General features: G+C 43.3%; 114 protein-coding genes. 27 read left to right on the top strand and 87 right to left on the bottom strand.

Annotated elements, in window-relative coordinates:
• Positions 1 to 388 precede the first annotated feature (388 nt).
• From ICN34_RS07440 to ICN34_RS07345, 20 genes are all read right to left on the bottom strand, one after another.
• Positions 389 to 1438 (bottom strand): NAD(P)-dependent oxidoreductase, encoded by a 1050-nt coding sequence (locus ICN34_RS07440; RefSeq protein ID WP_216121751.1) that lies wholly within the window; start codon positions 1436 to 1438, stop codon positions 389 to 391.
• Between the two features lie 2 nt (positions 1439 to 1440).
• A complete protein-coding gene (locus tag ICN34_RS07435; RefSeq protein ID WP_216121749.1) occupies positions 1441 to 2889 on the bottom strand; it encodes an FAD-dependent oxidoreductase in 1449 nt (482 codons plus the stop codon).
• Positions 2890 to 3240: 351 nt separating this feature from the next.
• Positions 3241 to 3588, bottom strand: a complete 348-nt coding sequence (locus ICN34_RS07430; protein ID WP_216121747.1) for a multidrug efflux SMR transporter — start codon at positions 3586 to 3588, stop codon at positions 3241 to 3243.
• Positions 3588 to 4133 (bottom strand): YdcF family protein, encoded by a 546-nt coding sequence (locus ICN34_RS07425; RefSeq protein ID WP_216121745.1) that lies wholly within the window; start codon positions 4131 to 4133, stop codon positions 3588 to 3590. The genes ICN34_RS07430 and ICN34_RS07425 overlap by 1 nt, the downstream gene beginning before the upstream one ends.
• Entirely contained in the window at positions 4133 to 5158 is a 1026-nt protein-coding gene (locus ICN34_RS07420; protein WP_216121743.1) for an NAD(P)-dependent oxidoreductase, read from the bottom strand. Before ICN34_RS07420 ends, ICN34_RS07425 begins: the two co-directional genes overlap by 1 nt.
• Positions 5159 to 5188: 30 nt before the next feature.
• Positions 5189 to 7054 carry a hypothetical protein gene (locus ICN34_RS07415; RefSeq protein ID WP_216121741.1) on the bottom strand — a complete coding sequence of 622 codons (1866 nt, stop codon included), beginning with the start codon at positions 7052 to 7054 and terminating at the stop codon, positions 5189 to 5191.
• Positions 7055 to 7069: 15 nt separating this feature from the next.
• Positions 7070 to 8533, bottom strand: a complete 1464-nt coding sequence (locus tag ICN34_RS07410; protein WP_216121739.1) for a UbiA family prenyltransferase — start codon at positions 8531 to 8533, stop codon at positions 7070 to 7072.
• A 125-nt stretch (positions 8534 to 8658) separates the two neighbouring features.
• Entirely contained in the window at positions 8659 to 9642 is a 984-nt protein-coding gene (locus ICN34_RS07405) for a hypothetical protein (protein ID WP_216121737.1), read from the bottom strand.
• Complete coding sequence (locus ICN34_RS07400) at positions 9629 to 10216, bottom strand: serine O-acetyltransferase (protein WP_370623983.1); 588 nt, start codon at positions 10214 to 10216, stop codon at positions 9629 to 9631. Before ICN34_RS07400 ends, ICN34_RS07405 begins: the two co-directional genes overlap by 14 nt.
• A gap of 2 nt (positions 10217 to 10218) precedes the next feature.
• Entirely contained in the window at positions 10219 to 11358 is a 1140-nt protein-coding gene (locus ICN34_RS07395) for an NAD(P)-dependent oxidoreductase (RefSeq protein ID WP_216121734.1), read from the bottom strand.
• Positions 11359 to 11369: 11 nt separating this feature from the next.
• Positions 11370 to 12368: a glycosyltransferase gene (locus ICN34_RS07390; protein WP_216121732.1), complete on the bottom strand. Its 999-nt coding sequence runs from the start codon at positions 12366 to 12368 to the stop codon at positions 11370 to 11372.
• Between the two features lie 3 nt (positions 12369 to 12371).
• Positions 12372 to 13595 (bottom strand): O-antigen polymerase, encoded by a 1224-nt coding sequence (locus ICN34_RS07385; RefSeq protein WP_216121730.1) that lies wholly within the window; start codon positions 13593 to 13595, stop codon positions 12372 to 12374.
• Between the two features lies 1 nt (position 13596).
• On the bottom strand, positions 13597 to 14541 hold the full coding sequence (locus tag ICN34_RS07380; protein ID WP_216121728.1) for a hypothetical protein: 945 nt from the start codon (positions 14539 to 14541) through the stop codon (positions 13597 to 13599).
• A gap of 28 nt (positions 14542 to 14569) precedes the next feature.
• Positions 14570 to 15949 carry a flippase gene (locus ICN34_RS07375; RefSeq protein ID WP_216121726.1) on the bottom strand — a complete coding sequence of 460 codons (1380 nt, stop codon included), beginning with the start codon at positions 15947 to 15949 and terminating at the stop codon, positions 14570 to 14572.
• 68 nt (positions 15950 to 16017) lie between these two features.
• Complete coding sequence (locus tag ICN34_RS07370; RefSeq protein ID WP_216121724.1) at positions 16018 to 16698, bottom strand: sugar transferase; 681 nt, start codon at positions 16696 to 16698, stop codon at positions 16018 to 16020.
• Between the two features lie 2 nt (positions 16699 to 16700).
• Positions 16701 to 17918 (bottom strand): UDP-N-acetylglucosamine 4,6-dehydratase, encoded by a 1218-nt coding sequence (locus tag ICN34_RS07365; RefSeq protein WP_216121722.1) that lies wholly within the window; start codon positions 17916 to 17918, stop codon positions 16701 to 16703.
• A 7-nt stretch (positions 17919 to 17925) separates the two neighbouring features.
• Entirely contained in the window at positions 17926 to 18879 is a 954-nt protein-coding gene (locus tag ICN34_RS07360; RefSeq protein WP_216121720.1) for a UDP-glucuronic acid decarboxylase family protein, read from the bottom strand.
• Between the two features lie 24 nt (positions 18880 to 18903).
• On the bottom strand, positions 18904 to 20070 hold the full coding sequence (locus ICN34_RS07355; protein ID WP_216121717.1) for a nucleotide sugar dehydrogenase: 1167 nt from the start codon (positions 20068 to 20070) through the stop codon (positions 18904 to 18906).
• A gap of 129 nt (positions 20071 to 20199) precedes the next feature.
• Positions 20200 to 21021, bottom strand: a complete 822-nt coding sequence (gene galU / locus ICN34_RS07350; protein ID WP_216121715.1) for a UTP--glucose-1-phosphate uridylyltransferase GalU — start codon at positions 21019 to 21021, stop codon at positions 20200 to 20202.
• A gap of 82 nt (positions 21022 to 21103) precedes the next feature.
• Complete coding sequence (locus ICN34_RS07345) at positions 21104 to 21985, bottom strand: Wzz/FepE/Etk N-terminal domain-containing protein (protein ID WP_216121713.1); 882 nt, start codon at positions 21983 to 21985, stop codon at positions 21104 to 21106.
• 386 nt (positions 21986 to 22371) lie between these two features.
• Here ICN34_RS07345 and ICN34_RS07340 point away from each other — a divergent pair, with 386 nt between their 5' ends.
• Together ICN34_RS07340 and ICN34_RS07335 are read left to right on the top strand one after the other, a co-directional pair.
• Positions 22372 to 23328, top strand: a complete 957-nt coding sequence (locus tag ICN34_RS07340) for an EpsG family protein (protein ID WP_216121711.1) — start codon at positions 22372 to 22374, stop codon at positions 23326 to 23328.
• Between the two features lie 111 nt (positions 23329 to 23439).
• Positions 23440 to 24789, top strand: a complete 1350-nt coding sequence (locus tag ICN34_RS07335; RefSeq protein WP_216121709.1) for an undecaprenyl-phosphate glucose phosphotransferase — start codon at positions 23440 to 23442, stop codon at positions 24787 to 24789.
• Positions 24790 to 24806: 17 nt separating this feature from the next.
• On the opposite strand, the gene ICN34_RS07330 is transcribed toward ICN34_RS07335, so the two are convergent.
• The 10 genes from ICN34_RS07330 to ICN34_RS07285 are packed head-to-tail and all read right to left on the bottom strand — an operon-like array spanning position 24807 to position 36190.
• Positions 24807 to 25943 (bottom strand): glycosyltransferase family 9 protein, encoded by a 1137-nt coding sequence (locus ICN34_RS07330; RefSeq protein WP_216121707.1) that lies wholly within the window; start codon positions 25941 to 25943, stop codon positions 24807 to 24809.
• 38 nt (positions 25944 to 25981) lie between these two features.
• Positions 25982 to 27034: a glycosyltransferase family 9 protein gene (locus tag ICN34_RS07325; protein ID WP_216121706.1), complete on the bottom strand. Its 1053-nt coding sequence runs from the start codon at positions 27032 to 27034 to the stop codon at positions 25982 to 25984.
• A 51-nt stretch (positions 27035 to 27085) separates the two neighbouring features.
• Positions 27086 to 27844: a glycosyltransferase family 2 protein gene (locus ICN34_RS07320; RefSeq protein WP_216121704.1), complete on the bottom strand. Its 759-nt coding sequence runs from the start codon at positions 27842 to 27844 to the stop codon at positions 27086 to 27088.
• Positions 27844 to 29145 (bottom strand): oligosaccharide flippase family protein, encoded by a 1302-nt coding sequence (locus tag ICN34_RS07315; protein WP_216121702.1) that lies wholly within the window; start codon positions 29143 to 29145, stop codon positions 27844 to 27846. The genes ICN34_RS07320 and ICN34_RS07315 overlap by 1 nt, the downstream gene beginning before the upstream one ends.
• Positions 29146 to 29172: 27 nt before the next feature.
• A complete protein-coding gene (locus tag ICN34_RS07310) occupies positions 29173 to 30591 on the bottom strand; it encodes an O-antigen ligase family protein (RefSeq protein ID WP_216121700.1) in 1419 nt (472 codons plus the stop codon).
• Between the two features lie 48 nt (positions 30592 to 30639).
• Positions 30640 to 31563 carry a DUF6492 family protein gene (locus tag ICN34_RS07305; protein WP_216121698.1) on the bottom strand — a complete coding sequence of 308 codons (924 nt, stop codon included), beginning with the start codon at positions 31561 to 31563 and terminating at the stop codon, positions 30640 to 30642.
• Entirely contained in the window at positions 31529 to 32503 is a 975-nt protein-coding gene (locus ICN34_RS07300; RefSeq protein WP_216121696.1) for a GDP-L-fucose synthase, read from the bottom strand. Before ICN34_RS07300 ends, ICN34_RS07305 begins: the two co-directional genes overlap by 35 nt.
• Positions 32504 to 32512: 9 nt before the next feature.
• Entirely contained in the window at positions 32513 to 33643 is a 1131-nt protein-coding gene (gmd, locus tag ICN34_RS07295; RefSeq protein WP_216121694.1) for a GDP-mannose 4,6-dehydratase, read from the bottom strand.
• 27 nt (positions 33644 to 33670) lie between these two features.
• Entirely contained in the window at positions 33671 to 34651 is a 981-nt protein-coding gene (locus ICN34_RS07290; protein ID WP_216121691.1) for a GDP-mannose 4,6-dehydratase, read from the bottom strand.
• A gap of 24 nt (positions 34652 to 34675) precedes the next feature.
• A complete protein-coding gene (locus ICN34_RS07285; protein ID WP_216121689.1) occupies positions 34676 to 36190 on the bottom strand; it encodes a mannose-1-phosphate guanylyltransferase/mannose-6-phosphate isomerase in 1515 nt (504 codons plus the stop codon).
• 253 nt (positions 36191 to 36443) lie between these two features.
• Between ICN34_RS07285 and ICN34_RS07280 the strand changes: the two genes are divergently transcribed.
• On the top strand, positions 36444 to 36593 hold the full coding sequence (locus ICN34_RS07280) for a hypothetical protein (protein WP_216121687.1): 150 nt from the start codon (positions 36444 to 36446) through the stop codon (positions 36591 to 36593).
• Between the two features lie 67 nt (positions 36594 to 36660).
• Here the strand turns inward: ICN34_RS07280 and ICN34_RS07275 are convergent, their stop codons facing one another.
• From ICN34_RS07275 to ICN34_RS07215, 13 genes are all read right to left on the bottom strand, one after another.
• Positions 36661 to 37164, bottom strand: a complete 504-nt coding sequence (locus ICN34_RS07275) for an HPP family protein (RefSeq protein ID WP_216121685.1) — start codon at positions 37162 to 37164, stop codon at positions 36661 to 36663.
• A 196-nt stretch (positions 37165 to 37360) separates the two neighbouring features.
• Positions 37361 to 37813: a PIN domain-containing protein gene (locus ICN34_RS07270; RefSeq protein WP_255538599.1), complete on the bottom strand. Its 453-nt coding sequence runs from the start codon at positions 37811 to 37813 to the stop codon at positions 37361 to 37363.
• A gap of 4 nt (positions 37814 to 37817) precedes the next feature.
• Positions 37818 to 38300: a helix-turn-helix domain-containing protein gene (locus ICN34_RS07265; RefSeq protein WP_216121683.1), complete on the bottom strand. Its 483-nt coding sequence runs from the start codon at positions 38298 to 38300 to the stop codon at positions 37818 to 37820.
• Between the two features lie 260 nt (positions 38301 to 38560).
• Positions 38561 to 38869, bottom strand: coding sequence for a high-potential iron-sulfur protein (locus ICN34_RS07260; RefSeq protein ID WP_072583275.1), 309 nt, complete (start codon positions 38867 to 38869; stop codon positions 38561 to 38563).
• A gap of 226 nt (positions 38870 to 39095) precedes the next feature.
• Positions 39096 to 39323, bottom strand: a complete 228-nt coding sequence (locus ICN34_RS07255; RefSeq protein WP_072583276.1) for a hypothetical protein — start codon at positions 39321 to 39323, stop codon at positions 39096 to 39098.
• Entirely contained in the window at positions 39320 to 40258 is a 939-nt protein-coding gene (locus ICN34_RS07250) for a hypothetical protein (protein WP_216121681.1), read from the bottom strand. Before ICN34_RS07250 ends, ICN34_RS07255 begins: the two co-directional genes overlap by 4 nt.
• Before the next feature lie 4 nt (positions 40259 to 40262).
• Positions 40263 to 41015 carry a GTP cyclohydrolase I gene (gene folE / locus ICN34_RS07245; protein ID WP_216121679.1) on the bottom strand — a complete coding sequence of 251 codons (753 nt, stop codon included), beginning with the start codon at positions 41013 to 41015 and terminating at the stop codon, positions 40263 to 40265.
• A 51-nt stretch (positions 41016 to 41066) separates the two neighbouring features.
• Positions 41067 to 41438: an MAPEG family protein gene (locus ICN34_RS07240; RefSeq protein ID WP_216121677.1), complete on the bottom strand. Its 372-nt coding sequence runs from the start codon at positions 41436 to 41438 to the stop codon at positions 41067 to 41069.
• A 44-nt stretch (positions 41439 to 41482) separates the two neighbouring features.
• Complete coding sequence (gene plsY / locus ICN34_RS07235) at positions 41483 to 42115, bottom strand: glycerol-3-phosphate 1-O-acyltransferase PlsY (RefSeq protein ID WP_072583279.1); 633 nt, start codon at positions 42113 to 42115, stop codon at positions 41483 to 41485.
• A 42-nt stretch (positions 42116 to 42157) separates the two neighbouring features.
• Complete coding sequence (gene xerD / locus ICN34_RS07230; protein ID WP_216121675.1) at positions 42158 to 43090, bottom strand: site-specific tyrosine recombinase XerD; 933 nt, start codon at positions 43088 to 43090, stop codon at positions 42158 to 42160.
• 38 nt (positions 43091 to 43128) lie between these two features.
• Positions 43129 to 43401: a BrnA antitoxin family protein gene (locus ICN34_RS07225; RefSeq protein ID WP_072583281.1), complete on the bottom strand. Its 273-nt coding sequence runs from the start codon at positions 43399 to 43401 to the stop codon at positions 43129 to 43131.
• Positions 43388 to 43687 (bottom strand): BrnT family toxin, encoded by a 300-nt coding sequence (locus ICN34_RS07220; protein WP_216121673.1) that lies wholly within the window; start codon positions 43685 to 43687, stop codon positions 43388 to 43390. The genes ICN34_RS07225 and ICN34_RS07220 overlap by 14 nt, the downstream gene beginning before the upstream one ends.
• A gap of 70 nt (positions 43688 to 43757) precedes the next feature.
• Complete coding sequence (locus tag ICN34_RS07215) at positions 43758 to 44243, bottom strand: YajQ family cyclic di-GMP-binding protein (RefSeq protein ID WP_072583283.1); 486 nt, start codon at positions 44241 to 44243, stop codon at positions 43758 to 43760.
• 126 nt (positions 44244 to 44369) lie between these two features.
• On the opposite strand from ICN34_RS07215, the gene murB reads away from it, so the two are divergent.
• A complete protein-coding gene (murB, locus tag ICN34_RS07210) occupies positions 44370 to 45407 on the top strand; it encodes a UDP-N-acetylmuramate dehydrogenase (protein ID WP_216121671.1) in 1038 nt (345 codons plus the stop codon).
• Between the two features lie 14 nt (positions 45408 to 45421).
• Here murB and ICN34_RS07205 read toward each other — a convergent pair whose 3' ends face one another.
• From ICN34_RS07205 to xseA, 3 genes are all read right to left on the bottom strand, one after another.
• Entirely contained in the window at positions 45422 to 46477 is a 1056-nt protein-coding gene (locus tag ICN34_RS07205; RefSeq protein WP_216121668.1) for a GSU2403 family nucleotidyltransferase fold protein, read from the bottom strand.
• A 434-nt stretch (positions 46478 to 46911) separates the two neighbouring features.
• Positions 46912 to 48936, bottom strand: a complete 2025-nt coding sequence (locus ICN34_RS07200) for a hypothetical protein (protein WP_216121666.1) — start codon at positions 48934 to 48936, stop codon at positions 46912 to 46914.
• Between the two features lies 1 nt (position 48937).
• Complete coding sequence (gene xseA, locus ICN34_RS07195) at positions 48938 to 50158, bottom strand: exodeoxyribonuclease VII large subunit (RefSeq protein WP_216121664.1); 1221 nt, start codon at positions 50156 to 50158, stop codon at positions 48938 to 48940.
• Positions 50159 to 50471: 313 nt separating this feature from the next.
• Here xseA and ICN34_RS07190 point away from each other — a divergent pair, with 313 nt between their 5' ends.
• The 6 genes from ICN34_RS07190 to adk all read left to right on the top strand — a co-directional run bounded on the left by ICN34_RS07190 (position 50472) and on the right by adk (position 54523).
• Positions 50472 to 51131: a MotA/TolQ/ExbB proton channel family protein gene (locus tag ICN34_RS07190; RefSeq protein ID WP_216121662.1), complete on the top strand. Its 660-nt coding sequence runs from the start codon at positions 50472 to 50474 to the stop codon at positions 51129 to 51131.
• Positions 51128 to 51592, top strand: coding sequence for a biopolymer transporter ExbD (locus ICN34_RS07185; RefSeq protein WP_216121661.1), 465 nt, complete (start codon positions 51128 to 51130; stop codon positions 51590 to 51592). Before ICN34_RS07190 ends, ICN34_RS07185 begins: the two co-directional genes overlap by 4 nt.
• Before the next feature lie 23 nt (positions 51593 to 51615).
• A complete protein-coding gene (lpxK, locus tag ICN34_RS07180) occupies positions 51616 to 52707 on the top strand; it encodes a tetraacyldisaccharide 4'-kinase (RefSeq protein WP_216121659.1) in 1092 nt (363 codons plus the stop codon).
• Between the two features lie 60 nt (positions 52708 to 52767).
• Positions 52768 to 52947, top strand: coding sequence for a Trm112 family protein (locus ICN34_RS07175; RefSeq protein ID WP_216121657.1), 180 nt, complete (start codon positions 52768 to 52770; stop codon positions 52945 to 52947).
• Positions 52948 to 52968: 21 nt separating this feature from the next.
• Positions 52969 to 53733, top strand: a complete 765-nt coding sequence (gene kdsB, locus ICN34_RS07170) for a 3-deoxy-manno-octulosonate cytidylyltransferase (protein ID WP_216121655.1) — start codon at positions 52969 to 52971, stop codon at positions 53731 to 53733.
• Between the two features lie 124 nt (positions 53734 to 53857).
• Positions 53858 to 54523, top strand: coding sequence for an adenylate kinase (gene adk, locus ICN34_RS07165; protein WP_216121653.1), 666 nt, complete (start codon positions 53858 to 53860; stop codon positions 54521 to 54523).
• 43 nt (positions 54524 to 54566) lie between these two features.
• On the opposite strand, the gene ICN34_RS07160 is transcribed toward adk, so the two are convergent.
• The 5 genes from ICN34_RS07160 to glyA form a co-directional block, all read right to left on the bottom strand.
• Entirely contained in the window at positions 54567 to 54869 is a 303-nt protein-coding gene (locus ICN34_RS07160) for an addiction module antidote protein (RefSeq protein ID WP_072583291.1), read from the bottom strand.
• Entirely contained in the window at positions 54870 to 55172 is a 303-nt protein-coding gene (locus ICN34_RS07155) for a type II toxin-antitoxin system RelE/ParE family toxin (protein WP_216121652.1), read from the bottom strand.
• 144 nt (positions 55173 to 55316) lie between these two features.
• Positions 55317 to 56327, bottom strand: coding sequence for a UDP-glucose 4-epimerase GalE (gene galE, locus ICN34_RS07150; protein ID WP_216121650.1), 1011 nt, complete (start codon positions 56325 to 56327; stop codon positions 55317 to 55319).
• 45 nt (positions 56328 to 56372) lie between these two features.
• Positions 56373 to 56819 (bottom strand): transcriptional regulator NrdR, encoded by a 447-nt coding sequence (nrdR, locus tag ICN34_RS07145; protein ID WP_216121648.1) that lies wholly within the window; start codon positions 56817 to 56819, stop codon positions 56373 to 56375.
• Positions 56820 to 56859: 40 nt separating this feature from the next.
• On the bottom strand, positions 56860 to 58104 hold the full coding sequence (gene glyA, locus ICN34_RS07140; RefSeq protein WP_216121645.1) for a serine hydroxymethyltransferase: 1245 nt from the start codon (positions 58102 to 58104) through the stop codon (positions 56860 to 56862).
• A gap of 76 nt (positions 58105 to 58180) precedes the next feature.
• Between glyA and tolQ the strand changes: the two genes are divergently transcribed.
• The 7 genes from tolQ to queC all read left to right on the top strand — a co-directional run bounded on the left by tolQ (position 58181) and on the right by queC (position 63567).
• Complete coding sequence (gene tolQ, locus ICN34_RS07135) at positions 58181 to 58837, top strand: protein TolQ (RefSeq protein WP_216121643.1); 657 nt, start codon at positions 58181 to 58183, stop codon at positions 58835 to 58837.
• A gap of 36 nt (positions 58838 to 58873) precedes the next feature.
• The gene (gene tolR / locus ICN34_RS07130; protein WP_072583297.1) at positions 58874 to 59293 is read left to right on the top strand and encodes a protein TolR; all 420 of its coding nucleotides are present in this window, start codon (positions 58874 to 58876) and stop codon (positions 59291 to 59293) included.
• Positions 59294 to 59316: 23 nt separating this feature from the next.
• Positions 59317 to 60135, top strand: a complete 819-nt coding sequence (tolA, locus tag ICN34_RS07125; protein WP_216121641.1) for a cell envelope integrity protein TolA — start codon at positions 59317 to 59319, stop codon at positions 60133 to 60135.
• A gap of 3 nt (positions 60136 to 60138) precedes the next feature.
• Complete coding sequence (gene tolB, locus ICN34_RS07120; RefSeq protein WP_255538598.1) at positions 60139 to 61461, top strand: Tol-Pal system beta propeller repeat protein TolB; 1323 nt, start codon at positions 60139 to 60141, stop codon at positions 61459 to 61461.
• 119 nt (positions 61462 to 61580) lie between these two features.
• Positions 61581 to 62081 carry a peptidoglycan-associated lipoprotein Pal gene (gene pal, locus ICN34_RS07115; protein WP_216121639.1) on the top strand — a complete coding sequence of 167 codons (501 nt, stop codon included), beginning with the start codon at positions 61581 to 61583 and terminating at the stop codon, positions 62079 to 62081.
• Positions 62082 to 62813, top strand: coding sequence for a tol-pal system protein YbgF (ybgF, locus tag ICN34_RS07110; protein ID WP_216121638.1), 732 nt, complete (start codon positions 62082 to 62084; stop codon positions 62811 to 62813). It abuts the gene before it with no gap.
• Positions 62814 to 62823: 10 nt separating this feature from the next.
• A complete protein-coding gene (queC, locus tag ICN34_RS07105) occupies positions 62824 to 63567 on the top strand; it encodes a 7-cyano-7-deazaguanine synthase QueC (RefSeq protein WP_072583301.1) in 744 nt (247 codons plus the stop codon).
• Between the two features lie 5 nt (positions 63568 to 63572).
• On the opposite strand, the gene ICN34_RS07100 is transcribed toward queC, so the two are convergent.
• Together ICN34_RS07100 and ICN34_RS07095 are read right to left on the bottom strand one after the other, a co-directional pair.
• Positions 63573 to 63956, bottom strand: a complete 384-nt coding sequence (locus ICN34_RS07100) for a type II toxin-antitoxin system HigA family antitoxin (RefSeq protein ID WP_072583302.1) — start codon at positions 63954 to 63956, stop codon at positions 63573 to 63575.
• Entirely contained in the window at positions 63953 to 64261 is a 309-nt protein-coding gene (locus ICN34_RS07095) for a type II toxin-antitoxin system HigB family toxin (protein ID WP_072583303.1), read from the bottom strand. Before ICN34_RS07095 ends, ICN34_RS07100 begins: the two co-directional genes overlap by 4 nt.
• A gap of 93 nt (positions 64262 to 64354) precedes the next feature.
• Between ICN34_RS07095 and ICN34_RS07090 the strand changes: the two genes are divergently transcribed.
• Entirely contained in the window at positions 64355 to 64600 is a 246-nt protein-coding gene (locus tag ICN34_RS07090) for a type II toxin-antitoxin system Phd/YefM family antitoxin (protein WP_072583304.1), read from the top strand.
• On the opposite strand, the gene ICN34_RS07085 is transcribed toward ICN34_RS07090, so the two are convergent.
• From ICN34_RS07085 to ICN34_RS07060, 6 genes are read right to left on the bottom strand one after another with little or no spacing between them, the layout of a single operon-like run.
• Positions 64597 to 65208: a riboflavin synthase gene (locus ICN34_RS07085; RefSeq protein ID WP_072583305.1), complete on the bottom strand. Its 612-nt coding sequence runs from the start codon at positions 65206 to 65208 to the stop codon at positions 64597 to 64599. The genes ICN34_RS07090 and ICN34_RS07085 overlap by 4 nt on opposite strands.
• Before the next feature lie 9 nt (positions 65209 to 65217).
• A complete protein-coding gene (gene ribD, locus ICN34_RS07080; RefSeq protein ID WP_216121636.1) occupies positions 65218 to 66333 on the bottom strand; it encodes a bifunctional diaminohydroxyphosphoribosylaminopyrimidine deaminase/5-amino-6-(5-phosphoribosylamino)uracil reductase RibD in 1116 nt (371 codons plus the stop codon).
• A gap of 17 nt (positions 66334 to 66350) precedes the next feature.
• Positions 66351 to 66911, bottom strand: coding sequence for a Tfp pilus assembly protein FimT/FimU (locus ICN34_RS07075; protein ID WP_255538597.1), 561 nt, complete (start codon positions 66909 to 66911; stop codon positions 66351 to 66353).
• Entirely contained in the window at positions 66904 to 67233 is a 330-nt protein-coding gene (locus ICN34_RS07070; protein WP_216121634.1) for a hypothetical protein, read from the bottom strand. The genes ICN34_RS07075 and ICN34_RS07070 overlap by 8 nt, the downstream gene beginning before the upstream one ends.
• Entirely contained in the window at positions 67230 to 67817 is a 588-nt protein-coding gene (locus tag ICN34_RS07065; RefSeq protein ID WP_216121632.1) for a hypothetical protein, read from the bottom strand. The genes ICN34_RS07070 and ICN34_RS07065 overlap by 4 nt, the downstream gene beginning before the upstream one ends.
• A gap of 1 nt (position 67818) precedes the next feature.
• Positions 67819 to 68118, bottom strand: coding sequence for a type II secretion system protein (locus tag ICN34_RS07060; protein WP_158009044.1), 300 nt, complete (start codon positions 68116 to 68118; stop codon positions 67819 to 67821).
• A 151-nt stretch (positions 68119 to 68269) separates the two neighbouring features.
• Here ICN34_RS07060 and ribBA point away from each other — a divergent pair, with 151 nt between their 5' ends.
• From ribBA to ICN34_RS07040, 4 genes are all read left to right on the top strand, one after another.
• On the top strand, positions 68270 to 69400 hold the full coding sequence (ribBA, locus tag ICN34_RS07055; RefSeq protein WP_216121630.1) for a bifunctional 3,4-dihydroxy-2-butanone-4-phosphate synthase/GTP cyclohydrolase II: 1131 nt from the start codon (positions 68270 to 68272) through the stop codon (positions 69398 to 69400).
• A gap of 34 nt (positions 69401 to 69434) precedes the next feature.
• Entirely contained in the window at positions 69435 to 69950 is a 516-nt protein-coding gene (gene ribH / locus ICN34_RS07050; RefSeq protein ID WP_072583310.1) for a 6,7-dimethyl-8-ribityllumazine synthase, read from the top strand.
• A gap of 5 nt (positions 69951 to 69955) precedes the next feature.
• A complete protein-coding gene (gene nusB, locus ICN34_RS07045) occupies positions 69956 to 70465 on the top strand; it encodes a transcription antitermination factor NusB (protein WP_072583311.1) in 510 nt (169 codons plus the stop codon).
• A 110-nt stretch (positions 70466 to 70575) separates the two neighbouring features.
• A complete protein-coding gene (locus tag ICN34_RS07040; protein ID WP_072583312.1) occupies positions 70576 to 72048 on the top strand; it encodes an NAD-dependent succinate-semialdehyde dehydrogenase in 1473 nt (490 codons plus the stop codon).
• An 8-nt stretch (positions 72049 to 72056) separates the two neighbouring features.
• On the opposite strand, the gene trmB is transcribed toward ICN34_RS07040, so the two are convergent.
• Genes trmB through ICN34_RS07025 form a run of 3 tightly spaced genes read right to left on the bottom strand, consistent with a single transcriptional unit; the run spans position 72057 to position 74182 of the window.
• Positions 72057 to 72836, bottom strand: coding sequence for a tRNA (guanosine(46)-N7)-methyltransferase TrmB (gene trmB / locus ICN34_RS07035; RefSeq protein WP_216121628.1), 780 nt, complete (start codon positions 72834 to 72836; stop codon positions 72057 to 72059).
• A complete protein-coding gene (locus ICN34_RS07030) occupies positions 72833 to 73297 on the bottom strand; it encodes a DUF2721 domain-containing protein (protein ID WP_072583314.1) in 465 nt (154 codons plus the stop codon). The genes trmB and ICN34_RS07030 overlap by 4 nt, the downstream gene beginning before the upstream one ends.
• Positions 73298 to 73336: 39 nt before the next feature.
• Positions 73337 to 74182 (bottom strand): undecaprenyl-diphosphate phosphatase, encoded by an 846-nt coding sequence (locus ICN34_RS07025; RefSeq protein WP_072583315.1) that lies wholly within the window; start codon positions 74180 to 74182, stop codon positions 73337 to 73339.
• A gap of 120 nt (positions 74183 to 74302) precedes the next feature.
• On the opposite strand from ICN34_RS07025, the gene ICN34_RS07020 reads away from it, so the two are divergent.
• Positions 74303 to 75928: a TolC family protein gene (locus ICN34_RS07020; RefSeq protein WP_072583316.1), complete on the top strand. Its 1626-nt coding sequence runs from the start codon at positions 74303 to 74305 to the stop codon at positions 75926 to 75928.
• 12 nt (positions 75929 to 75940) lie between these two features.
• On the opposite strand, the gene waaC is transcribed toward ICN34_RS07020, so the two are convergent.
• The 7 genes from waaC to ICN34_RS06985 are packed head-to-tail and all read right to left on the bottom strand — an operon-like array spanning position 75941 to position 82663.
• Positions 75941 to 77008: a lipopolysaccharide heptosyltransferase I gene (gene waaC / locus ICN34_RS07015; protein ID WP_216121626.1), complete on the bottom strand. Its 1068-nt coding sequence runs from the start codon at positions 77006 to 77008 to the stop codon at positions 75941 to 75943.
• Positions 77009 to 77049: 41 nt separating this feature from the next.
• Positions 77050 to 77616, bottom strand: coding sequence for a dTDP-4-dehydrorhamnose 3,5-epimerase (rfbC, locus tag ICN34_RS07010; protein WP_216121624.1), 567 nt, complete (start codon positions 77614 to 77616; stop codon positions 77050 to 77052).
• The gene (rfbA, locus tag ICN34_RS07005) at positions 77613 to 78542 is read right to left on the bottom strand and encodes a glucose-1-phosphate thymidylyltransferase RfbA (protein WP_216121622.1); all 930 of its coding nucleotides are present in this window, start codon (positions 78540 to 78542) and stop codon (positions 77613 to 77615) included. The genes rfbC and rfbA overlap by 4 nt, the downstream gene beginning before the upstream one ends.
• Positions 78543 to 78586: 44 nt before the next feature.
• Positions 78587 to 79561, bottom strand: coding sequence for a dTDP-4-dehydrorhamnose reductase (gene rfbD, locus ICN34_RS07000; RefSeq protein ID WP_216121620.1), 975 nt, complete (start codon positions 79559 to 79561; stop codon positions 78587 to 78589).
• Between the two features lie 7 nt (positions 79562 to 79568).
• On the bottom strand, positions 79569 to 80627 hold the full coding sequence (gene rfbB, locus ICN34_RS06995; RefSeq protein ID WP_216121618.1) for a dTDP-glucose 4,6-dehydratase: 1059 nt from the start codon (positions 80625 to 80627) through the stop codon (positions 79569 to 79571).
• Between the two features lie 15 nt (positions 80628 to 80642).
• Positions 80643 to 81581: a glycosyltransferase family 2 protein gene (locus tag ICN34_RS06990; RefSeq protein ID WP_216121616.1), complete on the bottom strand. Its 939-nt coding sequence runs from the start codon at positions 81579 to 81581 to the stop codon at positions 80643 to 80645.
• A gap of 20 nt (positions 81582 to 81601) precedes the next feature.
• Positions 81602 to 82663, bottom strand: coding sequence for a glycosyltransferase family 10 domain-containing protein (locus ICN34_RS06985; RefSeq protein WP_216121614.1), 1062 nt, complete (start codon positions 82661 to 82663; stop codon positions 81602 to 81604).
• Positions 82664 to 82758: 95 nt separating this feature from the next.
• On the opposite strand from ICN34_RS06985, the gene ICN34_RS06980 reads away from it, so the two are divergent.
• Positions 82759 to 83643 (top strand): alpha-1,2-fucosyltransferase, encoded by an 885-nt coding sequence (locus ICN34_RS06980; RefSeq protein ID WP_216121612.1) that lies wholly within the window; start codon positions 82759 to 82761, stop codon positions 83641 to 83643.
• A gap of 5 nt (positions 83644 to 83648) precedes the next feature.
• Here ICN34_RS06980 and ICN34_RS06975 read toward each other — a convergent pair whose 3' ends face one another.
• The 8 genes from ICN34_RS06975 to ICN34_RS06940 form a co-directional block, all read right to left on the bottom strand.
• The gene (locus ICN34_RS06975; protein ID WP_216121610.1) at positions 83649 to 84545 is read right to left on the bottom strand and encodes a glycosyltransferase family 2 protein; all 897 of its coding nucleotides are present in this window, start codon (positions 84543 to 84545) and stop codon (positions 83649 to 83651) included.
• A gap of 26 nt (positions 84546 to 84571) precedes the next feature.
• Complete coding sequence (locus tag ICN34_RS06970; protein WP_216121608.1) at positions 84572 to 85471, bottom strand: DUF6492 family protein; 900 nt, start codon at positions 85469 to 85471, stop codon at positions 84572 to 84574.
• 15 nt (positions 85472 to 85486) lie between these two features.
• Positions 85487 to 86842, bottom strand: coding sequence for a hypothetical protein (locus ICN34_RS06965; protein WP_370623981.1), 1356 nt, complete (start codon positions 86840 to 86842; stop codon positions 85487 to 85489).
• Between the two features lie 13 nt (positions 86843 to 86855).
• Positions 86856 to 87815 (bottom strand): aspartate carbamoyltransferase catalytic subunit, encoded by a 960-nt coding sequence (locus ICN34_RS06960; RefSeq protein WP_216121606.1) that lies wholly within the window; start codon positions 87813 to 87815, stop codon positions 86856 to 86858.
• The gene (pyrR, locus tag ICN34_RS06955; RefSeq protein ID WP_216121604.1) at positions 87815 to 88315 is read right to left on the bottom strand and encodes a bifunctional pyr operon transcriptional regulator/uracil phosphoribosyltransferase PyrR; all 501 of its coding nucleotides are present in this window, start codon (positions 88313 to 88315) and stop codon (positions 87815 to 87817) included. The genes ICN34_RS06960 and pyrR overlap by 1 nt, the downstream gene beginning before the upstream one ends.
• Before the next feature lie 61 nt (positions 88316 to 88376).
• Positions 88377 to 88784: a Holliday junction resolvase RuvX gene (gene ruvX / locus ICN34_RS06950; RefSeq protein WP_072583329.1), complete on the bottom strand. Its 408-nt coding sequence runs from the start codon at positions 88782 to 88784 to the stop codon at positions 88377 to 88379.
• Positions 88777 to 89316 carry a YqgE/AlgH family protein gene (locus ICN34_RS06945; protein ID WP_237767771.1) on the bottom strand — a complete coding sequence of 180 codons (540 nt, stop codon included), beginning with the start codon at positions 89314 to 89316 and terminating at the stop codon, positions 88777 to 88779. Before ICN34_RS06945 ends, ruvX begins: the two co-directional genes overlap by 8 nt.
• 126 nt (positions 89317 to 89442) lie before the next feature.
• Positions 89443 to 90252 (bottom strand): YdcF family protein, encoded by an 810-nt coding sequence (locus ICN34_RS06940; protein WP_216121602.1) that lies wholly within the window; start codon positions 90250 to 90252, stop codon positions 89443 to 89445.
• A 76-nt stretch (positions 90253 to 90328) separates the two neighbouring features.
• Between ICN34_RS06940 and ICN34_RS06935 the strand changes: the two genes are divergently transcribed.
• A complete protein-coding gene (locus ICN34_RS06935) occupies positions 90329 to 91801 on the top strand; it encodes a deoxyribodipyrimidine photo-lyase (RefSeq protein WP_216121600.1) in 1473 nt (490 codons plus the stop codon).
• A 49-nt stretch (positions 91802 to 91850) separates the two neighbouring features.
• The gene (locus ICN34_RS06930) at positions 91851 to 92690 is read left to right on the top strand and encodes a symmetrical bis(5'-nucleosyl)-tetraphosphatase (RefSeq protein ID WP_216121599.1); all 840 of its coding nucleotides are present in this window, start codon (positions 91851 to 91853) and stop codon (positions 92688 to 92690) included.
• Positions 92691 to 92725: 35 nt separating this feature from the next.
• Here ICN34_RS06930 and hemL read toward each other — a convergent pair whose 3' ends face one another.
• The 10 genes from hemL to ICN34_RS06880 form a co-directional block, all read right to left on the bottom strand.
• A complete protein-coding gene (gene hemL / locus ICN34_RS06925) occupies positions 92726 to 94027 on the bottom strand; it encodes a glutamate-1-semialdehyde 2,1-aminomutase (protein ID WP_072583438.1) in 1302 nt (433 codons plus the stop codon).
• Positions 94028 to 94040: 13 nt separating this feature from the next.
• The gene (locus tag ICN34_RS06920; RefSeq protein WP_071464595.1) at positions 94041 to 94211 is read right to left on the bottom strand and encodes a rubredoxin; all 171 of its coding nucleotides are present in this window, start codon (positions 94209 to 94211) and stop codon (positions 94041 to 94043) included.
• A 30-nt stretch (positions 94212 to 94241) separates the two neighbouring features.
• Complete coding sequence (locus tag ICN34_RS06915; RefSeq protein WP_216121596.1) at positions 94242 to 95678, bottom strand: class I SAM-dependent RNA methyltransferase; 1437 nt, start codon at positions 95676 to 95678, stop codon at positions 94242 to 94244.
• Positions 95679 to 95747: 69 nt separating this feature from the next.
• Complete coding sequence (locus ICN34_RS06910; RefSeq protein ID WP_072583334.1) at positions 95748 to 96173, bottom strand: CopD family protein; 426 nt, start codon at positions 96171 to 96173, stop codon at positions 95748 to 95750.
• A gap of 29 nt (positions 96174 to 96202) precedes the next feature.
• The gene (locus ICN34_RS06905; RefSeq protein WP_072583335.1) at positions 96203 to 97480 is read right to left on the bottom strand and encodes a glutamate-5-semialdehyde dehydrogenase; all 1278 of its coding nucleotides are present in this window, start codon (positions 97478 to 97480) and stop codon (positions 96203 to 96205) included.
• Between the two features lie 18 nt (positions 97481 to 97498).
• Positions 97499 to 98560 carry a DNA polymerase III subunit delta gene (gene holA / locus ICN34_RS06900; protein WP_072583336.1) on the bottom strand — a complete coding sequence of 354 codons (1062 nt, stop codon included), beginning with the start codon at positions 98558 to 98560 and terminating at the stop codon, positions 97499 to 97501.
• A 14-nt stretch (positions 98561 to 98574) separates the two neighbouring features.
• Positions 98575 to 99099, bottom strand: coding sequence for an LPS assembly lipoprotein LptE (gene lptE / locus ICN34_RS06895; protein WP_216121594.1), 525 nt, complete (start codon positions 99097 to 99099; stop codon positions 98575 to 98577).
• Positions 99100 to 99113: 14 nt separating this feature from the next.
• Positions 99114 to 101786, bottom strand: coding sequence for a leucine--tRNA ligase (gene leuS, locus ICN34_RS06890; protein ID WP_216121592.1), 2673 nt, complete (start codon positions 101784 to 101786; stop codon positions 99114 to 99116).
• 42 nt (positions 101787 to 101828) lie between these two features.
• Positions 101829 to 102629: a 4-hydroxy-tetrahydrodipicolinate reductase gene (gene dapB, locus ICN34_RS06885; protein WP_072583339.1), complete on the bottom strand. Its 801-nt coding sequence runs from the start codon at positions 102627 to 102629 to the stop codon at positions 101829 to 101831.
• Between the two features lie 68 nt (positions 102630 to 102697).
• Entirely contained in the window at positions 102698 to 103381 is a 684-nt protein-coding gene (locus ICN34_RS06880) for an outer membrane protein assembly factor BamE (RefSeq protein ID WP_255538596.1), read from the bottom strand.
• An 82-nt stretch (positions 103382 to 103463) separates the two neighbouring features.
• On the opposite strand from ICN34_RS06880, the gene fur reads away from it, so the two are divergent.
• Positions 103464 to 103916, top strand: a complete 453-nt coding sequence (fur, locus tag ICN34_RS06875) for a ferric iron uptake transcriptional regulator (protein WP_072583439.1) — start codon at positions 103464 to 103466, stop codon at positions 103914 to 103916.
• Positions 103917 to 103999: the final 83 nt, after the last annotated feature.

Raw genomic sequence — 103999 nt, 5'->3', positions numbered from 1 at the left:
AAGTATTGAAGGTCAAGCGCCGCGCCATCATATTAACCCCAACAAGATTCGCAAGAATAGCAACCAAAAAAACTCCGGTTTTATCAACTTAATCTAATCATGTGTCGCCCTAAAACCTATGAAGGCAGTATAGCTTGGTCCATATTAGAAATTTTTCAACATCACCTACCCTGCCCGCTCCAGGGATAACTAAAGCTCTGAAACTCTTATACCAATAAAATCCCGATATAAGAGTGGCAACCACAGTAAAGTATCCATTGAAGCCTCCATGGTTATTTAGCCACAGAACATAAGCGGAAGCTTTTCGGAGATATTAACCTAGCAGAAAAAAGTTTTTGAAAAGTTAGGCTTAGGGCAATTACTTTTCAGTATATTCGGCTACCCACAATCAGATTGTTTGCCCATTAGTTAGGCACCACTCCACGCTACGCCTCATACCTTCTCTCAACTCTACTAAAGGCTCATAGTCTAGTATCGTCTGTGCTTTATGGATATTGCATGCAATTGTCATATTCATTTCGGATAAGACATGAAATTTTTGATTGTAAAGCCCCAAAGATTGGAGTGTGCTGTCTGCAACCCTAGCAATATCTGAGACCATAGATGGGAACTGTAATTGCCTAGGGCTTACTTGTATTCCAAAATCTTCTCGTAAAACTTCTTTTACTGTGCTAATTATCTCCACAATGGTGTAGGGTGTTTTATCTGCCAACCAAAAAACCTGGTTTGCCGCTTTCAAATTTTCGGCTGCAAGCAGCACTCCAAATGCTAGAGAATCAACATAACCCATTGAGCGACGATTCAAACCATTGCCTATGATGGGAAATCTACCTTCTTTAATCATCGTAAAGAAAAGAGTTTGCCGAGGGGGCTGGCCGGGCCCATAAAACCATGGGGCACGCAGCACTACAACCTCGGGACCTAAGCCGCTTGCCATGTGTTCAAGCAGCAGTTTTTCCATTTGCATCTTGGATTTACCATACCCCATGTAAGGGTTGTAGGGCGAACCTTCATTAAAGATATCCTCAGGAGAGAGATTGCCTCCAAAAGGAGAGTTTGAAGACATGACAACCATACGTTTAATTCCATGAAGCTTAGCCATTTCTAAGACTTGCCGGGTGCCTTTGACATTAACAGAATTAAACCTCTCGGTCCGCCCTGGGGGATGAATAATTCCCGCCATATGAATGAGCACTCCGTCACTAGCGCCTCGCATTAAATCCTCTAAAGCAAAGACATCATTTACGTCTCCGCGAATAATCTCTGCATCTAGCATATGTAAGTCGATCGCATTCTCTCCTGCGGGGACCAGGCAACGTATTCTTTTTCCACCCTTACCAAATGCGCCCAACTCTGGCATACCCCGAGTTAATGCAAGCGCTACTCGGCGACCTAACCAGCCACTAGCGCCAGTCAAGACATACTGCGTTGAATTCATGTCTAACCCCTTAATTTTAAAAAGTGCTGCACATTGCGTTCGGCAATCGCCATAATGGTGGCCTGAGGATTAACTCCTGGTGCCTCGGGAATCAAACTGGCATCAGCAATATAAGTATTTTCTAGATCATAAATCTTGCCAAACGAGTTAGTGGCACATCGCTCTTTATCCCCCCCCATAGGACAGGAGCTGAAGATATGGATAGTAAAGGGATTGGCATTTGCAGGAAGATTTTCAATTAAAGGATCTGCAGTTATGAGTTGATCCCTGCGCCAACCGGAATGTCCTGTTATGGAAGGAAAGATCTCAGTTGCGCCAGCCGCAAAAAGCAGCTGAGAGAGGGCCAACAAACCACGCCTCAGCAAATCCCAGTCCCGTCCAGTTAACTTAAATGTTACCAAGGGGTCACGTAGACCGGCAATAGAATAAATTCGCCCAACTCCTTGAGCGCGAATCATCGCATAGTAAATAGCACAATGATCTATCTCAGCCTCTAAATGGGCTCGATGTTGCCAGTCTTCAGCTAGAGACATGCCAAAAAATCCAGGCCTAAAAACCGAGCACCCCAATCGAATATCGGGCATAAATTCAGTCACTGCATGGGGAGCAAGGACATGTTTATGGGCTTCGATTAATTGTGGAAAATGAGCTAATGCTTTTAAAGTTGGATGTAGACGCAATGTACGACCGATATTCTTTTTTATTCCACTGCGTAATAAAAGTGCTGGTGTATGCACCGCACCAGCAGCAATAAAAATATCCTTAAAAAAAACGATTACGGAATGCTTTCGACCATGCACATCTTCCGCAGTTGCTTTTATCGAAATGGCTTGCTTACCTTTGAAAATAATTTTATTAACTCGGCATTCCGAAACTAAACGCAATCCTTGCGTCAACGCTTTTCTTAATAAAGTAGCAGACATGGATCGCTTACCGTGAGCATCATCTGACCGCTCTAAGGCGCTTACTTTCCAATTTAACGCTGCCGCCCCATTTATCATTAACTGAGATAATGGATTGGGTGGACCGCTATTAATTCTTGCATTAATTGCTTTGATGGCCTTATCGTAATAGGGCGCTAATGCAGCCCCCCCAAAGTCTTGGATATCATAATCTTTAGCCCACTGATCCAGGAGATTGCCCGGAGTTCGCTGAATGATTGCGCTATTAATCTCACTTCCCCCGCCAACGCACCTACCCTCCGCATACGAGACTGGGGTACGGCCTAGGGCAGCAGTAAGTCCATTATTACGCCAAAACTTCTGCAAGCTTTTAGCTGAGCTTATGGACTGAGATGAATCTGAGGCTGGGCCCTCTTCTAGCATGAGAACATCAAGTCCATGAGCCACTAACTCACACGCAGTAACGGCGCCCCCGGGGCCAGAGCCAATGATCAGCACATCACATTCGAATGTAATGGGCTCAGAAATGCGAAAACTTTCAATTCCCATTATCGATTCTGAACCAAAGGATGCTCGAAGTAGGAAACCAAAACTAGGGAGCGGTAAAGCCGTATCAACGCCTCAAAAGGTCGCCCAAAACCACACCACATCACTACAAATTTATCACGTTGGTCCGGCGATTGACGCCTGAAAGGCCTTCCTTGAAAAATAAATGCCGTAAAGTGGAATATTTTTTGAATATGCCAAAGTGGTATAGCTAAAGACCAAGGCATCAGGAAGAAAGCGCGGTCAAGATAGGCGCATATGTCGTTAATGACTTGAATTCTATTTTCATCTGAAAGATTTGAACTACTTGGCAAGGAAAAAACGACTAGCGATCTACAGGGCCTATAAGTAAATCTATACATAAGCTATGAACCAAATACCTACGGCCACCAGTAGCATTCCAAAAACCTGCCTAATTGACGGCATCTCACCGAAATACAACACTGAAATACAGTTAACGATTAAGAGACTTCCGCCAACAAGCGCCGGATAGGCAGATGACAAGGGTATGCTGCGCAAAGCCTGCGCATAAAAAAGTAAATTGGCCCCAAAGAGTATTATCCCCGCAATAAAAATTGGGCTGTAGTAAATGCTTAGCTGATCGGCATATGCGCCAGTGCTAGATTTTTTAATTAAGATGTTTGCACCCCCATTAGATAGAATGGCGGCACCCAAACAAACCCATGCAAAAGTTTTATTCATCAATTTATGTTATTAGCAGGCCTAAAAAAATCGTAAATAGTGGCGAAGAATTCATAGATTATATGAAGACGACGCAAGCGATAGTACTTTAAACGTGGCACAATTTGCTCGAATTTCGGTATTTGATATTGAACGGGACAGCAACTTACAATTGGGAAGTTTTCCTTGCGAAAACAAATCACAGCACGACGCGCATGATGAGTCGCAACAACTAAAATAGCAGGGGGAGTTGGCCACATACCATTTTCCTCAAGCCAAATCCTTAAAAGAGCAGCATTGGCACGTGTATCAATATAGCGTTCAACGGATGTTGGAAAACTTATGGATTCAACTTGGTTTTTTAGCAAGTATTTACAAGCAGCCTCTTGTTCACTGACATCCCCCCCAAAAAAATTGGCCGGAGCTAGTATGATTTTTTGATCTCGAAAATTCTTAACGACCTCATCTAGTACAGCCCGGAAAACAAAACTAGGTTTTGGCATTGCCTTACGTCTCTCAAGATCATACGCTAGACCATCTGGAACAACAATAACAATTGGCTTCATCAAGAAATTGCTTTGAGCAGCTTTAATATCCCTTGTTTTACTGGTTTCTTATGAGCAGAAGAACCTTGCTTAATCTTACTGGCATCAAAATGCCCTAAAAACCAATCATAACTCTCGGTCATCATACGGCGATTGCTATAAGCAGGGCTATAACCTAGGTCATTAAATGCTGGCATAGAATCAAAAAAGAAAGGTTTATGGTAAGTCAAATAATGCCAAGGACTGAGCGGGGAAAGGCCAAGTGTATCTAGCAATTTTAATGACCCTATTGTGGGCCCAATAGGCAAGCTTTTCACTTTAGAACCAGTATTGGCATATTCACACAAAAATTTTAAATCATCGTATAGGTTACCAAATTCCAAAGCCCCTATATTAAAAGCACCGGATTTTTGTAATAGGCAACTATTGATACTTGCATCCGAGATATCATCAACATGAGCAAATTGAAAGGGGTGATTTCCACTGCCAATAATGTAAATATTAGCCCCATCACGAATCCAATCAAAGAGGATCTCAAATATGCCTAAACGCCCGGTTCCAATAATTGTTCGTGGACGCACAATAGAAGACTTAAGACCACATTTCATTGCTTCAAAAACTAAGTCCTCACCAGCTTTCTTTGCCCGACCATAAATCTCAATCGGCTCTCTAGGAGTGTTATTTGTAATGGGCATATCATCAGGACATCCAAAAATTGCACTAGAGGACATATGGCAAAACATTTTCACCTCCGCCCTTTGAGCCTCCTCTAGGGCAACACGTGTACCATCAACATTTACTTTCCAATAATCACTTCCAGCCTTAGCTAGCGGAACTAACGCTACGTTATGATGAACATACTCCACATTCGTCATGGCTTGCCTTACGGCCACGCGATTATTAATATCAGCCTCAATGAACTCAATACCTTCAGGCAAATCGTCCGCCTTCCATAGATCAAGGACCCGAACATTCTCGCCCCTTGCGTGCAAACGACGAGCAATATTTGAGCCTAAAAAACCAGAACCACCTGTAACTAAATGCAAAATAATGCTCCTATATAGAACTTCATAAAATTAACATGGGTAAGAGATTGAGGGGACCGAATTTACTGAATCTCTTAACCTTTTTAGGTCATAAGGCCTCTTTCCAACAACTCCATAACCCATTTTTTTCAACTTATTTAATACACTTTTTGTTCTATCATGCCTGACTAAAAAAGCAACGGGCCAGTCCCCACCATTTAGTATCAAAAAATCATAAGAAGCGAAAACATCCTCCATGTTTCCCAACATCAAAGCAGAGGGAGAGGTATGGTAGCGCTCGCCAAAAGCCTCCTCTACAGTATTAAAATTATTTTCATTACTAAAAACAGTAAACCAATATGGCCAAAATAAGTCAGGTTTATCAATTAAAAATAAATTACTATTATTTTTAATTCTCATACCATTACAAGTTTTCGATTTTGCGATTTTTGGATTGGTATAACCCCAGTAATCAATAATATGACGATCCTTAATCATAAATCCAAAAGTATTCATCTCCGTTGTACCAATTTGCAAATTAGTACCTTCCACTATTTTTTGGGAAAGATTGCCTGCAAAAACAGCCCAGTGCCTATTGGACCAATTCCCGGGCTGGTTTGGAAAACTGCTCAACATAACGGTTCGATCTAACAAACCAAATATAGCAAAGCATATTAATGCCATTGGAACAATTATCAATCCACGGGGAGATTCAATTTTAATTGCATCTAAAGTAAAGCCAAAAAACAAAAAAATCATACATATAAATGGTGCTATATAACGATTATCTATATTTCCAGAAAATCCGACTACATTTGAAGAAATAAAATAGAAAATAACAAATGGAAAGCATAGAATGAATATGGATAATATATAAAATCTATGTGATTTATCTACTAAATTTTTAAATCCAAATAACAATGAAAATAAAAATGTTATATAAGAAAATATCAGTAAATACTGTTTAAGTCCACCATCATTGAAACCCAAAATTATCTTAAATAGTGCAATCTTACTATTTTCCCAAATATACTGAATTGTTCCAATTAAAACTCCCCCTTTAAAGCTAATGGGGTTGGGAATAATATGACCATAATAAACGTATGCACTAACAAGTATAGATAATAATGAGATTGTTGGGATCAAAAAGAAAACAAAAATTTCTCCTAAAAGTTTTTTGCAATTGCCTAATTTCTTGAATTCTGAAAAAGCCCATGCTGCAGAGGAAATATATGCCCAAATTATTCCGTCTGGCCTTGTCAGGGGAATTATTGCGATAAATAATAGAGTTAATTTCCTGCTCTTATTAATTGCAGCGATTATGGATAGCAAAAAAAACATTACAGTTAAACTGCTTCCAAAACCATTGGCCAATGGAGCAATAATTGCAGCTGAAACTGATAATGAAATACCAAATAACAGTCTTGGTAAAGGACTTAAATTTTTAACCTGATAAAATATAATGTATACGATTATTAAACTAAAAAATAATGCAATAAAATAATTTCCCCATACCAAACTTTGCAATGAATTTGCAAATGGGTAATGCAGTAAATAAAAAATATACTCTATAGTTCCATCCACTGCTTCAAACGGGGACATAGAAAATTGATTAAAATTCTTTAAATTATAAGTGTGCTCAAGATTAACAAAAACTTCATCCGATTGATTAAAAAACATTGTAAAAAAAACTATATATAGAATAGTCAAAATAAATGTATCAATTAATCTACTATTACAAAAATTAAAAAATTTATTACTATGATAATTAAAAATTGATCTGATGGAAATAATACAGGTTAATAACAATCCCATTGCATAAAAAATATTTAAATAATAATATTGATTCCATAATATTTCATATGGGAATATTATGGAATCAATATTATTAAATTTTCCTACTAATTCATATATCATCTACTTTTCCCTAAATTAGAATTTACAATATTTAGCCATCAATACTACCGATACAATAGTAGCTGCAAATAACTGGCTAAATCTATCCTTTAATGCAAAAACTACAGGATCATCATGCATTTCACCTCGATGTGATATTAACCAGATCCTTGATACCCACATTAATAGCATAGGGCAAACCAGCCAAATTACTTCTGGAGACTTATAAAGTGATGCTGTATGAACATCTTGAATATATAGAGCAAGAACTAAAACTGAAATAAACCCAGCAGAAACACCCATACTTGATACAACCTCTAGGTCATCCGTAAGATAGCCTCGACCTTTTATTGCCTTATCACTCCCAATATCATGGGCTGACTTAATTTCACTAAATCTCTTTATGAATGCTAAGCTGAGAAATATAAATATTGAAAATGTTAAAAGCCAAAAGGAAAGTGGCACACCAGTGGCTGCGATTCCAGCAATAATACGAAGTGTATATAAAATTGCTAATGCTAGAACATCAATAATAACCAATTTCTTTATATAGAAAGAATATAATAGTGTTAAAAAAAGGTAGCACAACTGAATATAAATAAATGATTTTGGTAAAAAATTAACTGAAATAGCAAGCCCAAATATCAATAAAATGGGCCATAGCACCCACCCCATTAATATACTTAGGTCTCCTGATGCAAAAGGTCTATTTTTTTTACTGCAGTGGTATCTGTCATTTTTTAAATCAATTAGATCATTTAATACGTATGCACTTGATGCTGTAAGACAAAATACTATAAAAGCAATCATTGTTTGAAATAAATTGATTGGATTGCCATATTCTTGCGCTGCAAATAATGGTATAAATATCAAAATATTTTTTATCCATTGATGCGGTCTCAATACCTTAGTAATAGATTTTCCTATGAATGGTCTATTATCTTTTAAGACCTCAATATCAGGTTTTATTTTCTTCAATTCAAAAATAAATCTAGGCGAAGGGTTTACTACATAAGCTGTATTGCATACCTCCCAAATTGGGATATCAGCTCTTTCGTTCCCTACATAATCAAAACCCCCAACACCATATTTTTCTATTAATAATTCTTTCTTTTTAATTCCTTTTAAATTGATCTTTTGGCTCGACCCGAATATTTTTTTAAATATCCCCAAATAACCACCCACTGAAAGTGCTAGCAAATCTGTGCTTGCTGTTATTAAAATAATTTCTCTTCCTAAAAAATGCTGCTCTTTTAACCAGCTCACTATGCTTTTGTTATATGGTAACAAACTAGCATTAATTTCGCTAAATACAGCCAATTTCTCCTTAAGTATTGTCCTTCCCTTAAATAACCAAATTAATACCTTAAATATATGGATTGGGTTTTTTAATATAAATATATTTGCGGTTTCGAGAAGAAGATCGGTCCTAATAATTGTGCCATCCAAATCAACGGCTAATGGCATGAATGCGTCTTGATTCTTTGTATCATCTTTCATAATCTGGACTTTTAACTTATAGTAATTTGAAAATTTTAATCATCATGAATATTAATATAAGCTAATATTTTTCTGAATGTTTTTGATTAAAGAGATCAACTTGGTAACCCCGGGCTACATATGAATTAGCTATTAAATTTAAGTATTTCCTCCAACCATCCATTCAGGCTATATCGATACATTATTTCTTTTGAATATGGAATAAAGGGTGATTTTATGAAATTCTTACTAATAACTGGCCTCTCCCTATTAATAATGCAAACATTTCCAGTTGCATATATATCTAAATTAGACACATTTTTATTTGTTGTAATTAATTTTTTTTCTGCTCCTAGAGCCTCAAAGGTCCTCATTGTCGCCCCCCTTTGTTCCGGATGCTCGACGTCAATTATGCAGTTTGATTGCCCAAAGACTGATTTGACTGCTAATCTATCTAAAGGGGCGAAGGAAAATTCACTTTTTTGAGCATGCCTCATGTCTCTCTTGGTAGCCCTATAGTACTGATAAACCATCGGTGATTGCAAATACAAATAAAAATATGATCTTATATCAGCTGAAATACCCTGCTTTATTTTATTGATAACAGCATAACGATCCGAATGCATCGTTCCAATAAAACTAAGGTCAAATCTCACATTATCATTTAAAGGCTTAAAATCATGGGAGTAGTATAGTGGGCGCAATTTCATCCCAAACTGCCTTGAGGACTGAGGATCAAAACTCAACGCTGAATCAAAATATTTAAGATTTTTTAGGACTCCCGGTCGATTCTCCATAGAATCCCACATATATAGAATAAATTTTGCAGTTGGAAAATCAATTCGCAATCGCCTTAACATGGACTGAGATAATGTTTGGCCATTAATTACGAATATGTAGTCATAATGACGTGCCCCAAATGATTCGAGCATTTTTTTATATAGGCCACTAGCAAAAGGCTGAACCCAATCCGGTCTAACCCTAGTAAGCGCTTTTGCTATCGTGGAATCGAATGGTCTATCTGGCAACCAATCCACGGATGCTCCGCACCGAACCATCTCATTCACAATATCATTTGCGTAGCCAAAAAATTTGGGCGCTACAAGTAAAATGCGCTTATTTTGTAGCATTAGGATTGGCTCGAGAAATCACCTGGGCGGGAACACCGGCTGCGAGAGCATTTGATGGTATGTCGATCAGCACCACAGCATTAGCGCCTATTCGAGCATTATTTGAAACTGTAATATTTCCCATTATTTTGGCACCAGAGCCAATTGTGACGCCGTCACCTATCGAAGGACGACTAGATTCGTTGTATGAAAAATCCAGCTCTTTAGCTCCCAATGTTACGCCTTGATAAATCGTGGCATTTGATCCAATTTCCCAGGCTCCTATAACTGTGCCTTGAGTATGCGGGAAAAATAGCCCCGGTCCTATAGGGCAACGAACCGCAATTTCAATTCCAAAAAAGAAAAAATTGATTAGTGAAATTATCTTAGCCAACAAACCAAGATGATAAATATAAAATAAATGGGCCAATCTACACATAAAGACCGGCATGAATCTAGGGGAAAATATACCCATCCAAAGTCCAACCGAATAAGCTGATGATTGACTAAAGCTATTATCCTGAAGAAATTTATGCCGCAGGAGATCGGCGCGTATAAACGAGATGAAATTGAAATTTTCTTTTGTTGTCGCCACGTTTAACTCATCAATTTTCTTGCACGTAACTCAGCATTGGCCTTCTCCAAGAGGTCTTCGGGCAACGACTCTGCAAGAACCCATTTACCAAAACGATGTAATCCATCCTCTAGTGATACCTGGGGGCTGTAACCAAGGATATCCCTCAATCGGTCTATATTCGCACAATTATGACGAATATCACCAAGCCGAAAATCGCCAGTGATTCTTATATTTGGCGCAAAACCTAACGCTAGTGATAATTTTTCGGCTATGGTAAATACACTTGTTGCCACACCGCTTCCAACGTTAATTACTTCATTAATAGCATGGGAGCTTACAATGCACCTAAAAATGCTCTCCACCACATCCTGCACGTGGACAAAGTCCCGCGTTTCAAGCCCATCCTCAAATACAGTTAATTCCAATCCTCTTCTGACTCTGGTCGAGAAAATAGACAATATGCCGGTGTAAGGATTATTAAGGGACTGCCCCTCTCCATATACATTTTGAAATCGTAAAATTGCATAGGAAATATCCTGAGATTCACAAGCTGTTCGCACTAGGTTCTCTTGAGATAATTTTGTTGCTGCATAGATGGATGCGGGCCTGACTGGATCATCCTCCTTAGTAGCTACCATCTTCATTGGGGATAGGCATACAGGGCATAATGGTTCCCACAGATGTTTTCTCAAATTACCCTCACTTCTAGAGTGAGGATATACACACTTATTAACGCAAGTATTGGAGCTGCAAATATAAGCACCCTCCCCGTAAACAGAACGACTGGAGGCGAGAATAATATTTTTAACAGATCGACGAGGGGAATTTAGAATGCAATCCAATAACAGCGCAGTACCGTTAGAGTTAATATAATCATAGTGGGCAATTTCATACATTGACTGCCCGGTGCCTGTTTCAGCTGCAAGGTGCACTACCGTTGTGACCCCCTCCAAAGCAGCCTGAACTCGAGGCCTATCTGCAATTGAAGCTCGAATAAATTCTATAGACTCATGATTCAACCACTCCATACCCCTAGGAACTTCGCCATGAATTTGCGGCGACAAATTATCAAGAATACGAATTTTATGGCCATTATCAACCAAATATCTCGACAGGCACGATCCAATAAAGCCAGCACCTCCCGTAATTAATATAGTCATCTTTGAAAACTTTAATATGGGGTTATATGAAAAAAATTAAGAATTTTAGAAATAATTCTCAAAACAAAAGGTGATCGACACACCAAGACCATGCATCTATTTTTAAAGGGCAGCTTTCTCATTGAGGCTAGTTTCAATGATTTATTATAAAAAATATTGTTATTTATGATGTTGAAACAATCAATATATTCAGAATTACTCTTAACCCTGAATGAAGATTGAATTTGTAAATATGTATAGAACTTTAATACATGAGCAGAAAAATACTGTAGCTCAAGTTCATTTGGGCCATCTCTAAAGAAATTTTCATACTCCATTTTTAGTAAGCACCCTGCGTCTAAAAAACTTTGAATAGTCATTGCTCTGCTTGAGCTATTGGGCCTGATAAGTGCATGATATAAAATTTCATTGACGAAAACTATTTTCTTTGATTTTTGAGCAACCGCTCTAGAAAAATATATATCCTCAATTGCACGAATATCAGGAAAAATTAAATTATTACTTTGAAGTAACTCTCTTCTGAAAATCTTATTCCACACAATTGATAAAATTTGATCATCGATTAGTGCTCGATAAAAAATTTCAGGGCCAGAAATAGTATCAAATTTATAATTGGTAAATTTTTTAATTTGCACTCCGTCGGCTCTTACAAAATCAACTCCAAAGCTAAGAAAATCAATATCGTTATGTATTAAGGTTTTGTACGCTACCTCATACAAATTTGACTCAATCCAATCATCACTATCAATAAAGCTAAGATACTCGCCTTTCGCATAGGACATTCCTAAATTTCTAGCAATTCCTTGGCCCTCATTTTTTTTTGTATAAACCTTAAAGCGACTATCTTTTAAGCAAAAATTTTTACAAATTTGGAGCGATAAATCTGTCGATCCATCGTCAATTAAGATAACCTCAAAATCTTCAATTGTTTGATTAGAAATACTGCTGAGGCATTTATATAAATATTTCTCAACATTGTAAACAGGTACCACTATAGAAAACATTGTCATAGCTCAACAAGCCTCAACTTTGTCGATTTGATTTAAAAATACAGGCTTGTTACGACATTTTTTTGCAATAAAAATGCCCACTATTATTTGTGTAAGTGTTCCCATGGTAAAAAAAGCATCATAAAATATTGAAAAAAACATACAGGCAAAAATAGCTGAGTAGCATAATTCATAACCAAAATTCTTGGTTAAAGCAAGCCTGTACCAAAACAATGAAAATATTTGAATAAAAAGACCGCCAACTATGCCACCTGCTAAACCAAAAGCAATAATAGGTCCAGCATAGAACGAGGCAACCGTTAAGTTGGGATCCTTTACAATAGAGCTGACAACAGAGTTTGTATTAATTGCCTCACCAAAAACGATCTCCTTTAGGGCTCCTGGCACTAAATTCATGAGTATTGGGTAAAACTCATATGTAGGCACATTACTAGATATTGAATATAATACATTATTATAATTTGCAGTAATATACATATATATCCAAGTAAATCCAGAGGGCAATGAACTCATCATATACTTATAATCTTCAATTACATAACTAGAAAACGGGTTGGGTACGCCATCAACCGTTCTATTGTCCCCAACTAATCCAAAAATATATATCAATATTAATATTGCTAATAAAATCTTAGTCAAACTTTTAAATAATTTAACATTACTATTTAAAACTGCCACACAGATAAGCTGTAGGAATAATTGCAGCATAACATTTCTGGAGAATATTAATATTGGAAATATCAATATTAATATCATTCTTACATATAATTTTATATTATATTTTATTTTACTATTAATTATCAGAAATAGATATATACAACCTAGAATATAGCACAGTGTGATATTAAGGCCCCATAACGATGGAATTTGTACATCTGCATAATCAACTTGAATTCCTTTAATTAACCATAATAAACCAAACCCACCCGCCAAATAACTATAAATTATTATTAAAGCAATCCAAATAGAAAATAAATTATTTGCTAATCTTTGCAGTTTAAATAAATCAATTCTGTCTTCTTTTGGATACTTTTTCAGGAAATGCTTTTCATAGAATAGAAATCCTGTGGCTGTGAAAATAGTAATGTAAACCAAAAGAGCACCTTCACCTGAAAAATTCTCCAAGTTAACTGTTAACCCCAAGCTAATTAATAATGCAGTAATAGACCAAATTATTATATATATGGCCATGGGATCTATTAAGATATTTAATTTTATATTTTTCACTCTAAAGCTTATATTTTCTGAGATACCGAAGTCTATCAATTAATAATTTGGTTACTCTATAAAGATTGATTTTTAATAATACTATTCTTAAAAATTCTATTCTATAGGATGTTTTATATTTATCCCAATACTTATAATCTTCTTGTTTATTTGAAATTATATTATTATTGTATTCTATATTTTGAATATTAATATTCCCATATTGATGAAATATATTTTTATGATTTCCATATGAATGCACTCCATCAGGTCCTATATTTGATATCAAATTCGCATATGGTCTAATACATAAATAATTATTTTTTATAATTAGATACTGCAGTTGGTAGTCCCATGTGTTATTGAGGCCAGCATCAACCAAATCTAAGCAAAAATCTATATGCCGTCTGAAGTGGTTTGGATACTCGCAATTAATATCTATTTTCTCTATCTTTTTTCTATTTTCAATATCTACCTCATAACCTTCCCACCTTGACCTCCAAGAGGCCCAGCCCCATATACTTTGGTATCTAGAAAAATAATAGCAATTACTGCCTACATTCTGGCCAAATAAATTTATTCCTGTAATCGTTCCAACGCTGAAATTATCTCTATATTTTTCCAGCATCAAATCACAAAATATAAAAAAGTCTTTTTGTGGTAGGCAATCATCCTCCAATATGATTCCCTCCTCTTCATTTTCAAAAAACCAATTTATACCTTTCGACACCCCATATTTGCATCCCAAGTTCTCATCTCTGAAGAGAGTCTTAACTTTACACTCCCAATCAATATCGCCAACGATCTTCCTTGCTTCTATACACTTACCTATTTCACCCGGAATGTTTTCACGTGGTCCGTCAGCCACTATATATAATCGTGGTGGTTTAGCACGTCGAATCGCTTCAAATACTTTTAAAGTTGTATCTGGTCGATTGAATATTAAGAAAAGTACGGGTGATTTCATAAGATTTGGCTAATAGGTCAATCTAAGTTTATTTAATTTTTTTATATACGCCAATTTGCATGGTAAATAATTTTTTTTCTAGAAAAGCATTAATCGCAAGAGTGGAAATAAATTGAGCGATTAAAAGACTAGTTGCCGCCCCCATAAGTCCAAAAATGGGTATCAAAATCATATTTAAGGCTATACATACTGCTCCACCGGATAATGTCTGAATTAAGAATAAATTAGATTTTTTTTCATTTATTAACCATGCTCCTTGACCCACGCCTAGAAATACAGGTATCGTAGTGAAAATTAATAACTTTAGCACCTTTGATGAATCTGAAAATTTATCTCCATAAAAAAATTCCACCAATATATTCGACTGCCATGCAACTATTATCGATATAAATATTGATGAAATTAATAATAATCTGAATAACTTAGTTAATCTTTCTAAATATAAATCATGATTAATTGATTTTGACAGTGTGAGAGTCGGCATTAAACTTGTACAGGCTATGCTTGGCAGCACATACCACATGCTAGACAATATGATGGCTGCCGAATATATTCCTAGCTCTTTTTCCCCCATAATGCTTCTAACCATGACTTGGTCTATACGCATGTACATAGCCACTGAAATTCCTGAAATAATATAGGGCCAGGATTCTCTAACTAGATTCAAACCTACATTTTTAATATCCAATGTCCAGGAAGATCCGCAAGGCATTCTTCTGTAGGCATATATTAGGGCTATTGCTGTAATTAAAAACTCTAATAGCATTGCTATCGCGAAACTCAATAATGGTAATTCGCCCACTATAAATGCTACCCTCAGACCATTTGTTACTATAAATGCAAACAATTTTACGAGAACAGTTCGACGACTTTGAGTTTGACTTTGAAACCAAAGGTCAATAGTGTTTGCAGCTTGAAATATTAAACAACCACCAGCGAGCGCTGTAAGCAAGACATTCTCGGAATTCCACCCATAAAGCATAGACATCCCACCTACTGCAATTACCCAACACAGCAATCCGACAATCAATCTAAGGATAAATGCGCTACCCAGAATTCTTCCAATTTCAATTTTATTTCTTGAGTTGCGCAATTCTTGTTTTTTTATAACTTCTTTGTCTTTCTGACAGCTTTCATCTTTATTTTGGTTTTTTGTAGGGGTTAAATTTACGATATCCCTAATAACGATTCCATCCATCCCTAGGTTTGCAATCACCTGAAAAAACATTAGGTATGCCAAAACATATGTCAGCTTACCAAACTGCTCAGGACCTAAATATCTTGCAATCCAAGTGCCAACAACTAGTGCTGATACCCCGCGTAATACAGCGTCAAATATTAACCAACCGCCATTTTTTAATACTTTAATTAAATGCGGTCTATCCTTTATTTTTGACAGCCCAATCATCCAAAATTTTCTTTAATATTTAATGTTGTGCTTGATTCAATCGAATTTAAATTTTTTATGATTAACATTTACTCGGTCGGGTAATTTAGAATTTTTTCAAGCCCCTCAGGTGGCCTAGGAAGATCCCTAAAAAATTTCCAAGCAATTGAAGAGCTAGGCACACATACTACCCAAGCGGTAATTCCAATGGCCCCAAAATAATTTTTTAAGTTTTTATGCTTTACATACCACTCTTCCAGCAATCCTTTGTAAGGGGCTATGGTCGTTGTATAAAAATCTATAGCTTCATTTTTCCCAGATAAAATATCTTCTTCGTCACGAAATATGATTGATCCAACGCCTGATAGTCCAGGTCGCACAGTTTTGATGATTCTCTGAGTATTGAGAGGGTATGATCCAAAAGTTTGTGCAGTCAAAGGTCTAGGACCTATAACACTCATGTCGCCAAATAAAATATTAAGCAATTGAGGCAATTCATTTAATTTTGATTTTCTCAACCACTTTCCAGCAGGAAGAATTCTCGAATCCTCCTTTACCGTAATAGTTCCGGTTGTCATATTCGGACTATTTTTCAACATTGTTGCGAACTTGTACAGCCCGAAAACCTCCCCATCCTTTCCTAACCGTTTTTGAATAAAAAAGATTTCGCCTTCACCCGTTAACCTCAAAAGAATCGCAATTGGGATTAACAGTGGACACAATATAAATAGAGCAGTTCCAGAAAAAATAATGTCAAATATTCTTTGCATAATTACATTTTTTGATCGAGATATTTACCGGTTTCTTTGTGTGAAAAATCGGGGATCATTGTATTAAATAGTTCCACTAATTCTCGCTTCTCCCACGTTGGTTGAGATCTAATAAAACGAATCTTTTCAAGGAAATTTTCGAGCTTAAATTCATCGTAAATTGGAGTATTTTTTATAACACCAATATTTTGAAATCTATTCATATCAAGGCATTCATTTGAGGTAAAAAATTCTTCAAAATCTTTTTCTCCGGTAGTGTCGCTCTTAAAGAAGAAGCATGGCCATTTTTTATCCGCCATCAACTCTTGCACCCTTCTCCTCGCCTCCCCTTCGGTTGCACACTCTACCCCCTCGTAACCAAGTTTAGCTAGATAACGTAATGCAATGTCTGAAAAGGTTGTTAAGTTTAGATTTTCGCTTAGTTTCGGAAAGAAAATATCTCTATTTTCTCCAAACATGCAGGATACAAGACAAAGCTCCCCTGATTCTTGTGGAGTTACGAAATAGCGACGAACATCATTGGGCGCTGATAAAGGTTGAAGCTTTGCAATTCGCTGGTTAAAGCCATGCGGCAAAGACCCATCAGAAAAAGCAACATTTGCGAAACGGGCTGTTGAAATATTTATATTAATACTTGAGCGCATTAAAAACATCTCCATAATTCGCTTACTTGCCCCCATCATATTGACTGGATTAGCCGCCTTATCTGTTGAAACACAAAAATACTTTTTCGCCCCCATAACTTTTGCCATATTCAGCGTCAATATCGTATTAAGAATATTGACTTCAATTAGTCTCATTAGTGTGAAAGGGTCTTTTTCACTTCTAACATGTTTAAGTGCAGATAAATTCAAAACGTAATCATATCCATCGCCCGAATTTATAAAAGCCTGGAATTCATTTGAACCACAATCTAATGCAAAGGTTTGAAAATCTCCTTCGATATAACCCAAGCTACTTCGAATATCTCTAACGAGCTCCACCATATTATTTTCGCTAATATCAACAACATGCAAAACCTTTGGATTTCGCTTAAAAATTTCACGGGTTACGGCTTGGCCTATTGAACCCGCACCGCCAATAACTAAAAATCGTCCAGATTCAACAGCATCAGTTAAGTCCGACTTTAACCGCTCTATATCAGAAGAAAATAATTCATGCGATCGATTAATTAATTTAAGCATTTCATTGCTACTTGAATTTGATTTGAAATTTCTCATTAATTTATTACTTGATAACTTTCTTAAAATAAGCAATCGTCTCTTTAAGGCCATCCTCTAAATTGACCTTAGGCTCCCAGCCAAGCTTGGTTTTAGCAAGCTCAATATTTGGTTGGCGCTGCTTAGGATCATCGGATGGCAATGGCTGGTAGATGATCCTAGATTTACTGCCCGAGAGTTTCATAACAGTCTCAGCTAGTTGCAACATGGTGAACTCACCAGGGTTACCAATATTGACCGGGCCTGTAAAACCTTCTTCGGAGTCCATCATTTTGACCATCACATCAATGAGATCATCCACATAGCAAAAACTACGGGTTTGCTGACCGTCACCATAAATGGTAATGTCTTTGCCTTGAATCGCTTGCATAATGAAGTTGCTCACTACGCGCCCATCATTAGGGTGCATACGGGGGCCGTAGGTATTAAAAATGCGAACCACTTTTATATTTAGCCCATGTTGACGGTTATAGTCAAAAAAGAGGGTTTCGGCGCAGCGTTTGCCTTCGTCATAGCAAGATCGAATGCCAATCGGATTCACTCTTCCCCAATACTCCTCTGGCTGGGGGTGCACTTCTGGATCACCATAGACTTCACTGGTAGAGGCTTGCAAGATGCTCGCTCTGGTTCTCTTGGCTAGGCCCAGCATATTTATAGCGCCATGCACGCTAGTTTTAGTGGTTTGAACTGGATCATATTGATAGTGCACCGGTGAAGCTGGGCAGGCTAAGTTATAGATTTGATTGGTTTCTACATATAGCGGAAAAGTCACATCGTGACGCATCACTTCTAAATTGGAGTTACTCAAGAGATGGGCTAAGTTTTGTTTGGTGCCCGTAAAGAAGTTATCAACCACCAAAACCTCATTACCCTCCCTCAGGAGTTTCTCAGTGAGGTGAGAACCTAGAAAGCCAGCACCACCGGTGATGAGAATTTTTCTTTTTTGATTATAATTTTGCATGATTTTGTTGTTATTTATTAATACTCAATCCCCGCCAAATAAGTCGCGTGTATAGATCTTCGCTCCTACATCGCTTAACTCGTCGACAAAACGATTGGCTACAATCACATCAGAACGCTTTTTGAAAGCACCTAAATCATCAAGTACTTCTGAGTTAAAAAACTCTTTTTGACCGAGGATAGGCTCATAAACAATCACTACAATCCCCTTTGCCTTAAGGCGCTTCATAATCCCCTGAATGCTTGAGGCGCGCCAATTATCAGAACCCGCCTTCATAATTAGACGATAAATTCCGACTACTGTTGGCTTGCGCCTCATAATATCTTGTGCAATAAAATCTTTTCGAGTTGAATTAGAGTTAACAATTGCCTGCATCAAATTTTGCGGCACCTCTTGATAGTTTGCCAGCAGCTGTTTAGTATCTTTTGGCAAACAATAACCGCCGTAACCAAAAGAAGGGTTATTGTAGTGAGGGCCGACCCGTGGATCCAGGCCAACACCATCAATAATCTGGCGGGTATCTAACCCATGAACCGCAGCATAAGTATCCAACTCATTAAAGTAAGCCACACGCATAGCCAAATAAGTATTGGCGAAAAGCTTAACAGCTTCAGCCTCAGTAGGATTTGTAAAAAGTGTTGGAATCTCCTTTTTTATGGCGCCCTCTTTAAGCAAGTTGGCAAAGGCATTGGCTCTCTCAGTTTGTTCGCCCACCACAATCCTCGAAGGGTGAAGGTTATCGTATAGAGCTCTACCTTCTCGCAAAAATTCAGGAGAAAAAATGATATTTTCAGATCCAATCTTCTTACGCAATTGCTCCACAAACCCCACTGGGATGGTCGACTTAATCACCATCACAGCTTTAGGATTAAGTGCCATCACATCCCGAGTTACCGCCTCAACAGATCCGGTATTAAAGTAGTTTGTAACTTCATCATAATCAGTAGGTGTGGCAATAATGACAAAATCTGCCCCCTCATATGCCTCAGCCTTATTAAGAGTTGCCCTCAAATTAAGGGGTTTCTTTTGAAGATACTCCTCCATCTCCACATCGGCAATCGGAGAGATTCGACGATTAATTAGGTCAACTCGCTCAGGAATAATATCCAAACAAACTACCTCATGATTCTGAGATAGCAATATTGCATTAGATAATCCGACATACCCGGTTCCAGCAACTGCAATCTTCATAAAAAACCTTTACTAGATAATTCAAAATAACTAATTGCACATCATCTTATGTAGTGCCGCAAATTATTACGGCACTACATAAGACAAGAAGCTCTAATCGGCGCTAGTACTTTTATATAAAAGCAGGTCCTACTTTAATCCATAATGCATATTAGCCTCTAAAAATCCACGTTTACTTCCGCAGTCAAATCGCCTTCCATGAAATGGATGGCCAACAAATCCGCCCGATGAAACACACCTCGCAATTGCATCGGTTAATTGAATTTCTCCGCCAGTTCCGGGTTCCTGATTTTTAAGCGCCTCCATAACGTCGGGGGTTAATATGTAGCGACCCACTACCGACCAGTTGGACGGAGCATCTTCAGCCTTTGGCTTCTCAATGATCCCCGCTACTTCCAAAGGATATTGATCTTGATTTTTTGGCTTAATCACGCCGTATTTATGCACTTCAGATAATGGCACTTCTTCAATTGCTAACACAGCCTTTTCTGTTCGCCGATAGATATCCAGCATTTGAGTCATCACTCCCTTTGGAGTACCATCAATCAAATCATCAGGAAGTAAGACCGCGAAAGGTTCGTCGCCAATAAAATCTGCTGCACACAATACAGCATGTCCTAAACCAAGCGGGTGTGATTGGCGAACAAAAAAACACTTCACATGGGATGGAATAACATTTCGCACAATCTCTAAAGCCTCAGTCTTGCCTTTAGCCTCAAGCTCAGCCTCTAACTCAGGGCTACGATCAAAATAATCATCAATTGCTCGTTTGCTTCGACCGGTCACAAAAATTAATGTGTCAATGCCTGCCTCAACTGCCTCATCAACGGCATACTGAATTAATGGACGGTCAACAACTGTCAGCATTTCTTTTGGTATCGATTTTGTTGCAGGGAGAAACCGAGTGCCTAAACCCGCTACAGGAAAGATTGCTTTTTTAAGCGGCTTCATACTTCCTAAATTTTAAATTTACAAGATTTACTCAAGCCCGCCAAAAACCGATCTCGCGCCTGCATCTCTACAGAATCAAAGATCACAAAGGACCGCCTACTTCGCTTTTGAATTTAGCAATCATTTGCCTCAATAAGGCGATTAAGCAACCTAAAAATAGTCCGCATAGCAATCCAGTAGCTAGGCTTAGTACTTTTTTAGGGTAAACCGGCATATTTCCGACGTTAATCGGAAGATTTAAATTGGTAGCCTGCACATCAGTTGCCTCTAGTATTTTCAGAGTTTTGTCGCGCTCCTCTTCCAAGTTGCGAATCTCTTGCAATATAGCAAAGTAGGAGGGGCTCGCTGGACCACGTGTTGGATCGATCTTACTCAACAAGACTTTATCTTCCGCCATGCGCTCATCTACCTTGGTTAGCCTGGCTTTAGAAGCTTCTAGATTTGGACTATTTAAAAGGGTTTGAGAATTTGTTATGAATTTGATTACGCTCATCGCGCAGGCGTTTGCCAGCTCCGGGCTTGGGCGCATTACCTTGAGCTCCACTACATTTGCCACACCCTTTGGAATACTCAACTTGATGGCTTTAGTGAACTGAGCCTGCATATTGGGTGCATCTTGCAGGCCGCAAGCAACCATCACAGAGTCATCCACACCTGCGGGTAAGTTCATGCGGGCAATCAGCGCAGCTGGCTCTTCAATATTTGCCCCCGCTGGAGAAACGCGCATCATGTAGATATTAGCCAGAGCTTCGTATTGGTTGGTGGCAATGAGCAGATACGCTACTGATGTAAACAAACCCAAAACACCCGTAATAGCGATTGTTTTCCAAGCGCCTTTTAGAAAAATAAGGATATCAATCAGGGAGATTTCGTCTGCGCCCTCTGAAAATGAGGCGTTTTCATGCCTCTGATTGGGGGTTGATTGCGTATTGAGGGAGCCATTCGGATTATTCTGATTAATCATTAGCGCTTAATTAAATGTTTAATGTTCGTTTTTAGGCATCATTATATAAATTATCCCTATTTAGCTCCAATTATCGCACGGGAGGTCTGCTACAAAATGCTCTTTAGGGTGCTTTAGAGACCTATACTATCTGCCAACAGAGCCATTCAATGCATTAGCCAGATCGTTTTATTCTCTGGACTGGATAATGACCAAAGCCAAAAATAAGCCATTTTTCTATTTTTATGAACCCCGCACAACCGCTTAGTCACCTTGAAGGACTTGCCACCTTTTTTCAGAGCCCCTTTTCAGCGGGTTTTTTGGGCTACTTTATCGCGCTTATTGCGCTTAGTTGCCTATTTTATAGGCATCAAAACCCACTACATGAAAGGCGGATGTATTGGTTAATGGGCGGAATATTGCTATTTTTTACTACCTTACGCCCCATGGGGCTTGGCATTGATGATCCAGGCTACATTGAGATTTCCAAAGGAATTTGCACTTTTACAGAGTGCTTTAAGGTCATTCAGGCGCCACGGGATTACGCTTGGTATGCGCTGATTGGCTTACTTAAGTCTTTTGCATTTGTGAATGGCGACCGAGCCGTACTTTTGCTTGCTGCACTGGGGCTAGCTACCCAACTCTATGTCATTGATCGCTTATGCCGTCAAAAGTTACTGGCGCTCACCCTCTTTACACCGCTTGTTTACTTATTATTTGACTTCACTATTTTTAGGGCGGGGCTTGCCCTCTCCATATACTTTTGGGCAATCTGTTTATTGGTACGGCAAAGACTAGTTTTAGGGAATGCTTTGTTATTGGGAAATTTTCTGGCTCATTCCCAAGCAATCTTTTCAATTGGGCTATGGCCATTTCATTGGATAAGCAAGTTTAAGAAAATCGCCCTGGCAATCATTGTTATTGCATTGCTAGGAATTTATCTTCAAATTACGCCAAGCATCCAATTTTTATCTCTCTTTGTAAAAGGAGCGGCTCAAACCTATGTTGAGCAGGCCCAAAATGGAGGCTTTGCAGGGATGAAGCTATTTCCTGCACTCTACCTGCTCCTGCTTGCCTACTTGGGAATCATCATGGCATTTGGCAAAACCTTTCTCATTCAGAGTGAGCTAAGCAAGGACGTTTCTCAATATGTGCTGGCAAGCATTTTATTGGCGCTAGTACTAGCCTGGTTTTTTGCTCCAATTCAGGTAATGCAAAGTCGCTTATTAGAGTTTTATTTTGCGCCAATTGTTTTAATTGCTGGAAATCTAGAGCGCAATCGCTGGACATTTCTTGGCACCATAGCGCTGGCTATACTTATTTATGCTCGCATGGAGCTGATTCACAACTTTATACTGGGTTAAGGGCAAGCGCTTCCATTAAGATCGATTCATAATGACATCCTTAAATCTTTTAATTGAATCAAGCATCTTCACCACATGCCTTTGATTGTGACGACCTCAGACTGATGAAATATGCAATCTTCTAAAAATTCATCCTTTCTGGCAAACCATATTCAACGCTTTCTGAATATTGGCATTATTTTTCTTGCGGGCTATATCAGCTTGCATTTTCGTTTTGGTCAGCCTACAGGTCCCAACGATTTTTATGACAAGTGTATTTATGGCGCTTGTTTAATTTTCTTATTTTTATCAAGCGTAAGTCAGGGCCAAACCAGACGCAATCACCATAACAATCAAACGATTAATGCCATAAAACGAATTAGTAAGTTATGGGTTATTAGTTTTATTGCGATTGTTCTAGTCTTAATTTTTACTCAGAGCGGCAATCTAGTATCTCGTATCTGGTTACTGCTATGGGCTTTCTCAACCTGGATTCTATTAATTGCATTAGAGTTATTTTTCGAATTTGGATTAACACCTCTACTGAGACGCAATATACAGCCTAAAAGAGTGGCTCTTATCGGCAGCGGAATCGTTGCAAATGATTTAGTTAAGCAGCTAAAAAATAATGCTAAATCAGAATATGTTCTGGCTTTAGAGCTCGCAAATCCAAAAACAGGCGATATTGAATCTTTAGGCAATCAAATTTTGGATGAAATCTGGATAGCACTTCCAATCCATGAAGCCAACCAATTGCCCACAATTATTCAACAGTTGCGATTTAGCGCTGCAAACATTAAATATGTTCCCGACTTATTTACCTTTAGATTAATTAATCATGGCAGCTCAGCAGTGCTGGGCGTACAGATGCTTAATCTAAATAGCTCACCTTTTACTGGTGAGAATTTAATCCTCAAAAGCATTGAGGATTTCATGCTTTCACTAGCGATCCTGATTTGCATCAGTCCATTACTGTTATTTGTAGCAATTGCAGTCAAGCTGACCTCTCCGGGCCCTATCTTCTATCGTCAAGAGCGAGTTGGCTTAAATGGCAAACCCTTCATGATGCTTAAATTTAGATCTATGCCTGTAGACATCGAAAAAGATGGAGCCCACTGGGGTGGATCAGATAATAAGGTAGCTCATCCACTTGCAAAATGGATGCGTCGCTTGAACCTCGATGAATTACCTCAATTCATTAATGTTCTTAAAGGGGAAATGTCAATCGTAGGTCCTCGTCCAGAACGGACAGAATTCATTGGACAATTTCGAGATCAAATTCCAAACTATATGAAGAAACACTTAGTCAAAGCCGGCATTACGGGCTGGGCGCAAGTGCATGGTTTACGAGGCGATACAGATCTTTATAAGCGCGTTGAATATGATTTATTTTATATTGAAAATTGGTCACTTTGGCTCGACATTAAAATCATCCTAATGACTGCGATTCAGACGCTGCAATCAAGAAATACAAGCACTTAAGTTAAGAATAGCTTTTTTTATAAAGAAGATTGCAGAGTATTACTTTTAAAAATAGTCTTGTTCCCATTAACAAGATGGGTCAGAACTGCTTCATCCAAAATCTTGTCCATGATGTAAGGGCTATTTTGAGGATACTCAAAACCCAAACTCAAGAAGGCGCCGCCCTCTTCTTTGCTGACGTCCAGATTAATAACATTTCCCCCTCTAATGCCCCAGCGCTTTGAGTTGGTAGGTCCATTGAGGGCTATGGTTGGAACATCCAAAGCAGCTGAAAGATGCGCAATTCCTGTATTGACGCTAATGCAAGCTTTGGCATGAACCAAGATATTGGCAAGCTCTTTTAATGAAGCATTACCAGCCAATACCATCACATAAGCTGGATTATTTATTTTGATAGCGAATTCTTGAGCTCGATCTTGATCCGCACTGGAACCTGAAATGCACACTTTGAATCCTTGTTTTATAAGCTCATGAGCCAAGCTAAACCAATACTGCTCGGGCCACTCACGCATGGCGCAATTTGTCCCGCTAGCCCAAGGATGAAAAATAATGTAGGGCTCTTCTGGATTAACTAAAACAAGCTTATTTGTATTTTTTAAGTCTTTTCGTAGCGCTGGTGATTGCGATGAAGAGCAACCCAATGGAGTGATTAATTTTTGAAAATTTTCAAGCTCATGAATTTGATCAGAATGCTGCACAATTTCATCATAGGCATAGTGCCTACATTGACTGGGCGTAGAAAATCCAATACTCCATTTGGCATTCGCAAGCCATGCATACAAAGCGCCCATACGAAACCATTGAGAGGTATCAATGATAACGTCGACTGGATACTGCCTTAGTAAGCGCCATGATTCTAAGGGGTTCGTGATGGGTAATATGACCAATTGATCAAAGCTATCTATTAAAGGATAGATAGCTGCATTCGACTTCGAGCAAAAAATAATAATTTTTGATGAGGGAAATTTACGCTTAAGGGCTGTCAATAGGCTCGATGAAAGTATGGAATCACCAATTGCAGCAAAAGCAAAAATACCAATGGAATTTATTTCTATTGGCTGCATCCGTTTTTTACACAATAGTCCAATCAACCAAAGAAGGGGACTCCCAATGACGCGATCCAATTGCTTAAGGATATTTTGATTACGCTCCACAGGAACACCTTGCAGCAAAAGAAATGAGGATCAAGCAGTCAATGTCTTGCATCAATTTTACTTTGCATATAGGGCTTAATGAAACCTAGCACTTGATCGATAGAAATTGATTGCATGCAGATAGGATTACTACATGGAGCATAGTTTTTTCCATCATAACAAGGGGCGCAGGTGACACTCTTATCCGCAGCCAATATTTTTATATTTACCCTATTAAGAGGAACCACTGCAGAAGCAGGTGTTGGGCCAAATAATGAAACGATAGGCGTATTAGTTAGGGTTGCCAGATGTAAGGGTCCCGTATCATGGGAAACAATCACCGCTGCAAATTCCAAAAGATATGTCAATTCTGATAAGGTTGTTTTTCCGATACAGTTTGTTAGCCGCAAGCCTTCAAAATGGGGTGAAACCCAAGCATCATCTTTTCCCCCTACCAAAACAACTCGATACCCTTCAATTAGCAAACGATTTGCTAATTGAACATAACGATCAAGGGGCCAACGTCGCAACACATCCTCACGAAGTAAGTTCTTGCTACCGCCAGGAACTAACACAACTACGCCACTAAAAGCATCCTCCAAATCTTTCGTATCGTTAGGTTGCGCCATGCGCAAGGCTTTCCCTAACTTCAGCAAGGAACTGGAAACATCAAGGTTGGAAGTTTGATTATTTAATAAAAAATGAAAATATTCCGACACACGATTTTCACTTAATGAGGGTGAAAATATCTTCAGTTTTTTTGATATCAAAATAGGATTTTTCAAGAGCGCAGGAATAGAAAATAGTCGATATCGACTATCACTATGGCCGATAAAAACTTCATCATACCGACCTGACTTAACCAATATTAAATACAGAGCCCTGCACAATGCTAGCAGCCGCTCAAAAAAATGACCACGATAAATTTGAGCATCCGAGATAACAATAAATTGATCAATGGCATCAAAATTTCGAAAAAGTGGTGCGATCCCTGATCCGATAATCCAATCAATTTTCACCTGCGGATTAATCGTTTTAAATTCGAGAAGCGCTGCACCCGCTTGAATAGCGTCACCGATAGCACCCAATTTAATGAATAAAATATTTTTCATAGGCCTTATGCGCTATATGTAATTGCCAACGATCTAAATATAAATCCCATATTAAATGCGATGATTAGCAAGTATCCATTTTAGACAATATCGTACATAGAGCCATATATTCCAAGTAAGCCATTTGTATACAAATCTTAGTCCGGATAGAGAGGCAGCCCTCTCAATTTCAAGGCTTTTACCATGCTCCCTAGTTCCACCAACTTTATGCACAAAGGAGTTGGATTGAATGATTGCCAAGGGAATAGATAAGCTCTTTAGCTGCATTGAATAATCCAAATCCTCAAAATAGAGAAAGAACTTTTCATCAAAACCACCAGTCTTTTCAAACAACTCCTTGCTAACACAAAAAGCAGCACCATTAAAGTAGGGGACCGTGTATCTTGATGGATTGTCTGAAACAACCCCAGTAAATTGATTGTAAAAACGGATGCCCCGCTTGATGCCGTGCTCTTGAGTTTCAATAACGCCAAATGAGTTGCTTAATCCAGAACCAATGTCTAGGAGCTCTTCTACGGCAAAATGCAAATCCGGATTGAGAACAATGGCATATTGACAGGACTTAAATAAGGCTCGGCATCCCTGATTTACTCCGGAACCAAAACCCTTATTTTCCTGACTAATATATTCAATATTATTCCTGACGAAATCCTTCTCTCCAAATGAGTGGGCTCCATGATCCACCAACACTACCGGAATTGATAAAGCATCTAACTTTTCAAAAATAGCTGGATAGTTTTGTAGGACATCATTGGCTCCCTTCCCATGGAGCACCACAACAACCCCAAATTTTTTCAAGACTGGATTCATTATTTGGCAGTTATTTGGAAGGAGCGCAGCTTTTCAATCAGGGAATGACTCTGCTGAAAGCAAGTGATTAAGGCAATAGTACTTTTTCTGTAAAACAGTAAATCTGCCAGAATGGTTGAACCTAAAAGCCCTAGTAGATTGGCGATCACGGCACCGTAAAGCCCATATGCCGGGATTAGCAGGTAGGCAGCGCTAAAACTTAACAACAAGCCAATTGATGCCGATAACAAAGGGAAAAAATAGCGATGCTCCAAGATCACATAGACCCCTCGGATAGCATTGAACATTCCAAATAGCGGGCGAATCATTAAAAGTGGCAGCAGTGCTTGCGCAGCGAGATACTGCTCACCAAAGGCCAAAGGAAATGCCCAAATGATGATTAGCATGACGGGAATAAGGGCAAGGTAAATCAACAGTCCCGAGAGGTAAGATCCCTGAAATGATTGCTTTAACTTTTCTTCAGGGGCGCCATGCAAACTTGAGGCTAATTGGGGCATTAATATCAAAGAAAAGATAATAGGCACTACATCCAGAATCTCAAAGATCTTGAGGGCTGCAGAGTATTGCCCTACATCACTCCAGCTCATCATCTTTTCAATTAAGTAATACTCGATACGTACCTGAAGCGCAATCATCACTCCTGCAAGCATTATTTTCCAAGAGCGACTGAGGAGTAGTTTTGCATAGGGTAGATTAAATTCTGCGCCGATGCCGAACTGGGCTCGATTAATCCGAGAAAATATAAAGCCATTGCTTGCGTACTCTCCCGTCATTGCTGCCGCAATCATATAAATTGGCCAGCCGAGGAAAACTGAAAGTATTTTGATCGTCGATGAGCAAAGAGCTGAAAAGCTTCGAGTGAGCGCTATTAGGAGAAACTTTCCCTCAACCCGAAAACGATATTCAAAGGCATCCGCAGATTGCAAAGGCAGATAGAGACCTAAGATCAACGCAATCCACAAGGTAACGCCTACTCCTAACTCAAGATACACAAACAACACCAACAAGACGTAAGCCAGTAAGCCCCCAATACTACGCATACGAAGTATTGTTTTAAGCATATCCTCACGCGAAAGATGGCTATGTGGCATAGCGGCCATATCTCGTGGCCCCATTTCATCTAGACCTAAAGTAGCTAGACCTCCGAATAAGCTTGCCGCCAAAAGAACGTAGCTGAGTTGACCAAATTCTGCTGGCCCGTAATGCCGAGCAATGGCAATACCAGCCAATAAGCCAATACCCGCTCTGAATATTCGATCAATTAAGAGCGCAGAAGATGCAGATAAGAGCGTCCTACTCATGAAAAAAAGCGATTCATATGAATATAGTTATTTTCCATGCGATGGCTTAGTCTTACTTTGATTATGACAACTACTCATTTGCGAAAACCTCAAACTTAAAGTGCTTACCAAAACAATCAAAAAGATCAATGCGTTCACAAATACTTCAGAGGATATTTCTGTTGTAATTAGCAACAACATCATCGATCCGAGGCCCCACCGTCCGATATCCGCCCAAGGTTGGGGGGTATTTCTACTATATACCCAGGCCAAAATAGCAGCCATCAGCAACAGCAGAACACCCGGGATGCCGTAGCCTAAAGCAAAATCAAGCCATGCACTGTGACTCTGATGCAGGCACTCTGCCTCTGGCCACTGCAGCTTTCCCAAGTAGGCAAATGAGAGATCCATGACACCATAGCCAAGCGGGTTATCTCGTACAAGTCTCAATGCCACAACAGCCCAAGCTATGCGTTCATAGTTTGACTGAGTAACGGTCTTGCCAAGTTCATTGACGGGATAGCCGTGAGGTGCAGCACCGCAATATTTCCAGTGATCAAATTGATCTACTTGAACCGCCACCTTAGCATCAGGAATAAAGGTATTCCAACGCGCATCATCTTTAAAGCACAAGTACCCAACATAAGAAATTGCCATAAATAACAAGGCAGTCAATGTGAGCTTACGAAACAAGAATTGACGTGATTTACCAAGCCACAATCCAAACGAGCCCAATACCACCAAGATCAATGTGTACGCAAATCCGTTGCGAGTGTCTTCGACTTGAAAATTAAATAAAGTAATTGGCAATACGGATAAATAAATCAAATACGCCAATACATTTTTGCTGCCTGATCGAATGAGGTTTTGCAAACGCCCCACAGCTAAAGCAACCGCAGGGAGACAAAAGAACACGTAGCCCACCTTATGGATGCCAAAAGGATGATTAATATCGTTTGATCTCATCAAGAATGGTGAGAGCTCTAATCCCCAGCGACCTGCATTGAGGGTGATCCAATATTTAAATAAGTAAATCAGGGTTGGGGATAAAAAACCAATAAATAGAATTCGCCAATAGATTTTGGTCTTCGCGGCATCCGTGGAGTTGCTTAATAAGCCAAGGCCAAGACCCAGCGCAAATGGAAGGCTGATAGCAATCTTTTTCCAAATTTTGGTGTACTCGGCGTACTGCATTGCAAAGTCAACGCCAATAAACCATAGATGGATACTGACCCATATTAACAAAAATAAGATGAGTGCAATTGGTATAGCGCGCCGCTGGAAAAAAATTTTCCAGTTAAAAAATATCACTGGCAAACTCAATAGAGAGCCAATTATTAAACAAGAGTGGCGAATAAAGACGGTATGAGGCAATAACCACACGCCATATAAGATCGAAAATAGCGCGCACAACACCAGCACTAGAGTGTGCGGCACTGGCCTGAGTTGGGTAACGGCTATTTTCATTAGGAAATTTTCGATGCTAGGAGATGCCTTCTTCTCAGACGTCCTGAGCTAGACAGCGCTTGCCTTGCCTCGATAGGAATATTGATACCTTCTCGCAATTCTTTTCAGTCTTTTTCGCAGACCCACAAGCTCATCCCAACCCTCGAAACTAATGAAATCATAGGACTTAGCCAAACCATTCCATACAGATTGCGAGAGTTTTGGCGGGTTTCCAACCAGACTTAAGCCATTGCGATACCAAGGACGCTCGCTAATGATTATTTCATCGTGATGATGATTCCATATCCAAGTGCCCAAGGTTTCAAATTCAGCAAAGCCTGCGGGTTCCGCCTTGTCTAAAAATGATAAGACTGCATCAATCCAAGGAAGTTGAGCGCTTTGCGCTAATGCATTTGTTAATTCACGCGCCCAACTGACTTTCAGAATTAAGCTCTGAGCAATAAAAGAAAAGTTTTGTGTGCGCTTTAGACCTAAGGCACGTTCGATAAAGTCAAAATAAGACTTACGATACTCATCGCCCTTGTAATAAATAAACTGCCCCCTCGAATTAATAAACTCGAGCTGCTTTAAAGGCACGGTATCCGCATCCCAAATGAGGACGACATCCCGATCGTCATGAGTCAGCACAGCAGAAATCTTTACAAACTGCTGCAAATACCAACCCACCCGATCTTGATTCTCTGGCGTTAAGGTCTGTGCTATTTTTTCTTTTAGATTGCCAACAAAGAGCGATTCTGGCTTAACTTGGTATGGCACCTTAGTAACGGCGGAAAACATCTGCACTTGAGCATCCGGAACAATTACTGTGTATTGCTTGGCTGAAATATATTGAACTATATGTTTAGCGGCTACCGTCCAAACATCAATATCCTTGATTGAGCAGACGGAAATTACTTCGTCAATTGCTGGCACTGCAGAAGGCATCACTGAAGACACCTCAGGCATCTCTATGTCCCAGCAAAAATTCTGCATAAGCCTGTTTTAGGCCTTCAGTTAACTGAACTTTTGGAGCCCAGCCCAAACCATTTAATCTGGATGAATCCATCCACTTACGTGGAGTGCCATCAGGCTTAGTGACATCAAAACCAATCTTTCCTTGATAGCCAACCGCCCGGCTTACCGCATTCGCCAACTCAGCAATAGAGATATCGCTACCAAAACCCACATTAATATGACTTTGCATTGGATCGGTATGCTGATCATAAGTAGACTTATCTAAGTTCATGACAAATACTGAAGCGGCAGCCATGTCGTCAACGTACAAGAACTCGCGCTTAGGCGTACCAGTTCCCCAAATCAACACTTCAGGCGTATTGCCTACTTTAGCCTCATGAAACCTTCTAATCAGCGCAGGGATCACATGACTATTTTCAGGATGGTAGTTATCACCAGGGCCATAAAGGTTGGTAGGCATCACTGAGCGGTAGTCCACTCCATGTGACTGGCCATACTGGCGGTTATAACTTTCACACATCTTGATACCAGCAATTTTGGCAATGGCATAAGGCTCATTAGTGGGCTCTAACTTACCCATTAACAAAGCGTCTTCATTCATAGGCTGAGGTGCCAATTTCGGATAAATACAGCTTGAACCCAAGAACAACAACCTCTTGACGCCATTTGAAAATGCTTGATGGATCACGTTGTTCTGCACCATCAGGTTGTCATAAATAAACTCCGCCGGAAAAGTATTGTTGGCATAAATGCCTCCTACTTTTGCAGCAGCTAAATAGACCTGATCAGGCTTCTCAGCGGCAAAGAACTCGGCAACCGCAGCTTGATTAGTGAGATCTAATTGGGCATGAGTTCTTGTGACGATATTAGTATGGCCTTTAGCCTGCAAATTGCGGACAATGGCTGAACCCACCATTCCGCGATGGCCCGCAACATAAATTTTTTGGCTTAAGTCCATAAAAATTGCTTAATTTTCTTTACCAACTGCTACTGAGTAGCCATGTTTCTGTAATAAAGCATGTTGTCTAGCTTGGTCCAAGTCATTAGCAACCATCTCAACAATCATTTCATCTAGAGTGATTTCAGGAACCCAGCCCAATTTCTCTTTAGCCTTCGTTGGATCACCCAATAGAGTTTCTACTTCAGTAGGACGGTAGTAGCGTGGATCAATCTGCACGATTACATCGCCAACCTTCAATGCAGGGGCTTTATCACCCTCAATGGCTGCAACAATGCCTTTTTCATTCTCCGCTTCACCCTCAAAACGCATGGTGATACCAAGCTGCTTTGCGCTACGAGTAATAAATTCACGCACGGTGAACTGCACACCAGTGGCAATCACAAAGTCATCCGGTTTGTCTTGTTGCAACATCAACCATTGCATGCGTACGTAATCTTTAGCATGACCCCAATCACGCAAAGCATCGATATTGCCCATGAATAAGAATTTCTCAAGACCTTGAGCAATATTAGCCAAGCCACGAGTCACTTTGCGAGTCACAAAAGTCTCACCACGACGCTTAGACTCATGATTAAACAAAATACCGTTACAGGCATACATGCCATAACCCTCGCGATAGTTCACAGTGATCCAATAGGCGTATAGCTTAGCTACCGCATAAGGGCTTCTTGGATAAAAAGGCGTAGTCTCTTTTTGTGGAATTTCTTGAACCAAGCCATAGAGCTCAGAAGTAGATGCTTGATAGAAACGGGTTTTCTTTTCTAGGCCCAGAATACGAATAGCTTCCAAGATACGCAATGGCCCCATTGCATCAACATCGGCAGTGTACTCAGGAGACTCAAAAGAAACCGCTACGTGAGACTGCGCGCCCAAGTTATAAATTTCATCAGGCTGACTCTCTTGAATGATGCGCACCAAGTTACTGGTATCAGTTAAGTCACCATAATGCAGAATCAAGTTTGGGTGATTAACATGGGGATCTTGATAGAGATGGTCGATGCGATCAGTATTGAATGATGATGCACGGCGTTTAATACCATGAACGACATACCCCTTTTCCAATAAAAACTCAGCTAGGTAAGAACCGTCTTGTCCGGTAATACCAGTAATAAGGGCAACTTTTGATTTCGTATTCATAGTGTTGTGAATTAGTGTTTTTATTAATTAAATTGATTGATACATTTTTTGAACTACATTAATTCCTTGGGTTGACGCTTTCCAACCAAGCTCTTTCAATGCCTTGCTTGGATCAGCGCGACCGATCGCTAAATCTGTTGGGCGGAAGAGGCTTGGATCTTGAACTACATGATCCTTCCAGTTGAGGCCGGCCTGATCAAATACTGCTTTTACAAAATCTTCCAAGGTAATTGTGGTGCCAGTAGCGATAACAAAGTCTTGTGGCTTTTCTTGTTGCAACATGAGCCACATTGCCTCTACATATTCTGGGGCCCAGCCCCAATCTCTAGAAATATCTAGGCGACCTAAGCTGAGCTTATCTTGACTGCCTTCCGAGATTCGCTTAACAGAGTGAATAATTTTTTGAGTTACAAAACGCTCTGGACGCAATGGGGATTCGTGGTTAAACAGAATTCCCGTGCAAGCAAATAGGCCATAAGCATCACGATAGTTATTTACTAACCAATAGGCTGAGCTTTTAGCAACCGCATAGGGGCTCATGGGATAGAACGGGGTACTTTCAGTTGCAGGCTCGCCCTTGGTATCACCAAAGCACTCTCCTGAACCGGCGTGATAGATCTTGATCTGCTTATCCATCATCCGACATCCTTCAAGAATATTGAGGGTGCCCATCGTAATACTCTGAATCGTTTCTGCAGGCTGCTCAAAAGAGAGACCTACAGAAGATTGACCTGCGAGATAGTAGATCTCATCAGGGTTACTTTTTCTTAATGCGACCAAGATACTGCGAAAGTCCTCAGGCACCATAGAAATATATTTAATACGATCTGCTATGCCTAATTTTTTCAGGTTACCGAAAGATGAGCCTTGGGCATCGCGCGAAGTACCGAATACCTCATAGCCTTTATCTAGCAATAGCTTGGCTAAATAACTGCCATCCTGACCGCTTACCCCACAAATGAGTGCAACACATTTACCAGTGCCGCTTGAATTATTTGATTGATTCATTGATTAATTTAGTGACTGAGCTATTTAGCGTCCGTAGTTATCTTCAAAACGGACAATATCGTCTTCACCCAGGTAACTACCAGACTGAACCTCGATGATCTCCAATGGAGTTTTTCCTGGATTAGCAAGGCGATGAGTTTGGCCCTGCGGTATATAGGTACTTTGATTTTCAGAGAGCAAAATGACTTTTTCACCATTGGTAATCTCAGCAGTACCTTTAACCACAATCCAGTGCTCGGCACGATGGTGATGCATTTGCAAAGATAGACTTGCGCCTGGCTTTACCTGAATGCGCTTGACCTTAAAGCGTTCACCCTCATCCACACTGTCATACCAACCCCAGGGCCTTGCCACCTTGCGGTGAAGATTCTTTTCTTCACGCTTTTGTTTTTCTAGCTGATTAACGATGTGCTTCACATCCTGGCTATTGGAGCGGTGTGCAACCAATACAGCATCAGCGGTTTCAATGATGACTAAGTTATCAACACCGACTGCGCTCACAAGACGGCTACTAGCATGCACTAAGGAATTGCTAGCATCACTCAGCAGTGTATCGCCAGAGGTAACATTACCTTGATCATCTTTTTTACCCACTTGCCAAACTGCATCCCATGCACCTAAGTCATTCCAGCCCGCATTGAGTTCGACCATCTTGATGCTGAACTGACTGCTTGCATTACCAGGACATTTTTCAATGACTGCATAGTCAATTGATTCGCTCGGAATCGTTTTAAAGATGTCTTTATCGGGACGAACAAACTCGGTATCACCCGCGCGATCTACCTTACGCGCAACCCAAGCAGTCTCGGTCGCACCATAAATATCGGAGCGGAATTCCTTCAAAGCGGCAAGCCAAGTACTGGCGCGCAACACAAACATGCCGCCATTCCAAAAGTAATTGCCGTTGTCTAAATAACTTTGCGCAGTCTTGGCATCAGGCTTTTCTACAAATTGCTCAACGGTGTATTCACCATGAGATCCTTGCTGGCCCATTTTCTTAATATAGCCATAACCCGTTTCTGGGGCGCTTGCCGTAATACCTAAGATGGCAATCGTCTTTGCGCTGGAGTCTGCTTTGACAACTTCGACACATTCATTGAGTGCTTTAGTAAACGCCGCACCATTTTGTATTGTTTGATCTGCCGGTGTAATGACCAAGATCGGATCAATGGGCTTGCCACTGCTATCTTTTTGCTCGCTAGCGTACAAAGCAGCCAAGCTTAATGCCGGTGCCGTATTACGACCCTCTGGCTCTAAAAGCAAAGTTGCTTGAATGCTAGGCATTTCTCGTAATTGATCCAGCACCAAGAAGCGATGCTCTTCATTGGTCACAATTAATGTGGGCCCAATATTATTCTTAGAGAGCGTATTTAAACGCTCAACTGCCTGCTGAAATAAGCTCTTGCCAGAGTCATCACCAGACAATACTAAAAACTGCTTCGGAAAGCCTGCGCGCGATAACGGCCAAAGACGTGTTCCAGACCCTCCACAAAGGATGACTGGGATAACGGTATTAGCTGACAGTTTGGTTGAGCTCATTAATGAATTAGCAAAGCATTTATGCTTTTTGTAAATATCGGATGATTTTAAAGGTTTTAAGCGGCTATTTTCATGAAACTAGGGGTTAACAATGGATTTAACTCCACTTAACCCATGATTACCCCCAAACCCAAAAAAACTCACTAGAATTATCAGCAGCGCAAGATAGCGCTATTAAGCCCAAAGCCTAGATCTTAATGAGGGTCCTTGGGGCTTAAATTCACAATGAAAACCACTTATTACGGAGTCAATCATGACAACAGGCAATATCCCCAAAATCAACTTACGCAACTCTTTGACTGAGTGCGGCCAATCCATTCGCAAAGAAAATGCCGGCAAATACCAAAACTATGGCATTAAGGACTGCAAAGCCTCAATCGCAGCCAGCAGAATCAGCAAATAAAGACTTGTCTTGAGTTATAGCTGCCTGTTATTTAGGCGGCCTATTGGGGTAAGGTTTACCGGTCAAATTACTGAAGACCGCCCCAACCAGTATTAATAACGCTGAATCCACCATCACCGGGAAAAAGGCATAGCGGTAGTGCGTTATGCCCCCCCAAAACCGCAATTAAAGCCACTGCCGCTGCTGGTGGATGCAAGCAGCGCAGCATAAACATTCCCAATATTGACAGTGCAGCAGCCATTGGTAGGGCCAATAAAGGGCTTGAAAACAGGATTGCACAACTCACCCCAACTAAGGCAGACAGAGTATTACCAGCAATAACAGCCCAAGGCTGAGCCATTGGACTACCAGGCAGAACGAAGACCAATAAAGCGCTTGCTCCCAGTGAGGCCATTAGCCATTCATCGATACCACTAAGCTCTCTAAGGTACATAGCGATAGTAATAACTAACATCAGCCCTATAAAAGCCCCGATGGCTGAACGGAAACGCTCATGCCAGGTAACCAGCGGTTGATCGCCACCCAAATAAAAGGAATAGCGCCTCGCCAGATTCCGAACGGTATTTTTCATTTCTTTACATTCACCCTTTTAATTCTGTAATTCATTAAATACTGCATTTCTACACTCTTGAGCACTTAAATGAGCTCTATTGCTTCTTTTAGCTTTGCCACTGTCGATACTAGTCCTGACCTCCCATAACTATCGAGCAATTCTTGCGCAGAGTATGGGGGATTTTTTAATCTTAAGCGTATATGCTTAATTGCCGTTAACGCTTGATAGGGAATGAGATCCAATTGATGGCAAATAAAGTCATCAGGATGAATTGCTTCAATATTGTATTGATCCAATACGTGACTTGGAAAATCTTTGACATTAAAGGTAACATGCTATCAGCATGCCCAGCAATTGCAGCAGCTAAAACATGTCTGTCATCCATGTCAGGTAGATCAAGGGCCTCAATTAAAGATTGATACTTTTCTTTTTCTACTTCCCAGTCGGGAATAGCTACCCTCTGTCTATTGCACCTCTTAAGAACCTGCTCTGGCATTAAATCAACTCTATCGAGAAGAAGGTTTCGAGTCCATTCTTCATCTATATCTTGAGACCATTTTGCAGTGAATAAACCCTCAATACAAAACTGCGCAAGGATATCGAACACATTGACTGGATACATGACATTTGCATCCAGTATTGCCGTGTATCTTGCCGTACCCGCCATCGATTTAGTAGCCTAAGTTTAATTCTTGAGCTTGATCAGCCATTTCTTGCATGGCAACCTCTCGTTCAAACCTCATCTTAGATTTGTATTCCAATAAATCCTCATACGCCACCCTTCTATGAGATCCCACCATAGTGAATCTGATTTTCTTATCCTTTAAAAGCTTGGTCAGAAATGGTCTAGAAACATTTAAGATTTGAGCCGCCTCAACAGTCGTTAACAAGTGGCCTTGAGGCACTAGAAAAATAGGCTTTTTCTCCGCCATAGAGCCAAGCACATTTGCTATTAAGCGCAACACTTTTGGCGGCAGCTCCAAGATGGGTGTATCCACTCCGATAGAATTTTCTTTTTCAGTAAGCAATGCAATCTTATTTGCTTTTGAGTGATCAAGCGCCATCATCATGCATCTTGTAGCAGAGCGCACAAGCTCAGACTCTGAATCATTCAATATTGGCTCTTCAATATTTCTATCCAATGTTGCAGACATTTTTACTCCATACGTGAGGATATCTAGTTGCAATCTTTCTTTGAAGATCTGCACTTAGTGTAATGCAACTAATTTAATAAGTGAAACAAATGAAATAACTGTACTTAAAGCATAGTTTTTCAATATGGCTACAAGAAACAAGCCGGGACTACCCTTGTACGATAGCGCCCCTTAAATAAGGTCCTTTTTGGCAATAAAAATGACCGCCTAAGCGGTCATTTTTATTCATCGGAATACCGATTGGCTTTGAGAGCTTTGAATTAAGCCTTCTTAGCGTAAGCAGAGCACCAGCCCTTGGCTGAAACTTGCTTGCCCGCAAATAAGGCACAACCGCCAGCAGCTGCATCAGCTTTACCCTGGAACAAGGCGCAGCTGCTGCACTGCTGTCCAGCAGCGTACTTAGCGTACTTTGCTTTATCTACCTTGGAGGCATCAGCCTTATAGCCCAATGCAGCAGCTTGTGGATCAGTTTCTGCAACCATAGCTTGAGCTTGAACTTTACCGTTCAAAGCCAATGTACAAGCACCAGCAGCAGACAAAATCATAAATTGGCGACGACTATTTTTCATGGATTCTCCAAAAAATAAAACAGCGAATGTTGTGCAATGACAATGCACCCTAAAAACTAAAGGTGATCATAGTGGAGAAGAATTAATCTATCCAGCTAGCATGTAAGTCCATGATTTATATGGAGATATAGATGAGAATTATTCTCAAATATTGCAATGCAAGATTGCCGGGAAAGATAAGACTTATTTCAACACCCAAAAAGAAACAAGTTACTTCGAAGAGAAGCTATTTCCAGCCCTTCAAATTCATGCAATTGATCCATTGCCTGATATGCACACCTGAGCCCGCTTCTGGGTAGTCTTCTTGGCAGTCCCTGAGGTCCTTGTTATAAGTCGCTTTATTATTCTTTGCAGGATCCTCATTTTCAGAAGGGAAACTGGAGCAAGCGATAAGCATCCCCAGCATGGAGATGATCCAGAAAGCTTGTGTTGCCCTGAATAATGCTTTTGTCATCTACTTCCCTTGCTGGCTAACTTCATGTAATTGCCATGATCTCCGCAGGCACGATTAAATGCCACCGCCGCTAAAGAATCTTTTGCACCAACTGCCCCGCCAGACTTTTCACTTTTCCCCTGAGCGGTCAGGGCATAAGTATTGCTTTGGCAATTTGCCGTAAATACATAATCCGCTTGCTTAGGAAAATCTTTATTTAAGAAGTAAGAGCTCAACCTCAATTGGCGGATATCTTTCTTGACATCAACAATAGTGACTTCATTATTAATGACTTCATAGAAAACTGGTGGTTTCGCATCGGTTGATTCAACAACTGCATCTTCCTTAGGAGGTGCTATCTGCTTATTAAGCTTTTCATCAAAGACTTCAACTGGGGCTTTCTTGGCAACGGGGGCTGGCAATGAGCTATCTTGATACAAAAAGTAATTGATGTTCTGATCATCAATAAATTTTCTGCCACATACTCGGGAACGCATATAGGCCATAGCGGTTCTTGGGGCAATCTTAACCCAGCCAGAACCATTGACTGGCTTGGTGTCGCCCACTAGAGGCGCCTTGGAAACGATATTTTGGGTGTAGAGAGTTTCTGACCACTGGTAATTGGCAAAGCAATCAATCTTCTGGCGATAAGGGCCGACGATAGTAGCGTTATACGGCGCTAGAGTATTTTTCTCTCTAGGGGAAAAGAATGCATCAAAAGTAACAATACCCTCTTCATCCTCGCTTAAGGTGTAGGGGTCATAAAACCAGACCTTAGACTGAGATTCCGCCAAAAGAATCCAAGTGCGATCCTCATAATCTTTTTGATTTAGCGCCGGAATATAAAAGAACGGTGATTCTACCCCTTCATTCATGGCCGTTTGGTAATCCTGTCGCTGAGGGCCGACTGTACAGCCAACCAGCGAGACGATTAACAGAATGAGGAGTTTTTTCATTGGCCTATTTTCGGTCAATGAGAGCCAAGAACTCACGACGCAAATTAGAGTCTTTTAAGAAGGCGCCACGCATGACACTATTGATCATCTTAGAGTCGCGGTCTTTAACCCCACGCCATTGCATGCAGAAGTGATCGGCATCCATCACGACAGCTACGCCAATAGGTTTGATCTTTTTCTCGAGCATGTCAGCTAGCTCTACTACCGCCTCTTCCTGAATCTGCGGGCGACACATTACCCATTCAGTCAAACGTGAGTATTTGGAAAGGCCAATCAAAGCAGACTCCTTGCTTGGCAATACGCCAATCCAGATACGACCCATGATGGGACATAAGTGGTGTGAGCAGGCGCTACGAACAGTAATAGGCCCAATAATCATGAGCTCATTTAAACGGCTCACATTCGGAAACTTCGTTAAGGTCGGTTGATCCACATAGCGGCCATTAAAGACCTCTTGGACATACATCTTCGCTACACGACGACTGGTATTTTGAGTATTGTGATCATTCTCAGTATCGATCACAAGACTTTCTAGAACAGCCTGCATCTTCTCCGCAACTTCATCCACCAAACCCTCTAACTCACCTGGCTTAATAAACGCAGAGATATTGTCATTCGCATGAAAACGTGCTTTTTGCGCTTCAATACGACGACGAATGACTACTGATAGTGGAGTGCCCGAATCTTCTTTGCTATTTACTTTTTTTGTCACAGCTTTACTGGCCACTTTTTTGGCTGGTGTTTTTTTAATGGGCATATAAAGTTTTTGTCTCGAATATTTTAAGAATAAGTTTTGTATTTTTTGTATTTAAATCTGGAAGAACAAGGCAACTACGCAAATCATGCCAAACAACCAAACCGTGGAACGGGTAGTTGGCCAATCAGCGATATAGCAAACAAGGTAAGCAATACGCGCAATCACAAATCCGATTGCCAGGAGATCAATTCTGTCCTGTGGGGCATGCGCTAGGGATGCAATGATGACAGCGGCAAAGAAAAAAGGGAGCGACTCAAATATATTGGCTTGAGCCGCATTGGCGCGCGCCCTAAAACCAGTTTGTTTAGCAAGCCATTGTCTTGGCATACCGTTGTCATAGCCTTCAAAGCCTTTTTTGGCGATACCGGCAGCAACATAGGGAAGTAGCCCCATAAAGAGAATGCACGCATAAGCAATAGTCATGATGGCCTTATTAAAGTGAAATTATTTGCGAGAAGTAGGAGTGCTTATTTTGGACTTTTCTTACTACCAATGCGGCTCTCAGTGCCATTGAGCAAATTTTGTATATTGCTACGATGACGCCAAATAAGTAATAGGCAAACGATCAGTAATGCAATGCCCATCGGCTGAAAGCCGAATAAGAAAACAAAATAGATTGGACCAAATATCGCAGCAGCTAAAGCTGCTAGAGATGAGTAACGCATGAACGCAGCGACAATAATCCAAGTACTCAGTGTGGCTAATCCCAAGATCCAGTTAATACCAAACAAAATACCGCAAGCGGTTGCCACACCTTTGCCACCCTTAAAGCCGTGGAATATCGGGAAGAGATGACCCAAGAACACCGCGATGACTACACCGCATAAGAGCCAGGAGCTCATGGTGGAGGTGAGGGATTCATCTCCAAGTAAAACTCGAGCCAGCATGACGGCAAAGTAGCCCTTTAGAGCATCGCCGATCAGAGTTAGCACTGCGGCTAATTTATTGCCAGTGCGCAGCACATTGGTTGCCCCAGGATTGCCCGAACCATAAGAGTGAGGATCCGGCAAGCGCATGCATTTGCTAACCACTACTGCAAAAGAAATAGAGCCTATTAAATAGGCAATCGGGATAAGCAAGAGATCTAAGGTAAGGTCCATACCGCTATCTTAAACACTTGTAGAGGGAAGTAACTCGGAAGCCTAAGAGCCACGAGGATGATGCTGTTGATGGATGGATTTAAGTCTCTCCCTGGCCACATGGGTATAGATCTGGGTAGTGGAAATGTCTGCGTGCCCTAAAAGCAGCTGCACCACCCTTAAATCAGCACCATGATTCAGTAAATGGGTGGCAAATGCATGGCGCAGGGTATGGGGTGATAGCGCCACCGGAATATTAGCCACAGTTGCGTAGCGCTTAATCAAAGCCCAGAATGCCTGACGGGTTAAGCCTGTACCAGTATGGCGACCCACAAAAACCGCATCAGTCGTTTTACCTTCCAACAAAGGAGTGCGGGCTTCTGATAAATAGCGTCGTAACCACTGCCCTGCTTCACCGCCAAAGGGCACTAAGCGCTCTTTGCCGCCCTTGCCATTGACTACGCGCACGACACCCTCATTTAAACCAAGGGCAACAGTCTTTAAAGAAACGATTTCTGAAACACGCAAGCCACTGGCATACATCAACTCCAGCATGGTGCGATCACGCAGACCTAATGGCGTTTCAATATCGGGAGCATTAAGTAAAGCAGTGACTTGATCTTCGCTTAACGTCTTCGGAAAACGGAGCGCTTGTTTAGCAGCACGTAATCCAATACAAGGATCGCTCTTGACCAAATTAATGCGGAGTGCATGACGATAGAAGCGCTTGAAAACCGTTAAGCGCCGATTAGCAGTAGTAGCTTTATCAGCACGTCGATGCGCAATATAGGCTGTGAGATCTTTTTCTGTCACTCCGTACAGATCAGCTCCAGAGTCTTTATAGAGCCACTGGGCCAATAACAATAAGTCTCTGCGGTATGCGGATAAGCTGTTTTGAGCCAAGCCATCTTCTAACCAACAAGCATCGCAGAAGCGCTCAATGGCTTCTTGACTTGCTGGGGCTATCTGATTTTGGATGTTTTTAGAGATTGGCATTTAAGATTGCATGGCTCTAGGCAGCCAAATATCAATAACTACTTAGCAACCTCTTCCAGTTTTTCTGCAAGCCATATCTTCATCAAAGATTGATATGGCACATCAAGCTTATTCGCTTGCAACTTAATATTCTCCAAAATACTCTGGGATAAGCGGAGCGATATTGAAGTGGTTGTTGGCTTCAGATTTGGCATTGTGACTCTTACAGCCCTTGACAAATCAAAATATTCTGAAGAATCACTCTTCTCCCAGAAGGCGCGCTCTTCTTTTTCACTCTTGAATTTAGGAATTGTTTTGCTAGGCTTTTTCATAGAATGCCCTCTCTTTCTTACTCATTGGCCTTGCGGAAACCACCCTAATTAAAGTGCCACTCTTTCGCAAGGTAAAAACTACGGACAAAAATTCACCAATCGAGGTAACACCAAGAGCCAAATAACGTTGCTCATCTTCGCTATGCTTCTCATCACCAGAAACCAATAGGGGCTGATTAAAGAAAATTTCTTCTGCCTCTCCTTGAGTTACACCATGCTTCTCTTCGCTCTTGCAAGCGTTTCCAGCATCCCACTGGAACCCAGTAATTCGGTGAAAATCTATCATGCATGTATATTATCATAATATACATGCACCTATAAAGCAAGGGGTCTCTTATACCCCCTCAAACATCACATTAGTCACGGAAATTATTAAAGCCTAATGGCGCTTCGGTAACTTCTTTTTTGAGCAGAGCCATAGTTTCTTGCAAGTCATCACGCTTAGCGCCAGTGACACGTACTGCATCACCCTGAATACTGGCTTGTACTTTGAGCTTGCTGTCTTTGATGATGCGGACTACCTTTTTAGCCAGGTCTGAAGTAATACCCTTTTGGATCTTCATAGTCTGCTTGCGCTTATCACTGCCAATAGTTTCTGTTTTGTCATCTTTGAGATAACGCACGTCCACATTGCGCTTAGCCATTTTGCTAATCAACACATCACGCACTTGGCCTAATTTAAAGTCGTCATCGCCAAACAAGATTAAAGTTTCATCCTTTTGCTCTACACGGCTATCGGAGCCCTTAAAGTCAAAACGATTGGTAATTTCTTTATTAGATTGCTCGACAGCATTTTTGAGTTCAATCATGTCCGGCTCACAAACTACGTCAAATGTTGGCATTTTTACTCCCTATATTTTTTGGTAAATATTCAAGCAATCTTCATATTTTCTAGATATTTTGGAGACTTTTACAAGTTTTGCACCTAAAAAATATTCGCTAGATTCTTTTACGAATAAGATTGTGGCATGAACCGTGCTCAAAATGCGCCCTTGCCAGCAAAATCAATCCCTAATTTGGGTTTGAAGCAGCGCAATACCTTTGGCTTTGAGGCCAGTGCGGAACTGGCATATGAAATTACCGCGTCCGAGCAAATTCCGGGAGTCATCTCCGATATTGCCGAGCAAAAACTAGCATGGCGTGTTTTGGGTGGAGGCAGCAATGTCATTCTCCCAGCCAAGCTGCCGGGGGCTACCCTTCTCATGAACATTGCCGGACAAGAAATTATTGCCAGCGATGCGGATGCCAGTCTTTTAGCTGTGGGTGGTGGTGTGAATTGGCATGAACTTGTTGCCTGGACCCTAGAGAATGATCTACCCGGTTTAGAAAACTTAGCGCTCATCCCTGGAACCGTTGGAGCAGCACCAATTCAAAACATTGGGGCTTACGGTGTTGAGATCGGCGATTACATCGATCGTATCGAAGCCTTTGATACGAAAGATCATGCCTTTGTCACCCTCGCAAAAGAGGCCTGCCACTTTGCTTATCGCGATAGCTACTTCAAGCAAAATCCCCAGCGCTTTATTGTGACAAAGGTCGTTTTTAGAATCCCCAAGAGCTGGAATGCACGCATTCATTACGCGGATTTAGCAAAACAATTTGCTAAAAACTCCAATCCCAGTGCAGAAGAAATTTTCCTAGCGGTTTGTAAGATCCGTACACATAAATTGCCTGACCCGAAAGTAATCGGCAATGCAGGTAGCTTCTTTCAGAATCCGATTGTTCCAAATGAACAATATGAAACTTTGCTCCAATCCCATGCTAACCTAGTGTCATATCCCGACGCACCAGGCAAGCGCAAACTGGCAGCTGGATGGCTCATTGATCAATGTGGTTTTAAGGGTCAGCGCATGGGCTCGGTCGGCGTTTATGAAAACCAAGCACTGGTGCTAGTCAATCATGGTGGCGGTAGTGCTCAAGACATTCTTGGTCTTGCTAAATGCATACAAGACAAAGTACGCGCAGAGTTTGGAGTCAGTTTACAGATTGAGCCAAATATTTTCTGAGCTAGATTTAAAATCTATCTCACATTTGCTAGATCTAATAGTTCTGGATACTGCTTTAGCAATGCAGTCTTACCTTGGTTTAAGCGTCTTACCCAACCAGGACCACGTGAAATTGCATCAGTCCATGCCTGCCTCACTAAATCACCATTACCTCCGTCAAATAGCACTTTGAAAATTGCTGCAGCTTGACCCAAGTCCTTGTTTGCTTTTACACGCTCATTAATAGGGCGCTCCCCATAAACAATTAACTTATGTATTGCGTAACGCTCAGGGGCCGGGATATTCACAATACAAGCACCACCCCCCTTAGATAAGAGAACAGCCTGCGTGGTACTTACCAGGGAAAACTCCATAAATTTTAGGCATTCCAGAGTCAGACCCAATTCAGGCAACACTACCGGCCCACCACTTCTAGTTTGTGGAGTTACAAAATCTAGTCGCAACTCTGGGTCCTTAGGATTTCGATATTGTGCGCCTGTTTTTCCTGAAAACTCAGCAATTGGCAACAGCCCCATCTCCAAGGAATTTAAAGCATCGTGCACCGAGATTTTCACATTTGCACCCAGCGCAATTGAAACATTTTTTCCCGCATGGGCAAAATCTACATCCATCGTTGTATTAGATGTTAACCATTTCACACCCAACATATTTCCCATAGCAAGAAATGCATGCGTCCCAATTAATATCCCACCGGCACTAAAAAAACCATACTGCCGCAAACGATTCACTACGCGAAAGTGCTTAGTTAACGCAGACCCACAGCCAAGCACCTCCGCAGATTGTGCCAACCCTTTAATCCTACTTAAATAATCTCCCGTCTTCAAAGCTTGATATTTTTCAATGAGGTGAGTCACGCGCTGATCTTCAGGACCTACGTAAGCCATACGACCTACGCCATCAATATCACGATAGCCGTAATAAATATAGGCTTTACCTTTTTGAACCTGCTTGTGAAATGCACCCGGCAATTCTTTAAATTGATCAATATTTTGAATGCGTAATTGATCCTGCAGTTCGGCATAAGCCGTTTGAGCGGATAAGGAAAGTGGTTCATATAGCTTGGTACTCATGTTGTTATTATACAATAAATTATTTGTATAATAACCATTATCCTGCATGGCTTACAAGGTCATTTAGCCTGCTAATATAACCTTTTGTCCCTTATCTAGAACCATCATTTAATAAGGTTAAAGATTTTTGGATAAATCTAGATAAGCTCATTTTTAAAATAAAGGTCCTCATTGAGATATCCAGCGGTATTAACTAAAAATGGTCCCAAGATTCTGGTGACATTCATTGACATTCCAGAGGCGATTACTTTCGGAAGAAATAAATCTGACGCCCTAAAACATGCGGTTGATGCACTTCAAACAGCATTGTCATTTTATTTGGAAGCTCAACTGCCATTACCAAAGGCTAGCAGATTGAAGCGGGGGCAAAAATTAATCTGCGCTTGCAAATCACGTATTAATTTCCACCCCAAATACTACTAAAACCAAAAAAATTATGGCGCTTGTGCTGGACCCAGACTTGGCGCTTTAGTTGGAGCAGCAACCCCAACAAATATCACCATGCCATCACCACCAGGATTGGCATCATTTGGGTTTACATCATTAAAGGCGCTTGGTTTCCAATTATTCGCAGCCCAAACATTGCCGGCCATATCTGTATTTACTGAAGTCAATCGCATCAAGGGTAAGTAGGATGGGGGTGAGCCTGTTCCGTATAAAGGTTGCCCAGAATTCAGTAGGACCTGGCTACCTGCAGATGGGAGGGTGTAGCCAGTGCTTGGAGTGATTGCCGATCCCATTGCTAAACCTGTAGGGCAATTTGATGTTGCGCCACAGAGTTGCACAATGCTATAGCGTGCGCTAGGGGATGCAGTTCCAAAATTGGCAACCCAGACATTTCCCTTTGCATCTAATGAAATGCCCCATGGACCATTAATCCCTTGTCCTGTGTAAGTTCCGACAATCGCGCCACTTGAATTGATTGCATAAACAGTAGAAGTGGAGCCTGCTGCAACCCAAGCATTACCCAGTGAGTCTACGGCCACACCTTTTGGATTGCTGCCGCTTGGCAGTGTGACTGTAAATAATTTTGAGATTCCGCCATTGCTATAGCGCAACTTAGACACTGTATCTGACCCTGTGTAAGTAACCCACGCATATCCATCAGTAGTGATCGCTATGCCGAATGGCTCTGTATTGCTATCTACATAACTAACAGGATTAGTAGTCTGATTGGGATAAACAACAACTGCATTGTTACCGTAACTCGCCATCCAAATATTATTAGATTGATCGACTGCAGTTCCCTGCACTCGCAGCAATCCAGCGGTATATCCAGCATCTGAAGAAATGGGTACACCAACTGATGATAATTTTGCTACCGCTCCGCTGGTGGGGACATTATTGCCCCATCCAAAACTGCCTGACCAAATAAATCCAAGCTTGTCTATCGCAATCCCAAATCCTGAACCCAAAATACCGCCGCCAGTAATAGGTGAGCTTGGAGTATTGGAAGCCCCATTAGCAGGCAGGCCATTGGGCTTCAGAACAACCAAACAATTGGCGGAGTTGGGTGTTCCTTGAATCACATTGTTATTAATCCACGCATAACCCTTGGTATCAAACGCCACATTAGCTGGGCCACCAAAAGGGTAGGTGCTGCTGCCGGTGTTATTAACCTTGACCGCCATTGTCCAGGCATCGAGCTTTTGTAGTGGTGCGGAGGAATTTGGCCCCTGGTTAGCAGTAAGCGCTGGCGTATAGCTTATCACCACACTGCCTAAGTTATAGATACCGCTGACATTGACTGCAGGATTTAAAGCGATATTGACGATCGCCTGCAAGGTATTCGTAGGTGTAATGCCACTTGTAGAAGGAGTTAGGGCAAATAAATTCGTGCACGCATTAGCAAGACCTTGAGTACATCCTGCCAAGACATTAGCCAAAGTACCAAGCGCACTCCAGGTATTGGTTTCATAACCGTTAGGCGAAGTCTGAATGACTTTAGATGCAGAGCCAGATTCTGCAGAAACTAAATTTTCAGCCATGCCCGCAGCAATACTTAATGGTAGAGCACTCCCGGCTACCGAATAGTCATCACGAAATAATTGCGCAAAGGCATAAGCGGATGCCACGGTAGTGAGCTCATTAATGCGTACTGCAGATAACGGCCCCGTCCCTAAGCTTGCCATTAACTGGATGCTTGGAGATTTGCTAGCTACCGCATAGTAGGTAATGGGATTGCTGCTTGTATTTGCGGAATTACTGGGAACCTTGACAGAAAAATTACCAGCGCTATCCGATGTTGCCTGGGTAACAACAGATGGTGTTCCAGACTGAATTTGGTAAATCGTAACTGTGGCGCCCCCAATAGCAACTGGTGTTGATCCTCCACCTGAACTCACTACACCATTAATGACAGTGCTGTTACCGGAACCACTGCTTGGACAACCCGTCAGCATTGCAATCAAGAATGATGTACACGTTAATGCAATCAACCTTAAGATTAGTAGCTGCATATTATTTTTGTTCCGCTGGATTTACTTCTGAAAATTCTACATCTACCTGCCCTTCGGCTAGACGTATTTGATAACTATTACTTACGTTCAACTCAGATGGTTTACGAATGGCGTGCAGCCCTTCTTTTTCTTTACTCAGGATCACCGCATAGCCACGCTCTAGTGTTCTCTGTGGGTTCAACATTTCTAACTGGGATTGATAGTGCGATTGATTGCGCTTCCAATTTTCCATACGCACAGACCAGGCCTGGTTCAAACGTTGCTGCCACCCTTGAATTTGCTCCCTCATCCGATCTGGATTAGGCAAGGCATGACTCAAGCGAAGTGCTAGTTGATCTAGGGTTTGCGCCTCGCGCTCAACTCGTTGGTTAATCCGTTGGAGCAGTGCCTGCATGATGGCATCAAGCTCTTGCAACATTTGATCTCGTCGAGGTGCCGCTAGCTCTGCAGCGCCCGTCGGAGTTGGGGCCCGTAAGTCTGCAACAAAATCCGTAATCGTGAAATCGGTTTCATGTCCAACACCACTCACTACTGGTATTGATGAGTCTGCAATCGCATAAGCCAGTTGTTCATCATTAAATGCCCACAGATCTTCAATGCTGCCTCCACCGCGTACTAACAAAATCACATCTACTGCTTTTTCTTTTTCGGCAGCTTTAAGTGCGGCAATCATTCCGGCGGGTGCATCAGGGCCTTGAACCAAGGTTGGATAAATCACAATCGGAATATGCGGCGCTCTTCTCGCTAAAGTACTCAGCACATCTTTGAGTGCTGCTGCTTGCGGTGATGTGATGATGCCGATTGATCGCGGATGCGTTGGTATCTCGCGTTTGCGCTCATCATCAAACAAGCCTTCTTTGGCGAGTTTGGCCTTCAACTTTAAGAAGGCTTCATATAGACCGCCCATTCCAGCGCGTCGCAAAGTCTGAATCGTGAGCTGAATATCCCCACGAGGGACATACATGCCTAGGCTGGCGCTGACTTCTACCAAATCCCCCGATTGCGGCATGAACCCAACCTGGCCGTTGCGACCACGGAACATGACGCAACGGATCTGACCTTCCGCGTCTTTTAACGAGAAATACCAATGCCCGCTGTCATAAGCCTTGAAGTTAGAAATCTCCCCGCTCACCCAGACCGCATCGAAACGGTCCTCTAAAGAGGCAGCAATGGCGCGGTTTAGATCGCCAACACTCAGAATTTCCCTTGATATTTCCGACATTTTTTCTCTTTAATCTCACAACCATCTGGTTTAGGCGCCAATAAATATCCACAGATACAGATTCACTTTAGGTTTCATGCTTATAAGTAAGTAATTACTGACCCAAAACGTCTCATAAATCCCACATCTAAAATGCAAGCCATTGATTTATAAAAGAATTAATCAGCCCAATAAATTCCATTTGAACCAATACAAAACCACGCGAACCATCTATCAAGGACTTACAGAGCAAACTCAAAAAAGTTTTGCACAGAGTTATCCACAGGCTGGCTTTCCGAAACAGGCTTTTTAATTCAGCTAAAGTACTGAGCTTATGTACTCCATCTTACTATCCGCTGGCTGGCCTATTTGGCCCCTCCTCATCATTTCCATATTGGGCTTAGCAATCGCCTTAGAGCGTTGCTGGTATCTGCGTCAAACGCACATATTCCCCAAAAATTGCCTAGAAAGCGTTTTTTCTCTTGCAAATCAGTTGGTTGGAAGCAAAACCAGCATTTCTGAGCAGCAGATTACGGAATTAGCCAAGCTTTCCCCTGCAAGCCCTTTATTGGCCTGCGCACTGAAAGAGAAATTATCCGGCAGTAATGCTGATGCTGCGCTGGAGGAGTTGCAAGTGACCGCACAAAGCACTTGGCTAAAGTTGGACCGCTACTTAGGCGCACTTGCCACGATCGCCACAGTCGCTCCGCTATTAGGCTTATTTGGCACTGTAGTGGGCATGATTGAAATCTTTGGCAGCCAAGGCGCGATCAATAGCGCTGCTGGTAGCCCACAACAATTAGCCCACGGCATATCAGTTGCCTTGTACAACACGGCATTTGGACTATTGATTGCCATTCCTGCATTAGCTGCTTGGCGCGGTTTACGTGCAATGGCAAATCAACGTCAACGTGAATGCGAAGAATTTACTCGTCAACTGTTTAAGAAGCTCTATCCAAACGTTTCAAACGACGCTGCAGACATTTCAAAATGAGTTGGCTAGAAACACACCCACGAGCCAAGAGAAGATTTTCTCTTGGGGGTAGTGCTACACCTGTAGAGCCAGAAATCAATCTCATTCCTTTTATTGATGTACTGTTGGTGGTCTTAATCTTTTTGATGATCTCCACAACCTTCACGCGCTATCAAGAATTGGCCATCACTTTACCCACCGCTAATGGCAATGAGAGCCAAGCAGAGGTCAAGCAAATTCATATTGCAGTCAGTCGCGATGGCCGCTTCGCAGTGAATGGCAAAGTGGTGGATCGGTCACAACTCAGCAATACATTAACTCAGCTAAATGGACAAAGCAGCCAGAAGGAAGCCACCAGCTCTCTGCAAGTGAATATTGATGCCGATGCTAGAGCGCCCCATCAGGCGGTCATGAGCGCACTGGAAGCAGCGCGCGATGCTAACCTGTCCAATATCGTGTTTAGCAGCCAAACCAAGAAGTAATTACCGAATCAAGAAACTACTCAATGTCATTTTCTTACTTCCGTAAAGCCCCCAAGTTTTGGGAAAGACGTGGCCCCACTAGCTTATTGCTATGGCCACTCTCTTGGCTTTATGGCTTGGTGATACGCGTTCGTAAATTAATTCTGGGTACGGGCTTAGTAAAACAAAAGCCTGCTCCAGTACCAGTGATTATTGTGGGCAATATTCGTGTAGGCGGCACTGGCAAGACACCTATCGTGATTGCTCTAGCTGAACGCCTTAGTCACCTTGGTTGGAGGCCTGGAATTATTAGCCGGGGCTATGGATCTTCTTCGCAAATAACACCCCTACAAGTACGCAGCGATTCTGACCCTACCCTTGTTGGCGACGAACCGGTCTTGATTGCAAAGCGTACACATGATCAATTTCCGATTTGGGTTTTTCCAAAGCGCCAAAAAAGTATTGGGGCTTTGCTCAAGCATTCGCCTAATGTAAACATCATCATTAGTGATGATGGCTTGCAGCACACTGGCCTAGCACGCTGGCCCGCTCGCGAAGGTGGTCGTGATATCGAGTTCGTTGTACGTGATGGACGTGGTGAAGGCAATCGCTTTTTACTTCCTGCCGGCCCATTGCGCGAACCCGCCACACGTGAACGCGATGCCACACTCTTTACAGGGAAAGCAAAAGGTCTTGAATCTAAGTTTGGTCCTCAAGACGAATACTTTTTAGGGCGTCGCGCATTCTCGCTCTTGGGTAATTTGGGAAATGCGTATCAATTGATTAATTCTAAAAATACGCAGACGCTTGCTCAAATTGCAGATAGTTATCTACCAAACAAAATTACGGCTGTTGCCGCCTTGGGTAATCCACAACGCTTTTTTGACGATCTCCTCAAACAAGGAATTGCCGCTAAATCGATTCCTTTGCCGGATCATGCGACGTATACCCCCGAGTTCTTTGAGAAGATCAATGCGCAATGCATCCTCATTACCGAAAAGGATGCTGTGAAATGCGCGGCAATTACAGATGAACGTATTTGGGTGGTACCCATGACTCTCGCCCTCCCGGATAGCCTGGCTGAATGGCTGCACTCTATCCTGCAAAGACCCAGTCCTTATCGCTACACCTTGTAGGTTTAGCTTACATAGCACTACACTGTGTCATCCCCTATTTAGATCACCATTAAAGAAATCATGGATAAACGACTGCTCAATATTTTGGTTTGCCCTTTGTGCAAAAGCCAATTGCATTTAAACGCCGAGAAACATGAGCTCATTTGCAAAGCCGATCGCTTGGCTTACCCGATTCGGGATGATGTGCCAGTAATGCTGGTTGAAGAAGCGCGCAGCATGAGTGCTGATGAGCTTGCTTGATACATTGAGTACGCCACTTTAATGAATCATTCTTCCAAAGCTCCAGATTTTTTAGTAGTAATCCCAGCAAGACTTGGATCCACCCGTTTACCGAGAAAACCTCTAGCTGATATTGGTGGCAAACCGATGGTGATTCGCGTGGCTGAACGCGCCAAGCAATCACTCGCACAAAGCGTTGTAGTTGCAACCGATTCACCAGAGATACAAGCTGCATGCGATGAGCATCGTATCGAGTGTTTACTAACTAGCGCAGATCATCCAACTGGAACTGACCGTATTGCTGAAGTGGCCCAGCTACTGAAGCTACCTAGCAATGCATTGATTGTGAATGTGCAAGGTGATGAGCCGCTCATACCACCTGAATTAATCAATCAAGTTGCCAGCACTTTGGCTAAGCATCAAGAGTGTGCTATCTCCACAGTTGCCGTACCGATTACCGATGCCACAGAGATCAATAATCCCAATGTGGTGAAAGTAGTTCTTAATCGCTCCAGTGAAGCGCTCTACTTTTCCAGAGCGCCGATTCCGTTTGTGAGAGATCCTCAGGCAAACCAAAAAATTGAGCATTTACGCCATCTGGGGATCTATGCCTATAGGGCTGACTTTTTACAGGCCTACACCCGTCTAGAGCCAGCACCTCCAGAGCAGGCTGAAGCTTTAGAACAGCTACGCGCCCTCTGGAATGGTTATCGCATAGCCGTTCATACCGCCTCTGAAGCCCCGCCTGCTGGGGTCGACACCCCAGAAGACCTCGAAAGAGTGCGCCAGTTACTGGCTGGTTCCTAGACTAACCTCAGACCAAAAGCTAAAACCTCAGTAGTTTTAAGCTTCTCGGGGATAATCCTAGGCAATAGGCTTCTAAGATCCCGACAAAATACGGGACAATGTCAGCTCTTCTAAGGGGAAAACAATGCGGTTGATTCTGCTCGGTGCACCAGGTGCTGGAAAAGGCACACAAGCTCAGTTTATTTGCGAAAAATTTGCAATTCCACAAATTTCCACTGGCGATATGTTGCGCGCTGCTGTGAAAGCAGGAACTGAACTCGGTATTGCAGCCAAAAAAATTATGGATGCGGGTGGCCTTGTATCTGATGACATCATCATCGGCCTTGTTAAAGATCGCTTGACTCAACCTGATTGCAGCAAAGGCTATTTGTTTGATGGTTTTCCAAGAACCATTCCTCAAGCACAAGCCATGAAAGATGCTGGTGTTCCTATCGATTACGTTTTAGAAATCGATGTGCCATTTGATGCCATCATCGATCGTATGAGCGGACGTCGTGTTCACCCTGCCTCTGGCCGCACTTATCACATCAAATACAACCCGCCAAAAGTTGCAGGCAAAGATGATGTGACTGGCGACGATCTCATTCAGCGTGACGATGACAAAGAAGCAACTGTTCGTAAACGTCTGCAAGTTTATGACGATCAGACCCGTCCATTAGTGGAGTACTACTCCTCTTGGGCTGCGCAAGGCAATCCAGCCGACAAGGTAAAAGCGCCAGTCTATCGCAAGGTAAGTGGCACTGGTAACGTTGAAGACATCACCGCTTCTATTTTTGCTGAACTGAAGTAATTCAATTCGCATTAGTAAAAAAGGACTGCATTGCAGTCTTTTTTTATGCATGCACACTTAATTTCATACCCAAAGCATGTATTACCCTGGCTACCGTCTCAAATCGTGGACGCGCTTCAATTTTTAAGGCTCTATAAAGAGATTCCCTGGTTACTCCACTCTTTTTAGCAATAGCAGTCATGCCTTTTGCCCTAGCAATATCGCCTATTGCCGCAACAAATAAAGCAGGATCTCCATCCTCTAGCACAGCAGTTAAATATCCAGCGATATCTGCCTCAGTTTTTAAGTAATCCACGACATCAAATTTAGGCAAATCTTTTATTTTTATTTTTTTTGTATTTTTCATTCAATCCTCCATCGTTAAAAGCAACTTCTTAACCTTTTTAATATCAGCCTTTTGAGTTGTTTTATAACCGCCGCCCAACATCACAATTACTACCTTCCCACGCCGCAAGTAATACATCCGCCAACCGGAACCAAAATGCTCTCGCATCTCCCAAATTCCATTTGCATCAGTTATTGGGGCAACATCACCCAAATTTCCCAATGCGGCCCTACGCAGTCTTGCTAATAATCGGCCTCGAGTTAAAGGATCGCGAATAGCGTTTAGCCAGACCTCAAATTCAACTGTTTTATTGATTTCATACATCTTCAGATTGTAATCAATTGGTTACAGTATACACAAAACCTTACCAAGAGCGCTGCTTTAAAACATGAAAAAATTTAGATGGCTAAGGTAATGTGAAGTTAGATAGGCAAATAAAAAAGCCTGTAACTGCAGGCTTTGTTGAAATTAAGAATATCCCTTAGAATTATTTTTCTGCCATCGCCAAGAATCAGCACACATGCGATCAATCCCTAATTGAGCTTCCCAGCCTAAAACTTTTTTAGCTAACGTTGGGTCTGCGTAATATTCAGATAGGTCACCAGCTCGTCGAGCAACAACCTCATAAGGAATTTTTACTCCTGATGCCGCCTCAAAGGCCTTAATCATGTCAAAAACGCTATAAGGCTTTCCGGTTCCTAGATTTACTGTGATGGATGCATTCTGTTCTAGGGCTTTTAAAGCCGCCAGGTGACCTGCAGCCAAATCCTCGACGTGAATGTAATCTCTTAAACCCGTTCCATCTGGGGTTGGGTAATCATTTCCGTACACCATCAACTTTTCTTGAGCACCAATGGCGACCTGAGTCATAAAGGGCATCAGGTTATTTGGCTTGCCAAAAGGATTTTCACCAATCCGCCCCGACTCATGAGCGCCCACTGGATTGAAGTATCTTAGCAAGGCAATTCTTAAAGCAGGGTTAGCCTTTTGTAGGTCGCGCAAAATATCCTCAACCATCAACTTAGTTCTGCCATATACGTTGATCGGCGACAAAGCAGTCTCTTCGCTATAGCAAACCGATCCTGGATTTCCGTATACGGTTGCTGAAGAGGAGAAGATCAATTGATTTACATTGGCCCGCATCATCTCTTCAAATAAAACAATACTTCCGGATACATTGTTATCAAAGTATTTCAGGGGGAAGGCTTCTGATTCACCCACTGCTTTCAGGCCGGCAAAATGTATTACCGAATCAAATACAAGCTGCCCAAAAGTGGCTCTAACTAGCGCTCTATCTCGTATATCGCCCTCGATGAACTCAACCGCTTTTCCAGCCAAGTCTTCTATGCGCTTGACGACCCCCAAGCTACTGTTGGATAAGTTATCCAGAATGACAATATCTTTGCCGGAATTCAATAGCTGAACTACGGTATGAGAGCCAATGTAACCAGCGCCACCTGTGACCAGAATTTTTTTCATATTTTTAATGACATCTTCAGTGGTAAATGCTGCTCACCAAATCGGCTACTTCAATTCTTTTAAAGCACTCTCGAAAGATTCAATATCAGCAAAGCTTCGATAGACCGAGGCAAAGCGAATGTATGCAACCTTATCTAGACGCTTGAGCTCACGCATCACCAACTCACCTACGCGCTCACTAGGAATCTCTTTTTCACCCAGACTAAGGAGCTTTTCTTCAATGCGGGCAATCGATTCATCGACGGAATCTGAAGACACTGGGCGCTTACGCAGGGCTAGCTTGAGTGAACTTGCCAACTTATCGTGGCTGTATTCCACCCGGCTGCCATTCTTCTTGACGATCGCCGGGAGAACCAACTCAACACGCTCATAAGTAGTAAAGCGCTTATCGCACTTGGCACAACGGCGACGACGGCGAATGGTATCGCCCTCATCTGATACCCGGGTATCTAGAACCTGGGTATCTTCGTTATGACAAAAAGGGCAGCGCAATGAGGGCTCTTTTCTTTAGTGGTTATTGATTTTTTGTTGCTTAACCGTAGACCGGGAAACGCTTCGTGAGCTCAGAAACTTGAGCACGTACTTTGGCGATGTTCTCAGGATCATTTGGGTTATCCAAAACATCCGCAATAAAGTTACCCACTTGTCTTGCTTCTGCTTCTTTAAATCCACGAGTAGTCATCGCTGGTGATCCTAAACGAATACCGCTGGTCACCATTGGTTTTTCTGGATCGTTTGGAATGCCATTCTTATTGCAAGTAATGTGTGCTTCACCTAAAACACGTTCAGCTTCTTTGCCGGTCATTTTCTTGGCACGCAAATCTACCAACATCACATGAGAATCCGTTCCACCAGAAACAATTCTTAAACCACGCGCAATTAAAGTCTGTGCGAGTGCTTTTGCATTCGCTATCACTTGCTTTTGATAATCAACAAAGCTCGGCTCCTGCGCTTCTTTAAATGCTGCCGCCTTACCAGCGATTACATGCATCAAAGGGCCGCCCTGTAAGCCTGGGAAGACTGCGGAGTTAATCGCTTTCTCGTGCTCAGCCTTCATCAAGATGATGCCGCCACGAGGGCCGCGCAAGCTCTTGTGGGTAGTAGAGGTAACAATATCTGCATGCGGTACGGGGCTTGGATAAACACCAGCAGCAATCAGGCCAGAGTAATGCGCCATATCCACCATAAAAATCGCGCCTACTTCTTTTGCTAACTTACCAATGCGCTCCCAATCGATGACGAGGGAGTAGGCAGATGCACCAGCAATAATCAATTTAGGTTTGTGCTCACGTGCCAAACGCTCCATTTGCTCGTAATCAATCTCTTCATTTTTATCGAGACCGTAAGCAATTGGGTTAAACCATTTACCGCTCATGTTCAACGCCATACCGTGGGTCAAGTGGCCACCTTCAGCAAGACTCATACCCATGAAGGTATCCCCTGGCTTTAAGAAGGCCAAGAACACCGCTTGGTTGGCAGAAGCGCCGCAATGCGGTTGCACGTTAGCAGCTTCAGCACCAAACAATGCTTTGACACGATCAATCGCCAATTGCTCAGCAACGTCCACGAACTCACAACCGCCGTAATAACGCTTGCCCGGATAACCTTCGGCATACTTATTGGTCAACTGAGACCCTTGGGCCTCCATTACCGCTGGTGATGTGTAGTTCTCAGAAGCAATCAGCTCAATATGGTCTTCCTGACGCTTATTTTCGTTCTGAATGGCTGCCCATAATTGGGGATCGGTTTTGGCTAAGGTGTTTTGACGGTCAAACATGGTGATAATCCTGAAAAAGTTGGATTGCTGAGTGAATTAACTTAGTAAAATCAACCTACATCATACAAAATCCACCATGACCCCTACACAAGACCTCTCATTTCTCTCCCTAGTCCTTAATGCCAGCCTATTAGTACAGTTGGTAATGTTGTTATTACTCAGCATGTCCGTGGCCTCTTGGACCATTATTTTCAAGAAAACTGCTGTTTTACGTGGGGTCCGCCAGGATACCGAGCGCTTTGAGCGCGACTTTTGGGCCGGCGGCGACCTCAATACCCTTCTGGAGGCAGCCCAGCGTAATACCCGCAGCGACGCCGTCCTAGAGCACATCTTTGAAGCCGGAATGCAGGAGTTCACCAAAGGTCGTGAGATTGACGCCGCCCGCCGCGCCATGAAAGCCACCTATCAACGCGAAATGGACCTCCTGGAAGCCAATCTACCTTTCTTGGCATCCGTTGGCTCAGTCTCGCCGTATATCGGCCTCTTTGGCACGGTTTGGGGCATCATGCACTCCTTCCGCGGTTTGGCTAATGTGCAAAACGCGACTCTTTCTGCTGTAGCTCCTGGTATCGCAGAAGCGTTAATCGCCACAGCAATTGGTTTGTTCGCAGCGATTCCGGCAGTGGTTGCTTACAACCGCGCAGCAACTGATGTAGACCGCCTCTCCATTCGCTTTGAAACTTTCATTGAAGAGTTCACCAATATCTTGCAGCGTCAGACTGCAGGGCGTTAATTGAAATAACGCGTGAACCGATAAGCGAAAAAAATTATGGCTGGATCTTCATTACGTAAAAACAAACGTCGGGCAATGTCTGACATCAACGTCGTTCCGTACATCGACGTAATGCTAGTATTACTCGTGATCTTTATGGTCACTGCACCAATGGTCAATCCAGGTGTTGTCAACTTACCCACTGTTGGTGGCGCCAAAGTGCAATCACTACCGCCAGTCTTTTTAACGATTGATGCCAACGAGAATGTCATCGTGCGCAAAGATGGTGATCCGACTCAAACACTCAATAAATTTGAACTCGGTGCTTTTGCAAGATCACAAGCAGAAAAGTCTGCCGATCAACCTATTGTCATCGCCGCAGATAAATCCATCAAATATGAAACAGTGATGGAAGTCATGTCTAAGCTCAAAGAGAATGGCGTGAAGCGCGTTGGCCTTGCGGTCAAGACCCAGTAAGAATCTGGCCTTCATAGCTGCTCATGAATAGCGCACCTTCTTTTCAGCAATCATTTTCGCCGTTTAAGCGAGGGCGTTTTACGAAAGAAGAAAGCACTAAGCGCGCGTTTACTTTTTCACTCATTGCGCATTTGGGATTGCTTGCCTTTCTCATGATTGGCATTAGCTGGAATAACACCACCTCTTCTGGTGTTGAAGTTGAACTTTGGGATTCCGCTCCACAGGTTGAAGCACCGCCTGAACCAGAACTCAAAACAGAAGTTAAAGAAGAAGCTGCTGATATCGCCATCAAGAAAAAGAAGGTTGAGAAAGAGCCTCCTAAAAAAGAGGTGAAAGAAACTCCTAAAGCAATAAAACCTCCTCCGCCCAAGGAGAAGGAAAAGCCGAAGAAGGAAGAGCCGCCGAAAAAGGCTGAAGCTCCTAAAGCACAGTCACCGGCAGAAACCAAAGCCAATGCCGCAGCAGAAAAAGCACGTGCAGATCAGTTAGCGCGTTTACGTGCAGCAGCTGGTGCCGAAGGTGGTAGGGGTGGAACCGTTGGCAGTGGAGTCGGCGGCGGAGGTAATGCACCTCCAGGCTGGACTGATAAAGTAATTAAAAAGGTTAAGCCATTGATCGTCTTTAACCCTGAATCTGTGAGCGGCAACCCTGCTGCAGTTATTCTGGTGAGCCTTGCTCCAGACGGAGCTATTTTGAGCACCAGCATTCAATCCTCTAGCGGCAACGCTGGCTGGGATCGCGCAGTACTACTTGCACTCTCTCGCGCAGAAAGCCTGCCGAAAGACGACAATGGCAAAATTCCTCAACGCGAAGTAAAACTGACTTTTAAACCCAAGGATTAATGCATGTTGCAATTAGCAAAAAGACAGCTACAAAAGCTAGCATCAAAATTAAACTCTTTTAGCATGATTGTTATTGCTCTTTGTATCAGCTTTGCAATGCCTGCGCTAGCGCAGATGAATATTGAAATCACGGGCGTTGGTCAATCACTCTATCCAATCGCGGTAATGCGGTTTAAAGACGAAAATAAATTACCTACCAGTGTTACTGAAATCATTCGGCAAGATTTAGCACGCAGCGGTTACTTTAAAAATACAGAAAATGGTAATGCCGTTGAGAGTGATGATGGTACGCCTAACTACAAATCGTGGGCAGCACGCGGTGCTGATGCACTGGTGGTTGGATCAGTCGTGCAGACTGGCAATAATCAGTTTGACATTCATTACAAGCTGTTTGATGTTCGTAAATCCCAAAGTCTGGGTGGCTTAAATCTCAACTCAAGCGCCGATAACCTGCGTGCGGTTGCCCACAAAATTGCTGATGACATCATCTTCAAATTACTGGGTGAGCGTGGCGTGTTCTCCACCCGCCTCTCCTACGTCATCAAGGATGGCAAGCGCTATCGCCTGGTGATCTCGGATGCTGACGGTCAAAATATTCGCAATGCACTCAATAGTGCTGAGCCCATCATTTCTCCATCATGGTCGCCTGACGGCAAGAAAGTGGCGTACGTTTCTTTTGAAGACCGCAAGCCAGTCATTTATGTTCACGAGCTTGCTACTGGTCGTCGCATTTCTCTATCAAATCAAAAAGGCAACAACAGTGCACCAGCCTGGTCACCCGATGGTAAGAAATTAGCCATCTCATTATCTAAAGACGGCAACACTCAGATCTACGGCATCAATGCCGAGGGCACGGGTTTACATCGCTTAACTCGTGGCAACACGATTGATACTGAGCCGCAATATTCTGCTGATGGTCGCTCTATCTATTTCACCAGCGATCGCGGTGGTAACCCACAAATCTATCGTATGAGTGCTGATGGCGAACAAGCTGAAGGCGTAAAACGGATTACCTTCAAACAAGGTTTTGTGACCTCACCTCGCATCTCACCTGATGGCAAGTACTTAGCTTACATTGCTAACGTTGGTGGCGCATACCGCCTCTACATTCTGAACTTAGCTACTGGTGATACTCAAGCGCTTACCGATGGCACTAGCGATGAATCCCCTTCCTTTGCAGCCAATGGCCGCTATGTTCTCTACTCCACCAAAGTTGGTGGCAAACGCGTTCTTGCTGCTGTCTCAGTTGACGGGAATTCCAAGCAGGTGTTGAGCATTCCAGGATCTGATGTACGTCAGCCTTCCTGGGGTCCATTCATGGACTAGGTCCTAACTACGTTAAACCCCCTTTTAGGGGTTGAAATAGTCACTTTTGATGTTCTTGGGGGCATAATATTGTCTATTGATTCATTTATAGATTTAGCTCGTAGGAAAAAGGAAAATTCATGAAGATTTCTATCGCACGTCGCGCAGCGACATTCGCCTTGATCGGTGCCACAGCATTTTTGATGGCAGCATGCTCCAGCGTCAAACTAGATGACACTGATGGCGCCAATGGTAGCGGCAGTGGCAAATTTGGCTCACAGCCGTGGAATGATCCAAGCAGCCCACTCTTTGAGAAAAGCGTTTACTTTGGCTTTGATGAATACACCGTTCAGACCAAGTATCAAAAAATGTTGTCTGCTCACGCAGGCTACTTAAAAGCCAATCCAAAGCAGAAGATCATTATTCAAGGCAATACCGATGAACGCGGCACAGCTGAATACAACTTGGCACTTGGCCAACGTCGTTCTGATGCTGTACGTAAATCATTGAACTTGATGGGCGTTTCTGACGACCAAATGGAAGCAGTGAGCTTTGGTAAAGAAAAACCAAAAGCAGAAGGTGATACCGAAGCAGCTTGGGCAGAAAATCGCCGCGCTGATATTGTTTACATCACGAACTAAATGAAGATACTTTCATGCTCAGTAAAACAAACGCTCTCACGAGCGTTTTGTTTAAGTGCTGCTCTCATTTGCTTAGGCGCATCTAATAGCGCCTGGGCGCTCTTCTCTGATGATGAAGCGCGTAAGGCAATTCTGGATCTGCGTAAGTCTCTAGCCACCACCCAGCTTGAGTTACAGGGCCAAATCGACAAACTCAAAACTGAGAATGCAGAGCTCCGTGGCAAAGTTGAAGAACTTGAGAAACAAGGCGAAGACATTAGTACCAGTCAGAAGACTTACTACCAAGATCTCGATACTCGTTTAGGTAATTTTGAGCCTCGCACCGTAACGATTGAAGGCGTTTCTGGAACAGTACAACCTGGTGAGAAAAAAGCCTACGACGACGCCTTAAAGTCATTCCAAGCAGGCAGTCTCAAAAAAGCTGATGAGGGATTTTCAGTATTTGCAGCCAAATATCCTAAAAGCCCTTACTTACCACTTGCTCTGTACTGGAGCGGTAATAGCAAATATGCGAATAAAGATTACGCCGGTGCGATTAGCCAACTACAAAGCCTAATTAAGAAATTTCCGAATCATCCACGTATTCCTGCAGCGATGGTGACTTTAGGAAACTCGCAATTAGAAAGTGGCAATAAGGCAGCAGCTAAAAAAACATTTAACGAAATCATCGCTAAGTATCCAGATACTGACGCAGCCAAGGATGCGCAGCAACTCATTGCTAGCACCAAGTAATTAATCATCTATGTCTAAGCTTTCTGCTGCATTCGAATCTCTGGCGCCCCGTAAAGCAGGCGCTCCAGCGGTCATTCTGTTTTCGGGTGGGTTGGACTCCACTACTGTTCTAGCCCTTGCCAAAGACTTGGGATATACGCCCTACGCCCTTTCGGTTGGATATGGTCAGCGTCATTCATCTGAGCTGGCAGCGGCCAAACATATTGCCAAGCAAATTGGAGTGGCACGACACGAAGTAGTTAACCTAGATCTCACTCGCTTTGGGGGCTCTGCTTTAACTGACTCCTCGATTGCAATCCCAACGACCCCCGGCAAAGATCAAGAAATCCCCGTTACCTACGTACCAGCACGCAATACGATCCTGCTATCACTTGCATTGGGTTGGGCAGAGTCATTAGGCGGACTAGATGTTTTCTATGGGGCTAATTCGGTAGATTACTCAGGCTATCCTGACTGCCGCCCTGAATATGTTGCCTCTTTTGAACATATGGCTAACCTAGCTACTAAAGCAGGTGTAGAAGCCATCAATGATGCAAATCGTTTTAGAGTGCACGCGCCTATCATCAGCCTAACTAAAGGCGAAATCATCCAGCTAGGAAGCACTCTAGGCGTTGATTACTCGCAAACAGTCTCTTGCTACCAAGCTAATGATTTGGGTGAAGCTTGTGGAGAATGTGAGTCTTGCCGTCTAAGGCAGGCAGGCTTTAAGCAAGCCAATGTGGGCGATCCTACTCGCTACCAAAAAAAGTATTAAACGTATTAGGCTGCGCGCAGCTCATCATCCTGCTGAATCAAACTATCAGCAGGGATCCCCAACATAGAGTGCAACCTCCAAATCATCTTCAGTGTAAGGGGGCGTTTGCGATTTAATATTTCATATACGCGATTTAGGCCACCGATCATCGGCTGCAAATCCTTTGGACTCAAGCCGGATTGTTCCATTCTGAATTTAATTGCCTCAATTGGGTCTGGTGGAAGAATCGCATAGTGCTTGCTCTCATAAGACTCAATGAGCATTAAGAGGATCTCAAACCTATCTCCATCCTTAGTCCCAGGTTTTGGCTCATGATCAAAATAGTAAGACGCCTGGGCTAGGGCATCCTTGTATTCAAGCTTGTTACGAATGGGTTTTAATTCTTTCATTTTTCCTCCAACTGCACTGTGCAAGCATCAATTCGATCGTATGCAGCATGGCTACCAATAAATTTCACATATACCGCCCCAAAACTATAAGCAACTACCACCACCAAACGGTAGGAATTTCCTTTGATATTAAAGACAACTCTGTTGCCTGCAATAAAACTCGCATTTCGATACTTATTCTTTATATCTTGCGGCCTTTTCCAACTTGCATGCGCCACCTCGTCATACCAAGCTTTAAGTGGCTGCTCGGCATCGGGATGAATACGCCAAAAATTTGTTAGGTGTTTTCTGGCTATTATTCGCACACATTAATTTTAGTCCCAAAATGGGACTATTGCAAGTGGGGCCATATAACCCTATGCCAATTAAGATTTAAGCGATTTAAAATTACAAGTCACATGGATATTGCAGACATACTTCGCATCAAAACCACAGTCAGCATGGCTGAGCTAAAACGCAATCCTAAGAAGATTATTGGTAATGCAGACGATCTACCTATGGCCATCTTAAATAGCAACAAACCTAAGGCTTATCTTTTGTCAGCTAAGGCATATGAAGTGGTACTTGATTTTATTGATGATGCCTCACTAATAAAAACTATCAAGGCTCGTAGGGGTGGCAAAACTATAAAAGTAAAGATTTAAGCCTTATTAAGCATTCTAGCTACATAGCGCGCAATCAAATCTACTTCAAGATTTACCGCATCACCTTGCTTGAGATTACCCAGCGTAGTATTTTCCAAGGTGTGGGGAATGATATTGATATTGATGATGCAAGCAGTTGCCGTGTCTTCAGTCTGATTGACTGTAAGCGATACGCCATTCACAACAATCGAGCCTTTGTAAGCCAAATATTGCGCCAACTCTTTTGGCGCCTCGATGCGTAACAACCAAGATCCATAAGCATCATTAGCCACTTGAGCAAAATGCGCCACTTTACCAACACCATCTACGTGCCCGCTAACTAAATGTCCGCCCAGGCGATCATTTAAGCGCATGGCTTTTTCGAGGTTGACTGGACCGACCTTATCAAGACCAATCGTTTTATTCAGAGACTCGCGAGAAATATCCAGGGCAAAAGAATTGCTGGTTAACTGGGTAGCTGTCATGCAAGCACCTTGAATGGCAATGCTGTCACCCAAGGCAACATCATCCAAATAGCCAGATGGAACTTCAACAACTAAATGCAAGCCATCGCCCTTTGCTTGAGCGCTCTTAATTTGACCAACTGCAGTAATGATTCCAGTAAACATGAGGTGATTTTAGTTCTTAATTAAGCGGAGTCGAAGATCGGGGCCAAAGAGACTGTGATCAATGACTTTCCACTGTTCTTTGTCATTCAGGGAATTTAGGGGCGAAATATTAGCCATTCCAATACCATCGCCCATCAAGAATGGGCCGTAGTAGAGCAGTAGCTCATCTACACAGTTTTCTCTGAGCAAAGAACCATTGAGCTTAAAGCCCGATTCAATATGAATCTCATTCATCTCACGCTCTTTAGCTAAATACGTGAATAGTTTTGGCAGATCTACTTTGCCAGATGGGTTAGCCATAGCAATGACTTCTATACCGCGCTCAGTAAATGCTTGCGCTTTTTGTTGCATTTCAGGGCTGTCCAAACTGGCACAAACAATGATGACGCCTGATTGCTCAATGTTGTTGAGAATCTTTGCTGCCGGCGGCGTTTCTAATTTGGAGTCAACGATGATGCGCCAAGGCTGACGCTCAGTTTGAACATCTCGCACATTCAGAGTGGGATCATCTTCTTTAACAGTACCTACGCCAGTAACAATGGCACAAGCTTGCGCACGCCAATGATGGCCATCCGCTCTCGCTAGCGGTCCAGTGATCCACTGACTGCGGCCATCAGGTAAAGCTGTTTTGCCATCTAAGCTTGCAGCGATTTTCATGCGCACCCAAGGTAGGCTACGCGTCATTCGTGAAATAAATCCTGGATTTAATGACCATGCTTCTGCTTCCATTAGTCCGCTGTGCACTTTGATTCCTGCAGCAGTTAGGCGTTCTAAGCCTTTACCAGCAACCAAGGGATTAGGATCAGACATCGCCACGAATACGGCTGCAGGTTTTGCTGCGATCAATGCATCCACACAGGGAGGTGTTCGTCCAGTGTGATTGCATGGTTCTAGCGTGACATAGATAGTTGATCCAACAGGATCATTTCCGAGTGATTTAGCGTTCGCTAGGGCTTGCACCTCAGCATGAGCGCTGCCTACCTTCTGAGTAAAGCCCTTACCAATCACTTTGCCATCTTTAACAATGACACAACCCACTCTAGGATTAGGGTTCGATAAATAAAGTGCTTTTTGAGCCTCGGCTATTGCCTCGCTCATGAACTGGTGGTCAACTGCGCTGTACATAGGGTCTATTAAACCATTCAATGGCAGCGCTTTGCATCTCTAGCAGGGTCACAGATTCGCCAGCGCCCTCCACTTCCCAAAATCATTTGGCGCTCCAAGTCGGGAGCCCTGCTGTGACCCAGGATCAATCGATTGGCCACAAACCCGCCTTGAGCCGTTTTTGCCGCACCAGCAGCATTAAACAGAATGCCCTTCTTGCCCGAATTGGGGTCGATAAATTGCTTGCCTCCACCCTTAAAGTAAACGGGGTCAATACTTCCCTGCGAAAACCAGGGCTTTTCGATGCAGCCCGGTTTGGCTGGCTTTTCGATGCAGCCACTTTTAACCACCCAACCCGCCTCCCACCGATCGCTAGAAATAGGCGCAAGGTAGACGGGTTGACCCAAATGTAAGGCCTGCTGACGAGCAAAGTGGGCATGAGCAATAAACCTTCTGGCAATAGTCTCAATTTCTTGGGCGGCAATTTGTTCTTGCAATAAAGGCATGGTCATCATCGCAACCATGGCAATGAGTAAAACCACAGCCATTAATTCAAGGAGGCTAAATCCAGATTTCGAATCCAACTTGCAGTTATTCAAATACTTGTCGCCAGTTTATGCGAGTGACTGTGCCAGATGTTGCATCAATCACAACACCAATCTGAATCGCCGGCTTCTCTTTGCTCGAAATCAGCCAACGGTTTTTACCGACTGATTGAACAAAGCAAACATTCTCTTCCAAATTAGCAAGAGTGGTTAAATTTTTCTCGCAGTCTATGACTGCTTTTTCAGCAGCAAGAAAATGTTTCTGAGCTACTTCCATTGTTTTTACTTCTACGATACGTAATGCACTCAGCCTCTCTAAATACGCAATGAGAGATGAACAGAGTAAGAGTAGCGATATCACCCAAGCCAAAATCACAAGAGATTCCTCGTCGAAAAAGTTCTTTCAAGATCTAGATTGAGCTTGGCTCCGTCAGTCATTTGCAGCTTGATCTTAAAAAGCCTTGATGCCGATAAATGCTGGGCTTGAGAGGGGCTCAACTCCTCTATTAAAAGACTATTAACCCCATTCATTAAGGTGGTGTTTTGAATGCGTCCCTGGCGATCGAGCGACTGACAAATTAGCGAACCGCCATTGACTTTCTTACCTTTGGGAATACCTGCCTGATAATCCACCAAGAATCCTTGCATGGCTAAGTTATTTTTTGTGCGATCTTGAGTAAGTGCATTACCAATGCAATCAAAATCTGTACCAGCGGATAATTTATGACGAATGATTAGTGAATCAGATCCACGAAATCCCGATCTTTTTTCAACCTGAATAAATGAACCATTGTTTTTTTGCTGTCTTATTTTTTGCCCTGACTTATGGTTTGAGATTTGTACAGATTGAATGTTCCGGTAGCCAGCCATTCGAATCGCGCGGCCAATTAATTCAAATGCACGATCCGCCTCTGAAATTAATGCTTGTGATTTTTCATACTCAATTTGCTTAATTACCAAATCAGCGCTTGTCTTTAAGAGAGGGTTGAGTAGAAGTGCGCATAGAGCGATTCCGACTAGACATTCGAGCAGACTCATTACTTAGGGCTTTTTTGGGTAGATTGCCATTGGTCCTGCTGTGTTCTTGTATTTCAAAAGTATCCGAATCCTTTCTGAGTTGAGCTCTTTTACTTTCTTGTTGTGTCAGAGTTAAAGCGAGGCGCTGATAAACGCCCGCCGATGTCATCCAAACTCCCAAAATCAGGGCCATTGCGACCAGAACCTCCAGCAAGATGAATCCCTGGCCATTTTTAGATCTCATTGGGGGTTGAGGAGCTTTATAGGGGGCATCGCCCATTTTCAAAGGCAGTCTTGTGGACTGAAACTCCGAACCAAGGCTCTTGCTGTCAGAAACACGGGATATTGAGGTAGGACAGCACTGTAAAGGGCTCCTGAGCTTAAAATAGAGGGCTATGCCAAATACCCTTGCCTCCACCGAAGAAATCATTGCCGAGCTCCGCGCCGGCAAAATGGTGATCCTCGTCGATGAAGAAGATCGTGAGAACGAAGGTGATTTAGTCCTAGCCGCCGATCATGTCACCGCTGAGGCTGTGAATTTCATGGCAAAACACGGCCGTGGATTGATTTGCTTAACCTTGACGCGCGAGCGCTGCCAACAACTCAACCTACCTTTGATGGTTCGGGATAACGGCACATCCATGGGAACGAATTTCACAGTTTCTATCGAAGCAGCTAGCGGAGTAACTACAGGCATCTCAGCGGCTGATCGTGCGCTCACCATTAAAACTGCTGTGGCATCAAATGCCAAGCCCAGTGATTTAGTACAACCTGGCCATATTTTTCCACTGATGGCACAGCCTGGTGGTGTACTTATACGCTCAGGACATACTGAAGCGGGTTGCGACTTGGCAGCAATGGCTGGATGCTCAGCGACTTCCGTAATTTGTGAAATCATGAAAGACGATGGCAGCATGGCACGTCTTCCAGATCTTCTAGAGTTTGCGAAAGAGCATCAATTAAAAATTGGCAGCATTGCAGATCTCATTCAATACCGTAGCCAACATGAAAGCATTGTGGTTCGAGAAGGTACTCGTGAATTCATTACCCCTTGGGGAAAATTCCAAGGCATTATTTATCGTGATACTCCTAGCTCATGCATTCATATTGCATTAGTGCATGGCAAGCCTTCTGAAGCTCAAGAAACCTTAGTGCGCGTGCATGAGCCAGTCACTGTTTTAGACTTCCTGGACTCCAATGTCAGCAACCATTCATGGCCGCTAGCGAAGGCCTTAGAGCAAATTGCCGGTTCACCGGCTGGTGTAGCCGTGCTCCTCAATGCCTCTGGCATTGCCGCCCCCAATGATCAAGATTGGTTAGCGCAATTTCAGAAACTGAATCAATCGCAGGAAGAAAGCAAGAAGCCGTTGGCTAGAAAAACTGATTTCAGAAGCTACGGTATTGGCGCCCAAATATTGAAAGATATTGGTGTTGGCAAAATGCGCTTGCTTGCCAACCCAAGTCCTGTGCCTAGCCTTTCTGGTTATAAGCTCGAGGTTACAGGTTACAAGCCGTACACTTCTTAAATTCCATTAAAGCCTGAATATTTTAAAGATTGATATGACGAGTTCCACTAATGATTTTGTAGGCGTACTAGAAGCTGATCTCAATGGTCAAGATCTCCGTATCGGTGTTGTGCAAGCACGCTTTAATGAAGATCATTGCGTTGCCCTAACCAATTCCTGTATCAATGAATTAATTTCTCTTGGGGTTTCCCAAGCAGATATCAAATTGGTGACTGTTCCTGGCGCGCTAGAGATTCCATTTGCCCTCCAAAAAATGGCCGAGACTGGTGAATTTGATGGCTTAGTGGCCCTAGGCGCAGTCATTCGCGGTGAGACCTATCACTTCGAATTAGTCTCCAATGAATCTGCTTCTGGCATCACTCGTATCTCGATTGACTCTGGATTACCAATCGCCAATGGTGTGCTCACTTGCGACACTGATGAGCAAGCTCTTGCTCGTGTTCAGGTAAAAGGCGCAGAATGTGCTCAAGCAGTAGTGGAGATGGCAAATTTAGCCTTGGCATTAACTCCTGATATTGATATCGAAATTAACTCGAGTGAAGAAGAATAATTCGCATGTCTACATCTAGCCAAAATCCACTAAACCCTCAAGCCGCCAAGGAAGTAAAGCCTGCTCCAAAGCGCTCACTGACACCACGTCGTCGCGCTCGTGAATACGCCCTCCAGGGTGTTTATCAAAGCCTAGTCATGCGTCGTGCTGGCAGCATCCCTAATGGCGCCTCCATTGCCAAGCAGCTTGCGGAAGACCCCGCATTCCGTCGCTGCCAACTTGATCTCTTCCAAGGTATTTTTGATGGCGTACTGGCTCGTACCGATGAGCTGGAGGCGATTATTACCCCAGCATTAGATCGCCCAATTAACGAACTTTCTCCAGTGGAGCATGCAGCATTACTCATTGGCGCCTATGAGCTAGCTATCGATCTTTCGGTACCTTACAAAGTGGCCATCAATGAAGCGGTTGAACTTGCTAAAACCTTTGGCGGTACTGATGGCCATAAGTATGTCAATGGCGTTCTTGATCTACTTGCCCAGAAGCTTCGCACCGCCGAGACTCAGGCAGGCTAAACACCCCCTAACTAGCAGCAAGGAATCCAGCCTCCAGGCCCTAAAAGCTTGGGGGCTATTTTATTTATTGAGGGATAAAATGATTTACATCTATACCAAGGTCAAACATCATGCAAAAAGTAGACATTCGTAGCCAATTACAAGATTCAAGCCTTTTTAAAGAAGAAGCTTTTATTGATGGCCAATGGATTAGCTCTAAAAATACCTTTGCCGTTTCTAATCCAGCCACCGATGAGATTATTGCTGCGGTAGCCAATCTAGAAACCAAAGATGCTGAGCTCGCTATCGCCGCAGCTGAAAAAGCACTGCCTGCATGGCGCAGCAAATTAGCCAAAGAACGCGCACATATTATGCGCAAGTGGTTTGACCTCATTATTGAAAATACACAAGATCTTGCAAAGCTCATGACGCTCGAGCAAGGAAAGCCTCTAGCTGAAGCTGCTGGTGAAGTTGTTTATGGCGCTTCATTTGTAGAGTGGTTTGCTGAAGAAGCGAAACGCGTAGAGGGTTCTATTCTGGGAACCACCTGGAGTGATAAGCGTCTCATGGTTCTCAAACAACCGATCGGTGTTTGCGTAGCCATCACTCCCTGGAACTTCCCGATTGCGATGATTACGCGCAAGATTGCACCTGCATTAGCAGCGGGCTGCACTATCGTCATCAAACCTGCTGAATTGACACCGCTATCCGCCTTAGCTCTGGCTGAACTTGCCAAGCGTGCTGGTATTCCGGATGGGGTGATTAATATTGTGACTGCCGATGCTAATCAATCGATTGTGATTGGCAAAACCCTTTGCTCCTCTCCTACAGTTCGTCATCTATCGTTCACAGGATCCACAGAAGTCGGCCGCATTTTGATGGAACAGTGTGCTCCAACTGTCAAAAAACTTGCTCTGGAGTTAGGTGGGCATGCACCGTTTATTGTCTTTGAAGATGCCGATATCGATGCCGCCGTCAGTGGTGCCATGGCTTCTAAATTTAGAAATTCTGGTCAGACCTGTGTTTGTGCAAATCGCTTTTATGTTCATAAAAAAGTGCATGATCAGTTTGTTGAAAAGTTTGCTAAAGCACTAGCTGTTATTAAAGTCGGTAATGGGATGGAGGCTGGCATTACTCAAGGGCCCCTGATTGAAACCGCCGCTCTTGAGAAAGTACAAAAGCATGTTGCTGATGCACTTAGCAAAGGTGCCAAGCTAGTTACTGGTGGCAAACAGTCCATTGAAGGCAAGAACTTTTATGAGCCGACCATTCTGGCTAACGTAAACAGTCAAATGCTCATTACGCACGAGGAAACTTTCGGCCCTGTAGCACCAATCATTCCTTTTGAAAGTGATGAAGAGGTCATCCAGTTAGCTAATAGCAGTCAGTTTGGCTTGGCATCGTATTTCTATAGCCGTGACATTGGCCGCGTCTGGAAAGTAGCTGAGGCCTTGGAGTACGGCATGGTGGGCGTTAATACTGGATTAATCTCTAACGAGGTAGCGCCCTTTGGTGGCATCAAGCAGTCAGGCCTAGGGCGTGAAGGTAGCGTCTACGGAATGGATGAATACCTCGAGATGAAATACGTCTGCGTAGGTTTGTAAATTTACTTTTATTTTTTCTTGTAGACCAGATCCCAAACACCGTGGCCTAGCTTGATGCCACGGTTTTCAAACTTCGTCACTGGGCGATAGTCTGGGCGCACGACATAACCCTGATGCTCGGCATTGAGCTGTTCAAGAGTAGGTTTAAATTCATTACAAACCTCACCAGGCTTAGCAATATCCTCAGCGGTGAAAGTTTCTACTTTCATCAATTCACTGGAAGTATTTTGCAAAGTAGTTTCGGCATTCAGAACCAAGAGCATTTGCTCGGCATAGTTATGCCAATCGGTAGCTAAATGTAAATAGCCACCCGGCTTTAATCTAGAGACTAAAAGTCTTACAAATTCAGACTGAATTAAACGACGCTTATGGTGACGCTTCTTATGCCAAGGATCTGCAAAGTAAATATGAATACCATCCAGTAAATCCGGCGCCAGCATATTCTCCAAAACTTCAACAGCATCATGGCGTATGAGCCTGAGATTAGTAAGATTGTTTTCGCCTATGAGCTTCAGCAAGGCGCCTACGCCAGGAGGATGAACCTCGATCGCCAAAAAGTCATCATCCGCTCTCAAGGCGGCAATCTTAGCGGTGGTCTCGCCCATACCAAAGCCAATCTCCAATATCTTTGGTTTAGTTGAGCCGTTAAATGCTTCAATTAAATTGAGATTAGATGCTTGATAAGGCAGTAAAAACTGGGGTCCCAATTCTTCAATTGCGCGCTGCTGACCAGCGGTAGTTCTTCCAGCCCTTAATACGAATGAGCGAATTCTATCCGTTCTCTTCATTTATCAAAGCCATTCGGCGTATTCCAGCCTGCTGAGCGATAGGCATAAACAACCTCAGCTAGAACAATGGATAAAGAGGTCATAAAAAAGATGAGGCCTAGTACAAATGTCCAAATGACATAGGCTGTCTGCAATGAACGCACCGCGCCCGCTTGAAAGAAAAATAATTCAAGAACCGTTAAGGAAATAAAAACACCGCTGAGAACATCAAAAAAGATAGCGGCGGTACAAAGTCGACCCCGGATTTGAGCTTCATCAGCCTCTTTATGCATGTGCTGCAGCATTGCCGCATCCGTTACCTCGCCCAGGTTAATGGAATGTCGAATCGCGCGCATACGATCGACTGAACGAGCTAAGCGTCCAGAAATCGCATTAATCAAAGTTGCTACGGCAGTTAACAAAAATACAGGGGCTAGTGCCAGCTGAATGTTATTGGTGATTGCGTCTATTGATACATCCATATTGAAATGCCTTAACTTTGATGAGGGGTATTGGTTAGATCAGTGAGACCAAGCGATCAATCCACTGTAAGCAGTCAATAACACTAACAAGCCAAAAGCGATTCGATACCAAGCAAATGGAATGAAATTATGGTGTGCTACATAATGAATTAACCAGCGAACGCAGATAAATGCAGAGAGAAAGGCGGCAATGAAACCAACAATAGTAGCTAGAGTAAATTCACCGGAGAAAGCTACTGGCGCCTTCCAAAGCTTGAGCAACTCATAAGCAGTAGCGCCACCAATCACTGGTATGGCCAAGAAGAATGAGAACTCAGTTGCAACAGCGCGAGGCAAACCAAATAACATGCCGCCAATAATAGTTGCGCCCGAGCGAGACGTTCCTGGAATCAAAGCCGCACATTGCGCTAAGCCGACTTTGAGTGCATCCAAGGGAGTAAGGTCATCCACTGATTTAATGTGACTAGATACATCAGTCCGAATTTGCTGACGACGTTCAGCCCAAAAAATAACTAAGGCCCCCACAATAAAAGCGCTTGCTACAGGAATCGGCGAAAACAACACTGCCTTAATATGCTTGCCAAATAAGAAGCCCAAGCCCATTGCAGGAATAGAAGCGATTAATAAGTTCAGTACAAAGCGACGGGCAATGGGGCTACCCGAGAACGAGGCGACAACTTTCATGAGTTTCTGGCGAAACTCCCAGCAAACCGCCAAAATAGCGCCAAACTGAATAATGACCTCAAAAGCCTTGCCTCGATCATCATTGAAGTTGAGTAAATCCCCAACCAAAATCAGGTGCCCAGTACTAGAGATCGGCAAAAACTCGGTTAGCCCCTCTACCACCCCCAGAATGACTGCTTTAAGTAACAAAATTAGATCCATAGCCCAAATTTTATAGGTATCTAGAGGTAACGTAGGGTATTTGGCAAAATAGCATCTAAATGAGCATTTTGAATAAATTAGCCTTAAACTGCATGGCACATTAAAAAGTATCCGAATTACATGACCCCAACCCGCTTTAGACTTTCTCGACTTACCGCCTTTGGTTTGATCCTCAGTCAAGCGCTCGGTCTCGGCACCTGGTCATTCGACGCCCTTGCGCAAAGCCCTAGCGCGGCCCCTAGACCAGCCTTACCCACCCCAATGAGTGCATCGACCCTGATTGGCTTAGAGCAGCCACCACAGATAGCGCCACCACCTAATAAGACTGCATTACCTGATAGTGCAACCCCATCCTATCTTGGAAATAACAATTCAGGTAATAGCAATGCTCAATACAATGACCTCATTCAGCTTTATCAAGATGCCGCGTTTAGCGATCCAGTTTTAAACGCTGCGCGCTTTAACTATCAGGCGAGCAAAGAGCTCTTCTGGCAAGGCCTCTCTTTATTACTACCTCAAGCTAATGCAACACCTAGTGGTACGCGTTACTACCAGCATGGCGCTGGGTCTACAGTAGTCTCCACAGGCGCAGGCAACTCCCGTGTATTTGACCAGAAGAGCTACACTGTTACTCTCACCCAGCCTGTTTTTAACGTAGCTGCACTCGAGGCTTTTAAGCAAGGCGATCTGAATACCAAGATTGCTGATATGAATTTCTTTCAAGCTCAGCAAGATTTAATTCTGAGAGTTTCACAAGCTTACTTTGATGCACTGACAAGCCAAGACAATGTGGCACTCTATCGCAACAAGAAAGACCTGATTAAGCAACAGTTAGATGTTGCTCAAGCCAAGTTTGATGCAGGCCTTGCAACCATTGTGGACGTCAATACAGCTCAAGCAAGCTTTGATCTCACCGTCTCACAGGAGATTGCCGCGCAAGCAGATTTAGTTGTAAAAAAAGGGGTTTTAGAGCAATTAGTTGGGCACCCAGTTGGCGCACTCAAGCCTTTAGTGAAAGCAGCCAAAATTGATGGTGTTCTGAAAGATCCCCGTAGCAAAAGTAAAGAAAATAAAAGCGCCACCCTTGTTGATAACGTCAATCCAGTACTGCCGCCTGGTCAAACTTTAGATGACTGGATTAATCAAACGGAAGCCGCAAACTTTAAAGTCTTAGCAAGTCAGCTTTCTGTTAGCTTGGCCGAAAGCACTTATCGCGCAGCCCAGGCTTTGAACTATCCCTCACTGAATTTAGTGGGCACTTCAGGCTACAACACTTCAAACGGCACACCGAATAGCTACACACCAGCTCAAACTAACGTCTATAACAATACTATTGCGTTACAAATGAGCATTCCATTGGTTTCTGGTGGCTTCAATAGCTCTGTCATTAGACAGAATGCTGCACTAGTAGATACCGCTAAAGCCAACTATGACAATGCAAGACGTACTGCAGCACAAAATACGCGCGCAGCATTCACTGGCTTCTATGGTGGTCTCGCGAGCGTTAAAGCCTATGAAGCGGCAGAGAGATCTTCAGAATCCGCTGTTGAATCTAGTCGACTAGGCTTTCAGGTTGGAACTTTAATTAATATCGACGTATTAATTGCAGTCGATACCTTATTTACTACCCGTTCCCTGCTGCAGCAAGCGCGCTACAGTACAGTCTTGAATGCGCTCAAACTCAAAGCAAGTGCGTCTAGCCTATCCGATGAGGATTTGTTGGCGATTAATTCTCTGCTGCGTTAAGCCTGCGCAACTTTAAGGCAGTAAATTCATAGAAGCTTTAATCACTTCTGCCACACTAGGTGGTGCTTGAATATCACCCACATTACGAATATTCTCAGACCAATAACCTTCGGTCTTCCATCTCGGTGAATCGCAATAAATTTCGACTGTTGGCTTACCCAACACTGCAGCTAAATGGGTCAAGCCCGTATCTACACCAACTGTGAGTGCAGCACCCGCAATGACTGTGAAAGCATTCTCAATTGAAAATGCAGGAGGGACTATCGCGCCCGGTATTTGACCCGCAATTTGAACGCTGACATCTCTCTCAGCAGCACTTCCCCAGGGAAGTACGATCTCGTATCCCTTGCTAGATAACTCTTTACCCAGCATTACCCAATTCTTATTCGACCAACGTTTTGCTTCTCTAGCAGTCGAGTGAAAACATAGAACATAGGGAGACTTCAATTTCTCAAAGATGCTTAATCCACTCGCATTTAGAGAATCAACGTAGTTCTGTGGATAGAATTTTGGGGCGCTAGCACGATCAACCAGGGGCCAATCTAAAGCCGAGCACATTACCCAACGCGAACGATCTACAGCGTGACACTGAGTGGGTACCTGGACCGATTGATTGTAAAAATATCGGGCTATCGGCTCGTAACCAGAAAACTCGGTTGCATTGGCAAGTCCTGCAATCACTACATTTGCGGATTTGCTAGCCAAAGAACAAACAATGGCTGATTTAAGCAGTCCTTGAGTTTCAATAATGACGTCATAAGAAACCTCTTGCAGCTCTTTTTTGAATCTAAAAAATTGCTGCCATGTTGACGCCTTGAGAAGATTCTTTTTCCAGCGACGTAAACCAACTGGAATGATGCGATCGATACCCCTAAATCCATCACGACTCAAAAGTGGCTCAAGCAAATGAACATACCCCTCCTCAACTACCCAGTCAATTTGGGCATGCGGTAGGCGTGCACGCAAATCCCAAACAATCGGTAGGTTATGAAGTACGTCTCCCAATGAGGAGAGCTTCACCAACAAAATCTTAGGATTGGCAGAATGATTTACCGCGGAGGTAGAAGATACAGCGCTCATATGAGCATTATCTTATCTTTTTAAGAGCGCCTGATATTGAATTAGAACTTCGGGGCTGCATCCCATGAATAGCCAGCTGCATCTTTAGCATTCATATTGGGCTGAACGCCAGCAGGCAAAGGCCATTCAATAGCAACCGTTGGATCATTCCAGGCAAGACAGGCCTCACTTTGCGGGTGGTAGTAATCGGTGGTTTTATATAAAAATTCTGCCGTTTCTGAAAGCACTAAAAAGCCGTGTGCAAGTTTTGCTGGAATCCATAGCTGCTTATGATTCTGCGCGCTGAGCTCAACACCAACCCATTTTCCATAAGTTGGAGAATCTTTTCGGATATCTACTGCAACATCAAAGACGCTACCAGCGACGACTCGCACTAATTTACCCTGAGTCTGCTCTAGCTGATAGTGCAAACCACGCAAAGTCCATTGACGAGAAAAGGAATGGTTGTCCTGAACAAATTCAATATCAAGTCCGGTTGCTTTAGCAAAGTCTTCTGCATTAAACGATTCAGTAAACCAACCGCGCTCGTCACCAAATACTTTTGGCTCTAGGATGAAAACATCATGAATAGCGGTTGGCGTTATTTGCAATTTAGAAGGGGTGCTCATTTGCTAGTCTTCTTGGCGGATAGAGAGATAGGTTGTGCAGAAGTGTTGAGCTCATTCAAAATCTTGCCAAGATACTGTCCATAACTATTTTTACTTAGCTGTGCTGCCACTTTTTGAACTGCTTCTGCAGTGATCCAGCCTTGACGATAAGCAATCTCTTCGGGGCAGGCAACCATTAGTCCCTGGCGCTTCTGCAGCGTGGCGATAAAGCCAGCAGCATCGAGCAATGAGTCGTGAGTTCCCGTATCCAACCAGGCAAAGCCACGGCCCATGATTTCTACGCTTAATTCATTCTTTTCTAGGTAAACACGATTTACATCGGTAATCTCAAGCTCCCCACGAGCGCTAGGCTTAATCGAGGCCGCAATGTCGCACACTTGATTGTCATAAAAATACAAACCAGTAACTGCGTAACTACTTCTTGGCTTTAGAGGCTTCTCTTCAATCGATAGTGCTTTGTAATCTTTATCAAACTCAACCACACCATAGCGCTCAGGATCATTCACGTGATATGCAAACACTGTTGCGCCAGTACTGCGATCGTTTGCACTATCCAATTGATCTACCAATTCATGACCATAAAAAATATTGTCGCCAAGAACTAAGGCACTAGGATTATTTCCTACGAAATTCTTACCCAAAGTAAATGCTTGTGCCAAACCATCTGGTGAAGGCTGCACACAATATTCAATATTGAGACCCCACTGTGAACCATCGCCCAATAACTCCGAGAAGCGAGGTGTGTCATGCGGGGTAGAAATAAGCAAAATGTCACGAATACCAGCCAACATTAAAGTGCTTAAAGGGTAATAAACCATCGGCTTGTCATAAACCGGCATTAGTTGCTTAGAGACAGCCTGAGTAACTGGGTACAGACGAGTTCCAGACCCGCCAGCCAAAATAATGCCCTTACGATTTACACTCATGCAAATTACCCCTATTTAGTACCTCAGGCAGCAAGAGGGGTTTTTTAGATCAAACCGTCCGCAGCAAGCTTGGATACGTATTCTTGAACCATGCCATCCCAAACTGGGAAATTTGGCACATTTTGAAGTTCATTATAAGAGTTTGAAGCTTTCAAAAGACCGCCTTCTAGGGCGCGACGCAATTTAGTGCTATCCATACGGGAATTCATTGGTCGTGGGGCTGGCAAGGGGTATTCGGTAGCCGGAATGGGCTTAATAGCCTCAGGCCTTGCTTTCAGTGTGATTCCCGCATCAAGGGCAGCCTGAATCGCCAAACAGGCTAATCCATGCCAGGTGGTTTCCCCCGAAGGAACTGCATGATAGATACCGGAAGTAAATTGCTTGATTTGGAACTCTTGATTTAACACCAAGTCTAGACTCACCTGAGCAAGCCAATTTGCGCTAGTTGGAACACCATGCTGATCATGAATGACTTTGAGCTCTTTACGATCCTTTGCTAAACGCAACATTGTTCTGATGAAATTACCGCCATCGCCATAAACCCAGCTTGTTCTGAAAATTGCAAACTGCCCTAGTGCTGAATTTGCAAAAGCCTTTTCTATAGCAAGCTCGCCAGCTGCTTTACTTTTTCCGTAAATACCTAAGGGATTGCGTTCATCATCCTCTGCGTACCAGCCATCTTTATTGCCATCAAAAACATAATCAGTGGAATAGTGCAAAAAAGTGGCGCCATGTTGAGAAGCATATTGCGCCATGGATTCTGGCGCTCGCGCATTAATGGCGTATGCCATATCAATCTCAGTCTCAGCTTTATCAACGGCCGTATAAGCAGAAGCATTGATGATGAGGCTTGGCTTTTCTACAGCAAGCAAAGCATTAAGAGCCTCGCCGTTACTGAGATCGCATTCAGTGCGACCAACATACTGAATATTCACTTCATCCGGAAGTGCTACAGCATCAAAAAGCACTCGGAAGGCTTTACCTAGTTGACCATCCTTACCAAATACCAGAATATTCATTGGAAACTTAGTTGTATTGCTTTTGGACCCAGTCGCGATAAGAGCCACTTACTACGCCCTCAATCCAAACTGGATTATCCAAATACCACTGAACGGTTTTACGAATACCGGTATCAAAGGTTTCTGCAGGGCGCCAGCCAAGCTCACGCTCCACCTTGCTAGCATCAATCGCATAACGGCGATCATGGCCAGGGCGATCTTTTACAAAAGTAATTTGCTCTGCATATGGCTTGCCGTCAGCACGTGGCTTGAGCTCATCCAAAATACGACAAATCGTTTTCACAACATCGATATTGGCTTTTTCATTCCAGCCGCCAATGTTATAGGTCTCGCCCAATTTACCTTTAGCCAATACTTCACGAATTGCCGAACAGTGATCGCCAACGTATAGCCAATCTCGAATTTGTTGGCCATCGCCATAAATGGGCAAAGGCTTGCTATTAAGTGCATTCAATATCACTAAGGGAATCAACTTCTCTGGGAAGTGATAAGGGCCATAGTTATTGGAGCAATTGGTAGTGACTACTGGGAACCCATAGGTATGGAACCAAGCCCGTACCAAATGATCTGAAGCTGCTTTGGACGCTGAATAAGGACTGTTTGGCTCGTAAGGATTAGTTTCCGTGAAAGCAGCATCAGTCAACGATAAAGAGCCATACACTTCATCGGTGGATACATGATGAAAGCGGAATCCCTCTTTCTCTTTTCCTTCAAGAGAATTCCAATACTCGCGTGCGCACTCTAATAAATTAAATGTACCGACAATATTCGTGGTTACAAATTCAGCCGGCCCATGAATTGAGCGATCCACATGGCTCTCGGCAGCAAAGTTGACGATGGCGCGTGGCTTATGTTCTTTCAGCAACTTAGCAACCAACTCTTTATCACCAATATCGCCATGAACAAAGACATGGCGTGGATCATTTTTTAAAGAGTCAAGTGTGGCCAAGTTGCCGGCATACGTTAATTTATCTAAATTAATAATGCCTTCATTACCTGGAACTTTCAGCCAATCCAAGACAAAATTGCCACCAATAAAACCTGCGCCGCCTGTTACCAAAATCATTTGATTGCCTCTAATTTAAGGGGTATGCATCAATTGTAGATACTTGTTAAAGCGTTTCTTACCAAATATCAAAATGCCTAATTTTTTAATGAGCTTTACTGCGCCCCTAGGCTTAGGAAGCACTACAGGCTCATCAGATCCAGATGCCTTATTACAGTTAATCAAAGCAGGATTAATAAAGATCCGGAAACCCTTTTGTCGCAACTCCCGATGAAACGGAGTATGGTCAGCAACATCTATGCCTCCAGCCTCTGAATCGGTGCCGGCATATCTACCCGCCAGAAATGCTTCGCGCTTGTAGATTCCCAGACCACCAAATGCAGAATCCACTTCAATGAGGTCTGCGCGAGGATCAATCACCACTTGCTTGCAACCAAGCGCAATCTCAGTGGCTGCCTTGTCGCCCAGGATGACTTCTAAGCGATGCTTTTGCTCCCAGCAATCCATGGGGTTCCAATGGGGATGGCTTAAAGCCCAAATATCATAGTAACCACCAAGCTGGTTGGCCGTAATAACATCCCACGGTTCATCCACCTCCCAGCATTGAGCAATTTTTTCTTGAGTAACTAGACCGTTCATACCATCCAAATCGGCCATCGCGACGTAATCTATATTTTGGTATTTTGGATCACTCGCTACTGCATCAATAATTAAATTTCTAGCGTATGCAATCCGATCCGTTCTTTTTGGAAGTTTTTTGCTGAGTTGACCAGCGGTGATGAATGAGAAATTCTTGAATTTCTTAGACATCTCCTCCAGTCTTTGCAGGGTATCGTCACTAGAATCACTCTCAACAATAAAACAATAGACTGCTTTAAATTGACCAAGGCTCGTCAGAACCTTTTCAATATCATTAGCAATATGGTTAGAGGCATTTCTGACGGGGCCAGCCAACAATATCTCCGATTCAGCGATAGGCTTCCTAGATCGTGAGCTTAAGTTTATTAAAGTCATAACGAATTATTGCACGGCTACTAGCGCTTAAGACCAGCCACAATGCAGTTAGCAAAGCTCTCAGAGGTATACGAGGTAAAGCCTGAGCCCTTCAAGAACTGAATAGCAGCCTCTTGATAAGAGGCAAAGGTTTGCGCAGTCATAGTGCTAATAAATTGATTTAGCTCACTGTAATCAGCGAATTTTCGGAAATCAATAAAACAGTCAGATGGAATCGCATGAGCTACATTAGCTTCTCCCCAATAAATAGGAATGCAGCCAGCAAATAAACAGTCAAAGATCTTTTCGGTTAAATAACCCGGAATATCTCTCGCATTCTCAAAACAAATGCAAAACTTGGTTTTACTCAAAACTTCATGCTTAGTTGTTGCGGGCCCTTGGTAACTAGGAAATACTGGCTTTGAGGTAATCCAGGGATAAATTTTTTCCATGCGGTAACGCAGCTTGCCTAGTTTACCCAATCGCTTTTGTGGCACCTTCCAACCGTTGCCATAAAGTTTTAATTCTCCTGACGCGTGCTTTTCAAACCAACGAACCGCTCGCACCCTTTCTGAATAGAGCTCTCGGTCATCATGCGCATTAGCATGCCGGTTGCTGCCAATCAAACAGACCAAATCTGGTCGCTGAGCAAATGGCAAGCTGACAAAGTCTTGTCCGCACTCTGACGGGATGGGATTGGGGTGGAATATTTCAATGAAGCGTTCGGCAGAAATAGTTCTTCCTTGATCATCCGAAAAGCCTTTTTCAAGTAAATCCTTATTCCAAGTAAAAATGCCATCGAAATGATTGAGATATTGATATTCAGCATTTCTGGGGACGGTCAGCGGTGTCTCATACAGAATTAAATAATTTTTCTTAATGGATGTGGAAACAAAGTCGATAGACTCAACATAGAGTCCGAAATCTGGACTTACACCATTCTTCTCATTGACGTCTGCAGTATGTAACTCGACATCTTGACTCAGTGCCACTTCCTGCAAAACACGCATTGGCTCGAGACAATTGTCTCGATTACGTAGGCTTTGAGGGTTGAAAATGTCATCTTCCCCGTTTTCCCAACCGTAAATACTGCCAATCAGCATAAAAGACCTATTTATATGGAATATATAAAGAATGGAGGCTCTACGTTTTTAGCAAATGCACCAAAAGCCCCATCTAATGTTTTAATTATAAAGTTATGAATATCATCGCACAGCTACAGGGTGGACTTGGCAATCAACTCTTTCAATATGCCACCGGAAGGGCCCTTGCCCTGCAAAAACAAGTTCCATTGCTGCTTGACCATAGCTGGTATACCCAAACCTATGATGATGTGACTCCTCGAGAGCTAATGCTGAGTGAATTAAATACCAAAGGTTCATTAATTTCCTTTCAGCCAAAGATTAAGCGCCCCAAACGCATACAACGCATTGCGCAAAAATTCTGGCCAATCACTCCGTTTATCTTTACAGAGCAAGCTCCTTATCGATTTGATCCTCGACTAAGTAAGTCACCTGCTTTTAAACAGCAGAACCTCTATCTCATGGGCTATTGGCAGTCTTATAAATACTTTGAGAGTATTAAGTCGATTATTCAAAGTGAAATTAGTCCAAAAAAGTCTCTCGACAGCCATTACCAAAACTATCTTCAGCAAATTCAAGCGACTAATTCAGCCATGGTGCACGTGCGCCGCGGTGATTATGTGAATCTAGCTAGCGCTGCAAAAGTACATGGCTTCGTTGGCCTTGATTACTATCATACGGGCATGAAGCTATTGCTGGAGCAAAGTCCAGAAACCCATTTTTTTGTTTTCTCAGATGACATTACATGGGCAAAAGAAAATCTTCCATACCCAGAAAGAGCTACATTCATACAGTCACTCAATAGCAGTGATGCTGTTATTCAAGAACTTGAACTCATGACTCATTGCCAGAATCATTTGATTGCCAATAGCTCTCTCAGTTGGTGGGCGGCATGGCTTAGCAAGAATCCAAACGGCACCATTTACTGTCCAAAAAAATGGATGAATGACACCAGCCTGGATTTAAATGATCTACTTCCGCCTAGTTGGAAGCGTATTTAACCCACCTAAGCTAGTCGCCCATAAAGACTGACAACAGTCGACACCATCAAGCGCTCTAGCCTAGTGAATGGTGTCAGAACGCCATTTCCACGGAACTGGAAGCGCGCATAGATCTCGTAGTTAGCTCCGACAGAAATATTGGGAATTTTATGATTCAACTGCATTAAGAATGGAATAGCTATTTTCATCCTGTTACTAAAACTCAACGATCTTGGAGCAAAAGAGGGCCCAATACCGAGGCCCGCCAAGTAATACTCTCGACTCTTTTTAAAAATCGTGTTTGTCTCGGAATTCTGGACTTGACTAGTCTGCCGATCGTGAATCCTGTAAGTAATCAACCTCTCTTTTAAATTGGCGAAGCGACATCCAGCCAAAGCCAGATCTATCCATAATGAATAATCCTCAGCATAATCTTTACCAATTTTATAGGGGTGTGTCTTAAATACTTCCGCCCTACCCATTACCGCAGGATTGCAAAGTGGGCTAGAGATTGTCATGAGTGCTCGAATATCTGCGTCTGAATAGCGCTCCTTAGATGCCTTTTTTTTGCCAGTCGCCTCATATAACGAGTAATAGGCGCCTCCACATATATCAACTTGATTTAAATCCAAGAAATTAACTTGGGCCTGAAGACGATGAGGCAAAGCAATGTCATCGGAATCTAAAAAGGCTATATAGCGTCCTCGCGATGCAGCAACTAATTGATTGCGAGATTTGACCAAACCCTGATTTTCTTGAAGTTCAATCCTATAAATACGAGGATCTTTAAATTGATCGATTACTTGGCCTGTCTTATCCTTTGAGCCATCATTCAAGATAATGAGCTCAAAATTAGTAAAGTCCTGCTGCAAGATACTTTCGATTGCGGCAGCTATATGTTTCTCAGCGTTAAATGCTGGCATAAGAACACTAACAACGGGAGCCTTCATCAGAAAAAACTTTGCAAGTATCTAACAAGGCGCTTTAAGCGTTTGAGTGCGCGTGAGGGAAGTGATTTTTGTGAAGCGCCGAAATTCAACTCAGATTCCCAAGCGGACTGATAAATAATCCCCATGTAATGCTTTGCAACCTTAGCTTCAGTTTCACCTAGGCGCCTCATTAAGAAATACTGCCAATCGTAGTGATAGATCCGAAACAAGGGCTCAATCGCAATCAGCGGAATAGCGTGGAACTTTAGGAGGGTTTCTCCATAAATCAAAGTCTCAGGATGTTCCGGGGTGATCAAATCCCAAATGCTCATACCCTGAGGTTGCAGAAATTGTGTATCCAATGATTGCCATACCTTGGCAGACCAAATAAACGGGGCTGGCGCGCAATAAAAATTAGGCCCTACACGGCCAAATAATTTTTGCACGCGGTCCGCTTCAGCTCTAAGATCTCTCTCCACTTTATCTTGACCACGATTGGACGCAATCTGAAAAAGCTCTTTGTTCTGATGCAGGACTGTGTAAGGCACGCCATCTACAGATAAGAAATCAGATTGATGAAAATCTCGAATAAATAAACTATCGGAATCTAGGCATAAATAGTTTTCAGATAAGCCTAAGCGCCAAAACTCAGATTTCACAATCTGCTGTGACAAGCCGCCCGGCATAGCCCGATACTTTTCAAAACTAGCCTTAGGATTAGCAGTCACAATATCTTCATCAGCCACCCAGGTATAACCCTCTTGCCCCAAAACTTCTATGAGAAGTGCTTGATCTGTTTTTGGAGTAGAAATATAAAAAGGAAGGCGATCAACATTGAACTTATTGATAGAGTCCAACAGGCGTTTTAGACGCAGAAGATCCCTTGAATAGGATTTGCAGTAAAGAACAAAATCTTTCAAACGATATTCCTGTTGTTATTGAGAGTGGCTTTGTACATTCGTCAATATTGTATTAACAGCCTGATCAACGCCAATCGGCTTCCATACTGGCTCAATTAAATGTTTTCCCTGCCAGTCTAACCAAATTCTCTCTATGGCCATGGCAATTCGCTCAGAATCGCCTTCAGGACTTAAATATGCCCCTCTATCAAGCAACATTTGATCCAGCTGTGGATTGCGGTGGGTAATACCCCAGATAGGACGACCGGCCCAGAGGTAATCGTAGAACTTAGAGGGAATGTACTCGGCACACCACTCATCATTACCATGCAGCAATATTAAAACATCTGCCTCTTGCATCTTCTCGACAACTCGCTCGCGCCCAGACTTTCCGCTGACAGGATCTTTTTCTAAACGACCATGCGCAAGCAATACATCAGAAAATTCCAATTGATTGATTGCCTCAAGCGATAGAGAGTCTAGAGGAGCACCATACGCATGGACACGAATTAAATTTCTAGCTTCTGGATATTTCTTAAACAGAGGAATCAGGCCATTCAATACAGTTGAAAGTGATCGGTCATTGGCTAGCGAACCAAAATGACAAAGATTGAGTTGGGAGGTGTAAGAATGCGCCCTATTGGCATTAAGACTGCCAGGAGGCTCAGCACCAGGGGTGACTACAAAGCCATGAGCATTGTGAGGTGTATTGAGATTGGGATTACGCACCTTTACATAATGCAAAGCTCCTTCAGTAAACCACCAAACCTTGTCAGAAAAACGAGTGAGTTGGTTTTCTAAATAATGCCTAAATCGAGCATCGCGGTTTTTAGGTTTCTCAAATCCTGGATCACTGGGATTCTTACGAATGACTAATGGGTCATGTACTTCGGAAATCAATTCAATACCGGTTGCTTTCTTGAGCCATACGCCAGCTAAGTGAGCAGACCAAGCGCTCCCAACAGACATCACCACATCAACTTTACCTGCACGAATGAGCCTCCAGCCATGTAAAAAGGCTGGCAACGCCCATGACCATTGACTGGAGTAGCCAAGGCAAAGCTTCTCAATTGCAATGAGTGGCGCCAATAGGATCGAAACCGTTCTAGTAGTGATCTTGTAGATGAATCCACGGCCATATTTATTAGCCACCCAATGACGAAAGTCAAAACGAAAGCCTGAAGGACCCCAAGCAATAAATTGGTAATGCGGAAAGCGCTGATCTTTGATACCAGTGATGGCACTGAACACAATCGGCTCAACACCCGCTTCTAATAAATAAGGTATTTTGTCGGTAATGGTTAAGCTAGCTGCACGACCATCCATATTGAATGCATGAGTCAAAATCAACCAACGCTTTTTTTCAGTCACAGCAGGCAAAGAAATAGTCACTCAAATGGCTCGACTAGTTGCCAGCAACAATGGACATGACAGCCATACGCACCGCAATACCAAAGGTTACTTGATTCAAGATGACGGATTGAGGACCATCGGCGACGATTGAATCAATCTCAACGCCGCGATTCATGGGGCCAGGATGCATCACGATGGCATCGGCTTTGGCTAAGGCAAGGCGAGTAGGGTTTAAGCCATACTGCTTAAAGAAAGCATCACCCTCGGGAACCTGACCAGCCTCCATACGCTCCTTTTGAATGCGCAGTGTCATCACGACATCCACATCCTTTAAGCCTTCTTCCATGCTATGGAACACTTTGACACCCAACATATTTAGATCGCTTGGAAGCAGGCTTTCTGGACCAATCGCACGAATGTCTTCGCAACCCAAAGTCGTAAGGGCATGGATATTCGATTTAGCAACGCGGCTATGAACAATATCGCCCACAATCGCCACTTTCAAACCTTTAAAGCTTTGCTTAAAGTGACGCATCGTATACATATCCAACAATCCTTGCGTTGGATGTTGATGGCTACCATCACCTGCATTCACAACGTGAACATGTGCTGGTACGTGATTCGCGATTTCAATGGGGGCTTTAGATACGCTATGACGCACCACAAAAATATCAGCCTGCATTGCCACTAGATTATCAATGGTGTCGAGCAAGCTCTCACCCTTGGCTGTAGACGAGGTTGAAATATCTAAATTAATCACATCTGCTGATAAACGCTTAGCAGCGATTTCAAAAGTGGTTCTAGTACGAGTAGAGTTTTCAAAGAACAGATTAAATACGCTTTTGCCGCGCAGTAACGGGACCTTCTTCACCTCGCGGGCAGGATCTGTCACGCTCACAAACTGTTGCGCAGTATCTAAAATATGCAGAATCTGCTCCTTAGGCAAGCCCTCTAGAGTGAGAAGATGCGTTAGTTCTCCAGCCGCATTAAATTGATTCACTAGCTGACTCATTACTCACGCCCCTCTAGCTGAAAGCTGAACTTGCCAGCGGTATCTTTTTCTAAAACCAGAATTTGGTTTTCCGGAACCTGTACCTGCTCACCTACAAAATTAGCGGTTATTGGTAATTCACGATTTCCTCGATCAGCAAGGACCATGAGCTCGACTTGCGCAGGCCTTCCAAAATCAAATAACTCATTGAGAGCTGCTCGAACAGTTCTACCAGTAAGCAACACATCATCAATCAAAATGACATTGGCACCGTTTACATCAAAAGGTAAATGCGTAGTCATAGTGCTAGCAGTACGTAAAGCAGTCATGCCTTTTTCTGCGTAGTCATCCCGATGAAAAGCGACATTAATTATTCCAAAGTGTGGAAGCCCTAAATCATGGGCGAGCCGCTCGGCAATCCATGCACCACCCATAGCAAGGCCAGCAAGCTCAAAAGAGCCCTCTTGCGCTCTCTTGCGCAAGTTCTCTAGTAATTTTCCGTATAACTGTTCAGCATTCATTCTCTGGTCCGGACTCTATATAAGATCTATTTCTTTTTCTAGCGATTAACTTAATCTAACTTCAGGGCTTCACGTTATGTTCTGCAAAATACTGCTCCAAAATGAGGGCTGCAGAGTGCGCATCTAGATTGTCGTGCATCTTGGAGTCCCCCTCCAAAACTGCAGAGGTATAGCGCTCATCTACCCAGAAAACCGGCAACTGAAAGCGGCCATGCAACTGATTGCCGAAGCGGACCGCCTTTCCAGTCATTTCATGGGGGGTGCCGTCTGGGTGGACTGGTCGGCCAACCACCAATTGGTCTGGCTGCCACTCTTTCAAGAGTTTCTCAATCACCTGAAAAAGAACGTCACTACTTGGCGCTGCAATGGTCTTCAAAGCTTGGCCTGCTTTTGTCACAGAGTTTCCGACTGCCACACCCACTCTACGAGTTCCGTAATCAAATGCCATCAGCGTCAATGCGTCAGGCATGCCCAGCCTCTCCAGACAGATGAGACAAATCAAAACCTAAGTGACTCACAGATTTTTCATAACGCTGGCTTGATGGGGTATTGAAAATGATCTCAATCATTTGTTCACGTGCTAGCGGCACATTCATCCAGCCGTTCAGCGTAATCTCTTCCTCAAGCTGACCAGCGCCCCAGCCGGCATAACCTAAGGTCATCAAAAAATGTTGCGGACCTTTGCCGGCAGCTACAGCTTCAAGGACGTCCTTGGATGTAGTCATCGTCAAGCCGCCCGGAATAATTAATGAAGAACTATAAGGCGAGAGTGCATCAGACTCATGCAAAACAAAGCCGCGCTCTATTTGAACTGGGCCACCAAAATATACCGGCTGCTTTAATAAAGGGGCAATCTCCAATTTCAACTCAATCTTGTCAAAGAGCGTTTCCAAATCGACCTCAGTAGGCCGATTGATGACCAAACCCATCGCACCCCTCTCGGTATGCTCAAACAGGTAAATCACAGAACCAGCAAAATTAGGGTCCACCATGCCCGGCATAGCAATTAAAAACTGATTGGCGAGATGGTCTGCGGAAAAGGAAATTGATGACTCTGAAACAGAAGCTCGTTCTGAAGCAGGGGGTGCTTTTTTAGCCGAAGTCATAAGGCTTATTTTACAGAATATCTAGATTTTTCCGGTAATCCAGTAAGCAAAAAGGCCAACAAGCTCATGAACAACATCATGCCAGTTTTGCGCCCCATCCACCAAATCAAATTCAGTCCACTGAAGGTGATTGGCGGTCTGATAATCTACCGGCAGAGGTAATACTGGCAAGTCTTGTTTTTGAAAGATCCTTACAGATCGATACATGTGGCTGGCAGAGGTAATTAAAAGCCAGGGTTTTAATTGTCCAGACTCATTCTTGGACCCAAATTCTTGAATGATGGGCTTCATATACAGCACATTTTCGTAAGTGTTACGAGACTGATTTTCATAATGCGCGTTCTGCTCGCTTAAGCCCTGCTCTTGAATCAACTGCTTAAATGCATCTGCCTCAGATAAACCTCTAGGTGTAATGCGCCCAGAGTAGCCACTGAATATATATGGCAATGAAGGATTCTTACGAATCAGCTCGAATGCCTTAGTAACCCGCTCAGCCGAGGAATGAATCGATACCTCACCTCTATCAACCGCAATTTCGCCACCGTTGATTGCTCCACCCAAAATAATGATTCCACCAACTTCACTCACTAGATCTTTGGATAACTCTACTTTAGGAGTGAGATTCTCAATACTTCTCAATAAAATCTCTGAGGTCGGGAGCCAGCCGACAATAAATAGATCTAGTAGCGCTAACAATAAAGATCGTTTGCACAGGTGCGGTTTTCGCAGGGATAAAAAGAAGAGTGCCAGCAATACGAAAATAGGCACCCAATTGAGCGGCTCAATGCAAAATTGCACTACCTTCGAGAGAATAAAAAAGATCGTATCCATAATTCCTTAAGATCTTAACCTGCCTACCCTGACTACCCGCCTGCATTTACTCTGAATAAGCCCTAATATAGGGGCTATGCAAAAAGCTCTCGTTTGGCTCCGCCGTGACCTCCGCCTCTATGACAATGCTGCGCTTCACCACGCCCTAAAAGAAAGTGGTCAAGTTTGGCTTACGTTCATTTTTGATACAGACATTCTCAAACCCTTATTGAAGGGTGATTTAGATGCCAATGGGCTCAAGCATGATCGCCGTGTAGATTTCATCTGGCAGGGCGTAAAGCAAATCGATGATGAACTTCAAAAGCAAGGCGGTGGACTGATCGTTCGCTTTGGCAACCCTACCGAATGTGTTCCTCAAATTGCAAAAGAGTTGGGCGTTGAAACCGTTTTCACCAATCACGACTATGAACCCTCAGCAATTGAGAGAGATGAAGCTGTTCAAGCATCTCTAGAAAAATTAGGGATTGATTTTAAGAGCTTTAAAGACCAAGTCATTTTTGAGAAAAAAGAAATTCTTACAAACTCAAATACTGTCTTTTCGATCTTTACGCCTTATAAAAATAACTGGCTCAAAACTCTCCAAGAAAAAGATCTCGCTGCATATGAGTGCAATCCAAAACCTGGACAGGTTTCAGCTGTCCCTAAAAAATTGGATCAAGAATTTCCTTCGCTTGAGTCGATGGGCTTTTGCCCCACCGGCATCGAAAGCTATCTACCGCCTGGCTCAGAGGGTGGTCAAGCCTTTTTGGAAGACTTCCTGCCACGCATTGATCAATATCAAATCGGTAGAGACTTCCCCGCAATTAAAGGCGTAAGTTATCTCTCTACGCATTTACGCTTTGGCATGCTCTCTATCAGAGGCTTGGTACGTGAAGCCCATCGTCGGATGTTGGCTGGTAGCATGGGTGCAACCATTTGGTTAAGTGAACTGATTTGGCGTGATTTTTATTTCATGATTCTGGCTAATCATCCTCGCTTAGCCACAGGCGCATCTTTTAAACCAGATTATGACAACATCGTTTGGGAATCTGGCTCTAAAGCAAAGAAGCTATTTGCTGCTTGGTGTGAAGGCAAAACAGGATATCCGCTTGTGGATGCAGCCATGCATCAACTCAACCAAAGTGGCTATATGCATAACCGCCTACGCATGGTGGTAGCGAGCTTTCTGACTAAAGATCTGGGAATAGATTGGCGCTGGGGCGAAGCCTACTTTGCAGAACATCTCAATGACTTTGAGCTTTCCTCCAATAACGGTGGATGGCAGTGGGCTTCTTCATCAGGATGTGATGCGCAACCCTACTTCCGTATCTTTAACCCCATTACCCAGTCAGAAAAATTTGATCCAGAAGGTAAATTTATTAAACGCTACCTGCCAAAATTAGAAAAGCTCTCTAAGAAATCTATCCATGCCCCCTGGAAAGCTGGCCATATTGAGCTCGAGGCTGCCGGGATCATAATCGGACGAGACTACCCTCTACCAGTAGTAGATCACGATGAAGCGCGCAAAAATACCTTGGTTCGTTACAGCGTGGTTAAAAAAGTCGCCTAATACACAGAATCATTAGCGCCCTATTCACAGTTCCGATTTAAGATAGCGTATGAGCAAGATCTACGCCGTAGGCGATGTACAGGGTTGTGCGCCGTCTCTCAAAGCCCTAGTCAAGAAACTTCCAAAAAAATCGAAGATGATTTTTTTGGGGGATCTCGTCAATCGTGGACCAGACTCGCTTGGTGCATTACGCCAACTCAAAGCCTTACAAGAATCAGGTCGTGCTGAATGCATCCTAGGCAATCATGATCTACATCTCTTAGCGATTGACGCAGGGCTTCGCAAATCTAAGGGCTTGGACACTATTGAACCCATACTGTCGGCACCAGATCGCAAAGAGCTGATTCATTGGATTCGTAATCGACCCATGGCTTTGAGCAATGGCAAAGTATTAACAGTTCATGCAGGAGTCTTGCCGCAATGGGATCTGCAGCAAACCATTGAATGCGCGCAAGAAGTGGAAAAAACTTTACGCGGTAAATCGTATAAAGATTTTCTAGCTAATATGTATGGCAATACACCAAATCAGTGGAGCAAGTCTCTGAAAGGTTATGAGCGCCTACGCGTGATTACCAACACCTTAACCAGAATGCGTTTCTGCACACCAACTGGAAAAATGGAATTTGAGAGCAAAGAAGGCTTGGAGCAAGGTCCCAAAGGCTATATCCCTTGGTTCACAGTCCCAGGCAGAAAGACTCAAGACGTTCTTACCTATTTCGGTCACTGGTCAACATTGGGCTTGCTACGTCAACACAATGTGATTGGCTTAGACACTGGCTGCGTATGGGGCGGCAAGCTCTCTGCCCTAGAAATCTCCAGCTCAAATAAAGACTCTAAAAATCTAGAGCTCATTCAGGTAAGTGGTTACGACCACCCACTCAGAATGTAAACAATCAGAAATATTGATTATTTAATCCTTAAAGCTCAAAGCTTTTTAAAGGATTTCTCAGCAGCAGCAATGATCGCATCGATTACTGCATTGTCATGTGCTATGGAAGTAAATCCGGCTTCGTAGGCAGATGGCGCTAAATACACACCTTCATCCAGCATGAAGTGGAAGAACTTCTTAAACGCCTCAATATTGGTTTTAGTAACTGCTTCATAGGTAGTTGGCACTTGATCAGCGAAGTAAAAGCCAAACATACCACCAACGCTATCCACAGCAAAAGGAACGCCGGCCTTATCTGCAGATTGTTTTAAGCCTGCCATTAACTTTTCTGTTTGGCCAGTCAAGCATTCGTAGAAACCTTCGCGAGAAATAATCTCCAAAGTTTTTAATCCTGCAGCAACCGCTACTGGATTACCGGATAAAGTGCCTGCCTGATAAACATTACCCAAAGGGGCAAGCTTATTCATGATCTCTTTCTTGCCACCAAACGCCGCCATAGGCATGCCGCCGCCCATGACCTTGCCAAGGCAAGTGAGATCAGGGGTTATGCCCTGCAAGAACTGAGCGCCACCTAAGGCGACTCTAAAGCCAGTCATCACTTCATCGTAGATTAAGACGCTACCATGCTTACTAGTCAAACTTCGAATAGCCGCTAAAAATTCTTTTGAAGGCTGAATGAGATTCATATTGCCGGCAATCGGCTCCAAGATCACAGCAGCGATCTGATCTCCCTGCTTTTTAAAGACTTCCTCAATTGCTGCCACATCGTTATACGGCAGAACTAAAGTGTGCTTCACCAAATCCTGTGGAACACCACCAGAAGAAGGCGCATTTTGGGTAGAGTCGGCAAAGGTAAGTAAGCCTGAACCTGCTTTAACCAAGAGACTATCGGCATGGCCGTGATAGCAACCCTCAAACTTGATAATCAAGTCACGGCCAGTGTAACCACGAGCCAGACGCAAAGCACTCATCGTTGCTTCAGTGCCACTAGAAACCATACGCACTTGTTCGACACTCGGCATAAGCGCACAGATACGCTCAGCCAATTCAATCTCGCCTTCAGTGGGGGCACCATAACTAAAGCTAGTTTCAGCAGCTTTCTGAACCGCAGCCACCACCTCAGGATTGGCATGACCCACAATCATTGGGCCCCAAGACATAATTAAGTCGATATAACGCTGATCATTGGCATCCCAGAAATAAGGGCCTTGGGCTCTTGTAACAAAACGGGGAGTTCCGCCCACCTGACGAAATGCTCGCACTGGAGAATTGACGCCCCCAGGAATTGTCTTTTGTGCACGCTCAAATAAAACTTCGTTTTGATCTACTTTTGCCATCATTGCTTCCGAATTAAATTGCCATCATTTCAAAATCTTCTTTACGGGCACCGCACTCTGGACAAGTCCAGTTCATCGGAACATCTTTCCAAAGGGTTCCGGGTGCAATACCTTCATCAGGCAAACCAGCGGCTTCGTCATAAACCCAACCGCAGATCAAACACATATACGTTTTAAATTCCATTACCTTGCTCTCCACATATTTTTAGTTACTTTAAGCTGGTCGCTTAGCATGCATCTCAAACTTGAATAAACGACACTCCAAAGGACCATTGAATAAAGGTGTGCGCTTGGATTCTTTAATGCGTAACTGACCTGGCAAAGCCATATCCGCTGTCAACACAAAGATATTCCAGCCACCAAAATCTTCTTTGAGGTGTTGGCCAAACTGACGCAAAAATTCCACAAACTTTGGATCCTGCTCTTCTTGAGCTTGAAGTTTCTTCAAAGACTCGCGACTTGAGCGCTTAGCACTTTGACGGCCTGTTTCTAAGTTCAATTCAAAACGATTGTCAGGTTCATCATCGTAATTAGCCTCTTCACTAGGAGCGCGATCCTGCCCACGTCCACCTTTAATTACCAGGCGCTCGCCATAAGGAGGATTTAGCAACATCACGCCCTCACTGAGATTACCTGGGGCTTTGGCTGCCAAAGCATCAACTTGACGCACTACTGGCTGATCGGGTAATTGGGCTCTTTGCCAATTACCTTTGAACATCGATACTAATTTCTCGTTAATATCGCCACCGGATATTTTCAGAGCATCGACATTGGGATATTGCTTACGCTTTTCCAGCATCAAAGCAAGTGCCGCCTCTTTCAAATCTACCCAGCGCTTTTGCTCAGCAGCTTCATTAAACGGCTTGAGCCTTTGAAACCCAAAACCGTGGGCTGATGTCACTAAAGGGCGATAAGCTAATCGACTTGGTTTGGCATCATCGCCATACATGCCCGCACGAATAGCGCCCGGTGGAACGCCTAGTGCTATCTGCGCAGCCTCAATTAAGAAGGTGCCACTACCGCACATAGGATCAAATAGGGTTTGGCCTGGTTTCCAAGCAGTAATCGATAAGATGCCAGCGGCTAAATTTTCCTTTAGAGGTGCATCACCCTTTTCATCGCGCCAACCTCGCTTAAACAATGCTTCACCCGAAGTATCCAAATAAATCGTGATTTGAGTAGCTGTTAAATGGGCCTGCACTCGTACGTCCGGAAAAGCAGTATCGATACTAGGACGATCGCCAGTCACGTCACGTAAACGATCAACGATGGCATCTTTAATTTTGAGCGTTGCAAAATTTAAGCTCTTTAATGGTGAGCGATGTGCCGTCACATCAACTCGCAAAGTTTGCTTTGAACTAAACCATTCCTCCCATGCCAAACCGCTCGCTAATTTATATAAGTCTTCTTCTTGCCTATAAGGCGCCTGGGCCATTTGCAATAACACCCGACTCGCAATACGGGAATGCAAGTTCAGTGCCATTGCAGCAGAAATCGGTGCAGCAAGACCAACGCCACCCGTAGGGCTAGTTGGCGTAGGATCAATTACCCATGCCCCCAAGGCCTTACATTCTGGGCGTCCAGCAATCTCTGCTAGCTCCTGGGCAAGCGGTACTTCCAAACCGCCTGGACAAACAACGAAAAATCTCATGATGCTAACAGTCGTTAAATGGGGGGATTAAAAAATAAAATAGTAATAAGCGGTATTAAAAAACTGGTCTTAAGGCTTAAACAACACTAAGACAACAATAATGACCAGCAAGATCACTGGGACTTCATTAAACCAACGAAACCAAACGCCAGATCGATTATTTACGCCTGCACGAAACTTTTTGAGCAAACTTAAACAGGCATGGTGATAGCCGATAACTAAAATCACAAAGAACAATTTGGCATACATCCAGATACCGCCAGCACCAATGCCAAAGTAAAGCCATAGCGTCAGACCTAGTAGTACCGCTGGCACGGCCAAGATAGTCATAAAGCGGAAGAGGCGGTCCGCCATACCCAATAAACGGGCATAAGCGTCAGAGTTTTTTTCTTCGGCCAAGTTCACAAAAATTCTGGGCAGGTAAAACAAACCGGCAAACCAGGATGTGATGAATACGATGTGAAAGGTTTTTACCCAGAGGTAGGCGTTGTTCATATGTAGTTTGCTCTATTTATCTTTTTACTTTAGGTCCGAATCTCACCATGACCCATGACCACATACTTCAATGAGGTCAAGCCATCCAGGCCAACAGGGCCACGGGCATGCAATTTATCATTAGAGATGCCGATTTCAGCCCCTAAGCCATATTCAAAGCCATCCGCAAAGCGAGTGCTGGTATTGACCATCACACTGGCGCTATCCACTTCACGCAAGAAGCGATCGGCCTGCGCTTTATTATTAGTAATAATGGCATCCGTATGTTTGCTGCCATATTGCTCAATATGATTCATGGCTTCATCAATATTAGCCACTGTCTTAATAGATAAGATGGGAGCCAAGTACTCAGTTTGCCAATCTTCTTCTTTGGCATCGACCAGATTCTGAAAGCCATTTGCCTCAAGGGTTTTGCGAGTCAAACTATCAACTCGTAACTCCACACCTTTATCTTGATAAATCTTGCAAAGCGTTGGTAAGACTTTCTGTGCAATATCTTGATTGACTAACAAGGTCTCCATCGCATTGCAAGGGGCGTAGCGTTGAGTCTTGGCGTTATCACATACCTTCACTGCCATTGCTATGTCCGCATCAGCATCAATATAAGTATGACAAATTCCATCTAAGTGCTTAATCATCGGTACACGCGCTTCAGCCATGAGGCGGGCAATCAAACTCTTACCACCGCGGGGTACGATCACATCAATGTATTGGGTCATTGTGATCATTTCACCTACTGCACTGCGATCGGTAGTAGTCACTACTTGCACAGCATCTTTAGGCAAGCCAGCAGCAGCCAGACCCTCTTGAATAATCTGGGCTAATAAAGTATTGGAATCAATTGCTTCGGAACCACCACGCAAAATCACGGCATTGCCAGACTTTAAGCACAATGCAGCTGCATCGATAGTGACGTTTGGGCGAGACTCATAAATGATGCCAATAACACCCAAAGGTACGCGCATCTGACCCAACTCAATGCCGGAAGCCTGCTTTTGCAAAGCAGAAATTTTGCCAATCGGATCATCCAAAGAAACAATTTGTTCTAAACCCAAAGCCATGGTTTCAATAGTCTTGGGAGTCATAGTTAAGCGATCAATAAAAGCGGCATCTTGCCCATTTGCTTTCGCACGCTCTACATCCACTTGATTAATCTTCTGAATCTCGGCAGCCTTCTGACGAACTACTTTAGCAATATGTAATAAAGCCTGATTCTTTTGCTCGCTAGATGCGCGCGCCATTGCACGCGATGCAGCGCGTGCTCGCATCCCAATGTCTTGCATCATTTCTTGAATGGATGAACTCATTTCTTAATCTCTTATTTCTTAACGAAGTAAATTACCAACTAAACGTAAGCCATCCCATGGGTCGGCAGGCAATTCAGCCGCATGCAAACCCTTTACTTGGCGATCTAGTCCTGCAGCTAACTGCATTGCTCTTCGCAGCTTGAGGGGCTGAACCCTTCTCAAGGCTGCTGGGTATAAACGTTCTTTATTTCCCCAAATCCGGTTGGCCCGCATCAAGTTCTGCACTGATTCGCCCGCATCGCTTGCAGCCTTCAATTTAGATAGTATTCGAAGCTCTTCAGTTACGCTCCACAGAATCAATACCAGCGGCTCACCCTCGCCTTTGAGGCCATCTAGCATGCGATTGAGCCTAGCCAGATCTCCAGCCAGCATTGCTTCAGTCAATTCGAACACGTTGTAGCGCGCTACCTTCAGAATGGATGAGCGAATTTGCTCCTCGCTTAGTTTTCCAACGGGATATAACAAACCCAACTTCAAAATTTCTTGATGAGCAGCAATGAGATTGCCCTCTACCTGCTCAGCAATAAATTCAAGTGCACGCTGACCCTCTGGACCCGGCCCTACCTCTTGATCTTGGCGCTTAAGTCGTCCAGCGATCCACTGTGGCAAATGACTGCGATCCAAGGAATCAATCTGGATTGCCATACCAGCATCATCTAAAGCACTGAACCAAGCAGAAGTCTTGGTCTTGCCATCCAAGCGAGGCAACACAATACAGACAACTGTATCTGGACCATCTAACCCGATAGGCTGCGCAGCAATTTGAGATGCGAACTGCTTAAGAGCGTCAGCTCCATCGCGTCCAGGCTTACCAGTTGGAATGCGTAGTTCAACCCAACGCTTATCGCCAAATAAAGACATGGTCTGACCAGCACTCAGAAGAGCGCTCCAATCAAATCCACGCTCTTGTAATAGCACTTCGCGTTCGGTGAAGTTTTGTTTCTTGGCAGCGGACCGCAATTGATCCATCGCTTCCATCATCAATAGCGGCTCATCACCGCTAAAAACATACAGCGGCAACATAGCGCCACCAGAACTCAAAGACTTGAGGTGCACTTGCAAGGCATCAACTTTAACCATGCCTTAATTGACCTCTAGAAAGCTCTTGATTGCTGCGCTCTTGCAGCAGCAACGCGACGTAAGATTTGAATAGCCAAATCCTTACGCATGAGGGTTAAGAATTGCTGAATTTGAACATCGGTAGCCAAAACAGTGGAAACCGTGAAGTCCATATCGCGAGTCATGTAAATCTCTGCCTCAGGCACGATTTCTGCTCCAGCCAAGTCGTAGGCTCTAAAGCCTACACGAATATTGAGGCGATATGCAGAGACTTGACCGTTGGAGTTGTAAGCCAAAATCTCGCGACCATTGATATCGTTAGTAATTTCCAAGATGAGATCTGCATCTTTAGGATTGATAGCAACTTTCGCATCCGTACCCGTCAGAATCGCCGTCTGTAAGTCTGCCCTGAGTGGTGGGGATGGGTTACCAGTAATTGCAATGACCTTGAATGGTAAATCCACCATACCACGCAGACGAAAGCCGCAAGCGATCAATCCACTTAAAGGGACGGTGGCAATCAAGCCTAGCATTGCACGACGAAGGGAATTTACGCGCATGTCTCTTTTTCTATTTAAGCAACAATATTGACCAAACGTCCAGGCACCACAATGACCTTTTTCGGTGAATTGCCATTCAAAGCTTTTTGTGCGGGCTCACTTTGTAAAGCCAATGACTCAACTTGCTCTTTACTTGCATCTGCTGGCACCTTAATGTCACCACGCAACTTGCCATTAATCTGCAACATCAAAGTCAGTTCAGTCTGCACCAATGCCGCTTCATCTACCGAAGGCCATGGAGCATCGAGCAAAGGCCCATAAGTCTTTGTATAAGCAAGATCTTTCCACAACACATGAGTCATGTGCGGAACTACAGGATAGAGAACGCGCAATAAGATGCTCAGACATTCACGCAAGACTGGCGCACTAATGGCAGCATTCTGCTCCAACTTGATAGGCTCAAGAATATTGAGCATCTTCATCGCAGCAGAAACCACCGTGTTGTATTGACGACGTTGATAGTCAAAATTAGCTTGCTTCAAAATCGTATGCACTTCACGGCGCAGTTCTTTTTCAGCATCGCTCAAGTTGCTAGGCAAGCTATCAGAAGCGTCACGCAATGCGCCTGCTTGAGCGCTGGAATACATCCAGACACGACGCAAGAAACGAGAGGCGCCATCCACACCAGCGCCAGACCACTCTAACTGTTGCTCAGGAGGGGCGGCAAACATCACAAATAAACGCGCAGTATCTGCGCCATATTGATCAATTAATGATTGAGGATCAACGCCATTGTTCTTGCTCTTAGACATCTTCTCAACACCACCAATGATGACTGGTGTATTTGAAGTGTCACCTATCAACTTGGCGCCTTGCGGACGACCCTTCTCATCAAGATCTAATTCCACATCCAAGGGATTAAGCCAAGTCTTTTTACCCGAAGCATCTTCAGAGTAATAGGTCTCATTGAGGACCATTCCTTGGGTCAGCAAATTCTGGAAGGGCTCGTCAAACGTGATGAGATTGAGATCGCGCATGACCTTAGTCCAGAAACGCGCATAGAGTAAATGTAAAATCGCATGCTCAATGCCGCCAATGTACTGGTCCATCGGCATCCAATATTCATTGCGCTCATCGACCATGGTCTTAGCATTAGGTCCGGTATAGCGCATGAAATACCAAGAGGAATCCACAAAGGTATCCATAGTGTCAGTTTCACGACGCGCAGGCTTGCCACACTTCGGACACTTCACATTCAAGAAGTCAGCGCGCTTATTGAGTGGATTACCACTGCCATCAGGTACACAATCTTCCGGCAATACTACTGGCAGGTCTGCCTCCGGCACGGGCACAGCACCACAACCTGAATTGCTCTCATCGCCACAATGAATAATCGGAATCGGCGTACCCCAATAGCGCTGACGAGAAATTCCCCAATCACGCAATCGATAGGTAGTCTTGATTTCGCCAATGCCGAGCTTTTCAAATTCTTTCGCAACAGCGCTCACCGCCTCTTCATGCGACAAGCCATCAAACTGAGCACTGTTAAAACAAACTACCCCTTCTTTTTGGGCATACCAATCTTCCCAACGAGTGGCATTAAACATTGGCGACTCGCCTTTGAGCGCAATCACTTGCTTAATTGGTAAGTCATACTTCAGCGCAAAAGCAAAGTCGCGCTCATCGTGAGCCGGCACGCCCATAACTGCGCCATCGCCATAAGACATTAATACGTAATTACCAACCCAAACAGGCACTGGCTCATGAGTCAAAGGATGTGTGACGTATAAGCCAGTAAACATCCCCTCTTTTTCTTGAGTAGCTAAATCAGCCTCGATCACGCTACCGGTCTTGCATTTCTCAATAAATGCGGCGAGCTCGGGATTGTTAGTGGCTGCCTTGGCAGCCAATGGATGCTCAGCTGCTACAGCGCAGAACGTAACACCCATGATGGTGTCTGCACGGGTAGTGAACACATACAAAAGGCCATCTTGAATAAAGTTACCGTGATCATCAGCAATATCGTGCTTAAAAGCAAAACGTACACCACGGCTTTTGCCGATCCAGTTTTGCTGCATGATCTTGACGCGCTCAGGCCAGCCCAAGCTATCTAAACCAGAAAGCAATGGTTCTGCATACGCAGTGATATTGAAGTAATAACCAGGGATCTCGCGCTTCTCTACTAAAGCGCCAGAGCGCCAACCACGACCATCAATCACCTGCTCGTTCGCCAAAACCGTTTGATCAATTGGATCCCAATTCACCACTTGCGTTTTGCGATACGCGATACCTTTTTCGAGCATCTTTAAAAAGAGCCACTGGTTCCAACGATAGTAGTCAGGACTACAGGTAGCAACTTCACGTGACCAATCAATCGCTAAACCCATCGCAGCCATTTGCTTTTTCATATAAGCAATGTTGTCGTAGGTCCATTTAGCGGGAGGAACTTTATTCTGAATGGCTGCATTTTCTGCAGGCATGCCAAAGGCATCCCAACCCATAGGCATGAGGACGTTATAGCCCTGCATACGGAGCTGACGCGCCATCACATCGTTAATGGTGTAGTTGCGTACGTGCCCCATGTGGAGCTTGCCAGATGGATAAGGCAACATTGAGCAGGCGTAGTACTTTGGCTTCTGTTTACCCTGCGCATCCACTGCGTTCTCGGCTACTTGATAGACTCGCGCACTTTCCCAATCAGCTTGCGCTGCCGCTTCAATACTGCGGTAGTCGTAATCCTTACTCATTCTTCGACAACTCTTTTCTTCTATTTTTAATTGATTGACTAATTATTTACGTAAGCCGAGAACATCTTGCATATCGAATAAACCAGAATTTTGGTTTTGCAAGAAACGGGCTGCACGCAACGAACCTTGCGCATAGGACTGACGGCTTGAAGATTTATGACTGATTTCAATACGTTCGCCATCACCTGCAAATAAGACAGTATGGTCACCAACAATATCGCCACCACGAATCGTTGCAAAACCAATAGAGCCTTCTTTACGTTCACCGGTATGACCTTCGCGTGCATACACGGCAACGTTATCGAGCTTTTCACCTAAAGCATCCGCAATCACCTCACCCATCTTGAGTGCAGTACCAGATGGAGCATCCACCTTATGCTTATGATGCGCTTCAATAATCTCAATGTCATAACCTTGATTGAGCATCTTTGCCGCGATCTCTAGCAACTTAAAAGTGGCATTCACACCCACGCTCATGTTTGGCGCAAAAACAATTGCTAGCTTTGCTGATGCATTTTTCAAGCTCGTAATTTGATCGGCAGTCAGACCCGTAGTACCAATAATCATTTTGGTGCCCGTCTTCTCAGCAACAGCCAAATGGGCCATCGTGCCTTCAGGCCTAGTGAAGTCGATTAAAAATTGTGCATTAGCTAAAACCTGGGGGACATCAGAAGAAATGAGTACGCCAGTTTTTTTACCCAAGAAGGCGCCAGCATCTTCACCCAACTGTGGGCAAGCATTATGCTCAAGCGCACCAACCAACTGCGCATCAGTTGTATTGAGAACGGTCTCAATCAACATCTTACCCATACGGCCTGTTGCGCCTGCAATTGCAATCTTCATCATTTTTCTTCGCTTCTGGTTAAAAGTTGCTGAAGGAACTCACTTCAGCATCAACACATAAGTAATTTTTACTTGGCTTCACTAGCCTGCGGAACATTAAGAGCGCCAGACCCCAATAGCTCAGGCTGAACATTTGGATCCTTTTTAGAAAAACTAAAAAAGTCCCAGAATGAACTACCAGTAGTAGCTGGTGGTATGGCCGCACCCGCTGCCAAATTATCCGTTTTACTTGGCACCATCAGTTCTGGTTGCTGCAATGGCGGGGTAACAGGTGGCTTATTGGATCCCGTAATGACATCCCAGAATGAACGTTTGGTTTTAGAGTAGTTATCGATCTCGGCAACCATCTCAACTTCTGTAGGCAAAGCATCACCGTCAAACTTCACTACTTTGTCGCCATCAAAGAACACTGTGACATGACGATCTTTGCCCATGACCTGACCAGCACGCTTGAATTCAAAAATATAATCCCAGCGATTCGCATGGAAGTAACTTGCCAATAACGGAGTGCCTAAAATTTGACGCACCTGCTCACGAGTCATACCTAATTGCAACTTAGCGTACTGCTCGCTAGAAATGAAGTTGCCCTGCACAACATCTGGAACATAAGGTCTAAAAACCTTATTCATCCAAGCGCGTTGAGTTTCATCAACGGCAGAAGTACATCCAACCACTCCCATCAATCCCAATAGAGCCAGGGACACCAGCCCCAATCGAGCAGGGGAATAAACACCCTTCAAAAACGGGTTCAAAAAGCGGGTAAAAAGTTCAAGGCAATTTTGCATGGCTGGCCGTATCATTAAGACATTGATTTTAGCTCCCAATGCCATAAATATGACCCAAAACCCTAGTCCTGAAGATTTACGCGATATTGGCCTAAAAGCTACCGGCCCAAGGATGAAAATCCTCGATTTTTTTCATCAAAACGGCGGAACCCACTTTAGCGCCGAAGATGTCTTCATGGCCCTAGCCAAAGAAGACAAAGAGATCGGTCTGGCAACGGTTTACCGGGTACTTACCCAATTTGAACGGGCTGGCCTTCTACTGCGTAGCCATTTTGAATCTAGCAAAGGTGATAGCAGGGCGATTTATGAATTGAATGAGGGTCAGCACCATGACCATCTGGTTTGTATCGATTGTGGCCATGTAGAGGAATTTGTAGACGAAGCCATTGAAAAAAGGCAGCGCGATATTGCTAAAAACCTGGGTTTTAAGCTCCAAGAGCATTCTTTGGCCATGTATGGCCACTGCCTGAAGAAAAATTGCCGTAACAAACAAGCTAAATAAAATTGCCAAAATAAGCAGTTTTCATCACTGCAGAAGCAAAAAAGACCCCAAATTGAGGTCTTTTTTACAAAATTAAGCCTAAA

Origin of the sequence: Polynucleobacter sp. Tro8-14-1 (assembly GCF_018881655.1) — a bacterium.
Lineage (GTDB): Bacteria > Pseudomonadota > Gammaproteobacteria > Burkholderiales > Burkholderiaceae > Polynucleobacter.
This window is presented reverse-complemented; position numbering and strand designations above follow the sequence as displayed.

What these genes read in the sequence shown, in the direction of transcription:
- gmd (WP_216121694.1), bottom strand. Translation starts at nt 33,643, where the DNA reads ATGAATACGAAATCAAAAGTTGCCCTTATTACTGGTATTACCGGACAA.
- ICN34_RS07275 (WP_216121685.1), bottom strand. Translation starts at nt 37,164, where the DNA reads ATGAAAAATACCGTTCGGAATCTGGCGAGGCGCTATTCCTTTTATTTG.
- tolR (WP_072583297.1), top strand. Translation starts at nt 58,874, where the DNA reads ATGGCTGGATCTTCATTACGTAAAAACAAACGTCGGGCAATGTCTGAC.
- ICN34_RS06985 (WP_216121614.1), bottom strand. Translation starts at nt 82,663, where the DNA reads ATGCTGATTGGCAGTATTTACGGTTGGGAAAACGGGGAAGATGACATT.
- ribH (WP_072583310.1), top strand. Translation starts at nt 69,435, where the DNA reads ATGACGAGTTCCACTAATGATTTTGTAGGCGTACTAGAAGCTGATCTC.
- ICN34_RS07285 (WP_216121689.1), bottom strand. Translation starts at nt 36,190, where the DNA reads ATGAGCTCAACCAAACTGTCAGCTAATACCGTTATCCCAGTCATCCTT.
- ICN34_RS07270 (WP_255538599.1), bottom strand. Translation starts at nt 37,813, where the DNA reads ATGGCGGGTACGGCAAGATACACGGCAATACTGGATGCAAATGTCATG.
- rfbB (WP_216121618.1), bottom strand. Translation starts at nt 80,627, where the DNA reads ATGATTTTGGTAACAGGCGGCGCAGGTTTTATTGGTGGCAATTTTGTC.
- ICN34_RS07280 (WP_216121687.1), top strand. Translation starts at nt 36,444, where the DNA reads ATGACAACAGGCAATATCCCCAAAATCAACTTACGCAACTCTTTGACT.
- ICN34_RS07390 (WP_216121732.1), bottom strand. Translation starts at nt 12,368, where the DNA reads ATGACAATGTTTTCTATAGTGGTACCTGTTTACAATGTTGAGAAATAT.
- ICN34_RS07155 (WP_216121652.1), bottom strand. Translation starts at nt 55,172, where the DNA reads ATGTATGAAATCAATAAAACAGTTGAATTTGAGGTCTGGCTAAACGCT.
- ICN34_RS06940 (WP_216121602.1), bottom strand. Translation starts at nt 90,252, where the DNA reads ATGGATACGATCTTTTTTATTCTCTCGAAGGTAGTGCAATTTTGCATT.
- ICN34_RS07025 (WP_072583315.1), bottom strand. Translation starts at nt 74,182, where the DNA reads ATGGATCTAATTTTGTTACTTAAAGCAGTCATTCTGGGGGTGGTAGAG.
- pyrR (WP_216121604.1), bottom strand. Translation starts at nt 88,315, where the DNA reads ATGAATGCTGAACAGTTATACGGAAAATTACTAGAGAACTTGCGCAAG.
- rfbA (WP_216121622.1), bottom strand. Translation starts at nt 78,542, where the DNA reads ATGAGTGTAAATCGTAAGGGCATTATTTTGGCTGGCGGGTCTGGAACT.
- ICN34_RS06930 (WP_216121599.1), top strand. Translation starts at nt 91,851, where the DNA reads ATGAGCAAGATCTACGCCGTAGGCGATGTACAGGGTTGTGCGCCGTCT.
- ICN34_RS06915 (WP_216121596.1), bottom strand. Translation starts at nt 95,678, where the DNA reads ATGAGATTTTTCGTTGTTTGTCCAGGCGGTTTGGAAGTACCGCTTGCC.
- ICN34_RS07220 (WP_216121673.1), bottom strand. Translation starts at nt 43,687, where the DNA reads ATGATAGATTTTCACCGAATTACTGGGTTCCAGTGGGATGCTGGAAAC.
- ICN34_RS07365 (WP_216121722.1), bottom strand. Translation starts at nt 17,918, where the DNA reads ATGAGAAATTTCAAATCAAATTCAAGTAGCAATGAAATGCTTAAATTA.
- holA (WP_072583336.1), bottom strand. Translation starts at nt 98,560, where the DNA reads ATGGTTAAAGTTGATGCCTTGCAAGTGCACCTCAAGTCTTTGAGTTCT.
- ICN34_RS06960 (WP_216121606.1), bottom strand. Translation starts at nt 87,815, where the DNA reads ATGAGTCAGCTAGTGAATCAATTTAATGCGGCTGGAGAACTAACGCAT.
- ICN34_RS07060 (WP_158009044.1), bottom strand. Translation starts at nt 68,118, where the DNA reads ATGAGATCTAAAAATGGCCAGGGATTCATCTTGCTGGAGGTTCTGGTC.
- ICN34_RS06980 (WP_216121612.1), top strand. Translation starts at nt 82,759, where the DNA reads ATGAATATCATCGCACAGCTACAGGGTGGACTTGGCAATCAACTCTTT.
- rfbC (WP_216121624.1), bottom strand. Translation starts at nt 77,616, where the DNA reads ATGAGCACCCCTTCTAAATTGCAAATAACGCCAACCGCTATTCATGAT.
- ICN34_RS07100 (WP_072583302.1), bottom strand. Translation starts at nt 63,956, where the DNA reads ATGAAAGAATTAAAACCCATTCGTAACAAGCTTGAATACAAGGATGCC.
- ICN34_RS07320 (WP_216121704.1), bottom strand. Translation starts at nt 27,844, where the DNA reads ATGAATCCAGTCTTGAAAAAATTTGGGGTTGTTGTGGTGCTCCATGGG.
- ICN34_RS06975 (WP_216121610.1), bottom strand. Translation starts at nt 84,545, where the DNA reads ATGCCAGCATTTAACGCTGAGAAACATATAGCTGCCGCAATCGAAAGT.
- ribD (WP_216121636.1), bottom strand. Translation starts at nt 66,333, where the DNA reads ATGTACAGCGCAGTTGACCACCAGTTCATGAGCGAGGCAATAGCCGAG.
- ribBA (WP_216121630.1), top strand. Translation starts at nt 68,270, where the DNA reads ATGCCAAATACCCTTGCCTCCACCGAAGAAATCATTGCCGAGCTCCGC.
- lpxK (WP_216121659.1), top strand. Translation starts at nt 51,616, where the DNA reads ATGTCATTTTCTTACTTCCGTAAAGCCCCCAAGTTTTGGGAAAGACGT.
- ICN34_RS06990 (WP_216121616.1), bottom strand. Translation starts at nt 81,581, where the DNA reads ATGACTTTAATAAACTTAAGCTCACGATCTAGGAAGCCTATCGCTGAA.
- ICN34_RS07380 (WP_216121728.1), bottom strand. Translation starts at nt 14,541, where the DNA reads ATGAAATCACCCGTACTTTTCTTAATATTCAATCGACCAGATACAACT.
- ICN34_RS07190 (WP_216121662.1), top strand. Translation starts at nt 50,472, where the DNA reads ATGTACTCCATCTTACTATCCGCTGGCTGGCCTATTTGGCCCCTCCTC.
- ICN34_RS07175 (WP_216121657.1), top strand. Translation starts at nt 52,768, where the DNA reads ATGGATAAACGACTGCTCAATATTTTGGTTTGCCCTTTGTGCAAAAGC.
- nusB (WP_072583311.1), top strand. Translation starts at nt 69,956, where the DNA reads ATGTCTACATCTAGCCAAAATCCACTAAACCCTCAAGCCGCCAAGGAA.
- ICN34_RS07225 (WP_072583281.1), bottom strand. Translation starts at nt 43,401, where the DNA reads ATGAAAAAGCCTAGCAAAACAATTCCTAAATTCAAGAGTGAAAAAGAA.
- ICN34_RS07200 (WP_216121666.1), bottom strand. Translation starts at nt 48,936, where the DNA reads ATGCAGCTACTAATCTTAAGGTTGATTGCATTAACGTGTACATCATTC.
- ICN34_RS07325 (WP_216121706.1), bottom strand. Translation starts at nt 27,034, where the DNA reads ATGAAAAATATTTTATTCATTAAATTGGGTGCTATCGGTGACGCTATT.
- ICN34_RS07340 (WP_216121711.1), top strand. Translation starts at nt 22,372, where the DNA reads ATGGGCGGAATATTGCTATTTTTTACTACCTTACGCCCCATGGGGCTT.
- adk (WP_216121653.1), top strand. Translation starts at nt 53,858, where the DNA reads ATGCGGTTGATTCTGCTCGGTGCACCAGGTGCTGGAAAAGGCACACAA.
- dapB (WP_072583339.1), bottom strand. Translation starts at nt 102,629, where the DNA reads ATGAAGATTGCAATTGCAGGCGCAACAGGCCGTATGGGTAAGATGTTG.
- ICN34_RS07410 (WP_216121739.1), bottom strand. Translation starts at nt 8,533, where the DNA reads ATGAAAGATGATACAAAGAATCAAGACGCATTCATGCCATTAGCCGTT.
- ICN34_RS07395 (WP_216121734.1), bottom strand. Translation starts at nt 11,358, where the DNA reads ATGACTATATTAATTACGGGAGGTGCTGGCTTTATTGGATCGTGCCTG.
- ICN34_RS06935 (WP_216121600.1), top strand. Translation starts at nt 90,329, where the DNA reads ATGCAAAAAGCTCTCGTTTGGCTCCGCCGTGACCTCCGCCTCTATGAC.
- ICN34_RS07020 (WP_072583316.1), top strand. Translation starts at nt 74,303, where the DNA reads ATGACCCCAACCCGCTTTAGACTTTCTCGACTTACCGCCTTTGGTTTG.
- ICN34_RS07260 (WP_072583275.1), bottom strand. Translation starts at nt 38,869, where the DNA reads ATGAAAAATAGTCGTCGCCAATTTATGATTTTGTCTGCTGCTGGTGCT.
- ICN34_RS07355 (WP_216121717.1), bottom strand. Translation starts at nt 20,070, where the DNA reads ATGAAGATTGCAGTTGCTGGAACCGGGTATGTCGGATTATCTAATGCA.
- ruvX (WP_072583329.1), bottom strand. Translation starts at nt 88,784, where the DNA reads ATGCCTGACGCATTGACGCTGATGGCATTTGATTACGGAACTCGTAGA.
- ICN34_RS07265 (WP_216121683.1), bottom strand. Translation starts at nt 38,300, where the DNA reads ATGTCTGCAACATTGGATAGAAATATTGAAGAGCCAATATTGAATGAT.
- ICN34_RS07185 (WP_216121661.1), top strand. Translation starts at nt 51,128, where the DNA reads ATGAGTTGGCTAGAAACACACCCACGAGCCAAGAGAAGATTTTCTCTT.
- ICN34_RS07090 (WP_072583304.1), top strand. Translation starts at nt 64,355, where the DNA reads ATGGATATTGCAGACATACTTCGCATCAAAACCACAGTCAGCATGGCT.
- ICN34_RS07085 (WP_072583305.1), bottom strand. Translation starts at nt 65,208, where the DNA reads ATGTTTACTGGAATCATTACTGCAGTTGGTCAAATTAAGAGCGCTCAA.
- ybgF (WP_216121638.1), top strand. Translation starts at nt 62,082, where the DNA reads ATGAAGATACTTTCATGCTCAGTAAAACAAACGCTCTCACGAGCGTTT.
- ICN34_RS07215 (WP_072583283.1), bottom strand. Translation starts at nt 44,243, where the DNA reads ATGCCAACATTTGACGTAGTTTGTGAGCCGGACATGATTGAACTCAAA.
- galE (WP_216121650.1), bottom strand. Translation starts at nt 56,327, where the DNA reads ATGAAAAAAATTCTGGTCACAGGTGGCGCTGGTTACATTGGCTCTCAT.
- leuS (WP_216121592.1), bottom strand. Translation starts at nt 101,786, where the DNA reads ATGAGTAAGGATTACGACTACCGCAGTATTGAAGCGGCAGCGCAAGCT.
- ICN34_RS06905 (WP_072583335.1), bottom strand. Translation starts at nt 97,480, where the DNA reads ATGAGTTCATCCATTCAAGAAATGATGCAAGACATTGGGATGCGAGCA.
- hemL (WP_072583438.1), bottom strand. Translation starts at nt 94,027, where the DNA reads ATGGCAAAAGTAGATCAAAACGAAGTTTTATTTGAGCGTGCACAAAAG.
- ICN34_RS06910 (WP_072583334.1), bottom strand. Translation starts at nt 96,173, where the DNA reads ATGAACAACGCCTACCTCTGGGTAAAAACCTTTCACATCGTATTCATC.
- kdsB (WP_216121655.1), top strand. Translation starts at nt 52,969, where the DNA reads ATGAATCATTCTTCCAAAGCTCCAGATTTTTTAGTAGTAATCCCAGCA.
- lptE (WP_216121594.1), bottom strand. Translation starts at nt 99,099, where the DNA reads ATGCGCGTAAATTCCCTTCGTCGTGCAATGCTAGGCTTGATTGCCACC.
- folE (WP_216121679.1), bottom strand. Translation starts at nt 41,015, where the DNA reads ATGCCCATTAAAAAAACACCAGCCAAAAAAGTGGCCAGTAAAGCTGTG.
- fur (WP_072583439.1), top strand. Translation starts at nt 103,464, where the DNA reads ATGACCCAAAACCCTAGTCCTGAAGATTTACGCGATATTGGCCTAAAA.
- tolB (WP_255538598.1), top strand. Translation starts at nt 60,139, where the DNA reads ATGTTGCAATTAGCAAAAAGACAGCTACAAAAGCTAGCATCAAAATTA.
- waaC (WP_216121626.1), bottom strand. Translation starts at nt 77,008, where the DNA reads ATGAGCGCTGTATCTTCTACCTCCGCGGTAAATCATTCTGCCAATCCT.
- xerD (WP_216121675.1), bottom strand. Translation starts at nt 43,090, where the DNA reads ATGCCAATCTCTAAAAACATCCAAAATCAGATAGCCCCAGCAAGTCAA.
- ICN34_RS07305 (WP_216121698.1), bottom strand. Translation starts at nt 31,563, where the DNA reads ATGCAGAATTTTTGCTGGGACATAGAGATGCCTGAGGTGTCTTCAGTG.
- ICN34_RS07345 (WP_216121713.1), bottom strand. Translation starts at nt 21,985, where the DNA reads ATGATTAATCAGAATAATCCGAATGGCTCCCTCAATACGCAATCAACC.
- tolA (WP_216121641.1), top strand. Translation starts at nt 59,317, where the DNA reads ATGAATAGCGCACCTTCTTTTCAGCAATCATTTTCGCCGTTTAAGCGA.
- ICN34_RS07240 (WP_216121677.1), bottom strand. Translation starts at nt 41,438, where the DNA reads ATGACTATTGCTTATGCGTGCATTCTCTTTATGGGGCTACTTCCCTAT.
- ICN34_RS06945 (WP_237767771.1), bottom strand. Translation starts at nt 89,316, where the DNA reads ATGCCGGGCATGGTGGACCCTAATTTTGCTGGTTCTGTGATTTACCTG.
- murB (WP_216121671.1), top strand. Translation starts at nt 44,370, where the DNA reads ATGAACCGTGCTCAAAATGCGCCCTTGCCAGCAAAATCAATCCCTAAT.
- ICN34_RS07205 (WP_216121668.1), bottom strand. Translation starts at nt 46,477, where the DNA reads ATGAGTACCAAGCTATATGAACCACTTTCCTTATCCGCTCAAACGGCT.
- galU (WP_216121715.1), bottom strand. Translation starts at nt 21,021, where the DNA reads ATGAAGCCGCTTAAAAAAGCAATCTTTCCTGTAGCGGGTTTAGGCACT.
- ICN34_RS07425 (WP_216121745.1), bottom strand. Translation starts at nt 4,133, where the DNA reads ATGAAGCCAATTGTTATTGTTGTTCCAGATGGTCTAGCGTATGATCTT.
- ICN34_RS07315 (WP_216121702.1), bottom strand. Translation starts at nt 29,145, where the DNA reads ATGAGTAGGACGCTCTTATCTGCATCTTCTGCGCTCTTAATTGATCGA.
- ICN34_RS07360 (WP_216121720.1), bottom strand. Translation starts at nt 18,879, where the DNA reads ATGCAAAATTATAATCAAAAAAGAAAAATTCTCATCACCGGTGGTGCT.
- glyA (WP_216121645.1), bottom strand. Translation starts at nt 58,104, where the DNA reads ATGTTTGACCGTCAAAACACCTTAGCCAAAACCGATCCCCAATTATGG.
- ICN34_RS07310 (WP_216121700.1), bottom strand. Translation starts at nt 30,591, where the DNA reads ATGAAAATAGCCGTTACCCAACTCAGGCCAGTGCCGCACACTCTAGTG.
- ICN34_RS07160 (WP_072583291.1), bottom strand. Translation starts at nt 54,869, where the DNA reads ATGAAAAATACAAAAAAAATAAAAATAAAAGATTTGCCTAAATTTGAT.
- ICN34_RS06920 (WP_071464595.1), bottom strand. Translation starts at nt 94,211, where the DNA reads ATGGAATTTAAAACGTATATGTGTTTGATCTGCGGTTGGGTTTATGAC.
- ICN34_RS07250 (WP_216121681.1), bottom strand. Translation starts at nt 40,258, where the DNA reads ATGAAAAAACTCCTCATTCTGTTAATCGTCTCGCTGGTTGGCTGTACA.
- plsY (WP_072583279.1), bottom strand. Translation starts at nt 42,115, where the DNA reads ATGGACCTTACCTTAGATCTCTTGCTTATCCCGATTGCCTATTTAATA.
- ICN34_RS07300 (WP_216121696.1), bottom strand. Translation starts at nt 32,503, where the DNA reads ATGGACTTAAGCCAAAAAATTTATGTTGCGGGCCATCGCGGAATGGTG.
- trmB (WP_216121628.1), bottom strand. Translation starts at nt 72,836, where the DNA reads ATGAAGAGAACGGATAGAATTCGCTCATTCGTATTAAGGGCTGGAAGA.
- ICN34_RS07040 (WP_072583312.1), top strand. Translation starts at nt 70,576, where the DNA reads ATGCAAAAAGTAGACATTCGTAGCCAATTACAAGATTCAAGCCTTTTT.
- ICN34_RS07255 (WP_072583276.1), bottom strand. Translation starts at nt 39,323, where the DNA reads ATGACAAAAGCATTATTCAGGGCAACACAAGCTTTCTGGATCATCTCC.
- ICN34_RS07335 (WP_216121709.1), top strand. Translation starts at nt 23,440, where the DNA reads ATGCAATCTTCTAAAAATTCATCCTTTCTGGCAAACCATATTCAACGC.
- ICN34_RS07030 (WP_072583314.1), bottom strand. Translation starts at nt 73,297, where the DNA reads ATGGATGTATCAATAGACGCAATCACCAATAACATTCAGCTGGCACTA.
- xseA (WP_216121664.1), bottom strand. Translation starts at nt 50,158, where the DNA reads ATGTCGGAAATATCAAGGGAAATTCTGAGTGTTGGCGATCTAAACCGC.
- ICN34_RS07415 (WP_216121741.1), bottom strand. Translation starts at nt 7,054, where the DNA reads ATGATATATGAATTAGTAGGAAAATTTAATAATATTGATTCCATAATA.
- tolQ (WP_216121643.1), top strand. Translation starts at nt 58,181, where the DNA reads ATGACCCCTACACAAGACCTCTCATTTCTCTCCCTAGTCCTTAATGCC.
- ICN34_RS07375 (WP_216121726.1), bottom strand. Translation starts at nt 15,949, where the DNA reads ATGATTGGGCTGTCAAAAATAAAGGATAGACCGCATTTAATTAAAGTA.
- ICN34_RS07430 (WP_216121747.1), bottom strand. Translation starts at nt 3,588, where the DNA reads ATGAATAAAACTTTTGCATGGGTTTGTTTGGGTGCCGCCATTCTATCT.
- ICN34_RS07435 (WP_216121749.1), bottom strand. Translation starts at nt 2,889, where the DNA reads ATGGGAATTGAAAGTTTTCGCATTTCTGAGCCCATTACATTCGAATGT.
- queC (WP_072583301.1), top strand. Translation starts at nt 62,824, where the DNA reads ATGTCTAAGCTTTCTGCTGCATTCGAATCTCTGGCGCCCCGTAAAGCA.
- ICN34_RS07405 (WP_216121737.1), bottom strand. Translation starts at nt 9,642, where the DNA reads ATGCTACAAAATAAGCGCATTTTACTTGTAGCGCCCAAATTTTTTGGC.
- rfbD (WP_216121620.1), bottom strand. Translation starts at nt 79,561, where the DNA reads ATGAATATTCTGGTATTTGGTAAGGATGGTCAACTAGGTAAAGCCTTC.
- ICN34_RS07370 (WP_216121724.1), bottom strand. Translation starts at nt 16,698, where the DNA reads ATGCAAAGAATATTTGACATTATTTTTTCTGGAACTGCTCTATTTATA.
- pal (WP_216121639.1), top strand. Translation starts at nt 61,581, where the DNA reads ATGAAGATTTCTATCGCACGTCGCGCAGCGACATTCGCCTTGATCGGT.
- ICN34_RS07290 (WP_216121691.1), bottom strand. Translation starts at nt 34,651, where the DNA reads ATGAATCAATCAAATAATTCAAGCGGCACTGGTAAATGTGTTGCACTC.
- ICN34_RS07440 (WP_216121751.1), bottom strand. Translation starts at nt 1,438, where the DNA reads ATGAATTCAACGCAGTATGTCTTGACTGGCGCTAGTGGCTGGTTAGGT.